This is a genomic window from Brevundimonas phoenicis (assembly GCF_047237745.1).
Classification (GTDB): Bacteria; Pseudomonadota; Alphaproteobacteria; order Caulobacterales; family Caulobacteraceae; genus Brevundimonas.
In genome coordinates, this window is sequence record NZ_JBDFLN010000001.1 from 575482 (window position 1) to 686804 (window position 111323).

At 68.2% G+C, this 111323-nt stretch carries 104 protein-coding genes, 2 tRNA genes, 2 pseudogenes and 1 riboswitch (2 of these 109 only partly in view); of the genes and pseudogenes, 60 read left to right on the forward strand and 48 right to left on the reverse strand.

The annotated features are described in order from the left end of the window. Together chvG and chvI are read right to left on the reverse strand one after the other, a co-directional pair. Window positions 1-1250, reverse strand: partial view of a two-component sensor histidine kinase ChvG gene (gene chvG / locus ABC419_RS02790; RefSeq protein ID WP_368923319.1) — the 5' portion only. The gene continues 361 nt to the left of window position 1, outside the view; the window shows 1250 of its 1611 coding nt (coding positions 1-1250); its start codon is at window positions 1248-1250; its stop codon lies beyond the left edge, outside the window. Next, window positions 1219-1926, reverse strand: coding sequence for a two-component response regulator ChvI (chvI, locus tag ABC419_RS02795; RefSeq protein WP_200168332.1), 708 nt, complete (start codon window positions 1924-1926; stop codon window positions 1219-1221). The genes chvG and chvI overlap by 32 nt, the downstream gene beginning before the upstream one ends. Before the next feature lie 211 nt (window positions 1927-2137). On the opposite strand from chvI, the gene ABC419_RS02800 reads away from it, so the two are divergent. Beyond that, window positions 2138-3859, forward strand: a complete 1722-nt coding sequence (locus ABC419_RS02800) for a hypothetical protein (RefSeq protein WP_412876426.1) — start codon at window positions 2138-2140, stop codon at window positions 3857-3859. A 13-nt stretch (window positions 3860-3872) separates the two neighbouring features. On the opposite strand, the gene ABC419_RS02805 is transcribed toward ABC419_RS02800, so the two are convergent. The 10 genes and pseudogenes from ABC419_RS02805 to nepR form a co-directional block, all read right to left on the reverse strand. Next, entirely contained in the window at window positions 3873-4220 is a 348-nt protein-coding gene (locus tag ABC419_RS02805) for a TFIIB-type zinc ribbon-containing protein (RefSeq protein ID WP_412876425.1), read from the reverse strand. 146 nt (window positions 4221-4366) lie between these two features. After that, window positions 4367-5590, reverse strand: a complete 1224-nt coding sequence (locus ABC419_RS02810) for a BaiN/RdsA family NAD(P)/FAD-dependent oxidoreductase (RefSeq protein ID WP_412876424.1) — start codon at window positions 5588-5590, stop codon at window positions 4367-4369. Between the two features lie 39 nt (window positions 5591-5629). After that, window positions 5630-5938 carry a GNAT family N-acetyltransferase gene (locus ABC419_RS02815; protein ID WP_412876423.1) on the reverse strand — a complete coding sequence of 103 codons (309 nt, stop codon included), beginning with the start codon at window positions 5936-5938 and terminating at the stop codon, window positions 5630-5632. 26 nt (window positions 5939-5964) lie between these two features. Next, on the reverse strand, window positions 5965-8859 hold the full coding sequence (gene polA / locus ABC419_RS02820; protein ID WP_412876422.1) for a DNA polymerase I: 2895 nt from the start codon (window positions 8857-8859) through the stop codon (window positions 5965-5967). A 258-nt stretch (window positions 8860-9117) separates the two neighbouring features. Beyond that, window positions 9118-10173 carry a GTPase ObgE gene (gene obgE, locus ABC419_RS02825; protein WP_368923329.1) on the reverse strand — a complete coding sequence of 352 codons (1056 nt, stop codon included), beginning with the start codon at window positions 10171-10173 and terminating at the stop codon, window positions 9118-9120. Between the two features lie 59 nt (window positions 10174-10232). Next, complete coding sequence (ald, locus tag ABC419_RS02830) at window positions 10233-11363, reverse strand: alanine dehydrogenase (RefSeq protein ID WP_412876421.1); 1131 nt, start codon at window positions 11361-11363, stop codon at window positions 10233-10235. A gap of 137 nt (window positions 11364-11500) precedes the next feature. Next, window positions 11501-11638 carry an entericidin A/B family lipoprotein gene (locus ABC419_RS02835; RefSeq protein ID WP_003169829.1) on the reverse strand — a complete coding sequence of 46 codons (138 nt, stop codon included), beginning with the start codon at window positions 11636-11638 and terminating at the stop codon, window positions 11501-11503. 47 nt (window positions 11639-11685) lie between these two features. After that, window positions 11686-13449, reverse strand: coding sequence for a sensor histidine kinase PhyK (phyK, locus tag ABC419_RS02840; RefSeq protein WP_412876420.1), 1764 nt, complete (start codon window positions 13447-13449; stop codon window positions 11686-11688). A 2-nt stretch (window positions 13450-13451) separates the two neighbouring features. Beyond that, window positions 13452-14043 (reverse strand): annotated as a pseudogene (locus ABC419_RS02845) (sigma-70 family RNA polymerase sigma factor); the annotation flags it as partial. A gap of 13 nt (window positions 14044-14056) precedes the next feature. Next, entirely contained in the window at window positions 14057-14263 is a 207-nt protein-coding gene (nepR, locus tag ABC419_RS02850; protein WP_125901927.1) for an anti-sigma T factor NepR, read from the reverse strand. A gap of 199 nt (window positions 14264-14462) precedes the next feature. On the opposite strand from nepR, the gene phyR reads away from it, so the two are divergent. Further along, on the forward strand, window positions 14463-15251 hold the full coding sequence (phyR, locus tag ABC419_RS02855; protein ID WP_125901928.1) for an anti-anti sigma factor/receiver protein PhyR: 789 nt from the start codon (window positions 14463-14465) through the stop codon (window positions 15249-15251). A gap of 60 nt (window positions 15252-15311) precedes the next feature. On the opposite strand, the gene ABC419_RS02860 is transcribed toward phyR, so the two are convergent. After that, window positions 15312-15596, reverse strand: a complete 285-nt coding sequence (locus ABC419_RS02860) for a hypothetical protein (RefSeq protein ID WP_412876419.1) — start codon at window positions 15594-15596, stop codon at window positions 15312-15314. Between the two features lie 292 nt (window positions 15597-15888). On the opposite strand from ABC419_RS02860, the gene ABC419_RS02865 reads away from it, so the two are divergent. Together ABC419_RS02865 and ABC419_RS02870 are read left to right on the forward strand one after the other, a co-directional pair. Further along, window positions 15889-16911, forward strand: a complete 1023-nt coding sequence (locus ABC419_RS02865; protein WP_412876418.1) for an NADP-dependent oxidoreductase — start codon at window positions 15889-15891, stop codon at window positions 16909-16911. 16 nt (window positions 16912-16927) lie between these two features. After that, on the forward strand, window positions 16928-17335 hold the full coding sequence (locus ABC419_RS02870; RefSeq protein WP_200216123.1) for a MaoC family dehydratase: 408 nt from the start codon (window positions 16928-16930) through the stop codon (window positions 17333-17335). A gap of 128 nt (window positions 17336-17463) precedes the next feature. Here the strand turns inward: ABC419_RS02870 and ABC419_RS02875 are convergent, their stop codons facing one another. Beyond that, a complete protein-coding gene (locus ABC419_RS02875) occupies window positions 17464-18252 on the reverse strand; it encodes a SapC family protein (RefSeq protein WP_125901931.1) in 789 nt (262 codons plus the stop codon). 151 nt (window positions 18253-18403) lie between these two features. On the opposite strand from ABC419_RS02875, the gene ABC419_RS02880 reads away from it, so the two are divergent. From ABC419_RS02880 to ABC419_RS02890, 3 genes are read left to right on the forward strand one after another with little or no spacing between them, the layout of a single operon-like run. Continuing rightward, window positions 18404-18898 (forward strand): Fur family transcriptional regulator, encoded by a 495-nt coding sequence (locus tag ABC419_RS02880; RefSeq protein WP_200166211.1) that lies wholly within the window; start codon window positions 18404-18406, stop codon window positions 18896-18898. 5 nt (window positions 18899-18903) lie between these two features. Next, complete coding sequence (locus ABC419_RS02885) at window positions 18904-19791, forward strand: alpha/beta fold hydrolase (RefSeq protein WP_412877978.1); 888 nt, start codon at window positions 18904-18906, stop codon at window positions 19789-19791. A 34-nt stretch (window positions 19792-19825) separates the two neighbouring features. Further along, window positions 19826-20635, forward strand: coding sequence for a hypothetical protein (locus tag ABC419_RS02890; RefSeq protein ID WP_412876417.1), 810 nt, complete (start codon window positions 19826-19828; stop codon window positions 20633-20635). Between the two features lies 1 nt (window position 20636). On the opposite strand, the gene ABC419_RS02895 is transcribed toward ABC419_RS02890, so the two are convergent. Then, the gene (locus ABC419_RS02895; protein WP_412876416.1) at window positions 20637-21800 is read right to left on the reverse strand and encodes an aminotransferase class V-fold PLP-dependent enzyme; all 1164 of its coding nucleotides are present in this window, start codon (window positions 21798-21800) and stop codon (window positions 20637-20639) included. 319 nt (window positions 21801-22119) lie between these two features. Continuing rightward, entirely contained in the window at window positions 22120-24972 is a 2853-nt protein-coding gene (gene secA / locus ABC419_RS02900; protein WP_412876415.1) for a preprotein translocase subunit SecA, read from the reverse strand. A gap of 276 nt (window positions 24973-25248) precedes the next feature. On the opposite strand from secA, the gene ABC419_RS02905 reads away from it, so the two are divergent. The 4 genes from ABC419_RS02905 to ABC419_RS02920 are packed head-to-tail and all read left to right on the forward strand — an operon-like array spanning window position 25249 to window position 28185. Further along, on the forward strand, window positions 25249-26190 hold the full coding sequence (locus ABC419_RS02905; RefSeq protein WP_412876414.1) for a peptidylprolyl isomerase: 942 nt from the start codon (window positions 25249-25251) through the stop codon (window positions 26188-26190). Then, complete coding sequence (argJ, locus tag ABC419_RS02910) at window positions 26187-27569, forward strand: bifunctional glutamate N-acetyltransferase/amino-acid acetyltransferase ArgJ (RefSeq protein WP_412876413.1); 1383 nt, start codon at window positions 26187-26189, stop codon at window positions 27567-27569. Before ABC419_RS02905 ends, argJ begins: the two co-directional genes overlap by 4 nt. Beyond that, window positions 27566-27982 carry a (deoxy)nucleoside triphosphate pyrophosphohydrolase gene (locus ABC419_RS02915; RefSeq protein WP_412876412.1) on the forward strand — a complete coding sequence of 139 codons (417 nt, stop codon included), beginning with the start codon at window positions 27566-27568 and terminating at the stop codon, window positions 27980-27982. Before argJ ends, ABC419_RS02915 begins: the two co-directional genes overlap by 4 nt. 26 nt (window positions 27983-28008) lie before the next feature. After that, window positions 28009-28185: a Flp family type IVb pilin gene (locus ABC419_RS02920; RefSeq protein WP_134582159.1), complete on the forward strand. Its 177-nt coding sequence runs from the start codon at window positions 28009-28011 to the stop codon at window positions 28183-28185. A gap of 3 nt (window positions 28186-28188) precedes the next feature. Here ABC419_RS02920 and ABC419_RS02925 read toward each other — a convergent pair whose 3' ends face one another. Next, entirely contained in the window at window positions 28189-29085 is an 897-nt protein-coding gene (locus ABC419_RS02925) for a methyltransferase domain-containing protein (RefSeq protein WP_412876411.1), read from the reverse strand. On the opposite strand from ABC419_RS02925, the gene ABC419_RS02930 reads away from it, so the two are divergent. The 7 genes from ABC419_RS02930 to ABC419_RS02960 are packed head-to-tail and all read left to right on the forward strand — an operon-like array spanning window position 29084 to window position 33261. Beyond that, window positions 29084-29890, forward strand: coding sequence for a ComFC family protein (locus ABC419_RS02930; protein WP_200166227.1), 807 nt, complete (start codon window positions 29084-29086; stop codon window positions 29888-29890). The two genes, ABC419_RS02925 and ABC419_RS02930, sit on opposite strands and share 2 nt — an antisense overlap. A gap of 35 nt (window positions 29891-29925) precedes the next feature. Continuing rightward, window positions 29926-30183 carry a glutaredoxin 3 gene (gene grxC, locus ABC419_RS02935; protein WP_412876410.1) on the forward strand — a complete coding sequence of 86 codons (258 nt, stop codon included), beginning with the start codon at window positions 29926-29928 and terminating at the stop codon, window positions 30181-30183. After that, complete coding sequence (locus ABC419_RS02940; protein ID WP_412876409.1) at window positions 30184-31023, forward strand: carbon-nitrogen hydrolase family protein; 840 nt, start codon at window positions 30184-30186, stop codon at window positions 31021-31023. After that, window positions 31020-31454, forward strand: coding sequence for a DUF1178 family protein (locus ABC419_RS02945; protein WP_412876408.1), 435 nt, complete (start codon window positions 31020-31022; stop codon window positions 31452-31454). The genes ABC419_RS02940 and ABC419_RS02945 overlap by 4 nt, the downstream gene beginning before the upstream one ends. 6 nt (window positions 31455-31460) lie before the next feature. Beyond that, a complete protein-coding gene (locus ABC419_RS02950) occupies window positions 31461-32270 on the forward strand; it encodes an AraC family transcriptional regulator (protein ID WP_412876407.1) in 810 nt (269 codons plus the stop codon). Between the two features lie 44 nt (window positions 32271-32314). Beyond that, complete coding sequence (locus ABC419_RS02955; protein ID WP_412876406.1) at window positions 32315-32773, forward strand: DUF6265 family protein; 459 nt, start codon at window positions 32315-32317, stop codon at window positions 32771-32773. Then, a complete protein-coding gene (locus tag ABC419_RS02960; RefSeq protein WP_125901948.1) occupies window positions 32728-33261 on the forward strand; it encodes a GNAT family N-acetyltransferase in 534 nt (177 codons plus the stop codon). The genes ABC419_RS02955 and ABC419_RS02960 overlap by 46 nt, the downstream gene beginning before the upstream one ends. On the opposite strand, the gene ABC419_RS02965 is transcribed toward ABC419_RS02960, so the two are convergent. Both ABC419_RS02965 and ubiG read right to left on the reverse strand, forming a co-directional pair. Next, window positions 33248-33793, reverse strand: a complete 546-nt coding sequence (locus ABC419_RS02965) for an AAA family ATPase (RefSeq protein WP_412876405.1) — start codon at window positions 33791-33793, stop codon at window positions 33248-33250. The two genes, ABC419_RS02960 and ABC419_RS02965, sit on opposite strands and share 14 nt — an antisense overlap. Continuing rightward, the gene (ubiG, locus tag ABC419_RS02970) at window positions 33790-34620 is read right to left on the reverse strand and encodes a bifunctional 2-polyprenyl-6-hydroxyphenol methylase/3-demethylubiquinol 3-O-methyltransferase UbiG (RefSeq protein ID WP_243637695.1); all 831 of its coding nucleotides are present in this window, start codon (window positions 34618-34620) and stop codon (window positions 33790-33792) included. Before ubiG ends, ABC419_RS02965 begins: the two co-directional genes overlap by 4 nt. A gap of 44 nt (window positions 34621-34664) precedes the next feature. Here ubiG and ABC419_RS02975 point away from each other — a divergent pair, with 44 nt between their 5' ends. From ABC419_RS02975 to ABC419_RS03000, 6 genes are all read left to right on the forward strand, one after another. Then, window positions 34665-35954 (forward strand): aspartate kinase, encoded by a 1290-nt coding sequence (locus ABC419_RS02975; RefSeq protein ID WP_125901950.1) that lies wholly within the window; start codon window positions 34665-34667, stop codon window positions 35952-35954. A 58-nt stretch (window positions 35955-36012) separates the two neighbouring features. Then, entirely contained in the window at window positions 36013-38292 is a 2280-nt protein-coding gene (ptsP, locus tag ABC419_RS02980) for a phosphoenolpyruvate--protein phosphotransferase (RefSeq protein ID WP_412876404.1), read from the forward strand. Window positions 38293-38390: 98 nt separating this feature from the next. Next, window positions 38391-39524 carry a helix-turn-helix domain-containing protein gene (locus ABC419_RS02985; RefSeq protein ID WP_412876403.1) on the forward strand — a complete coding sequence of 378 codons (1134 nt, stop codon included), beginning with the start codon at window positions 38391-38393 and terminating at the stop codon, window positions 39522-39524. Window positions 39525-39602: 78 nt separating this feature from the next. Next, complete coding sequence (ispG, locus tag ABC419_RS02990; protein WP_125900327.1) at window positions 39603-40736, forward strand: flavodoxin-dependent (E)-4-hydroxy-3-methylbut-2-enyl-diphosphate synthase; 1134 nt, start codon at window positions 39603-39605, stop codon at window positions 40734-40736. Between the two features lie 25 nt (window positions 40737-40761). Further along, window positions 40762-41025: a putative hemolysin gene (locus ABC419_RS02995; RefSeq protein ID WP_412876402.1), complete on the forward strand. Its 264-nt coding sequence runs from the start codon at window positions 40762-40764 to the stop codon at window positions 41023-41025. A 13-nt stretch (window positions 41026-41038) separates the two neighbouring features. Beyond that, entirely contained in the window at window positions 41039-41635 is a 597-nt protein-coding gene (locus tag ABC419_RS03000; RefSeq protein ID WP_412876401.1) for a glutathione S-transferase N-terminal domain-containing protein, read from the forward strand. A gap of 3 nt (window positions 41636-41638) precedes the next feature. On the opposite strand, the gene ABC419_RS03005 is transcribed toward ABC419_RS03000, so the two are convergent. The 3 genes from ABC419_RS03005 to ABC419_RS03015 form a co-directional block, all read right to left on the reverse strand. After that, complete coding sequence (locus ABC419_RS03005) at window positions 41639-42334, reverse strand: hypothetical protein (protein WP_412876400.1); 696 nt, start codon at window positions 42332-42334, stop codon at window positions 41639-41641. Between the two features lie 78 nt (window positions 42335-42412). After that, a complete protein-coding gene (locus ABC419_RS03010) occupies window positions 42413-43183 on the reverse strand; it encodes a sulfite exporter TauE/SafE family protein (RefSeq protein WP_412876399.1) in 771 nt (256 codons plus the stop codon). 77 nt (window positions 43184-43260) lie between these two features. Further along, window positions 43261-43893 carry a response regulator gene (locus ABC419_RS03015; RefSeq protein ID WP_412876398.1) on the reverse strand — a complete coding sequence of 211 codons (633 nt, stop codon included), beginning with the start codon at window positions 43891-43893 and terminating at the stop codon, window positions 43261-43263. Between the two features lie 187 nt (window positions 43894-44080). Between ABC419_RS03015 and prfA the strand changes: the two genes are divergently transcribed. Beyond that, window positions 44081-45148 (forward strand): peptide chain release factor 1, encoded by a 1068-nt coding sequence (gene prfA, locus ABC419_RS03020; protein ID WP_412876397.1) that lies wholly within the window; start codon window positions 44081-44083, stop codon window positions 45146-45148. Window positions 45149-45157: 9 nt separating this feature from the next. Here the strand turns inward: prfA and ABC419_RS03025 are convergent, their stop codons facing one another. Continuing rightward, on the reverse strand, window positions 45158-46360 hold the full coding sequence (locus ABC419_RS03025) for a YihY/virulence factor BrkB family protein (protein WP_412876396.1): 1203 nt from the start codon (window positions 46358-46360) through the stop codon (window positions 45158-45160). Window positions 46361-46507: 147 nt separating this feature from the next. Here ABC419_RS03025 and prmC point away from each other — a divergent pair, with 147 nt between their 5' ends. The 5 genes from prmC to ABC419_RS03050 all read left to right on the forward strand — a co-directional run bounded on the left by prmC (window position 46508) and on the right by ABC419_RS03050 (window position 51316). Continuing rightward, window positions 46508-47416: a peptide chain release factor N(5)-glutamine methyltransferase gene (gene prmC / locus ABC419_RS03030; protein ID WP_412876395.1), complete on the forward strand. Its 909-nt coding sequence runs from the start codon at window positions 46508-46510 to the stop codon at window positions 47414-47416. A 277-nt stretch (window positions 47417-47693) separates the two neighbouring features. Next, complete coding sequence (locus tag ABC419_RS03035; RefSeq protein ID WP_412876394.1) at window positions 47694-48581, forward strand: DUF4167 domain-containing protein; 888 nt, start codon at window positions 47694-47696, stop codon at window positions 48579-48581. Window positions 48582-48665: 84 nt separating this feature from the next. After that, on the forward strand, window positions 48666-50018 hold the full coding sequence (locus tag ABC419_RS03040; protein WP_412876393.1) for a hybrid sensor histidine kinase/response regulator: 1353 nt from the start codon (window positions 48666-48668) through the stop codon (window positions 50016-50018). Between the two features lie 84 nt (window positions 50019-50102). Then, complete coding sequence (locus ABC419_RS03045; protein WP_368923374.1) at window positions 50103-50822, forward strand: DUF4893 domain-containing protein; 720 nt, start codon at window positions 50103-50105, stop codon at window positions 50820-50822. Window positions 50823-50911: 89 nt separating this feature from the next. Next, the gene (locus ABC419_RS03050; RefSeq protein ID WP_125900338.1) at window positions 50912-51316 is read left to right on the forward strand and encodes an SPFH domain-containing protein; all 405 of its coding nucleotides are present in this window, start codon (window positions 50912-50914) and stop codon (window positions 51314-51316) included. Window positions 51317-51347: 31 nt separating this feature from the next. On the opposite strand, the gene dapE is transcribed toward ABC419_RS03050, so the two are convergent. Then, the gene (gene dapE, locus ABC419_RS03055; protein ID WP_412876392.1) at window positions 51348-52541 is read right to left on the reverse strand and encodes a succinyl-diaminopimelate desuccinylase; all 1194 of its coding nucleotides are present in this window, start codon (window positions 52539-52541) and stop codon (window positions 51348-51350) included. Window positions 52542-52678: 137 nt separating this feature from the next. Here dapE and ABC419_RS03060 point away from each other — a divergent pair, with 137 nt between their 5' ends. After that, the gene (locus tag ABC419_RS03060; RefSeq protein ID WP_412877977.1) at window positions 52679-53947 is read left to right on the forward strand and encodes an MFS transporter; all 1269 of its coding nucleotides are present in this window, start codon (window positions 52679-52681) and stop codon (window positions 53945-53947) included. Between the two features lie 192 nt (window positions 53948-54139). Here the strand turns inward: ABC419_RS03060 and ABC419_RS03065 are convergent, their stop codons facing one another. Beyond that, entirely contained in the window at window positions 54140-55177 is a 1038-nt protein-coding gene (locus ABC419_RS03065) for a 2'-deoxycytidine 5'-triphosphate deaminase (protein WP_412876391.1), read from the reverse strand. A gap of 93 nt (window positions 55178-55270) precedes the next feature. Here ABC419_RS03065 and apaG point away from each other — a divergent pair, with 93 nt between their 5' ends. Beyond that, window positions 55271-55678 (forward strand): Co2+/Mg2+ efflux facilitator ApaG/CorD, encoded by a 408-nt coding sequence (apaG, locus tag ABC419_RS03070; protein WP_125900341.1) that lies wholly within the window; start codon window positions 55271-55273, stop codon window positions 55676-55678. Window positions 55679-56048: 370 nt separating this feature from the next. On the opposite strand, the gene gcrA is transcribed toward apaG, so the two are convergent. Continuing rightward, window positions 56049-56588, reverse strand: coding sequence for a cell cycle sigma 70 cofactor GcrA (gene gcrA, locus ABC419_RS03075; protein ID WP_200166268.1), 540 nt, complete (start codon window positions 56586-56588; stop codon window positions 56049-56051). A gap of 235 nt (window positions 56589-56823) precedes the next feature. Here gcrA and ABC419_RS03080 point away from each other — a divergent pair, with 235 nt between their 5' ends. The 4 genes from ABC419_RS03080 to argF all read left to right on the forward strand — a co-directional run bounded on the left by ABC419_RS03080 (window position 56824) and on the right by argF (window position 61047). Further along, window positions 56824-57663 carry an ABC transporter permease gene (locus ABC419_RS03080; protein ID WP_412876390.1) on the forward strand — a complete coding sequence of 280 codons (840 nt, stop codon included), beginning with the start codon at window positions 56824-56826 and terminating at the stop codon, window positions 57661-57663. An 86-nt stretch (window positions 57664-57749) separates the two neighbouring features. After that, window positions 57750-58664: a M20/M25/M40 family metallo-hydrolase gene (locus ABC419_RS03085; RefSeq protein WP_412876389.1), complete on the forward strand. Its 915-nt coding sequence runs from the start codon at window positions 57750-57752 to the stop codon at window positions 58662-58664. Window positions 58665-58798: 134 nt separating this feature from the next. Next, complete coding sequence (locus tag ABC419_RS03090) at window positions 58799-59974, forward strand: aspartate aminotransferase family protein (RefSeq protein WP_200166473.1); 1176 nt, start codon at window positions 58799-58801, stop codon at window positions 59972-59974. 155 nt (window positions 59975-60129) lie between these two features. Next, window positions 60130-61047 carry an ornithine carbamoyltransferase gene (argF, locus tag ABC419_RS03095; protein ID WP_200166274.1) on the forward strand — a complete coding sequence of 306 codons (918 nt, stop codon included), beginning with the start codon at window positions 60130-60132 and terminating at the stop codon, window positions 61045-61047. Between the two features lie 6 nt (window positions 61048-61053). Here argF and ABC419_RS03100 read toward each other — a convergent pair whose 3' ends face one another. Both ABC419_RS03100 and ABC419_RS03105 read right to left on the reverse strand, forming a co-directional pair. Next, window positions 61054-61560, reverse strand: a complete 507-nt coding sequence (locus ABC419_RS03100; RefSeq protein WP_200166276.1) for a pyridoxamine 5'-phosphate oxidase family protein — start codon at window positions 61558-61560, stop codon at window positions 61054-61056. Window positions 61561-61624: 64 nt separating this feature from the next. Further along, window positions 61625-61843 (reverse strand): hypothetical protein, encoded by a 219-nt coding sequence (locus ABC419_RS03105; protein ID WP_368923386.1) that lies wholly within the window; start codon window positions 61841-61843, stop codon window positions 61625-61627. Window positions 61844-62087: 244 nt separating this feature from the next. Between ABC419_RS03105 and ABC419_RS03110 the strand changes: the two genes are divergently transcribed. The 3 genes from ABC419_RS03110 to ABC419_RS03120 all read left to right on the forward strand — a co-directional run bounded on the left by ABC419_RS03110 (window position 62088) and on the right by ABC419_RS03120 (window position 66804). Beyond that, window positions 62088-64943 (forward strand): SEL1-like repeat protein, encoded by a 2856-nt coding sequence (locus ABC419_RS03110; RefSeq protein WP_412876388.1) that lies wholly within the window; start codon window positions 62088-62090, stop codon window positions 64941-64943. A 119-nt stretch (window positions 64944-65062) separates the two neighbouring features. Next, a complete protein-coding gene (locus tag ABC419_RS03115) occupies window positions 65063-65986 on the forward strand; it encodes a sulfite exporter TauE/SafE family protein (protein ID WP_087138814.1) in 924 nt (307 codons plus the stop codon). Beyond that, window positions 65986-66804, forward strand: a complete 819-nt coding sequence (locus tag ABC419_RS03120; RefSeq protein ID WP_200166280.1) for a TIGR02186 family protein — start codon at window positions 65986-65988, stop codon at window positions 66802-66804. The genes ABC419_RS03115 and ABC419_RS03120 overlap by 1 nt, the downstream gene beginning before the upstream one ends. Before the next feature lie 240 nt (window positions 66805-67044). Here the strand turns inward: ABC419_RS03120 and ABC419_RS03125 are convergent, their stop codons facing one another. From ABC419_RS03125 to ABC419_RS03135, 3 genes are all read right to left on the reverse strand, one after another. Beyond that, window positions 67045-69237 carry a 3-hydroxyacyl-CoA dehydrogenase NAD-binding domain-containing protein gene (locus ABC419_RS03125; RefSeq protein WP_412876387.1) on the reverse strand — a complete coding sequence of 731 codons (2193 nt, stop codon included), beginning with the start codon at window positions 69235-69237 and terminating at the stop codon, window positions 67045-67047. Window positions 69238-69254: 17 nt separating this feature from the next. Further along, the gene (locus ABC419_RS03130) at window positions 69255-70460 is read right to left on the reverse strand and encodes an acetyl-CoA C-acetyltransferase (RefSeq protein WP_003166334.1); all 1206 of its coding nucleotides are present in this window, start codon (window positions 70458-70460) and stop codon (window positions 69255-69257) included. Window positions 70461-70752: 292 nt separating this feature from the next. After that, entirely contained in the window at window positions 70753-71985 is a 1233-nt protein-coding gene (locus ABC419_RS03135; protein WP_412877976.1) for a PQQ-dependent sugar dehydrogenase, read from the reverse strand. Window positions 71986-72183: 198 nt separating this feature from the next. On the opposite strand from ABC419_RS03135, the gene ABC419_RS03140 reads away from it, so the two are divergent. Then, a tRNA-Met gene (locus tag ABC419_RS03140) sits at window positions 72184-72260 on the forward strand. Window positions 72261-72476: 216 nt separating this feature from the next. Here the strand turns inward: ABC419_RS03140 and ABC419_RS03145 are convergent. Then, window positions 72477-73917 (reverse strand): annotated as a pseudogene (locus ABC419_RS03145) (IS1182 family transposase). A gap of 145 nt (window positions 73918-74062) precedes the next feature. Here ABC419_RS03145 and ABC419_RS03150 point away from each other — a divergent pair. Both ABC419_RS03150 and ABC419_RS03155 read left to right on the forward strand, forming a co-directional pair. Continuing rightward, window positions 74063-74752 carry a hypothetical protein gene (locus ABC419_RS03150; protein WP_412876386.1) on the forward strand — a complete coding sequence of 230 codons (690 nt, stop codon included), beginning with the start codon at window positions 74063-74065 and terminating at the stop codon, window positions 74750-74752. Between the two features lie 161 nt (window positions 74753-74913). Further along, the gene (locus tag ABC419_RS03155; RefSeq protein ID WP_412876289.1) at window positions 74914-76287 is read left to right on the forward strand and encodes a transposase; all 1374 of its coding nucleotides are present in this window, start codon (window positions 74914-74916) and stop codon (window positions 76285-76287) included. Between the two features lie 143 nt (window positions 76288-76430). Here ABC419_RS03155 and ABC419_RS03160 read toward each other — a convergent pair whose 3' ends face one another. The 4 genes from ABC419_RS03160 to ABC419_RS03175 all read right to left on the reverse strand — a co-directional run bounded on the left by ABC419_RS03160 (window position 76431) and on the right by ABC419_RS03175 (window position 78235). After that, window positions 76431-76766: a hypothetical protein gene (locus tag ABC419_RS03160; protein ID WP_412876385.1), complete on the reverse strand. Its 336-nt coding sequence runs from the start codon at window positions 76764-76766 to the stop codon at window positions 76431-76433. Window positions 76767-76822: 56 nt separating this feature from the next. Next, window positions 76823-77017, reverse strand: a complete 195-nt coding sequence (locus ABC419_RS03165) for a hypothetical protein (RefSeq protein ID WP_412876384.1) — start codon at window positions 77015-77017, stop codon at window positions 76823-76825. A gap of 325 nt (window positions 77018-77342) precedes the next feature. Continuing rightward, window positions 77343-77570 (reverse strand): hypothetical protein, encoded by a 228-nt coding sequence (locus ABC419_RS03170; RefSeq protein WP_412876383.1) that lies wholly within the window; start codon window positions 77568-77570, stop codon window positions 77343-77345. Window positions 77571-77644: 74 nt separating this feature from the next. Next, the gene (locus ABC419_RS03175) at window positions 77645-78235 is read right to left on the reverse strand and encodes a manganese efflux pump MntP (RefSeq protein ID WP_412876382.1); all 591 of its coding nucleotides are present in this window, start codon (window positions 78233-78235) and stop codon (window positions 77645-77647) included. 4 nt (window positions 78236-78239) lie between these two features. Beyond that, a riboswitch (yybP-ykoY riboswitch) is annotated at window positions 78240-78415 on the reverse strand. A gap of 118 nt (window positions 78416-78533) precedes the next feature. Here ABC419_RS03175 and rlmN point away from each other — a divergent pair. The 3 genes from rlmN (at window position 78534) to ABC419_RS03190 (ending at window position 81119) form a co-directional block, all read left to right on the forward strand. Next, complete coding sequence (gene rlmN / locus ABC419_RS03180) at window positions 78534-79709, forward strand: dual-specificity RNA methyltransferase RlmN (protein ID WP_412876381.1); 1176 nt, start codon at window positions 78534-78536, stop codon at window positions 79707-79709. Window positions 79710-79840: 131 nt separating this feature from the next. Beyond that, window positions 79841-80284 carry a DUF350 domain-containing protein gene (locus ABC419_RS03185; protein ID WP_003166326.1) on the forward strand — a complete coding sequence of 148 codons (444 nt, stop codon included), beginning with the start codon at window positions 79841-79843 and terminating at the stop codon, window positions 80282-80284. Window positions 80285-80294: 10 nt separating this feature from the next. After that, window positions 80295-81119, forward strand: a complete 825-nt coding sequence (locus ABC419_RS03190) for a S1 family peptidase (RefSeq protein WP_125900355.1) — start codon at window positions 80295-80297, stop codon at window positions 81117-81119. Window positions 81120-81278: 159 nt separating this feature from the next. Here the strand turns inward: ABC419_RS03190 and ABC419_RS03195 are convergent, their stop codons facing one another. Continuing rightward, window positions 81279-84134 (reverse strand): M16 family metallopeptidase, encoded by a 2856-nt coding sequence (locus ABC419_RS03195; RefSeq protein ID WP_412876380.1) that lies wholly within the window; start codon window positions 84132-84134, stop codon window positions 81279-81281. Between the two features lie 106 nt (window positions 84135-84240). Beyond that, window positions 84241-85116 (reverse strand): isoaspartyl peptidase/L-asparaginase family protein, encoded by an 876-nt coding sequence (locus ABC419_RS03200; protein ID WP_412876379.1) that lies wholly within the window; start codon window positions 85114-85116, stop codon window positions 84241-84243. A 109-nt stretch (window positions 85117-85225) separates the two neighbouring features. Here ABC419_RS03200 and ABC419_RS03205 point away from each other — a divergent pair, with 109 nt between their 5' ends. Then, window positions 85226-86227: an NADPH:quinone oxidoreductase family protein gene (locus ABC419_RS03205; protein WP_412876378.1), complete on the forward strand. Its 1002-nt coding sequence runs from the start codon at window positions 85226-85228 to the stop codon at window positions 86225-86227. A 2-nt stretch (window positions 86228-86229) separates the two neighbouring features. On the opposite strand, the gene ABC419_RS03210 is transcribed toward ABC419_RS03205, so the two are convergent. Beyond that, window positions 86230-86634 carry a YkvA family protein gene (locus tag ABC419_RS03210; protein WP_125900359.1) on the reverse strand — a complete coding sequence of 135 codons (405 nt, stop codon included), beginning with the start codon at window positions 86632-86634 and terminating at the stop codon, window positions 86230-86232. Between the two features lie 54 nt (window positions 86635-86688). Between ABC419_RS03210 and ABC419_RS03215 the strand changes: the two genes are divergently transcribed. Together ABC419_RS03215 and ABC419_RS03220 are read left to right on the forward strand one after the other, a co-directional pair. Beyond that, window positions 86689-87471 (forward strand): SDR family oxidoreductase, encoded by a 783-nt coding sequence (locus ABC419_RS03215; RefSeq protein ID WP_087141363.1) that lies wholly within the window; start codon window positions 86689-86691, stop codon window positions 87469-87471. Window positions 87472-87742: 271 nt separating this feature from the next. Then, window positions 87743-87817 (forward strand) — tRNA-Gly (locus ABC419_RS03220). A 240-nt stretch (window positions 87818-88057) separates the two neighbouring features. Here ABC419_RS03220 and ABC419_RS03225 read toward each other — a convergent pair. Beyond that, window positions 88058-89164 (reverse strand): phytase, encoded by a 1107-nt coding sequence (locus tag ABC419_RS03225; protein ID WP_412876377.1) that lies wholly within the window; start codon window positions 89162-89164, stop codon window positions 88058-88060. 253 nt (window positions 89165-89417) lie between these two features. On the opposite strand from ABC419_RS03225, the gene ABC419_RS03230 reads away from it, so the two are divergent. The 4 genes from ABC419_RS03230 (at window position 89418) to ABC419_RS03245 (ending at window position 95955) form a co-directional block, all read left to right on the forward strand. Beyond that, window positions 89418-92222, forward strand: coding sequence for a TonB-dependent receptor (locus ABC419_RS03230; RefSeq protein WP_412876376.1), 2805 nt, complete (start codon window positions 89418-89420; stop codon window positions 92220-92222). Between the two features lie 201 nt (window positions 92223-92423). Then, window positions 92424-93833 (forward strand): dihydrolipoyl dehydrogenase, encoded by a 1410-nt coding sequence (gene lpdA, locus ABC419_RS03235; RefSeq protein WP_412876375.1) that lies wholly within the window; start codon window positions 92424-92426, stop codon window positions 93831-93833. A gap of 147 nt (window positions 93834-93980) precedes the next feature. Then, a complete protein-coding gene (locus ABC419_RS03240; RefSeq protein WP_412876374.1) occupies window positions 93981-95063 on the forward strand; it encodes a DUF5694 domain-containing protein in 1083 nt (360 codons plus the stop codon). Between the two features lie 100 nt (window positions 95064-95163). Further along, window positions 95164-95955 carry an SDR family oxidoreductase gene (locus ABC419_RS03245; RefSeq protein WP_412876373.1) on the forward strand — a complete coding sequence of 264 codons (792 nt, stop codon included), beginning with the start codon at window positions 95164-95166 and terminating at the stop codon, window positions 95953-95955. On the opposite strand, the gene ABC419_RS03250 is transcribed toward ABC419_RS03245, so the two are convergent. The 4 genes from ABC419_RS03250 to fsa form a co-directional block, all read right to left on the reverse strand. Then, the gene (locus ABC419_RS03250; protein WP_200166312.1) at window positions 95942-96970 is read right to left on the reverse strand and encodes an aspartyl protease family protein; all 1029 of its coding nucleotides are present in this window, start codon (window positions 96968-96970) and stop codon (window positions 95942-95944) included. The two genes, ABC419_RS03245 and ABC419_RS03250, sit on opposite strands and share 14 nt — an antisense overlap. 65 nt (window positions 96971-97035) lie before the next feature. Next, window positions 97036-97950 carry a tyrosine recombinase XerC gene (locus ABC419_RS03255; RefSeq protein ID WP_412877975.1) on the reverse strand — a complete coding sequence of 305 codons (915 nt, stop codon included), beginning with the start codon at window positions 97948-97950 and terminating at the stop codon, window positions 97036-97038. 11 nt (window positions 97951-97961) lie between these two features. After that, window positions 97962-98663 (reverse strand): DUF484 family protein, encoded by a 702-nt coding sequence (locus tag ABC419_RS03260; RefSeq protein ID WP_412876372.1) that lies wholly within the window; start codon window positions 98661-98663, stop codon window positions 97962-97964. Between the two features lie 24 nt (window positions 98664-98687). Beyond that, window positions 98688-99341 carry a fructose-6-phosphate aldolase gene (fsa, locus tag ABC419_RS03265; RefSeq protein WP_003166309.1) on the reverse strand — a complete coding sequence of 218 codons (654 nt, stop codon included), beginning with the start codon at window positions 99339-99341 and terminating at the stop codon, window positions 98688-98690. A gap of 203 nt (window positions 99342-99544) precedes the next feature. Between fsa and ABC419_RS03270 the strand changes: the two genes are divergently transcribed. Then, entirely contained in the window at window positions 99545-101707 is a 2163-nt protein-coding gene (locus tag ABC419_RS03270; protein WP_412876371.1) for a primosomal protein N', read from the forward strand. Window positions 101708-101869: 162 nt separating this feature from the next. Here the strand turns inward: ABC419_RS03270 and ABC419_RS03275 are convergent, their stop codons facing one another. Both ABC419_RS03275 and ABC419_RS03280 read right to left on the reverse strand, forming a co-directional pair. Next, the gene (locus tag ABC419_RS03275) at window positions 101870-102655 is read right to left on the reverse strand and encodes a glutaminyl-peptide cyclotransferase (RefSeq protein WP_412877974.1); all 786 of its coding nucleotides are present in this window, start codon (window positions 102653-102655) and stop codon (window positions 101870-101872) included. A 26-nt stretch (window positions 102656-102681) separates the two neighbouring features. Continuing rightward, window positions 102682-103509 carry a TerC family protein gene (locus tag ABC419_RS03280; protein ID WP_125900370.1) on the reverse strand — a complete coding sequence of 276 codons (828 nt, stop codon included), beginning with the start codon at window positions 103507-103509 and terminating at the stop codon, window positions 102682-102684. Between the two features lie 332 nt (window positions 103510-103841). Here ABC419_RS03280 and ABC419_RS03285 point away from each other — a divergent pair, with 332 nt between their 5' ends. The 5 genes from ABC419_RS03285 to ABC419_RS03305 all read left to right on the forward strand — a co-directional run bounded on the left by ABC419_RS03285 (window position 103842) and on the right by ABC419_RS03305 (window position 108737). Then, window positions 103842-104396, forward strand: a complete 555-nt coding sequence (locus ABC419_RS03285) for a F0F1 ATP synthase subunit delta (RefSeq protein ID WP_200166320.1) — start codon at window positions 103842-103844, stop codon at window positions 104394-104396. A gap of 67 nt (window positions 104397-104463) precedes the next feature. Then, window positions 104464-105996 (forward strand): F0F1 ATP synthase subunit alpha, encoded by a 1533-nt coding sequence (gene atpA, locus ABC419_RS03290; RefSeq protein WP_412878764.1) that lies wholly within the window; start codon window positions 104464-104466, stop codon window positions 105994-105996. Between the two features lie 37 nt (window positions 105997-106033). After that, window positions 106034-106903: a F0F1 ATP synthase subunit gamma gene (locus ABC419_RS03295; RefSeq protein ID WP_412876370.1), complete on the forward strand. Its 870-nt coding sequence runs from the start codon at window positions 106034-106036 to the stop codon at window positions 106901-106903. Window positions 106904-106940: 37 nt separating this feature from the next. After that, a complete protein-coding gene (gene atpD / locus ABC419_RS03300; protein ID WP_412876369.1) occupies window positions 106941-108464 on the forward strand; it encodes a F0F1 ATP synthase subunit beta in 1524 nt (507 codons plus the stop codon). Between the two features lie 3 nt (window positions 108465-108467). After that, window positions 108468-108737 (forward strand): ATP synthase F1 subunit epsilon, encoded by a 270-nt coding sequence (locus ABC419_RS03305; protein ID WP_003167474.1) that lies wholly within the window; start codon window positions 108468-108470, stop codon window positions 108735-108737. A gap of 110 nt (window positions 108738-108847) precedes the next feature. On the opposite strand, the gene ABC419_RS03310 is transcribed toward ABC419_RS03305, so the two are convergent. Beyond that, window positions 108848-109324 carry an RNA pyrophosphohydrolase gene (locus ABC419_RS03310; protein WP_128114902.1) on the reverse strand — a complete coding sequence of 159 codons (477 nt, stop codon included), beginning with the start codon at window positions 109322-109324 and terminating at the stop codon, window positions 108848-108850. Window positions 109325-109402: 78 nt separating this feature from the next. Here ABC419_RS03310 and ABC419_RS03315 point away from each other — a divergent pair, with 78 nt between their 5' ends. Continuing rightward, window positions 109403-109813 carry a Tat pathway signal protein gene (locus ABC419_RS03315; RefSeq protein ID WP_412876368.1) on the forward strand — a complete coding sequence of 137 codons (411 nt, stop codon included), beginning with the start codon at window positions 109403-109405 and terminating at the stop codon, window positions 109811-109813. Window positions 109814-109977: 164 nt separating this feature from the next. On the opposite strand, the gene ABC419_RS03320 is transcribed toward ABC419_RS03315, so the two are convergent. Next, a complete protein-coding gene (locus ABC419_RS03320; RefSeq protein ID WP_046652455.1) occupies window positions 109978-110952 on the reverse strand; it encodes an ABC transporter ATP-binding protein in 975 nt (324 codons plus the stop codon). Window positions 110953-111141: 189 nt separating this feature from the next. Here ABC419_RS03320 and ABC419_RS03325 point away from each other — a divergent pair, with 189 nt between their 5' ends. Further along, a protein-coding gene (locus tag ABC419_RS03325; RefSeq protein WP_003166297.1) for a hypothetical protein crosses the window boundary here: on the forward strand, window positions 111142-111323 show its 5' portion. The gene runs 109 nt beyond the window's last position; only the first 182 of its 291 coding nucleotides appear in the window; the start codon lies at window positions 111142-111144; the stop codon falls past the right edge of the window.

Below are 111323 nucleotides of genomic sequence, written 5' to 3' on the forward strand. Positions count from 1 at the left end.
AGAGGAATGTCGCGGCCGACGACGCGGGCGCTGTCGGCGCTCAGGACGAAGCGCACCGGGGGCTCGCCCGGCTTCTGACCGGCCTCATAGACGCCGATGATGTCGCCCAGCAGTTCCTTCAGGTCGATGGCGCGCGGGCGGTCGCGCGACAGTTCGGCGTCCAGGCGCGAGGCGTTGGAGATGTCGGTGATTAGGCGATCCAGCCGCCGCACGTCCTGTTGCAGCAGATTGGTCAGGCGGGCCCGCTGCTCGTCGGTCTTGACCAGGGGCAGGGTCTCCAGCGCCGAGCGGATCGAGGTCAGGGGGTTCTTGATCTCGTGGCTGACGTCGGCGGCGAAACGTTCGATGGCGTCCATGCGCGTCGACAGGGTGTCGGTCATGGACTCAAGCGCGCGGGCCAGGTCGCCGATTTCGTCCTTGCGGTCTTCAAGGTCGGGCAAGGAGATGGCGCGGGCGCGCTGCAGGCGCACCTGGTCCGCGGCCGCCGACAGCCGCATCACCGGCCGCGCCACGAACAGGTGCAGCACCAGCGACGCCAGCAGATTCACCGCCAGCGCCACCAGGGCGAAAGGCATCAGCGCGCGGCGTTGCGCGTCCAGGGTGGCGTTGACGTCGCCGGCTTCCAGGGTCAGCACGCCGAGCACCTGCTGCACATGGCGCACGGGCAGGGAGACGGAGACGACGCGCTCGCCCTCTTCATTGCGGCGGATGGCGGCCTGAGGCGTGCCCTGCAGCGCGCGCTCGACCTCGGCCGACAGTTCGGCATCGGCGCGGGCCAAACGCGCGGTTTCGCGACGTGAAGGCTCGGTCGGGGCCAGGGCGGTGCCCGCCGGGTTGGCCGGGGGCAGGGGCGCGCCGGGGATGGCGTCGCTGACCCGATAGGAGTCCGACACCTCGATCCCGTCCATGTCGAACAGGCGGGCGCGCTGGCCCGCCGGGATGAAGTTGTCGCGCAGCCACAGGGCGGCCGCGCGGTCATCCAGCATGGGATAGGGGTCGCCCTGGGTGATGCCCAGTTCGCCCAGGACGTTGGCCAGCAGCTCAGCCTGGACGCCGAGCGATTCCTGGCGCGCCTCGATCAGGCCGCGCCGCCACTCGTTCAGCAGCAGGGCGCCGCCGAACAGGATCAGCAGGCTGAGAAGATTGAGGGCCAGGATGAAGCCGCCCAGGCGCGATCCGCCGAAGCGGAATCGGCGCCGCGCCGGGGCGTCTTCAGGTTCAGCTCTCGCGGTAGCGGTATCCGACGCCATACAGGGTCTCGATAGCGTCGAACTCGGGGTCGACCATGCGGAACTTCTTTCGCATCCGTTTCACATGGCTGTCGATGGTGCGGTCGTCGACATAGACCTGATCGTCATAGGCGGCGTCCATCAGATTGTCGCGGCTCTTCACGAAACCGGGGCGCTGGGCCAGGGCCTGAAGTAGCAGGAACTCGGTGACGGTCAGCTTCACCGGCTTGCCGTCCCAGGTCGATTCGTGGCGCGCCGGGTCCATCGACAGCTTGCCGCGCTTGATCGCCTTGCCGGCTTCGACGGCGGCGGGGTCGACGGGGTCCAGACCTTCGACGCCGGCGCGACGCAGCAGGGCCTTGACCCGCTCGATCAGCAGGCGCTGGCTGAAGGGCTTGTGGATATAGTCGTCGGCGCCGAGGTTGAAGCCGAGGATTTCGTCGATCTCCTCGTCCTTGGACGTCAGCATGATGACCGGAATGCTGGAGGTCTGACGCAGGCGGCGCAGCACTTCCATGCCGTCCATGCGCGGCATCTTGACGTCCAGGATAGCCAGGTCCGGCGGCGTGGCCTCCAGCGCTTCCAGGCCCGAGGCGCCGTCGTGGTAGGCGGTCACCGTGTGACCGTGGCTTTCCAGAGCCAGGGACACGGAGGCGACGATGTTCTCGTCGTCGTCGACCAGGGTGATGTTGGCCAAGGGCTTCTCCTTAGTACGGGCGGGGGAACGTCCGGTCCGCCGTCGTCTGCACAACGCACAGCAAGCGTAACTGTTCTACCCGATCGTGGTGACTTTACGGTCACACAAAATGGAGCGCCGCGCTGTTGCTTTCAACCATCGAGGCGAAAAGCGAAACCCGGCCTTAAAGCTTGGGGCGTCAGGATGGAGCTTCGTGCTTGTGAAAGACCCCATGGCCGGACCGGTTCACTACGAAATCTATATGCGTCGGACGGCGCCTGCTGACTGGTCCCTGCACCAGGCGACGGAGGACCGCAGACAGGCCGTGGACACGGCCGAGGAGCTGTTGCGTGACCGCGAGGCCGTGGCCGTTCGAGTCACCAAGGAGACGCTGAACCCCGAGACGATGGAATTCGCCAGCGTCGTCATCTTGACGCGCGGCGCGCCCGAGCTGACGCGCAAGCGCGCCCCCGCGGCGGACCCGCGCGGCCCGGTCTGCCGGGGCGTCGGCGACCTGTACGCCCCCCATGCGCGCGAGACGATCGGCCGGGTGCTGGAGGATTGGCTGCATCGCCAGGGCGCGACAGCCTTCGAACTGTTGCACCGTCCTGACCTGGCCGAAAGGCTGGAAGCCTCCGGCGTCGAGCTTCAGCACGCCATCCAGAAGATCGCCGTGCCTGAGGCGCAGGGGGCGGCGAAGTCGGTGCACGAATTGATGCGCCATTATCAGCGCCTGGCCGAGCAGGCGATCGAGCGTCTGCTGATCGCCGGGCGCAAGAAACAGTTGCCCAGTTTCGACGATCGCCCGGTCTCGACGACGGCTCTGGCGCTTCAGGGCGCGCCGGATCGCGCCTTCGTCATGGGCGGGGCCGTGGCGAGCGCTCTGTGCGGCCTGCCGGGGGCGCGGGCGCGTGTGGAGCGTTTGATGGACATTTGCGACCAGGCCCCGGTCGAGGGCGCGCCGCGCGCCCTGGTCTTCGTGCCGGTGGAGCAGATTCTCTGTGAACTGATGGGATCGCGCTCCGGTCTGGCTCAGGTGCTGGGGCCTGGCCTCGATCAAGGCGCCAGTCTGGCGGCCGTGGTTCGGATGGCCGCCCCGCGCGAGGTGGACGCCGTTCTGGCGCAGGACGCGCGCCTCAATCTGCTGGCTCCGCCGATCGAGGGGCCGGTGCGGCGTCTGGGCGAGCGGCTGGCGGCGGGCGAGTTTCCCCTGCTGGCGGCTTCTCTGGCTCGCATGGTGCTGCGCGAGTTGATGAGCCAGCGTCGTCTGCGGCCTGGGGATGCGGTCGGCGAGATTGAGATTCTGCGCGTCCTGGCCATGGCGTTGACGGCGACGGCCGGACGTCTGCTGACTCTGGAAGAGGTGCAGACCGCCTTCGTCGAACGATCCAAGGGGCTGGTCGCAGCCGACTTCGTCGCAGCCTATGTCAAAGACTGCACGACCGTTCTGGCCGAGGCCGAACGGCTGACGCGCCTGTGCGAGAACGTTACGGGCGGCGCCAACAAGCGGGCGGCGGCGCGCTGGCTGGACGCCTGCGTCGCCTCTCTGCGCTTCGAGACCGAGCTCCGGGCGCGGATGCCGGGCGCGATCCCGCCGGGACAGCGGCTGATGGCTCTGGGCGAATTGCAACGCGCGGTGCGCAAGGCGGGGTTGTCGGAGCGCGAGACCCAGACGGTCGTGGACGCCCTGGGCGCCGTCGGCGGATCAATCGAGGTTGACGCTCGACTGACCGCTCAATTGGCCCGTGCGCCTGCGCCGGTCGCGCAGAAGCTGGCCGCGCTGTTGCGGCTGGCGGCCGCCGAGACAGGGCCGACCGGCCCCGTCGCTGAACGCGCCCGAGCCGAAGCGGTGCGGTTGATGCGCGCGCCGGACACCCGCGCCGCCCTGGGGGCGGAGCCGCAGGCGGTGCAGACCCTGCGGCCCTTGATGCAGGCGGTCGGCCTGGCGGCCTGACCGCTCTTCGGCGTCAGTCGAAGATGTCGAAGATATCCAGCCGCTTCTTCTTCTTGCGGTAGTGGTAGTCGTCGTCGCGACGACGATCGTGGTCATAGCGGTCGTCGCGATCACGCGGCGGCTCGCGATAGGTCGGCTGGCTTCCCCAGGGTTGTTGGGGTTGCGGCGGGCTCTGTTGCGGCGGCGGGGCGTAGGCGGGCGCGGCGGCGCGCCCTTCATCGCCGGCGGCGGCCATCAGCTTCTCCAGCTCGCCGCGATCCAGCCAGACCCCGCGGCAGGTCGGGCACATGTCGAACTGGACGCCGTGGCGGTCCAGCGTCTGCATGGGCGCATTGTCGTTCGGGCACATCAGCAGGGGCATGACATCCTCTTTCGTCGTTGAATGCGGTCCGACATCACGCCGCCGAAGCGCCGCCAGAGGGGCCCGTCCCGCTACCGCAAAAGAGGTAGGGAGCGCCCGCCCGCGCGACAACGCGCCGCGTCGCCGCAGGCTCTGTTTTCACGCGGTCAGCAGTGCTGGCCCGCCGCCCAGCCCGACGACCAGGCCCACTGGAAATTGTAGCCGCCCAGCCAGCCGGTCACGTCCGCGACCTCGCCGATGAAGAACAGGCCGGGGACGGTCTTGGCCTCCATCGTCTGCTGGTCCAGGGCGGCGGTGTCGACCCCGCCCAGCGTGACCTCGGCGGTACGATAGCCTTCCGAGCCGACCGGCTTGACCGTCCAGGCGTTGACCGCCTCGGCCAGGGCGCGCAGCTTCTTGTCGCCGACCTCGGCCAGCTTGCCCGACAGGTTTTCGCGCGCGCACAGGGCCTCGGCCAGACGGCGCGGCACGACGTGGCCGACGGCCGTGTGGACGGCCTGCTTGCCGTTTTCGGTCTTGGCGGCCAGAATTTCAGCCGCCGCGTTGCGGTCGGGGGCCAGATCGACGGTGATCGCCTCGCCCTCGCGCCAGTAGGAGCTGATCTGCAGGATCGACGGCCCCGACAGGCCGCGATGGGTGAACAGCAGGCCTTCGCGGAAGACGGTTTCCTTGGCCGGGCGGCCGGCGCTCGCATCCTTGGGCGCCTTGTGGCGCACCACGGCGTCGACCGACACCCCCGCCAGCGGCTTGAGCTGCTCCAGCAGCCCCGACTCGAACGTCAGAGGAACGAGCGCAGGCCGGGTGTCGGTGACGCGCAGGCCGAAGCGCCGCGCGACCTCATAGCCCCAGCCGGTGGCCCCCATCTTGGGAATGGACTTGCCGCCGCTCGCCACGACCAGAGACGCCGCCGTCACCCGCGATCCGTCGTCCAGATCGACCTGAAACCGCTCGCCCGCGCGCTCCACCGCCTTGACGCCGACGCCCAGCGACAGGCTGACGCCCGCCGCCTTCATCTCGTCGGTCAGCATGCGGATGATCTGCTTGGCGCTGTCGTCGCAGAACAGCTGGCCCAGCGTTTTCTCGTGCCAGGCGATGCCGTGGCGATCGACCATCTTGATGAAGTCGTGCTGGGTGAAACGCCGCAGGGCCGACAGGGCGAAGCGCGGATTCTCGCCCAGGAAGTTGGCGCCGCTGGTCCCCAGATTGGTGAAGTTGCAGCGCCCGCCGCCCGAGATGCGGATCTTCTCGCCGGGGGCGCGGGCGTGGTCGATCACGCGCACGCGGCGGCCGCGCTTGCCCGCCTCGATGGCGCACATCATGCCGGCCGCGCCGGCGCCGACGATCAGGACGTCGATGTCTGAAGACTTCATCGCCCCGCCCTAGCAGGAGGCGGGGCTTGAAGCGATGGCCTACAGGCCCAGCATGGCCCGATAGGTCGGATGCACCTGATCGGCGTATTCCGGGTGCTTCTTCAGATAGCTGGAGAAGAAGGGGCAGGTCGGCAGGATCAGCAGATCCTTCGCCTTCAGATCGGCCAGGACGTGCTTGGCCATGCGGCTGGCGATGCCCCGCCCTTCCAGCGGGACCGGCACGAGGGTCTCGGTGATCAGCCGCCCGCCCGCGACCGGGTTGTAGATGACCACGGCGGTCTCGCCATCGACCTCCAGCTCGTAGCGCTTGGTTTCTTCATTGTCGCGGATTTCGGGGTCCAGGCTCATGTCGTCGTCCTTGGTTGAAAGAGGGGTTAGTGCGCGTCGTCCCAGTTGCCGGCGGCCTTGGCTTCGACGTCCAGCGGAACGCTCAGGGCCACGGCAGGTTCGGCGGCGGTCTCCATGACGCGGCGGATGACGGCGATAGCGCGGTCGGCCTCAGCTTCGGGGGCCTCGAACACCAGTTCGTCGTGGACCTGCAGCAGCATGCGGGTCTGAAGGCCCGCTTCCGCCAGGGCGCCGGGCATGCGGATCATGGCGCGGCGGATGATGTCGGCGGCGGCGCCCTGGATCGGGGCGTTGATGGCCGCGCGCTCGCCGAACTGGCGCTCGGCGCCGGACTTGGAGTGGATGGCCGGGATGTGGATGCGCCGCCCGAAGACGGTGGTGACGAAGCCCTGTTCCTTCACCAGCGCCTTGGTCCTGTCCATGTAGTCGCGAATGCCGGGGAAGCGCTCGAAATAGGTCTTGATGTAGGCCCCGGCCTCGCCCTGTTCGATGCCCAGCTGGGCGGCCAGGCCGAAGGCGCTGATGCCGTAGATGATGCCGAAGTTGATGGCCTTGGCCCGGCGGCGGGTCTCGCTGGGCATGCCCTCGACCGGGACGCCGAACATTTCCGAGGCGGTCGCCGCGTGGATGTCGAGGCCGTTCTTGAAGGCGCGCTTCAGCTCGGGGATATCGCCGATGTGGGCCAGCAGGCGCAGCTCGATCTGGCTGTAGTCGGCGCTGATCAGCACATGGCCGGGCGAGGCGATGAAGGCCTGGCGAATCTGGCGGCCCGTCTCAGTGCGGATCGGGATGTTCTGCAGGTTGGGGTCGGACGAGGCCAGCCGCCCCGTGGTCGCCGCCGCCAGTTGATAGGAGGTGTGGACCCGGTTCGTCTGCGGGTCCATCGCCGCCACCAGGGCGTCGGTATAGGTGCCCTTCAGCTTGGACAGCTGGCGCCAGTCCAGGATGGTGCGGGGCAGGGGGTGATTCTGGGCCAGATCCTCCAGCACGCTGGCGTCGGTGCCCCACTGGCCGCTGGCGGTCTTCTTGCCGCCGGGCAGGTTCATCTCGCCGAACAGGATCTCGCCGATCTGGCGCGGGCTGCCGACGTTGAACGGGCGGCCGGCCAGCTTGTGCGCCTCCTCTTCCAGCTCGGCCATGCGCTGGCCGAAGGTCGAGGACAAGGAGCGCAGACGGTCGGGATCGACCCGCACTCCCGCCAATTCCATGTCGGCCAGAATGGCGGGCATGCCGCGTTCCAGCGTTTCATAGACGCTTGATAGTCCCTCGGCCGCCAGGCGCGGCTTCAGCAGGCGGTGCAGGCGCAGGGTCACGTCCGCGTCTTCGGCGGCGTAGCGGGTCGCCGTCGTCAGGTCGACGTGCTTGAAGCTTTTCTGGCTCTTGCCCGTGCCCGCCACGCTCTTGAAGGTCATCGGCTCGTGGCCGAGGTGAAGGCGCGACAGCTCGTCCATGCCGTGGCCGTGCAGGCCGCCTTCCAGCACGTAGGAAATCAGCATGACGTCGTCTATCGGGGCGACACGGACATCGTGCCTGGCCATGACGGCGAGGTCGTATTTGATATTCTGGCCGACCTTCAGCACCGACGGATCTTCCAGGAGTTCCTTCAACCGGGCCAGGGCCGTCGGCTTGTCGATCTGCACCAGCGGCGGGCGGGCGTCGCCGACGTCGCCGAAGTCCAGACCGCCGTCGCCGGTCGGCTCGTGCTCATGCGTCAGGGGGATGTAGCAGGCCTCGTTCGGCCCGACCGCCAGCGACACGCCGCACAGCCCGGCGTGGGTCGAAGACAGGGCGTCGGTCTCGGTGTCGAAGCCGACCACGCCCGCCGCCCTGGCTCGCGTGATCCAGCGGTCGAGGTCTTCCAGCGTCTGTACGCACTCATAGCGGTCGAGGTCGATCGCCTGGGGCTCGGCCGGGGCCGCGACCTCGGTCTGGCCATAGCGCGGGGTGGCCACCGGCGCGCTGAGCGGGCGGGCGAAGGCTGAGCCTTCCTTCTGCGGCGCCTTGCCGTCGCCGACGCGGCGGGCCAGCGAACGGAACTCCATCGTCTCCAGGAAGGCCGACAAGGTCTCCGGGTCCGGATCGCGGATGATGAAGTCGTCGATCGGCTCGGGGATCGGCGCGTCGCAGGTCAGCTTCACCAGTTCGCGCGACAGGCGGATCTGATCGGCGAAGTTGATCAGGGTCTCGCGGCGCTTGGGCTGTTTGATCTCGCCCGCGCGGGCCAGAAGCGTGTCCAGATCGCCGTATTCATGGATCAGCTGGGCCGCCGTCTTGGGGCCGATGCCGGGGGCGCCGGGCACGTTGTCGACGCTGTCGCCGATCAGGGCCTGGACCTCGACCACCTTGTCCGGCGTGACGCCGAACTTCTCGAACACGGCCTCTTCTTCCAGTCGGCGATCCTTCATCGGATCGTACATGACCACGCCGTCGCCGATCAGCTGCATCAGATCCTTGTCGGAGCTGACGATCACGGCCTCGCCGCCCGCGTCGCGCGCCTGACAGGCATAGGTGGCGATCAGGTCGTCGGCTTCGTAGCCGGCCATCTCGACGCAGTGGACGCCGAAGGCCTTGGTCGCTTCGCGCACCAGGGGGAACTGCGGCACCAGATCTTCGGGCGCCGGGGGGCGGTGGGCCTTGTACTGGTCATAGAGATCGTTGCGGAAGGTCTTCTCCGAATGGTCGAAGACGGCGACCAGGTGCGTCGGGCCGTCCTCGCCCTTCATGTCCTTCAGCAGCTTCCACAGCATGTTGCAGTAGCCCTGCACCGCCCCCACGGGCAGGCCGTCCGACTTGCGCGTCAGCGGCGGCAGGGCGTGATAGGCGCGGAAGATGTAGGCCGAGGCGTCGATCAACCACAGCCTGAGCGGCGGCCCGTCTTGCGTGAGGGGGCGGGCGGGGATTTCGGCGGGCGCGTCGGTCATGGCGCGAACATAGGGGGCCGAAGGCGCGGCGTCATCCGCGCTTCGCTTTCCTTCCCATGCAATGGCGAGAAGACGGCGTAGCAGCCCTCAATCGCCGTCATCCTCGGACTTGATCCGAGGATCGAGCCCTCGGCTCCGCTCAGGAAAGGCGGTGGCTCGCAGTAGGTGGCGCATCCTGTATCGAGCGCGCAGTCACCCTTGATCCTCGGATCAAGTCCGAGGATGACGGCAAGAAACTGAGGGAACGGTCGGCCTCTCTTACGGCTGCCAGCCGCCCGGCGTTTCGGGGATGACGTGTTCGCCCTCGTCCGAGACCTCGCCGCGGGTCTTCTTCACCTCGGCCCAGGCGGCGCGCAGCAGTTCGGTCACGCCCTCGCCCGAGACGCCGGACACCAGGTAGGGCCGACGACCGGCGACCGCCTCCAGCTCCGCCGCCTTCTCCTCGCGGGCCTCGGGCGTCAGGGCGTCGATCTTGTTCAGCGCCAGGATCTCGACCTTGTCGGCCAGACCCTCGCCATAGGCCTCCAGCTCGCCACGGATGATGCGATAGGCCTCGACCACATCGTCCTGCGTGCCGTCGATCAGGTGGATCAGGCTGGCCGAGCGCTCGACGTGGCCCAGGAAACGCGTGCCCAGACCTGCGCCCTCGCTGGCGCCTTCGATCAGGCCGGGGATGTCGGCGATGACGAAGCGTTCGGACGGGCTCAGGTCCACCATGCCCAGGTTGGGCGTCAGGGTGGTGAAGGGATAGTCCGCCACCTTCGGCCGCGCCGCCGAGACGGCGGACAGGAAGGTCGACTTGCCCGCATTGGGCAGGCCCGCCAGGCCGATGTCGGCGATCAGCTTCAGCCGCAGCCAGATCCAGCGCTCCTGGCCTTCCTGGCCGGGGTTGGCGTGGCGCGGGGCCTGGTTGACCGGCCCCTTGAAGCGGGTGTTGCCCCAGCCGCCGTTGCCGCCGGACAGCAGCTTTACCTTCAAGCCCGCCTCGTCCAGATCGACGAGCACGGTCTCCTTGTCCTCGTCCAGCACCTGGGTGCCGACGGGGACGCGCAGAACCACGTCCTCGCCCTTGGCTCCGTGCATCTGGCGGCCTTGGCCGTGGTTGCCGGTGGCGGCCTTGAAATGCTGCTGATAGCGGAAGTCGATCAGGGTGTTCAGCCCGTCGGCCGACTCGACCCAGACGTCGCCGCCCTTGCCGCCGTCGCCGCCGTCGGGACCGCCGTTGGGAATGAATTTTTCGCGACGGAACGAGACGGAGCCCGCGCCGCCGTTGCCGGAGCGAATATAGATCTTGGCCTGATCGAGGAACTTCATGGGCGCCTTATGGCCCAGAAGCGCGGCGAATTACAGGCGGGCGAATTGCGGGCTGTGATTCAGCCCCTCGCTCCGCCGGCGGCCCAGACGCCGAACGGGTCGCGCCATTCCAGGCCCAGGGCCTCGGCGACGGCGGGGTGGGTGATCTCGCCCTTCAGCACGTTCAGCCCCTTGGCCAAGTGAGGATCGGCGCGCAAAGCCTCCAGCCCCCGGTCGGCCAGGGCGAGACCGAAGGGCAGGGTGGCGTTGTTCAGGGCCTCGGAACTGGTGCGCGGCGCCGCGCCGGGCATGTTGCCGACGCAGTAATGGACCACTCCGTCGACGACATAGGTCGGGTCTTCGTGCGTTGTCGCATGCGAGGTTTCGAAACAGCCGCCCTGGTCGATGGCCACGTCGATCAGGACACTGCCGGGCTTCATCGTCTTCAACTGGTCGCGCCGCACCAGGGTCGGAGCTTCGGCGCCGGGGACCAGGACCGCCCCGATCACGACGTCGGCCTTCACCAGTTCCTCTTCGATGGCGTGCAGCGAGGAATAGCGTGTGATGACGCGCCCGCCGGTCAGTTCGTCGATCTGGCGCATGCGGGGAATGGATCGTTCCAGGACCACCACCTCGGCGCCCAGGCCCATGGCCATGCGCGCGGCGTTCAGTCCCACGACTCCGCCGCCCAGCACCAGCACCCTGGCCGGCGCGACGCCCGGCACGCCGCAGAACAGCAGCCCCATACCGCCGTTGTGCTTCAGCAGGGTCTCGGCGGCGGAAAAGACGGCGATGCGGCCCGCCACCTCGGACATGGGCGCCAGCAGCGGCAGTCCCCCGTTGCGATCGGTCACCGTCTCATAGGCCACGCCCGCGCATTTCGACGCCAGCAGCGCCTTGGTCTGTTCCGGGTCGGGCGCCAGATGCAGATAGGTGAACAGGATGTGCCGCTCGGTCAGACGGCCCCACTCGGACGGTTGGGGTTCCTTCACCTTCACGATCATCTCGCTGTCGGCGAAGACGGCGTCGGCGTCGACGACGATCAGGGCGCCCGCCTTCACATAATCGGCGTCCGAGAAGCCGGCGGCGACGCCTGCGCCGGTTTCGATGCGGACTTCGTGGCCGCGGGCGACATACTCGCGCACCGCCATCGGCGTCAGGCCGACCCGGTGTTCGTTGGTCTTGACTTCTCTAGGGGTGCCGACGCGCATTTTTCTTCCGATAGCGGAGACAGGGTCAGAGATCGGTGACGCTAATCAAGCCGAACCGCTCTCGCCAGCGAAAAATAAAACCCCGCAGACGCGGGTGTCTGCGGGGTGTCGTCAACCTTCGCCCGGCGGCGAAGAGCCTAGTTCTTGGCGTCGCGGGCGGCGCCTTCGACGGCCTGGCCGGCGGCCTGGGTGTCACGGCCGACGCCTTGAATAGTATTGCAGGCGGCGGTCGTGAGGGCTGCGGCGGCGACGGCCAGAATGATGAGTTTGCGCATGGGAGACTCCTGTTGGCTCGGGCTCCGTGCCCGTCCCATGCACAACGTTACGCTTGGGGCGAGGTTCCGCTGAGGCGGAAGGCGGCCACCTCTCGCACATGGGCGGCGTCGCGGGCTTCGGGCGTGACGAAGGTCAGCCGTGCGATCGAACCGCCGCCTGGCGCCGGCGCGATTTCGGCCTCGCCGCGCAACTGTTTGGCGAAGGCCATCATCAGGGTGCGGCCGACGCCCGCTTCGGCCGCGTCGGCGACGCCGGGCCCATCGTCCTCGACCTCCAGAACGCTGGTTCGGCCCAGAACCTTGAAGCGCACCTTGAGGTCGCCGCCCCGTCCGGCGAAGGCGTGTTTCTGGGCGTTGGACACGGCCTCGACCAGCCACAGGGCCAGGGGCGCCAGCTTGTCGGGGTCGATGATCAGCGGGTCGGCCTCGATCGAGGTCGTGACCAGAGGCCCGCGCACCGCCTCCCCGGCGATCAACTGCCCGACCAGTTCGCGCAGGAAGGTGTCGGCGTCCGCTTCTCGGATGTCATGGCTCTGGTAGAGAATGCGGTAGATCTGGGCCAGGGCGGTGATCCGCTGGCGGGTGTCGCCCAGGGCGGCGCGGGCGCTCGGATCTGTCACGGCTCGTTGCTGCATCGACAACAGGGATGAGATGATCTGCAGGTTGTTCTTCACCCGGTGGTGAATCTCGCGCAGCAGGGCGTCTTTTTCTTCCAGGGCGTCCAGAATGGCCTTGTCGCGCCGGGTGATGGTCTCGCCCAGGTGGCCCAGGGTGCGGGCCAAGGTGCGAATTTCCGCAGGCGCGTGTTCGGCCTGAACGGGACGAATGGTGAAACGGCCGCGCGCGTAGATGGCGGCGACCCGTTCCAGGTAGTCCAGCCAGCGCACCACGATCCGCTCGGACAGCAGCATGACGGCGGCGAAGGCGGTCAGCCACGCCGCCAGCGGCAGCAATAGGGTGCCGAAGGGGTTCAGGCGCGCCCAGGACAGCAGGCCGGGCGCCGGCGCCGACAGCAGGACGAAGACGTCCCGTCCCGCCAGGGGCGCGCCGCCATAGACGTGACGGCGTCCCCTGGCGTCTCGCGCCTCGAACATGACGGCTGCGTCCGCGCGGGCCCGCTCGGTCCAGCCCTCGGCCTGGCCGGCGTTGCCCAGGGCGAAGGGGCTCGTGGTCGTGGCGATCAGCACGCGTCCTGCCCCGTCGGTCAGCGCCGCCTGGGCGCCGACGGGCAGGGCTGGATCCCTGATGTCAGGCTGAAGGGCGCTGAGCGGAACGGCGGCCGTCATCGTTCCCTGAAACGCGCCCAACGGACGTTCCGAGCGGACGGCGATGATCAGGGACTGACCGTCGGCCGAGCGCTGCATCGCCACGTCTTCGCCGCGGCTGAGCCGCTGATGCCAGCTTTGGGCGCGGACATGTTCCTCGCGGGTTTCATGGGCGGTGTTGCGCGATGCGCAGACGGGTTCCCCGGTCGCGCTGTAGCGGGTCAGGCTCGTTATGCCGTCCAGGCGTTCCGCCAGCGCCGTGAGCCGCGCTTCGCAGAAGAAACCCACGCCCTCCGGCGTCAGGGCTTGCAGCAGGACCACGGTCGAGTCGATTCGGCTTTTGGCGTCTGAGGCGCTGCGTTCCGCCGCCAGTTTCAGATCGCTGCGCCGTTCCGTTTCCTGCCGACGGAAGCCCGCTTCGGTCTGGATCGCGCCGAGCAGAAGGATGGGCAGCAAGGCCAGGGCCATGGCGAGACCCAGGCGGAATCGGATGCCCTGGACGCTGGGGCGTCCGAGCTTGCGGCCCAGAACCCGGCCGAACCGCACGGCTATTTGCGCCCGGCGCCGCTTAGTCTGTCGGCGTCGGCCAGGATCGATCGCATAGCGTCGCTTGCCGATTGGCCGTCGCGATCATAGCCGCCCCGCTCCAACGTGGCCTGCAGCGCCTTGCGCGCCCGCGATACGCGGCTCTTCACCGTACCGACGGCGCACTGGCATATCTCGGCCGCTTCCTCGTAGGCGAAGCCGCCGGCGCCGACCAGGATCAGGGCTTCGCGCTGCTCCTCGGGCAGGGACTTCAGCGCCTGGCGCAGTTCGTCCAGCGCCACCGGCGCTTCAGGATCATCGACGGCGATCAGGGTGCGCTCGGCGGCTTCCTGATCCAGCTGGGTCTGGCGCCACGAGCGGCGCTTTTCCGAATAGAACTGGTTGCGCAGGATCATGAAGGTCCATGCCTTCATGTTTGTGCCCATCTGATAGCTGGCGCGGGCGTCCCAGGCCTTCATCATGGCTTCCTGAGCCAGATCGTCGGCCGAGGTCGGGTCGCCGGTCAGGGTGCGGGCGAATGCCCGCAGATGGGGGATCAGGGTGACGAGCTCGGCCTTGAAGGCGTTGTCGTCTGACGAGGGGCGGCGGGGGGCGGGATTTGCGCTGGTCACTGCCCCTCCTTGGTAGGAGCGCCCTGGTCGGCGCGACGCAGAATTTCGAGAAACTCATCGGGCACCGGCTCGTTGACGACTTCGTCGAACATATGCCGCAGCTTCACGCCGATGGCTTGTTGGCGCAGGCGGACCTCTTCGAGATCTCGCTCGTTCGAGCTGGCCCCGCTGGAACGCGCGGGAGTGTCCTTAGGTTCGATCATTGAGTGTCCGGCCGCCGCCCAAGCCCTGTGATGTCGCTCATGGAGACTGAAAACGCCGCCTCCCGCATAGGGTTCCTAGGCGGATACGATTTTATGCTCAAGCTGGAGAGCGTTCACGGAACCGTGGCTCATTTGATACGTTGTGTTCGATCTAAGTCCGTTTCAACAGTCGAGGCGGGCGTTGTCGGGGAATTTATCCATGAGTTTATTGGCCAGACTTGCGCCGCACTTGCCCTATGTTCGTCGCTACGCTCGCGCCCTGACCGGCGATCAGGGAACGGGCGACAACTACGTCCGCGTCGCGCTTGAGGCGCTCGCCGCCGGCGAGCGGCAACTCCCCGCCGATATGACGCCGCGGGTGGCCCTGTACCATGTCTTCCACACCATCTGGTCCAGCACGGGCGCCCAGTTGGAGGGCGTGGCTTTCGAGGGCGACGACGCCGCGCGACGCCTGCTGCGCATCTCGCCTCAGTCGCGTCAGGCCTTCCTGCTGACCGCGCTTGAAGGCTTCACGCCGTCCGAGGCGGCCCAGATTCTGGCCGTTGATCCCCGCACTGTCGAGCGCCTGATCGCCGAAGCTCAGTCTGACATCGACGCCGAACTGGCCACGGACGTTCTGATCATCGAGGATGAGGCCATCATCTCGGCTGACATCGAGAGCTTGGTGAAGGAGTTGGGTCACCGCGTCACCGGCACGGCCACCACCCACGACGAAGCCGTGGACGCTGTTTCGCGTCACAAGCCCGGTTTGGTTCTGGCCGATATCCAGTTGGCCGACGGTTCCTCGGGCATTGATGCGGTCAAGGACATCCTCAAGCAGTTCGACGTGCCTGTGATCTTCATCACCGCCTTCCCGGAGCGGCTGTTGACGGGCGAGCGTCCGGAGCCGACCTTCCTGATCACCAAGCCCTTCCAGCCGGAGACGGTGAAGGCGGCGATCAGCCAGGCGCTGTTCTTCCATCCGTCGCGCCAGAAGCAGGCGGCCTGACGGTTCGTCCTCCGATCCGATCAAGGGGCCCCGGTTCGCCGGGGCCCTTTTTTGTCGTAGTCAGGTTACGGGCGGCGGGGCGGTCTCGGGGCCTGCGGTCGGCGCGGGGGCTTGTTCGACGACGGGCGTCGGCTCGCCGGTCATGCCCGCCTCTTCGGCGCGTTGGAAACCTGGATTGCTGATCGCCCACAGGCCCAGCAGCAGCGCAGCCGCAGCTCCGGCGGAAACCGCCAGAAGGATCAGGATGCGGCGTCCGCCTCGACCCTGGCGGACATACTGGGCCTCTACGGCCTGGCCGGCGTGTACGGGGTCAGCGGAGTGGGAATGCGGATCCTGGTGACTCATCTCAACGCCTCCTTGTTGCGATTCAAGCCTTCCAAGCCAACGCCGCGCGTCTGGGGCTGTTCCCGCAGGACGGGGCCGGGAACCGAGTCCGCCGCACGTCGTTCTTTCCCTGCTGAGGGCGATTCCCCCGGACCGGCTCTGCCGATCTTCGCCTTCGCTTCATTCTCGATGATGCGACTCCTGGCGGATCCGAAACGGATCCGCCTCTTTTTTTGACCATGGCGGCACTCGACAGCCGGCCCTGAGGCGTCACTATGGGTTCTGAAAGAAAACCCTATGAGGGAGACGATTGATGAGCCTGCGCAACAGACAATGGATTCTGCGTCAGCGGCCGCACGGCCTGATCCAGGACGGCGACCTGGAACTGGTCGAGAGCGTCACGCCCGACCTGAAGGACGGCGAGGTTCTGGTCCGCACCGTCTATCTGTCGATCGACCCGACCAACCGCACCTGGATGAATGATTCCGAGGGCTATCTGCCGCCGGTGGGGTTGGGCGACGTCATGCGCGGTCTGACCTTGGGCGTGGTCGAGCGGTCGCGCGGTGAGCGGTACAAGGAAGGCGATCTGGTCATGCCCCTGTCGGGCGCCTGGGCCGACTACGCCGTCGTGCCCGAGGCGGGGCTGCGGCCGGTCCACCGCGCGCCGGGCCTGCCGCTGACGGCCAACCTGTCCGTGCTGGGGATGACCGGCATGACCGCCTACTTCGGCGTCACCGACGTACTGAAGGCGAAGGCCGGCGAGACCCTGGTCATCTCGGCGGCGGCGGGGGCGGTCGGCTCCATCGCCGGCCAGGTGGCCAAGCAGCGCGGCTGCCGCGTCATCGGCATCGCCGGCGGCGCCGAGAAATGCCGCTGGCTGACCGAAGAGCTCGGTTTCGACGCCGCCGTCGACTACAAGAACGAGGACGTCGGCGACGCCCTGGACCGCCTGGCCCCCGACGGCATCGACCTCAATTTCGAGAACGTCGGCGGCGACATCATGATCGCCGTCTGGAACCGGCTGAAGGTGCACGGCCGCATGGCCGTCTGCGGCCTGATCTCGGCCTATAACGCCACGCGGATGCCGCCCTCGCCCAACTTCGCCCGCATCATCACTCACCGCCTGGACGTGAAGGGCTTCCTGGTCCTCGATTACGCCCACCGCGCCAAGGAGATGGTCGCCGAGATGGGGCCGTGGCTGGCTGACGGAAAAATTCACTGGAAGGTCCATGTCGATGACGGCCTTGAAGGCGCGGTCGGTTCGCTGAATCGCTTGTTCACGGGCGACCATGACGGCAAGCTGATGGTTCGGGTGTCGGAGGAGCCGGCGGCCTGACGGAGAACGATCGCGCATGATTGAGCCGCTGCACGTCCATTTCGAGGATCTCGAGATCGGACAGGTCATTCCCCTGGGCGCCTGCGCCGTGGATGCTGCAGCGCTGGAGCTGTTCGTCGAACGCTTTCTGCCTGGTTGGGATACGGCCTACGGGGCGCCTGAGGGCATGGTCTATGCCCTGTGGAGCCGACTATCCGCCGATCGCATGGGGGGGTGGGCGGGCTCTAAGACCTTGGCCGTGGACGGTTTGCGGTTCCTGCGTAATCCGCCTGCCGGCGAGCTGATGCGCGGGCGGCTGACCGTGATGGGCAAGGATCCGGTCGGGGATGAGAAGGGGGTCGTCATCGCCCAGCAGGATTTGCTGGATGAGGCGGGGCGGTTGGTTTTCTCCTGCCTCACCCGCGCCCTGGTGGCCCGCCGCTGAATCACTCGCCCACTATTGAGTGCGAACAAAAACGCCCCGCCAGCATCCTGACGGGGCGTTTCCATTTTATCGCTTCAATACGGGCCTCAAGTAGCGCGAACGCGCGCTAGGCCCGCTTGAAAAGCAGGTCAGGCGTTGGCGGCGGCCGGTTGTTGGGCGGCGCGGGTCAGGGCCATGGCGATCAGGCGGTCCCAGCCCAGCAGCGACACCAGGTGGCCGTAGATCTGGCCCAGGGCGCCGTTGTCGCGCAGTTCGGCCAGCTTCTCGGCCGGCAGGGCCTTCAACTTGTCTTCCGAGACCGCGAAATATTCGGCGATTTTTTGCGGGGCGCCGGCCGAACCATCGGCGTTGCGCGGGGTGAAGTTGGCTTCACGCACCTCAAACAGGTCCAGTTCCTTCAGCAGGTTGACGAAGGACTCGGTGCGCACGCGCTCCTGTTCGAAGTTGTTGCAGAATTCCATGCCGAAGTTGACGTAGCCGCTGGGCTGGCCGTTTTCGAACAACGGAGTCTCGCCGCCTTCGACCACGAAGGGGGCGGCGCGGTCGATGCACAGCACCATGCGCTTCTGCTCGTCGTCATTGGCGAAGACGAAGGGGTAGCGGCGGACATAGGCCGGGATGTAGGCGTCAGGGCGGAAGTCGCCGTTCTCGATGAACAGGTTGTCGCCCTGGTTCAGGCCCATGGCGGCGACCGGCTGCTTGGCGTCGCCGACGAAGATGACCGGGTAGGACAGGGCGGCGGGAGCGAACTCAGTCACCGTCAGCGGCACGACGTGGGTCTGGGCCACAAAGGCGTACGGCTTGTCTGCGGGCGTCACGCCCAGCGAGCCGTGAACATCGGCCGACAGCGGCTCGGGCTGGGAATAGAACAGTACATTGCCCGACAGGGGGCTGGACGCTTGGGTGGTGTCGGTCATGAAAACGGATCTTCTGAACAGAGAGGACGGTTCTTCTAGCTCATGGTCGGGACGGCCGCAAACGCCGCTGTTTGGCCACATTGCGCCGGTGCGGGTGTTGCGGCGCGCGGTCCCGGTTGCGGCGCGGCCTCGGACCCCTTAGCTCTAGGCCATGGGCGACGCCTGCGATCATGATCATATCGACAGCCGACCCGGCGCCGCCGAGGTCGAACGGACGGTTGCGGCCGTCGAGGCGCGCGTCTCGGCCGACGGCGATCGCATGACTGCGCCACGACGTCGCGTGCTTGAGCTGCTTCTCTCGGCGGCCGAGCCGGTCAAGGCCTATGACCTGATCGCCCGCTACGGCCTCGACGGTCAGGCGGCCAAGCCGCCCACGGTTTATCGCGCCCTGGAGTTCCTCGAGAAGCGGGGCCTGGCCCACCGTATCGCCTCCATCAGCGCCTATGTGGCCTGCACGGCCCAGGCCTGCGCGCCGGGCGGCCATGCGGCGGCTTTCCTGATCTGCGACTGTTGCGGGGCGACCGAAGAGGTGGCCGTCCCCGGCGGCGACGTTATCGCCCAGGCGGCGACGAACGCCGGTTACGCCATCGAGCGCACCACCATCGAGGGCCATGGCCGGTGCGGCGCCTGCCGCGTGGCGGCCTGACGTCCATGGACGCCCTGGCCCTGTCGGCGCCCCGCCGTATCAGCGTGCCGATCGACAATCGCTGGGGTGCGGGCGAGATGGCCGTGCTGGATTTCGGTGACCCCAAGCGGCCGATCGACCTGATCTTCGCCCACGCCAACGGCTTCAACGCCTTCGCCTATCGCTCCTTGCTGCAGCCTTTGTCGGGGGCCCTGCGCATCTGGGCGCCTGATCTGCGAGGCCATGGCCGTACGCGTCTGCCCGCCGTTCCCGACGGCCGCCGCAGCTGGAAGGATCATCGCGACGATCTGATCTCCCTGCTTGAGGCGATCGACGGCCCGCCCGTCGCCCTGGCCGGCCATTCCATCGGCGGGACCAGCGGCCTGATGGCCGCTGCGGAACGGCCGGAACGGGTGTCGCGTCTGCTGCTGCTGGACCCTGTCGTCTGGCCGCGACAGATGGTGTGGGCGATGAATCTGCCCTTCGCCGGGGCTTTGTCGCGGCGGTTTCCCATTGTCGCCAGCACCCTGCGGCGTCGCGCCCTGTTCGACAGCTGCGAGCAGGCCATGAGCGCCTATCGCGGACGGGGCGCCTTCAAGGGCTGGCCGGACATGATGCTGGCCGACTACCTCACCGACGGTCTCATCGAGACGGACCGCGGGCTGGAGCTGGCCTGCACGCCCGCCTGGGAGGCCTCAAACTACGCCGCCCAGGCGCACGATCCCTGGCGGGCGCTGGCGCGCTATCCCGGCATGACGCGCATTCTCAAGGCGGAGACGGCCGGTCTGTGCGCCGTGTCGCCGTCCGCGCGCCGATCGAACGTGCGGGTCGAGACCGTGATGGGCGGCGGGCACCTGTTCCCGATGACCCATGCGGAACTGACGCGCGACGCCTTGTTCGACCTGGCGGTCTGACAGCTGTGTCGTTCGGTGCTAGTCCTGACGGACGATGACCTCCGCCGCCGTATCCGCCTCTTCCGTCACGGACTGGCCGCGCATCCTGTTGGGATGCGTGATCGGCGCTGTTCTGGGCTTGCTGCTGCTCGGTGTGATCCTGGTCGCCTGGTGGCTGGGCGTGGCGCGGCATGATCTGCAACGGCTGGCCCCGCCTGAGGGTCTTGAGGCGCGGCTGGAACAGGCGGCGGGGCCGACCGCTTTCGCTCCGACGCCGATCTATGTCTATGATCCGGATGGTGCGGGGCGGGCCTGGCTGGAACAGGCGGCCCCAGCCTGGGAGGCGCGGGGGCGCGAGGTCAGGGCGGTTTCGGCTCAGGCTGACGACGGGCTGGAGCGCGAGCTCGACCGCCTGGCGAGTCGCTGGGCCGAGCCGCCGCGTCGCCCCCTGATCCTGTGGCGCGACGGCGCAGAGCTGGTGCTGTGCCGTTGTGACAGCGTGCGCGCCCGAACCCAGGCGCGCCAGGTGTTGGAAGCCCCCACGACTGAAGCTGAGGCGGCCGAGGCCGCGCCGCCTGTTCCCCCGCCCTCGCGTCGCCCTCGCCCGCAGACCGGGCCGTCGTATCCGACGCTCGGCCCGCCGCCGAAGTCCGAGACGGCCGCGCCCTCGCTGCAAGACGCGGCTCCAGCGTCGCGCGCGATCCAGCCCGCGCCTCGTCTGCCCGGCGATCCGGCGCCCGCCGCGCGGCCTCCCGCGGCACGCCCGGCGTCGCCTGCGCCCGCCCCCGCGCCTCGCCGCGAACGACAGCCGCGTCGCACCGACCCGCCCGAAGCCCGGCGCGACGCCGAGAGCCTGTTCTTCTGATCTACTTCAGGCGGGCGCAGGCGTGGATCAGCTTCTCCACGTCTTCCTCGCTCTGATACAGGCTGAAGCCGAAGCGGATCACGTCGTCGCGCACATCGGCGATGACGTTCATCTCTTGCAGGGCCGCCTTCCAGCGCGACGCGTCGGCGTGGCGCAGGGCCAGGAAGCGGGCGCGCGGCGCCGCCCCCTCGACCGGGTTCAGGATCTGGGCCTCGGCCAGCGCTCCGGCTTCGTTCGACTGGATCGCCGTCTGGAACCGGGCCTGAAGGCCGCGCGCGTGATCGGCGATCATCGCCGTGGTCAGGCCGTGCTGGTCCAGCATCCGGCGCACGGCGTTGAAGCGGTACAGGGCGCTGGCGTCGAAGGTGGCGCCCCAGAAGCGGCCGCCGTCGGTGCGGTATTGAACGCCGCCGGGCGGGCCTTCCAGATGGCCGAACTCGGCGAACCAGCCGGTCACGACCGGGCGCGGGCCGAAGCCGGGCGGGGCGTGCAGGAAGCATGCCCCTTCGCCCGCCATGGCGTATTTGTAGCCGCCCGCGAGATAGAAGACCCTGTCCGCCACGGCCGACAGATCGGTCGGCGTGGCCATGAAGCCGTGATAGCCGTCGACCACCACCCACGGACCGGCCGGATCGGCCAGTTCCGCCAGTTCGGCGATGCGCTCGAACAGGCCGCCGGTGCGGAAGAAGACCTGGCTGACGAAGATCAGGTCGTGCCCGCCCGCTTTGGCCGCCGCGATGAAGCGGTCAGCGAAGGTCTCGAACGGGGCCAGGGGCACGCGGGTGACGACGGCCTGCCCGGCCTCCTCCCAGCGTTCCGACTGGCGGCGGAAGGAGTGGAACTCGCCGTCGGTAGCCAGGATGCGCACGGGCGCCTTGTCGACCGCCGAGACGATGCGCAGCAGAATCTCGTGGGTGTTGGGCGCGAAGATCAGGCTGTCGGGCGAGGGCAGGCCCAGTTCCTTGGCGACATGCGCTTGCGCCTCGGGGATGACCTCGCCGAACACCAGATCCCATTTGCGGTCGGCGAAGCGGTTGGCCTCGACCCAGGCCTGGACCTGGCCGTCGAAGCTGACGTCGGGCCACAGGTGGTGGCTGTGAGCGGCGAAATGCAGGCGTTCCGGATCGAGGCCCAGAGCGCGCGAGAACAGGGGCTTGTAGTTCATGAGGGCAGGCTAGCGGGCCTGCGCCGCGCCGTCACGCGCTTGCTTCTTATGTCGTCATCCTCGGGCTTGACCCGAGGATCGGGGCTTCCGCCTGCACGACTTGAGCAAGGTTGAGGCGCCCGGCGCTGGATCCTCGGGTCAAGCCCGAGGATGACGGCGTGGGTGGAGCAGCGGCTTGTCGGGTGCGGCGCCATGGCGCGAGACGGCCCAAAGAAAAAGGCGGGTCGCTTTCGCGAACCCGCCTCTCTCAACTCAGACTGTGGGGCTCAAGCAGCGAGCGACCGCGTCGCGAGCGTAGCGCCGCGCGCATCAGCGCGCCTTAAATCAAACTACCGTGGCAGTGCTTGAACTTGCGGCCCGAGCCGCAGGGGCAGTCGGCGTTGCGGCTGGTGCGTTCCCAGCCGGGCGGTAGGGCTTCGATCGGCAGCTTGGAACGATCATCGCCGGTCAGCATGCCTTCCGGGTTCTGGGCCATCGGGTTGGCCATCTCGTTCTCGCCGGTGCCGGGGTTCAGGTGGATTTCCTGGAACTCGGGCATTTCCATCGCCGGCGGGGCCTCGAAGCGGAACTCGACGGTCATCAACCAGCGCGTGACGTTGTGGCGCAGGTCGTGCAGCAGCGTCTCGAACAGGTTGAAGGCTTCGGTCTTGTATTCGTTCAGCGGGTCGCGCTGGCCGTAGCCGCGCAGGCCGATGACGCCGCGCAGGTGGTCCAGGTGGACCAGGTGCTCGCGCCACTGCATGTCGATCATCTGCAGCATGAACTGCTTTTCGAGGCCGCGGGTCTGGTCTGCGCCGATCATTTCCAGACGCTCGGCGGCGCGGGCGTCGGCGGCGGTGGTGATACGCTCCTCGATCTCCTCGTTGGAGACGCCTTCCTCGGCCGCCCAGTCATGCAGCGGCAGTTCCAGGCCCAGCGTCGAACGGACTTTTTCGTCCAGGCCGTCGATGTCCCACTGCTCGGCGTAGGCCTTGGGCGGCATGTAACGTTCGACCAGGTCGTTGATCACGTCGGCGCGGAAGTCGTTGACCAGGTCCGACAGGTCCGTGGAGTCCATGAACTCCTGGCGTTGTTCGAATACGGCCTTGCGCTGATCGTTCACGACGTCGTCGTACTTCAGCACGTTCTTGCGCATATCATAGTTGCGGGCTTCGACGCGCTTCTGGGCGGTTTCGACGGCGCGGTTCAGCCACGGGTGGCTGATGGCCTCGCCTTCGGCCACGCCGAACTGACGCATGATGGCGTCCAGACGGTCGCCGGCGAAGATGCGCAGCAGGTCGTCTTCACACGACAGGTAGAATTTCGAGGTGCCGGGATCGCCCTGGCGGCCGGTGCGGCCGCGCAACTGGTTGTCGATACGGCGGCTTTCGTGGCGCTCCGTGCCCAGAACAAACAAGCCGCCTGCGGCCAGGGCCTTTTCCTTGGCGACGGCGATCTCGGCCTTGAATTCCTCTTCCTTGGCGGCCAGGGCCTCGGGCGGGACTTCCATCGCCATGTTGCGCTGTTCCTGGATCCAGCGCTGGACGCGCATGTCCAGGTTGCCGCCCAGCTGAATGTCGGTGCCGCGACCGGCCATGTTGGTGGCGATGGTCACAGCGTGAGGCAGGCCGGCCTCGGCGACGATGTAGGCTTCCTGTTCGTGTTGGCGTGCGTTCAGGACGTTGTGTGGAATGCCGCGTCCCGTGACGTATTCGATGTCATAGGCCAGGTCGCCGACCTTCTGGGCTTCCTTCTCACGACCCTCGTACTCGGGCTTCACCTTGCGGGAAACTTCGACCTGATAGTCGTAGTCCTTCAGCACGTCGGACAGCTCTTCGGACTTTTCGATCGACACCGTGCCGACCAGGATCGGCTGGCCGCGGACGTAGCAGTCGGCGATTTCGCCGGCGATGGCGCGGTTCTTCTCGGCGAAGGTGCGATAGACCTCGTCGTCGTAATCCTTGCGCTGGATCGGACGGTTGGTCGGCACTTCCATGACGTCCATCTTGTAGATGTCGAGGAATTCCTGCGCTTCGGTGGCGGCCGTGCCGGTCATGCCGGATAGTTTTTCGTAGAGACGGAAATAGTTCTGGATCGTCACCGAGGCCAGGGTCTGGTTCTCGGGCATGATCTTGACGTCTTCCTTGGCCTCGATGGCCTGGTGAAGACCTTCGGACAGGCGTCGGCCGGTCATCATGCGGCCGGTGAATTCGTCGATCAGGACGATCTCGCCGTCCTTGATGATGTAATCCTTGTCGCGCTGATACAGGGTATTGGCGCGCAGGGCCTGATTGACGTGGTGGACCAGGCTGACGTTGGCCGGATCGTACAGGTCGACGGTGTCCTCGGCGAAATGGCCGCCCTGCTCAAGCATCTGCTCCATGCGTTCCGAGCCCAGCTCGGTCAGAAGGGCCTGGCGCTGTTTCTCGTCGAGATCGTAGGTGTCCTTGTCCTTGACCAGTTCCTTCACCAGGGCGTCGACGATCTTGTAGAGGTCCGAGCGGTCCTCTGTCGGGCCCGAGATGATCAGAGGCGTGCGTGCTTCGTCGATCAGGATGGAGTCGACTTCGTCGACGATGGCGAAGTGGTGGCTGCGCTGCACCATCTCGCGACGGTCATAGACCAGATTGTCACGCAGATAGTCGAAGCCGAATTCGTTGTTGGTGCCGTAGGTGATGTCGGCCTGATAGGCCATCTGGCGCTGGCCCTGCGACAGGCCGTTGACGATGACGCCGACCTCCAGGCCCAGGAAGCGATAGACCTTGCCCATCTGTTCCGCGTCGCGGCGGGCCAGATAGTCGTTGACGGTGACGACGTGGACGCCCTTGCCCGCCAGGGCGTTCAGATAGACCGGGGCCACGGCCACCAGGGTCTTGCCTTCGCCGGTTCGCATCTCGGCGATGCCGCCTTCATGCAGGATCATGCCGCCGGCCATCTGCACGTCATACTGACGCTGGCCTAACACGCGCTTGGCGGCTTCGCGCACCACGGCGAAGGCCTCGTTCTGCAGCTTGTCCAGGCTTTCGCCAGCTTCGATGCGGTCTTTGAACGTCTGCGTCATCATGCGCAGTTCGTCGTCCGAGAAGGCCTCGAACTTGGATTCCAGAGCGTTGATCTTCTGGACCTGGCCCATGAAGGCCTTGACCTTGCGGTCGTTGGAGGAACCGAGAAATTTCTTGGCGAAGCCGAGCATGGGCGATCCGGGTCAGGCGGTCGAGCGGCTGAAGGCTCTGAGAAAGACAGTTTCACCCGGTCGGAGGGCCGCGATCACGCCGGCCCCGGGCCTTCCCTGCAGATGAGGGCGCGCGAAGGGCCGCGCAGACGATCGAAAACCCCTCGACTTGGGCGCAGGCGGGACTTAAGCACCGCCCTTATCCCTGTCAACGCGAGGGCCTTTTTAAGGCGGCGTGTTTCAGGCGCGAATGTCCGTTTCGACGGCCTGTCCACAGACCCTTGCCCGGAGCGTCCGATGCGAGCGCGACGTCCCCTCCACAGCCTGTTTCTGGTCGTCGTCGCCGGTTTGGCGCTGGGCGTCGCCGCCTGCGGGCGCGGCGGCGACGAAGCCGCCCCGGAAAAGAACGACCGGGTGGTGGCCAGGGTCAACGATCGCGCCGTCTGGGCCTCGGACGTGCGCCGCGAAGCCGTGGCGCAGGGGTTGATCGGCGAGGACGATCCCCTGGACGCCTCGTCCGAACTGTTCCGCCGGGTGATGGACGAGGTGGTCGACCAGAAGCTGCTGGCCGCCGAGGCCGAACGTCGCGGCCTCGATTCCAGTCCCGCCGCCCAGCGCCGCCTGCAGGCCGTGCGCGAACGCATCCTGGGCGACATGCTGGTCGAGAAGGTGGTGTCCGGCGCCGTGTCCGAACAGGCGGTCGAACGCCTCTACGCCGAGCAGCAGCGGCTGGCCCGTGCGACCGAAGAGGTGCGGGTGCGCCTGATTCTGGCGCCGACCAAGGAACAGGCCGACGCCGTCCTGGGCGTCCTGGGCCAGGGGGCGGCCTTCGAGGCCGTCGCCGCCCAACGCTCCATCGACGACGCCACCCGCTATTCCGGCGGCGACCTGGGCTATTCGACGCTGGACGTCCTGCCCGGTCCCTACGCCGCCGCCCTGCAAGGCCAGACGCCGGGCGCGGTCGTCGGTCCGATCCAGACCGAGACCGGCTGGGCCGTGCTCAAGGTCGAGGACCGCCGCGTCGAAACCCCGCCGACGCTGGAGCAGGCGCGGCCGCAGATCGTGCGCTACCTGACCTATGAAGGCGTGCGCCAGCTGCTCGAACAGCTACGCGGCCAGGCCGAGGTCGAAATCTCCCTGGACGGGGCCAAGACGGCTCCGCCTTCAGCCCCCGTTGAGTCAGCAGCTCCGTCTGCGGCTCAGAAAACCTCCGCTTCTCCCGCCGGAAACGCCTCATGAGCCAGCCGCCCTCCAAGTCCGCTTCGACAGGCAAGAAGATCGAAACCGCCATCGAGAAGGCGCTGGACCCGCTGGCCTCGGCGCTGAAACGGGCGACGCAATCCGCCACCCAGGCGGTCGCCGCCGCACCGGGCAAGCCGGGTCTGATGATCTCGCCCCTGGCTGTGCCTTTCCCAGCCATTCCGCCGATCGGCGGGGTCGAGATCGCGACGGCGCGCGCGGGCTTCTACAAGCATGAGCGCGACGACCTTGTGGTCTTCCGCTTCCCCGAAGGCGCGTCCTGCGCGGGCGTCTTCACCCGGCACAAGGTCGGCTCGGCGCCGGTTGACTGGTGCAAGCGTCATCTGGACGCCGACAAGGGCGGCGAGGGGGTCAGGGCCCTGGTCGTCAACGCCGGCTGCGCCAACGCCTTCACCGGCAAGGCGGGCGCCGACGCTGCGCGCCGCACGGCCTCCGAGGTCGCCAAACGCTTCGACTGTCGCCAGCGCGACGTCATGCTGGCCTCGACCGGCGTCATCGGCGTGGTTCTGGACGACAAGAAGATCACCGCCCGCCTGCCCGAGGTCGAGGCCGGCCTGAAGGCCGACGGCTGGGCGCAGGCCGGTCTGGGCATCATGACCACGGACACCTTCCCCAAGGGTTCCTACGCCGAGTGCGAGATCGAGGGCGTCAAGGTCCGCATCGCCGGCATCGCCAAGGGCTCGGGCATGATCGCGCCGGACATGGCGACCATGCTGGCCTTCATCGTCACCGACGCCGACATCGCCCCGCCGGTGCTGAAGGCCCTGCTGAACCTGCACGTCCGCACCACCTTCAACTCGGTGACGGTGGACGGCGACACCTCGACCAACGACACGGCGCTGTTGTTCGCCACGGGCGCGTCCGGCGCGCCGCGCATCGGCCGCGTCGGCGACCGTCGCCTGAAGGATTTCTCAGCCGCGCTGGACGCCGTCATGCTCGACCTGGCGCACCAGCTGGTGAAGGACGGCGAGGGCGCGACCAAATTCGTCAAGGTGACGGTCGACGGCGCCGCCAGCCCCGCCTCGGCCCGCAAACTGGCCAAGTCGATCGCCGACAGCCCCCTGGTCAAGACCGCTATCGCGGGCGAGGACGCCAACTGGGGCCGTATCGTCATGGCCGTGGGCAAGACGGAGGAGGCGGTCGACCGCGACCGTCTGGCCATCCGCTTCGGCCCCCATGTCGCCGCCGTCGACGGCGCCCCCTCGCCGACCTACGACGAGGCGGTGATGAGCGCCTATATGAAGAACGCCGAGATCGACATCACCGTCCATGTCGCCTCGGGCCGGGCCTCGGCCACGGTCTGGACCTGCGATCTGACCAAACGCTACATCGAGATCAACGGGGACTACCGTTCGTGAGCGAGACGCCCGCCGTTCCCACCGTCCTGGTCGTCGCCGTCGCCCTGATCGACCCGGACGGCCGCGTGCTGATCGCCAAACGCCCCGAGGGCAAGCAGATGGCGGGCCTGTGGGAGTTTCCCGGCGGCAAGGTCGAGCCGGGCGAGCGGCCGGAGGCCGCCCTGATCCGCGAGCTGAAGGAAGAGCTGGGCATCGACGTGAAGGAGGCCTGCCTGGCCCCCTTCGTGTTTACCAGTCACGCTTACGAATCCTTTCACCTGCTGATGCCATTGTACCTGTGCCGGCGCTGGTCCGGCGTGGTCGAGGCGCGCGAACATGCGGGCCTGGCCTGGGTGAAGCCGGACAAGCTGTCGGCCTATCCCATGCCTCCGGCCGATGAACCGCTGATCGCCTGGCTGCGCGATCTGCTCTGACGGGCCGACGACAGGGGAGGCCGGGCGTGAAGGGTTTCATCCACCGGCTGCTCCGCGATGAAGGCGGCGCCACCGCCATAGAATACGGCCTGATCTGCGGCCTGATCGGCATGGTCGTCCTGGCCGCGCTGGGCGCCTTCTCCGGTCGGATGGAGGCGGTTTACGGCAAGGTCAGCCAGTTCGTGCTCGCTGCCGGAGGTTGATGGTCAGTCTTCCTCGCCGGTCTGCTCTCTGACGCCCAGCGCATCGGCGAGACGCGTCTTGGCCGAGCCGCGCTTGGCGGGTTTCTGCTGGCTGTCGTGCGGCGCCCATCCGGCCAGATGCACCATCTCGAAGGTGGCGGGGATGCGCCCATCCGCCTCGGCGTGGCGCTCGGCGTAAAGCTGGGCCGCGCGGGCCAGCACGGCGCGGCTGAGCGGTCGGATCGGCCCGGCCAGCACATTGGTCTCGCCCATCACCCGCAGGTCGCGCATCAGGCCGAAGGGGTCGCCATAACGCACCGTGACCCGGTCCACGTCCGTCACCGGCAGGGCGAACCCGGCCCGTTGCAGCAGGGCCGCCCCGTCGAAACCGTCGGCGAAGGGCGAGACGCGCGCCTGCGCGCCGCCGTTGACCTCCAGCTCCGCCTCGGTCAGCACGCCGCGAAGTTCCTTCAGCGTCGCCGCGCCGAACAGGCTGGCGACGAACAGACCGTCCGGCTTCAGCGCGCGGCGGATCTGGCTCAGCGCGCCGGGCAGGTCGTTGGCCCAGTGCAGGCCCAGCAGGTTGACGATCAGATCGGCCGACCCGTCTTCCAGCCCCAGCGGCCCCGCGCCCGGTGCGGCGCGCTCGGCGGTCGAGCCGACGGCGCGGACCTGCGCCACCCGTTCGCGCGCCGGACTGTCGGCCAGGGCGCGAGCGAAGACGCCGGGGTGCGGCGACAGGTCGACGGGCGTCTGAAACTCGCGCAGGATCACTTCGAGGCTGTTCACCGCATTGTCTGCGGCGCGCAGGTGCAGGAAGTCGGCGTCGGGGAAACGTCGCTCGGCGCGGCTCAGGCGTGCGGCGCGTCGCGCGGCGTCGAAGATGATCGGGGGACCGGAGGAGGGAGAGGGGGCGCTCATGTCGGTTCAGGATGGGGGCTGGAGAGGTCGATTGAAAGGCGTCGGGAGGCCTTTAGCATCCGGCGCGCGCGATGCGGGCCGGGGCCTGCTGGATATTCTGCTGCCGCCCGTGGCTCACGACAGCCGCGAGGCGGCGGCGTCCGCGGGCCTGTCGCCCGACGCCTGGAGCCGGGTGGTCTTTCTGGAGGCGCCGGTCTGCGACGGTTGCGGCGCGGCGTTCGAGTATGACGGCGGCGACTTCGCGGCCGAGCGGTGCGCGGCCTGCACGGCCAGCCCTTACGCCTTCGGCCGGGCGCGGGCGGCCTGCGTCTATGACGAGGCGTCGCGCGGGATCATCCTCAAGTTCAAGCACGGCGACCAGCAGCAGTTCGCCCCCTTGTTCGCGCGCTGGATCAGCCGTTCGGCCGCCCCCCTGATCGAGACGGCCGACGCCGTGGTTCCCGTGCCCCTGCACCGCGCCCGCCTGCTGTCGCGGCGGTTCAATCAGGCGGCCGAGATCGCCCGACCGCTGGCCCGCGCGGCGCGGCTCGACTATCTGCCCGACGCCCTGGTCCGCCCGCTGCCGACCGCCAGCCAGGGCGGAAAATCCGCGCGGGGGCGGCGGCTGAACGTCAAGACGGCCTTCGCCGTGACCGAGGCGGGGCGGCGACGGATCAAGGGGCGGCGGTTGCTGTTGATCGACGACGTGCTGACCACGGGGGCCACGGCCGAGGCTTGCGCGCGGGTCTTGATCGAGGCTGGAGCGCGCGCCGTGGACCTGGCCGTCATCGCGAGGGTGAAAAACGCGCGCGAACCGCTTAAGTAACGGAGAACCTTCCCATCCGCCTTCAGGAGTCCCCCTTGGCCGAAGTCGTTCTCTACACCAAACCCGGCTGCCCCTACTGCATCCGCGCCATGGCCCTGCTGGACCGCAAGGGCGCGCCCTATACGGAGATCGTCGCCTCCAACGATCCGGCCAAGAAGGCCGAGATGGTCGAACGCTCGGGCGGCGCCGCCACCTTCCCGCAGATATTCATCGACGGAAAGCACGTCGGCGGCTCGGACGACATCCACGCCCTGGACCGCAAGGGCGAGCTGGACGCGCTGCTGGCGGCCTAAGTGACCGACACGCTCGACATCGCGCTGATCCAGACGCGGACGCCGGCGATGGCGGCCGCGGGGCTGGCGCATGTCGCGCCCCTGATCCGTCAGGCGGCGGCCGGGGGCGCGCAGCTGATCCTGACGCCCGAGGGAACCAACTTCCTCGAACAGCGCCGAGCCTTGCGCGACGCCGCCCTGTCGGACGAAGGCGCCGACGCCGCCGTCGCCGGGCTCAAGGCCCTAGCCGCCGAACTGGGCGTCTGGCTGTTGGTCGGCTCGGCCATCGTCCGCTCGGGCGTGGCGGATGACCCGCGCGCCGCCAACCGGTCCCTGCTGATCGACCCCGGCGGGGCGATCACGGCCCGCTATGACAAGCTGCACGTCTTCGACGTCGACCTGCCGAATGGCGAGACTTATCGCGAAAGCGTCTCGGTGCGGCCCGGCGAGGCGGCGGTGGTCGCCGACAGCCCCTGGGGCGGCCTGGGCCTGACCATCTGCTACGACCTGCGTTTCCCGCATCTGCATCGCGCCCTGGCACAGGCGGGCGTGACGCTGATCGCCGTCCCCGCCGCCTTCACCCGCCCGACCGGCGAGGCGCACTGGGAGACCTTGTTGCGCGCCCGCGCCATCGAGACGGGCGCCTTCATTCTGGCCCCGGCCCAGGGCGGGACGCATGAGGACGGCCGTCAGACCTGGGGCCGCTCCCTGGTCGTCGGGCCGTGGGGCGAGGTGATCGCCCGGCTCGACCACGACGAACCGGGCGTCCTGCACGCCCGGCTGAACCTTCAGGCCGTGGAGAAGGCGCGCGCCAGCGTGCCCGCCCTGCGTCACGACCGCGACTTCGACCTGCCCCTATGATCCGTTACGCCCTGTCCTGCGACCAAGACCACGGCTTCGAGGCCTGGTTCGGCTCCTCGTCCGACTATGACGACCAGGCGGCGCGCGGCCTGGTCGAATGCCCCTTCTGCGGTTCGACGACGGTGAGGAAGCGGGTGATGGCCCCGGCGGTCTCGGGCACGAAGAAGAGCGCGCCTGCGCCCGACGCCATGAAGCAGGTCCAGTCGATGATGATGCAGGCCGCGCGCGAGGTGCGCGACCATGTCGAGCAGAATTTCGACTATGTCGGCGACGCCTTCGCCCGCGAGGCCCGCGACATCCACGAAGGCCGCAGCGAGAAGCGCGAGATCTACGGCGAGGCCACCCCCGCCGAGGTGAAGAAGTTGAAGGACGACGGCGTGCCTTGCGCCCCCCTGCCCAGCCTGCCGCCCGACCCCAAGAAGGCGAACTGATCGCAGATGGGGCAGGGGGAGCGGTACGAGGAATTCGCCCCGCCCGACGCCTTGCGCCCCTTCGTGCGCCTGCTGTGGACCTACGCCGCGCCCCGCCCCAGCGGCGGGGTGCAGCGCATCGCTCCGGACGGCTGTCCCGAGCTGGTGGTCGATCTGGCGGCCCCCTATGAGGAACAGGACGCCGACGGCGTCTTCCGCCTGCAGCCGTCGGTGATCTTCGCCGGTCAGATGACCCGGCCGATGGCCATCCGTCCGGTCGGTCCGGTTGAGATCGTCGCCGCCAAGTTCGAGCCGGACGGGGCGCGGGCGTTTCTCGGCCGCCCGCTGATCGAGGCGACGGATCGGCGGCTGGACCTCGTGGCCCGGCTGGACGGCTTCACGGCGCCGCCGGGCGACCCGGCGGGGCAGGCCGCCGCCCTGGGCGCCTGGCTGGAGGAACAGCGCCGGGCGGGCGACTGGCGCATCGACCCCGCCGTCCGCGCCCAGGTCGCCGCCGCCGAGGACGACCTTGAGGCGCCGCCTTTGAGCCCGGCCGAACGCCGCGCCCTGCAGCGCCGGTTCCGCGATCGCGTCGGCGTGGCGCCGCGCATTCTGCGCTCCGTCTTCCGCTTCCGCCGCATCTTCGATCACGCGATGGGCCAGGACGCCGACGCCGCCTCCTGGCTCGAGGCCGGTCTGGCCGCCGGTTATTTCGACCAGCCGCAGATGGCGCGCGACTTCCGCCGTTTCCTGGGCTGCACGGCCACCGCCTGGGCGCGTGAACAGGTGGAGCTGGCGCGGCGGCTGGCGTCGCATTCCTACAAGCCCGCGCCCTGAGGGCGGCGTAACCTTCCTTCCGTCCTTGAGGAGAGGAAGAGCCCATGTCCGTTTCCAGCCTGCTGGCCGCCGCCCTGTTGCAGACCGCCGCGCCTGCGCCCGACCTGTCGTGGCTGGCGGGCTACTGGCTAGACTGCTCCGACGGGCGCGAGGCGTCCGAGACCTGGAGCGACCCGCGCGCGGGTCTGATCGTCGGCCACTCGCTGACTGTGCGCAATGGCCGCAGCGGTTTCGAGAGCGCCCGCATCGCCCCCCTGAAGGACGGCGGCCTGGCCTATTTCGCCCAGCCTGACGGGGCGCCCGCCACCCCCTTCCGCCTGATCGACAGCGGCCCGCAGCGGGCGGTTTTCGCCAATCCCGACAACGACTTTCCGCACCGCATCATCTATGACCGCGCGGGGGATGTGCTGACCGCCCGGATCGAAGGGGCGGACGACGATGAGAACCGGAGCGTGCAATGGCGATTCAACAGGGCGGAGCTGAACGCCCGCTGTCCACTCTGACCTGGCGGGGCATGACGCCGGACGACCTCGACGGCGTGGTCGCGGTGGCCCAGCTGTCCTTCCCCGATCATCCGGAAGAGCGCGCCTGCTTCGCCAACCGTCTGGAGCTGCACCCCGAAGGCTGCTTCGTCCTGGCCGCCGAGGACGGGCCGGTCATGGGCTATCTGGTGGCCTATCCGTGGGTGCTGAACGCCGCCCCGGCGCTGAACGTGCTGATCGACGCCATCCCGGCCGAGGCCGAGGTGGTCTATCTGCACGACCTGGCCCTGCACCCCGACACGCGCGGCGGCGGCCACACCCGGCCGGTGGTCGAGCGCCTGGCCGAGCAGGCCAAGGCGGCGGGCTGGCCGGCGGTCGCCCTGGTGGCGGTCAATGACGCATCAAGCTTCTGGGCGCGCAACGGCTTTGAGGTTCAGAACCCGCCGGGCATGGCCGAGAAGCTGGCCAGCTACGGCGACGACGCCCGCTATATGGTCAGGCCGCTGTAAGCGACTTCAGCACGAAGTTCAGGCGCTCGGCGACGGGCGCCTGGGGTAGTTCGATCAGTTCATAGCCGAAGCGCGGATAGGTCTCGGCCATGGCGTCGAAGGTGCGGCGGGCCTCGTCCAGATCCTGCTTGCGCTCGGCGTCCTGGCCGAAGATCTCGGGCCAGACCGGGGCGATGAAGACGCGCCGCTCATAGCGGATGTCCTGCGCCGCCCGCTCCATATGGGCCGGGACCGGCAGGCCGCACAGGGTCAGATAACCGACTACGTCCGGGACGCCGCGATCGAAGAAGACGGGCCCATCGGCGCCCTCGGCGCGGGCGTGGGCCTCAAGCTCGCGGTCCAGCATCAGTTCGGCGAACAGGGCCCGATCCTTCCACGGCAGGGCCTCGCCGTCGATCGCCTGCTGGCGGCGAATGATGGCGCGGCCGGCCTCAGGCGAGGTCGCATGACCCGCCGCCGCCAGCGCCTCCAGCAGCGTCGTCTTGCCCGAGCCGGGACCGCCGGTCAGGACGATGCGGCGCGGGCCGATCATGCGTCGCGCGTCGCCATCATCATGTAGTTGATGCCCACGTCGTCGCCCTCGCTCCAGCGGTCGTTCAGCGGGTCATAGGCCAGTCCATAGGGGCCGGTGACGGTCAGGGGCTCGCCGTCCAGCATGGCGCGCAACTCCTCGGGCTTGAGGAACTGGCGCCAGTCGTGGGTGCCCGCGGGCACCCAGCGCAGCACATATTCCGCCGCGACCTTGCCCAGCAGCAGCCCTTTCAGCGTGCGGTTCAGGGTGGCGACGATCATCAGGCCGCCCGGCTTGATCAACTTTGAACAGGCGCGGATGAAGGCTTCCGGATCGGCGACGTGTTCGATGACTTCCATCGTCAGCACCACGTCGAACGGGCCGGCGCCTGCTTCGACCATCTGCTCCACCGTGGCGGCGCGATAGGCGATGTCCAGACCGACCTGATCGGCGTGGGCGCGGGCGGTGCCGATGTTCTCGGACGAGGCGTCGATGGCCGTGACCTCAAAGCCCATGCGCCGCATCGGCTCGGCGATCAGGCCGCCGCCGCAGCCGATGTCGATCAGGCTGAGTCCGTTGAAGGGCGCGCGCGCTTTCACGTCGCGATCAAAGTGCTCGGCCGCCCGATCGCGCACGAATTTCAGCCGCGCCGGATTGAAGCGGTGCAGGGGGGCGAAGGGGCCTTTGGGATCCCACCACTCGGCCGCCTGGGCCGAAAAGCGCGCTACGTCGGCCGGGTCGATGCTCGGCCCTTCGGCACGATCGGTAGCAAAGGGTGAAAAACCCTCTTCGCTTTGGGGTTTGCGCGGATCGAGGCTGTCGTTAGAAGCGGGCATGGGCAGAGGCATGGACCGCCTTCGCCCGCCATGCAAGCAGGGGATCAGACGCCAGGATGACGCGGGCCGACACGAACCGGTTGGTGATGAAGTTCGGCGGCACCTCCATGGCCGACCTGGAACGCATCCGTCGCGCGGCGCGCATCGTCGCCGCCGAAGCCGCCAGGGGCAAGAAGGTGGCCGTGGTCGTCTCGGCCATGGCGGGCAAGACCAATGAGCTGGTCGCCTGGACCGACGGCGTGGGCGGCGCGGCGCCGGGCCTGTACGGCGACGGCGTCCTGTCGGACGACGAATACGACGTGGTGGTCGCCTCGGGCGAGCAGGTGACGTCGGGCCTGCTGGCCCTGACCCTGCGCAACATGGGCCTGAAGGCGCGCAGCTGGATGGGCTGGCAGATTCCGATCCTGACCGACGACGCCCACGGCCGCGCCCGCATCGAAGAAGTGCCCGGCGACGCGCTGGGGGCCGCGCTCGACGCGGGTGAGATCGCCATCGTGCCGGGCTTCCAGGGCGTGACCCGCGACGGGCGCATCACCACCCTGGGCCGGGGCGGTTCGGACACCTCGGCCGTGGCGGTGGCGGCGGCCCTGGGCGCGCCCTGCGACATCTATACCGACGTGGACGGCGTCTATACGACCGACCCGCGCATCCAGAGCCGCGCCCGGCGTCTGGAGAAGGTGTCCTACGAAGAAATGCTGGAGATGGCGTCGCTGGGCGCCAAGGTGCTGCAGACCCGCTCGGTCGAGCTGGCCATGCACAAGCGCGTGCCGGTGCGCGTCCTGTCCAGCTTCATCGAACCGGATGAGAACGGAAACCTGCCGCAACACGCCGGCACCCTGATTTGCGACGAGGATGAGATCGTGGAAAAGCGCATCGTTTCCGGCGTGACCATGAGCCGGGACGAAGCCCGGATCACGCTGCTTGGCCTGTCGGACCGGACGGATGCTCCGGCCGACGTCTTCACCCGTCTGGCCGAGGCCGAGGTCAACGTCGACATGATCGTGCAGAGCCAGGCCCGCACCGAAGGCGCGGTCAACCTGACCTTCACGACCGGCCGGCGCGACGCGCGCCGCGCCGCCGACCTGATGACCGCCGCCAAGGCCGACATCGGCTTCGAGGAGCTGCGGGTCGACGACGACGTGGCCAAGGTTTCGGTGATCGGCGTGGGCATGCGCAGTCACGCGGGCGTGGCCCAGACCATGTTCCGCGCCCTGGCTGACAAGGGCGTGAAGTTCCAGGCCATCTCGACCTCCGAGATCAAGATCAGCGTACTGATCGACTCGGATTACGCCGAGCTGGCGGTTCGGGCGTTGCACGCGGCCTACGGTCTGGACGCGGAAGACTAGGATAACGGAAGCGCCGCCCTATCTGGAACGGATCAGGGGCGGCAAGGCGGGAGCAGGCATGGTCAAGGGCGTGGCAGTGACGGCGAGGGGGCCCCGCCTTCTGCTGCGCCAGATCCGCGAGGCTCTGGCCGGGGCCGGGGGCGGCGCGCCTGCGCAGGACCGGCTGAACATGGTGGTGCGGATCATCGCCCGCTCCATGGTGGCCGAGGTCTGTTCCATCTATCTGCGGCGCGCCTCGGGCGAGCTGGAGCTGTTCGCCACCGAGGGTCTGAACCCCGAGGCCGTTCACAACACCCGCCTGCGACCCGGCGAGGGCCTGGTCGGCGAGGTGGCGCGCACGGCCGCGCCGATCAGCCTGTCGGACGCCCAGTCGCACCCTAGCTTCTCCTATCGGCCGGAAACGGGCGAAGATCCTTATCACGCCTTCCTCGGCGCGCCCCTGCTGCGCGGCGGCCGGGCCATCGGCGTCCTGGTCGTCCAGAACCGCGCCGCCCGTCGCTATGACGAGGAAGAGGTCGAGGACATCCAGACCATCGCCATGGTCCTGGCCGAAACGGTGGCCTCGGGCGAGCTGCTGGCGCTGGAGGAGCTTCGCGACGTCGAGGTCGCGCCCCACCGGCCCGAGCGGCTGAAGGGGCAGAAGTTCGCCGAGGGCCTGTCGTTCGGGCAGGCCGTGCTGCACGAGGCGCCGATCGCGCCGGAACAACTTCTGGCCGACGACCCCGCCGCCGAGGAGACGCGCCTCAAGGAGGCGCTGGAGCGTCTGCGCACCAGCATCGACGCCTTGCTGGAAGGCAGCCAGGGCAAGCTGGGCGGCACCCCCTATGAGGTGCTGGAGACCTATCGCATGTTCGCCGACGACCGGGGCTGGAACCGGTCGCTGGAGGAGGCGGTGCGTTCCGGCCTGACGGCAGAAGCCGCCGTGGATCGCGTCCGCAACGAGCACCGCGCCCGCTTCGCCAACGCCCGCGACCCCTATATCCGCGAACGGCTGCACGACTTCGAGGATCTGGCCAACCGCCTGCTGCGGCTGATGGCGGGCGATCATCCGGGCCAGCGCGACCTGCCCGACGACGCCATCCTGGTGGCCAAGAACCTGGGACCGGCGGACCTGCTGGAATATCCGCGCCACAAGCTGCGCGGCTTGCTGCTGGAGGAAGGCTCGGCCGCCGCCCACGCGGCCATCGTCGCCCGCGCCTTGCAGATTCCCTGCGTCGGCCGCCTGCAGGGCCTGCGCGATCGCCTGACCGAGGGCGATCAGGTCATCGTCGACGGCGAGACGGGCGAGGCCTACTTGCGGCCCCGTCCCGACATGCTGGCGGCGGTCGAGAGCCGCATGGCCGTACGCGAGCAGCGCCGCGCCGAGTTCGACCAGCTGCGCGACACCCCCGCCGTCACCAAGGACGGCAAGCGCATCATGCTGCTGGCCAACGCCGGCCTGGCGGTGGACCTGGAGAATCTGGACGCCACGGGGGCGGAGGGCATCGGCCTGTTCCGCACCGAGTTCCAGTTCATGGTCTCGGACGAGCTGCCGCGCCTGGACGCCCAGGCGGCGCTTTACAAGCTGGTGCTGGATGCGGCGGGCGAGCGGCCCGTCACCTTCCGCACGCTCGACATCGGCGGCGACAAGGTGCTGCCCTATCTCGACAATGAGCGCGAAGAGAACCCGGCGCTGGGCCGCCGGGCCATCCGTCTGGGTCTGGATCGCCCGGCCCTGCTGCGGATGCAGTTGCGCGCCCTGCTGAGCGCCGCCGCCGGGCGCGAGCTGCGCGTCATGTTCCCCATGATCGCCACGGTGGACGAGTTCCGCGCCGCCCGCGAACTGGTCGATGTCGAATGCGACTGGGCGCGACGCCGGGGGCGGCCCCTGCCGTCCCTGCTGCGCGTCGGGGCCATGATCGAATGCCCCAGCCTGCTGTGGCACCTGGACGCCCTGCTGCCGCTGACCGATTTCGTCTCGATCGGCACCAACGACCTGCTGCAGTATATGTTCGCCGCCGACCGGACGAACCCGCGCGTGTCGGATCGCTATGATCCCCTGTCGCCGCCCTTCCTGCGCGCCCTGGCCGAAATCCAGCAGAAGTGCGCCGACAGCGCCACGCCTGTCTCGGTCTGCGGCGAACTGGCGGGGCGCCCGCTGGAAGCCTTCGCCCTGATCACCCTGGGCTACAACCGCCTGTCCGCGCCTGCGGGCGGGGTGGGGCCGGTCAAGCGCATGATCCTGTCCGCCGATCTGAACGCGGCGCGGCGGGGGATGAACGTCCTGCTGGGCTCGTCGGCCGGGTCGGTGCGCGGCGAGATCGAGTCCCTGGCGCGCAAGCTCAACGTCGAAGTCTGAACAAGCGGGGCCGCTTTCCCGCGTTGCCCGCGCTTCTCGCCTCGTCTAAGCGGGGATGACGGGCGCACGGGCGCCTGACGTGACGGAACCCCGACCCTATGGACCAGGATCGGCAAGCCGCGTTCGACTTCGACGCCGACGCGACGCTGGATCAGACCCCGGAGGCGACGCCCGAAGCGGCGCCTGAGGAGCCCTCGGACGATTCCCTGGGCGCCTCTCTGCGCGCCGCGCGCCTGGCGTCGGGCCTGTCCATGGCCGAGCTGTCGACCAAGACGCGGGTGCATCCGCGTTTCCTGACCGCGCTGGAGCAGGGCGAGTACGCCGTCCTGCCGTCGCGGATCTTCTCCATGGGCTATGTGCGCGCCTACGCCGGCGCCCTGGGTCTGGACGAGTTGAACGCGGTCGAGCGATTCAAGCAGGAGTATCCGGATGCGGCCGTGCCGCTGCAGCCGCCGACGGGCGCCGCCTTGCAGCAGATGCGCCAGAACTCGCCCAAGATCCTGGGCGTCATCGGCGTCTTCCTGGCGGTGGTGATCGGCTGGAACGTCTTCCAGCGCATCAACCGCATCGAGGCGCCGCACCCCTCCGACCTAGTCGCCGTGCCCAAGGACTGGGCCGAGCAGGCCGATCATCAACGGGACCGCGCCCTCTACCTCGGCGCGCCCAAGGCGGCGCCGCCGGACCAGACGACGCCGGCCATGTACATCACGCCGGGGCTGGAGGCTCAGCTGACGGGGATCGACCCGGACGACCCCAACGCCGTCCCGCCGCCCGCGCCGCCGGTGCAGGCCGCCTTCAACCCGCGCGGGGCCATCTACGGCGCCTCGGCCACGGCCTCTCAGGTCATTCTGCAGGCGCGCAAGCCCGCCATCCTGGTCATTCGTCAGGGCGACGGCCGCATCCTGTTCGCGCGCCAACTGGCCGCGGGCGAGGCCTGGCGCGCGCCGCCGGGTCTGGCGGCGACCATCGACACGCCCGATCCGGCCGCCTTCGACGTCTATCTGAACGGCGAGCACGGCGGCGTGCTGCCCGCGCCGCAATCGCCGCTCGGCTCGCTGAACAACCGCGCCCAGGCGGCCGCGCGCGAGTCCGAGGCCCGCGCCGCCGCCGCCGTCGAGGCCCGCGCTCGCGCGGCCCAGGCGGCCGCCGCGGCTGCTGCTACGGCGGCGCCGACGGTCACGGCCCCTGCCGCCGCCCAGGCGCCGTCCGCCGCCTCGCCCCCGGCCGGCTGACCTTTTGGCGGGCGAAGGCGCGATCTTTCGCCGCCTGTCGTGGTTTTGCAGCTCTTCCTGTCCTATGTTCCCGACGTCATGAGCGACCATTCCGAACTCGGCCATATCCGTCCCTGGCGCCACATCGAGCGCCGCAAGAGCCGCCAGATCATGGTCGGCTCCGTTCCGGTCGGCGGCGACGCCCCGATCAGCGTCCAGTCGATGACCAATACGCCGACGACCGACGCGGCGGCGACCCTGGCCCAGATCCGTCAGCTGGAGGAGGCCGGGGCCGACATCGTCCGCGTCTCCTGCCCGGATGTGGAATCGACGGAGGCCTTTAAAACCATCGCGCGCGAAGCCCGCGTGCCGCTCGTGGCCGACATCCACTTCCACTACAAGCGCGGCATCGAGGCGGCCCAGGCGGGCGCCGCCTGCCTGCGCATCAACCCCGGCAACATCGGCTCGATCGACCGGGTTAAGGAAGTCGTCCAGGCCGCCCGCGATCACGGCTGCTCCATGCGCATCGGCGTCAACGCCGGGTCGCTGGAGAAGGAGCTGCTGGAGAAGTACGGCGAGCCTTGCCCCGATGCGATGGTCGAAAGCGCCCTGAACCACGCCCGCATCCTTCAGGATCTGGACTTCCACGAGTTCAAGATCTCGGTGAAGGCGTCGGACCCCTTCCTGACGGTGGCCGCCTATCAGCAGCTGGCCGACGCCATCGACTGCCCCCTGCACCTGGGCGTGACCGAGGCGGGGCCGCTGCGCACCGGCACCATCAAGTCGGCCATCGGCATGGGCAATATGCTGTGGTCGGGCATCGGCGACACCATCCGCGTCTCGCTGGCCGCCGATCCGGTCGAAGAGATCAAGGTCGGCTTCGACATCCTGAAGTCCCTGGGCCTGCGTCACCGGGGGGTGAACATCATCGCCTGCCCGTCCTGCGCCCGCCAGGGCTTCAACGTCATCGAGACGGTGGCGATTCTGGAAGAGCGCTTGGCCCATGTCTCGACCGCCATGTCGCTGTCGATCATCGGCTGCGTGGTCAACGGGCCGGGCGAGGCCCTCTATACCGACATCGGCTTCACCGGCGGCGGCAAGGGGGCGGGCATGGTCTATCTGAACGGCAAGATCGCTCACAAACAGGCCAACGACGGCATGATCGACGAGATCGTCGCCCAGGTCGAAGCCAAGGCGGCCGAGCTGGACGCCGCCCGCAAGGCGGCCGAATAGTCGGGCGAAACGAGGGGGAGAGACGATGCTGAAACACGCGATCCTGGCGGCGGCGCTGTTGGCGGGCGCCGCCTGTGCGCCGGCGCCTGAGGCCGAGCCGTCGTCTCGGGCCGTCGGCATGGCCAATCCCGCCTCGGTCACCTGCCAGCGCGAGGGCGGCAGGTCGGAAATCCGTCGGGACGCCCAGGGCGGCGAATACGGCGTCTGCGTCTTCGAAGACGGCCGCCAGTGCGAGGAATGGGCCCTGTTCCGCGACAAGCGCTGCGTGGCGCCCAAGGCGGCCGACTGAAGACGACTGAACAATGAAACTCTACATCACCACCCCGTCGCCCTTCGCGCGCAAGGTTCGCATCGTCGCCCGTGAAAAGGGCCTGGCCGACCGGATCGAGGAGATCGTCGTCGATCCCTACGGCAATGCGCCGGAACTGCTGTCGAACAATCCTGTGGTGCAGGTTCCGACCCTGATCGCCGAGGACGACCTGCCGCTGACCGACAGTCCGGTCATCGCCGAGTATCTGGATGCGCTCGGCGCCGGGCCGCGTCTGCTGCCGACCGAGGGGCCGGAGCGCCTGCGGGTCAAGCGACTGGAGACGCTGGGCTGCGGCGCGCTGGAGATGGGCGTCAAACTGGTGCTGGAGAAGCGCCGGCCGGAACAGGAACGCTCGCCGTCGTGGATCGAACGCTGGACCGTCAACATGGGCCGCGCCCTCGATGCTCTGGAGGCCGCCGCCCCCGACGCCGAGGCGCTGGACATGGGCGTGCTGACGGCGGGGATCGCCGTCACCTGGATCAGCTTCCGCCACCCGGACTACGACTGGAAGACGGGCCGCCCGAACCTGGTCGCCCTGCAGGCGTCGCTGGAGCAACGTCCCAGCTTTATCGAGACCTATCCTGTCTGAGGCTCAGTCGGCCGTCGCCTCGAACGGGGACAGAAGACGATAACGCAGGCGGGTGTTGTCCGCATCCATCACCTCCAGCCGCGCGCCGCGAAAGCCGATGACCGCATCTTCATCCAGGTCGTATTCGACCGTCTGGGTCTGAGCCGGTCCATCGTGCGTCGTCTCGCGATAGAGGAAGCGGACCTTGCCGTCGGCGCGGCCATGATAGATCAGTTCGCGCCGTCGCGATCCGTCGTCGGCCTCCTGGATGCGGATGTCGCGCACCTGGGGCGTCGTGTTCCAGGTCAGGACGCACAGGCCTGGCGTGATGAAGCCGCGCACCGGACCTGACCCGTCATTGGCCCGGCATAGCCCGCCCGAGGTATGGGGCGCGGTCCCCAGCAGGGGATCGCGGGCCGTCATCCGGTCGGAGACGTAGTAGGTGTGGCGTTCGTCGCTCTGTCGCGCCGTCAATTGGCCGGGCGAGATGGTGAAGCGCTTCCTCAGTAAGCCGTCGCCCCAGGTCAGCTCATTGGCCAGGGCCAGGCCCGGCAGGCTGCGCCGCCGTCCTGCCTCGACGGCCGCCTCGCCGACATCGACTTCCGTGACCGTGTTCAAGGCGGGACGGTCGACGGTCTCGATCTGCGGCGCGACTATCTGCGTCGAGGCGCAGCCGGACAGCAATCCTCCAGCCATGACGCAGGCCGTGAGGTCGATCATCCATGTACGCATCCCGTCGCCCCGACCTGTTGCATGCGACAGTCGGCCAGCGATCCGCGTCTCTGTCAATGATCAGTGTTAGGTGAGGAGTTGGTAGCCTTGGAAGGCCGCCAGCACGATCAGCAGGCCTCCCACTGCATAGGCCAGAGCCTTGCGCGGCGCCATCTTGACGATCAGCCCGGCGAAGGGGGCGGCAATCAACCCGCCGACCACCAGTCCGCCCACTGCGGCGGCGTGGTTCTGCAAGGCGCCCGCCTCTTCCCAGTGGCCGGTGATCAGCGCCCAGACAAAGGTGGCTGATATGGCGACGGTCAGGAAGAACTCGGCCGTATTCACCGTACCGATGGCCTTGCGCGGCTCCTGTCCGGCGCCGACCATGGTTGATGAGACCGTCGGTCCCCAACCGCCGCCGCCGACCGCGTCCAGAAAGCCTCCGATCAGGCCCAGCGGGCCGGTGACCCAGGCGGGCAGGTGGCGCGTCGGGATGTCATGCCCGGCCCGCCACAGAATCCACGCCCCGACCAGGGCCAGATAGCCGACGATGAAGGGTTTGATCACCGCCGCCTCCAGTCCTGTCAGCACATAGGCCCCCAGCACCCCGCCGATCACGCCGGCGACAGCCAGGGGCAGCAACAGCCGCCACTCCACGTTCTTGTGCCAGGCGTGGCTGCCTGCGGACGCGGCGGTGGTGAAGATCTCCGCAGCGTGGACGCTGGCCGATGCCGTAGCCGGGGGCACGCCCAGCGCTAGGAGTACGGAAGAGGATATGACGCCGTAGGCCATGCCCAGAGCCCCGTCGACAGCCTGCGCCAGGACACCGACCAGCAGGAACAGGAAGAAGGTATCCATTCACGCCTCGGTCGGCTGTTGTTGAAGGCCATCAGGCGCAGGTCGCGGCCCTGCTGGCAATGGTTGTCGTGACCGGGTCAGGCCTGATCTAGGCGCGCGAGGGCGTTCAGCACGTCGCGGCCGCGATAGGGCTTGATGACCATGGCCGCCGCCAGTTCGGCGTTCTGGGCCGCGGCTGTCACGTCGCCGGAAAGGAAGACGACGGGCACGCCCCAGCGCGCCTTCAGACGACGCGCCAGATCGACGCCTGTCGCCGCGCCCGACAGGTTGATGTCCAGCAGGGCCACGTCAATGGGATGAAGAGCGGTGGCCGCCTCGGCTGCTTCGGCGCTGTGGAAGGGGCCGATGACCCGATGGCCGGCGGCGTCCAGGGCCTCGGTCAGGTCGATTGCCGCTTCGGCGTCGTCCTCGACCAGCAGGACGGTCAGGGGATCGGCCTCGGTCGTCGCCGCAGGTTCGACGGGCATGCGGTCGAGGGCGGGGGTTTGGCGCACCAGAACGGCGCGGACATAGGGCCACAGTTCAGCGGCGGGGCGTTCGGCGTCCAGGTCGAAAATCTTGGCCAGGGCCTTCAATTCCTTCTCGGCGTCCGGGCTCACGGGCGCGCCGCCCGCAGTCAGCAGGCCGTCGTAGAGCACGCACAGGCGCGCGACGTCGGCGCCTGGCGCAGGGCCCGTCGAGGCCCCATCCAGGGGCTTTTCATGGGTCATGCCCTGTCTCCAATTTAGTTTCAGCCTCGTGGAGCTAGGGGTTTTGCAGGTGCGAAGAAACCGGCCTGACGGGCTTGTGACGGCTGTTCACGATTGCTCCATGAGCGCGTGTAGAGGCGTTTTTATCGACACGGCGCCGCGTCGCGGGTAAGGCTCCGCGCTCGATTTTCTCAGCAAGGACACGCCGTTGCGACTGCCTCAGGCCCGGCTCGATCAGGTGCTCGACCGCTTCCATCAGGTGGAGGCGCGCATGGGCGCGGCCTCGGACGGCGCCGAGATCGTGCGCCTGTCCAAGGAGCACGCCGAGCTGAAGCCGGTGGCCGACGCGGTGCAGGCCCTGGCCCGCGCCCGCGCCGAGGCGGACGACCTGAAAGTCATGGCGGCCGACCCGGAAATGGCCGCCCTGGCCGCCGACGAACTGGACGCCCTGACCGAGCGCCTGCCGGGCCTGGAGCGCGAGGTCGCCCTGTTGCTGGCCCCGCGCGACGCCGATGAAAACGCCTCGGCCGTGCTGGAAGTGCGCGCGGGCACCGGCGGCGACGAGGCGGCCCTGTTCGCGGGCGATCTGTTCCGCATGTATTCGCGCTACGCCTCCACGCGCGGCTGGCGGGTCGAGATCGACAGCGCCACCGAAGGCGACGCCGGCGGCTACAAGGAGATCATCGCCACGGTGACGGGCGACGGCGTGTTCGGCCGCCTGAAGTTCGAGAGCGGCGTGCACCGGGTCCAGCGCGTACCGACGACCGAGGCGGGCGGACGCATTCACACCTCGGCGGCCACAGTCGCCGTCCTGCCCGAGGTCGAGGACGTCGAGATCGAGATCCGAGACCAGGACATCCGCATCGACACTTATCGTTCATCCGGCGCGGGCGGCCAGCACGTCAACAAGACCGACTCGGCGGTGCGCATCACCCACCTGCCGACCGGGATCGTCGTCACCTCGTCCGAGAAGTCGCAGCACGTGAACCGCGACAAGGCGATGAAGAATCTGCGCGTGCGCCTCTACGACATGCAGCGGCAGGCCAAGGACGCGGCTCGCTCGGATGCGCGTAAGTCGCAGGTCGGTTCGGGCGACCGGTCCGAGCGCATTCGCACCTACAACTTCCCGCAGGGGCGCGTGACCGATCACCGCATCGGCCTGACCCTGCACAGTCTGCCGCAGATTCTGGAAGGCGAGATCGATCTTCTGCTGAACGCCCTGATCGCCGAGGACCAGGCCGCGCGCCTGGCCGACCTGGAGGCCGAGTTCGCCTAGGGCGTCGCTTCAGGGCCGCTTCTTCCTGGTGCGACGTCGCAGCACTCGATCGCCCAGGCTTTCGGCGTACTTCAGCGTATAGGCCAGGGCGGCCGGATTGCCTCGCCGTGCGCCCACGGAATCGGCCATCACCGCCCCGCGCTCGCCGATGGGCCGGGGCGCGCCGATGGTGGTGTCGATGGCCGTCTGGTGCTCGATCTCGGCGTTCAGCCGAGCGCCCATCAGGATCACCTGCACCGAGATCCAGGTCCACAGCAGAAAACCCATGGCGGCCGCCAGCGGGCCATAGGAATCTGTACGCACGAAGGTGGTCAGGAACCAGCTGAACAGGAAGGAGACCAGTAGGCTCATCGTCGCTGCGAACAGCGCCCCCGGCGTCAGCCAGCGCCAGCGCGCCCGCGCCCGGCTGGGCCCCAGTCGATAGATCAGGGCCAGCGCCCCTGCATAGCCGAAAAACAGCAGCGGCCAGCGCAGCGGAGCCAGATAGGCCCATTCGTCCTCAAGGCCGAACACCGCCAGCACTACCGGCACCCCGACCACCAGTGTCGAGCTCAGCAGCACCGCCGCCATCGCTGAGACGGTGAAGCCCATGCACATCAGGTTGTAAACGACGATGTTGCGCCGCTCGACCTCATGATAGGCGAGGTTCAGGCCGTAGAAGAGGGTCTTTACGCCGCCGTTGGCCGCCCACAGCGTCAACAGCAGGGTCCAGGCCAGGGTGAAGGTCAGTTGGCCGGTCGAATTGCCCGCCAACCGCGTCATCTCCGTCCCCAGAAACTGCGCTACGTTCGCCGGCAGCACCTCATAAAGGAAGCTCAACTGCCCCCAGGCGTCGGCCGGATCGGCGAACAGACCGTAGATGGTGACGAAGGCGCCCAGCGTCGGAAACAGGGCCAGCAGCATGAAGAAGGTCACGCCTCCTGCGACGAAGCCGACGCGGTCGCCGAAATAGCCCATGACGGTGCGCCACAGAATATCGACCCAGCCCTTGTGCGGAATCTGTCGCGGCCGCTGGGCCAGACGGCCGCGACCCGGCTCCTTGTCATCATAGTCTTCGGGCGTCGGATCGCGCGGGGGCAGGGGCTCGGGCCGCTCGGGCCGCAGCTCCAGGCCGAAGCGATGGCCTTGAGTATAGAGCAGATGCGCCGCCGTCGCCCCCGTCGCCAGTCCGCCCGCCGCGGCGGCCAGATAGCGCAGCAGTCCGCCCGTCACGCCGTGTGATCCCCGCGCAGCCCGATGTTTTCCGACGCGCGGTGCGCGATGATTCGACCGTGGTTTCATCCCCATTCGCCCTTCAACGGCCACGCTGCCTGGCCGTTCCGTCTTGAAATCATGCGTCACAGACCCCAATCACCGGGCATGTCTGATCAGAACACCCAACCGACTCTGCTGACCGCCTGGAAAGGCGCCCAGGCGCGCCTGAAGGCCGCTGGTATCGACAGCCCCTCCATCGACGCCCGCATTCTGCTGGAGACGGCGACCGGAGCGGGGCGCGTGGATATTCTGAACGATCCCTATCGACTGGTCACGCCGGAACAGGCGCAGGCGCTGGAAACCCTGGTCGAGCGACGTCTGCGGCGCGAGCCCGTGTCGCGTATCCTGGGCCGCAAAGGGTTCTGGAAGATCATGCTGAACGTCACGCCCGACGTGCTCAGCCCGCGGCCGGACACCGAGACTCTGCTGGATGTCATCGTCCGCGCCTTTCCGCCACACAAGGCGTTCGACATGATCGATCTGGGCACCGGCTCAGGCGCCATCCTGCTGGCGACGCTGGCCGAGCGATTCGGCGCGCGCGGCGTCGGCACCGATATCTCGTCCGAGGCCATCGCCGTGGCGCGCGAGAACGCCGCCAACCTGGATTTGAACAGCCGCTGCACCTTCCTGCGCACGGACTGGGCGACGGGCTTCGCTGACGACAGCTTCGACCTGGTGGTGTCCAATCCGCCCTACATCCCGAGCGGCGATATCGCCGGCCTGGATCCAGAGGTGCGCGATCATGACCCGCATCTGGCGCTGGACGGCGGCCCGGACGGGTTGCAGCCCTATCGCGACCTGGCGCCCGAGATTGCGCGCATCCTGCGCCCGAACGGCGTCTTCGCAGTCGAAATCGGCTGGGATCAGGGCGAGGCGGTCAAGGCCTTGTTCGAGACGGCGGGCTTCACCGACGTGAAGGTGGTCAAGGATCTGGGCGACCGCGACCGCGTGGTCACCAACGGCCCGGATCCGCGCGTGGAGCCTATCCCTGAAGCTGAAGCGCCGATGCAATAAAAACCCTTGGCAAAGCGTCTCTGTGCGCGCTAAGTCCGTGGTGTTCCCCACTCAGACGCATTCTTTTCGAGCAGGTTCGCTCGCTTAAGCGCATCGGAGTTCAGTGACGGTCGCGCCCCTAGGACGGACGCGGCGGACCACGGGGAGCGCACGGTTTTCCGAACAGCTCGCACCGGGGATTGGCCCCGAACGAACGGAACGACGAACAGGGCCCCGACCGTCTCCACGACGGCGGCCCGCACCAGCACGGTAAGCTCCGATGAGAGATTTCAAGGGCATGAAGCGTCAACGCGGACGCAACCGTAAGCCCGGCGGCGGCAATAACGCCAACGCGACCAATCCGAACCGCTCGTGGGACTCGCAAGGTCCAGAGAATATCAAGGTCCGCGGCAACGCCCAGACCGTCTATGAACGCTACATGCAACTGGCGCGTGACGCCGCGGCCGCCGGCGACCGCGTTCTGGCCGAGAACTACACCCAGCACGCCGAACACTATTTCCGCGTCCTGCGCGCGCTTCAGCCGCAGCGTTCAGTGAGCGAAATTGCTCAACGCGAGCAAGCGGGCCAAGGTTTCGATATCGACTTCGAGGACGAGTCCGGCGCACAGGCGGCAGCCATCATCGCCGCCCAGCAGGCTGAAGAACGCCGCGTCGAGGATGAAGCTCGCCGTCAGGCCGAACGCGCCGAGCGCGAGGCCAATCGTGACCGCGATCGTGATCGCGACCGGGATCGTGACGGCTCCGACCATGGCGGCGCCGACAGCGAGGGCCGAGAAGGCGGCCGTCGCGAAAGTCGCCGCGAACGCTGGGAGCGTCGTCGCGACGAACGCAATCGCCGCTTCGAAAACACCGAGGGCGAGCCTGGCGTCGCCGCCGATGACGAAAACGCCGCGCAGGGCGAAGATCGTCCGACCGAGGTCGTCGCATCGAGCGATGAGACGACGGTTGAGCGTGCGCCGCGCGCTCCTCGTGCGCCGCGCCGTCCGCGCGAGGGAGCTGAGGATGAGGCCGTACAGTCGACCGACGACGCCGCCGCCTTGCCGGGCTTCCTGACACGTCCCATCACCGCCGAAGACGGCCCCTCGGTTGAACAAGACGCCCCGCCCGCACCCAAGCGCCGTACGCGTCGCAAGGCCGAACCGGTCGTCACCGACGACGAAGGCTGAGCGCGCTCTATTCTACTAGAGCGAGCGCCTACAGAAAAATACAACCTTTGATCGGCCATCCTTCCTTCGACGGGAGGATGGCCGATGGAATTCGTTGTGCTGATTCTGGCTCTCGGCCTCGCGACGGGCGTCGCCGGGCTCAGGCTGTCGTTCGGGGCCCATGGCCGCATTCGCGCGGCGCAACGTCTGCATGATCGTCAGATGGACGGCGCGCGACGTCGGATCGTCCAACTTGAAGCGGCCCTTGTCGATGCGGACGCGATTCGAATGCGGGCGCAGGATAGCGCTTTGCAGGGACGTCGGCGCCATGCTGATCTGATGGCCGCCGTCAGCCGTCAGATGCGCTCCCCGCTGGAGGGGGTTCTCGGCTTTTCCGACCTTCTGCGCCTGAACGCGGCGGGGGAGCCGCTCAGTCACCGTCAGCGGCAGGCGGTCGAGCGGATCCGCGAAGCCGCCGCCCGGCTGCTGATCCTGGTCGAGGGCATGAACACACTGGCAGGCGCCGAGCGACCCGTACCAGCCGTGCTTCAAGCCGTCGATCCCCTGCTGCTGGCGCACAAGGTCTGCCTGGCTTTCGAGATAGAGGCGACGGCGGCCGGAGTGCTACTGACCCTGCCCGAGCCGAAACCGGGTCTCACCGCCCTAGCGGACCCTGAACGGCTGACGCGTATCCTCTCCGCCCTGATCGCCAACGCCGTGCGCCACAACCGTCCAGGGGGAACGGTGACGATCGAGGGGCGCCGCGTCGGAGCCGAAATACAGGTGACGGTGCGCGATAGCGGCCCCGGTCTATCGTCGACGCAGCTTGAAACCCTGTTCGAGCCTTTCACCCTTCCGGCGATCGCAGCGGGGCGGGTTTCAGGTGCGGGCCTGGCCGCCGCCAGAGGGTTGGCCGAGGCTATGCAGGGGCGTGTCGAAGCCGAGAGCGTTGAAGGGCAGGGCGCGGCTTTCACCGTCAGCCTGGCCGCCGCACTCGCCGCGCCATCCGATGCCGCCGGCCGTTCCGAGGGGCTGTTGGCGGATCTGCCGCGCATGCCGTCGGGCGTGCTTCTGTACATCGCCCGCGACGCGGCGGCGGTGGCTTTGATGCGCCGCCTGACGCAGGACTTCGGCGGGCTTCAGCTCCATGTCGCGGCGTCCGTGGACGAGGGCGCGGCGCTGGCGCGCGACCTGCGACCGGACGCTCTCATCCTTGATCTGGATCTGGCGGAGGACGGGGGCGCGGCCTTTCTGAAGGCCCTGCGCACGGATCCGACGCGACGCCCGACGCCGGTCCTTGCCCTGACTTCGGACGCGCAGGCTTTGTGCGCCGACGGCGTCGCGGAGCTGCTTCGACGGCCGGTTTCCTTGGCAGACCTGACCGCGACCCTGGCCAGGTTGCTGAATCAGTCCGCAACGGAGTTTTGCGACGCGAGGGTGACGCGTACGACGTCATAAGTCGGTGCGCAGGGTTGACGCGGCGGGCCATGGCGGCTTCCTAGAGAAATGGGGCTTTCGATCCCTGTCGCGAGGGAAACCGATATGCAGCGCGCGCCGATCCGTTCTTTCCGGCCGACTCTATTGCGAAGCGGCCTGTCGGCGTTTGCGCTTTCAGCCTTGGTCGCCGCCTGCGCCACGACGCCCCCGCCGCCGCCGCCGCCGCCGCCGATCCCCGTCGCGCCCGAAGCTCCTGTGGGCGCGGTGCTGGACGATTGGCGCGGGGTCATCACGGCGGCCGATCGTGACCGTTATCAGCGCCGCGCCGCCGCTTGGTCTCTGGCTCTGGAGCAGGCCAAACGACAGCCTGGCTCGGGCGACCTGGCGGCGCTGGGCGAATTGATCGACCCGGAGGCGGCTCGTCCCTCGGTGATCCCGCCGGGTGGAAATTATCGCTGCCGCACCGTCAAGCTGGGCTCGCAGGGCGGCGAGGCGGGGCTGGGGTATGTCGTCTATGGCTGGTTCGCTTGTCGGATCGAGAACACCGCCCAAGGCCTCAAGCTGACCAAGCTCAGCGGCTCCCAGCGCCAGGCGGGCCTGCTCTTCCCGGAGAGCGATCGCGAGATGGTCTTCCTCGGCTCCATGGCTCTGGCCTCCGAACCGGGCGCGCGCGCCTATGGTCAGCGTCCGGAGCGTGACATGGTCTCGGTGCTGGAGCGCATCGGTGAAAACCGTTGGCGCCTGGTCACGCCCTGGCCCGCCAATGAATCCAATCTCGACATACTGGAGTTGGTCCCGGCCCCGGCGTCAGCTCGCCGTCGTTGAGCGATGGGAACTTGATCGACGCGGCTTGACCGGAGACGACCGGAGCCGCCACCTTGCGGCTCCCTCTCTTTCAACATCAGGACAAGCCCATGCGCGGCGTCGGCCTCACGCTCGGATCCATCATCGCTATCGCTGTTGTCCTGGCGGTCGTGCTGATCGGCTTTCCGACCTACAACGTCTATTCCAAGCAGATGGCGGGCAAGGCGGCCTATGAGGAGGCGGTGCAGAACCGTCGTATCCGCGTGCTGGAAGCCCAGGCCGCCCTGGATTCGGCCAAGCTGACCGCCGCCGCCGAGATTGAGCGCGCCAAGGGCGCCAATGAGGCCAACCGCATCATGGCGGAAGCTCTCGGTGGTCCCGAAGCCTATCTGCGTTGGTCCTACATCAACATGCTGCAGGAAACCGCAGGCAAGGAAGGCCGCCAGACCATCTACATCCCGACCGAGGCGGGCATGCCGATCCTTGAGGCCGGTCAGCGGCCTGCGGCGCGGTGAGGAACGGTTCCGATGGCGAGGCGCTTGCTTTTCAGCCGGCCAACCGCTCCAGCACCGTGGCGATGACACGCTCATAAGCGTCGGTCAGGGCGCGCAGTTCGGCCTCGGGCACGCGCTCGTCGACCTGGTGCATGGTCTGGCCGACCAGACCCAGCTCCAGCACCGGACACAGGGCGCGGATGAAGCGGGCGTCGGAGGTGCCGCCGGTGGTCGAGGCTTCGGGACGGCGGCCCAGCACGGCCTCCACCGCGTCCTGCACGGCGCTGACGAAGGCGCCCGGTTCGGTCAGGAAGGCCTCGCCCGAGCACATGTGCTCCAGTTCGATCCGCAGACCCGTCTCGGCCTGAAGCGCGCCCGCCTCGCGGTTCAGCCAGTCGATCAGGCCGTCGCCGGTGTGGGTCGGGTTGAAGCGGATGTTCAGCCGCGCCTTGGCCTCGGCCGGGATGATGTTGCTCGCCGGATTGCCCACGTCGATGGTGGTGATCTCCAGGTTCGACGGCGGGAACTCGGGGTAGCCCTCGTCGAGGACGTGAGCGTCGAGGCGGGCCAGGAGCCGGGCGATGACCGGGGCCGGATTGGCGGCGCGGTCGGGATAGGCGACATGGCCCTGCTTGCCGAAGACGGTGATCCAGGTGTTTAGCGAGCCGCGCCGCCCGACCTTGATCATGTCGCCCAAGTGGTGGGCGGAGGACGGCTCGCCGACCACGCAGGCGTCGATGAGCTCGCCCTCGGCGGCCAGGGTCTGGACCACCCGCTTGGTGCCGTGCAGGGCCGGGCCTTCCTCGTCGCCGGTGATCAGGAAGGACAGGGAGCCTTCGATCTCGCCTTGGGCTAGGACGCGCGAGACGGCGGCGACCCAGGCGGCGATGCCGCCCTTCATGTCCACGGCTCCGCGTCCGTAGAGGACGCCGTCGCGGGTTTCGCCCTCGAACGGTCCGGCGCTCCAGGCCTTCAGGTCGCCGATCGGCACCACGTCGGTATGGCCCGCGAAACAGAGGTTGGGCGAGGCCGTCCCGCGCCGGGCGTAGAGGTTCTCGATGCGCGCGTCGTGGCCCACGCCGCTCGGCCCCTCGAACACCATGCGGCGGCAGGCGAAGCCCAGGCCGGTCAGGGCGCGCTCCAGCACGTCCATGGCCCCTTCGTCGGCGGGGGTGACGGACGGGATGCGGATCAGGTCGCGGGTCAGTTCGACAGGATCGATGACGGAATGTGATGCGGCGTTCATGAGGCTATTGCTTTAGGCATATCCCGCATCCGCGAGAAGGCCCGACGGCCGCGACAGCGCCCCTTGTTTGAAGACGCACCACGACCGTGACGACCGAAAGCATCGATTCCGCCCCGACCGTTCCGCCCCAGCCGCCGCTGCCGCCCGGACCGCCGCCCGGTTCGCCGCCTGGCGACGGTCCGTCCAGCCCGTGGGGCATTCGCGATTTCCGCCTGCTGTGGCTGGGGCGGATGGTGGCGGTCCTGGGCATTCAGATCCAGTCCTCGGCCCTGTTGTGGCAGGTCTATGAAATCGCCCGGCGCGATCATCCGATCGAACAGGCCAGCCTCTATCTGGGCCTGGTGGGGTTGTGCCAGTTCCTGCCGCTGCTGGCCTTCACCCTGCCGGCCGGAGCTATGGCGGATCGGCGCGACCGCAAGCATACCGTCACCCTGTCGATCATCGTCGAGGGGATGTGCGCGGGGGCCTTCCTGATGATGGCGCTGCACGGGTCGCCGCCGCTGTGGGGCCTGTTGGCGGTGGCCGCCGTGTTCGGCGCGGCGCGCGCCTTCCTGGCGCCGGCCAGCCAGGCCTTCCTGCCGATGGTGGTGGGGCGCAAGGCCCTGCCGCCGGCCATCGCCGCCCAGTCCATCGCCTTCCAGACCGGCGCCATTGCGGGGCCAGCGCTGGGCGGGGTCATCGTCGGCCTGAACGTGCCGCTGGCCTACGCCTCGGCCATGGCCCTGTTTCTGGCGGCAATCGCCTGCTTCCTGCTGATCCGCACCAGGGGCAAGCCGCAGGTCGATCCATCCAAGCTGGGCCCGGTGCAGCAGGTCCGCGAAGGCCTGGCCTATGTTTGGAAGACCAAGATCGTCCTGGGCGCCATCTCGCTGGATCTGGTCGTGGTGTTGCTGGCCGGGGTGGCCCTGCTGACGCCGATCTTCGCACGCGACATCCTGCACGTCGGGGCGATCGGCTTCGGCCTGCTGCGGGCCTCGTTCGGGGTGGGGGCCTTGCTGATGGCGCTTTACCTGAGCCGCTTCCCCATCGTGCGCCACGGCGGGCGCTGGATGTTCGGCGCGGTGGCGGTGTTCGGCGTCTGCACCCTGATCTTCGGCCTGTCCAAGAGCGTCTGGCTGTCGGGCGCGGTGCTGTTCCTGGGCGGGGCGGCGGACATGATCAGCGTCAACATCCGCCAGACCCTGATCCAGTTGGCTACGCCGGATCACATGCGCGGGCGGGTGTCGTCGGTGTCCATGCTGTTCATCGGCGCCTCGAACGAGCTGGGCGAGGCCTATTCCGGCGTCATGGTGCGCCTTCTGGGGCCGATCGGCGCGGCGGTGTTCGGCGGCTTCGGCGCCCTGGCCGCCACGGGCATCTGGGCCAAGACCTTCCCCAGCCTGAGGAAGGCGAACAAGCTGACCTGATGCGCTCAAGATGATCCTTCTCCCCTTGAGGGAGAAGGTGGGCGCCGGAGGCGCTCGGATGAGGGGTGTAAGCGCCGCGGTCGGCTGATCGCGGCGCCTACTCTCTATGCAACACATGACTAGCGACGGCGATCTCACCCCTCATCCGTCATGCTTCGCATGCCACCTTCTCCCTCAAGGGGACAAGGAAACCTAGCCCCAGGGACGGAAGTGCTTCGACAGCTTGAGCCCTTGGCTCTGGTAGTGGCTGCCGCCCTCGCCGTAGAGACGCGACGGGCGTTCCGTCAGCGGCTCATAGACCAGTCGGGCGACGATCTGGCCGTGCTCCAGCAGGAAGGGGGTGTCGTGGGTGCGGACCTCCAGCACGCCCTTGGAGCCCGCGCCGTGCGCCTCGTCCGTGCCGAAGCCGGGGTCGAAGAAGCCGGCGTAGTGGACGCGGAACTCGCCGACCGAGGGGTCGATCGGCGTCATTTCGGCGGCCTGATCGACGGGGATCTCCACGTCGTCCGACGAGGCCAGGATGTAGAACTCGCCCGGGTCCAGCAGCAGTTCGCCGCGACGCAGGGTCAGCGGCTCCCAGAAGTCGCGCGGATCATGGCCGTCGATGTGGTCCATGTTAATGACGCCCGCGTGGCGGCGGCCGCGATAGCCGACGACGCCGTGCTCGCCCGCACGCAGGTCGACGCCGACGCTGCGGGTCTCCAGCTTGGGCGGCTCGCCCGCCTTGAGGCGCAACTGGTTCAGACGCGTGCCCGGCTTGACCAGGATGGAGAAGGTCTGAGGCGCGATCTCGAGATACAGCGGGCCGTCGTAACCCTCTTCCACGTCGTCGAAGCTGCCGCCCTGATCGGTCAGCAGGCGCACGAAGACGTCGACGCGGCCGGTCGAGCTCTTCGGATTGGCGCGGGCGTTCAGGCCCTTGGGCAGGTGCAGACGCTCCTGCAGGCGGGCGATGTAGACGCAGCCCTTCTCCATCACATAGCCGCTGTCGGGCAGGTCGATGGCGTGCATGGCGACGTCGGCGATGCGTTCCTCGACCTTGCGCTGGCCAGGCAGGAAGGAGGCGCGCACGCGCCAAGCCTGATCCGACAGGCGCAGATCCAGGCTGGCCGGCTGGACCTGATCGGCGTCGAACGGGGTGTCGGAGGCGATGGCGCCCGCCGCGATCAGGGTCTCAATGCCCTGGAAGGGAAGGATGCCGGAGCGGGCGGGAATCTGAAAGCTGGTCATGCCGTCCTGTTCTCACACGGATTTTCTCGTCTGTGTAGCTTGTCGGCGACGACAGACGCTTGAACCCCGCGTACGGCGGGCTGCATATAGCGCATGCACTCCGCTCCTGCCTACTCCGCCGAGACCGAAGGCGTCGTCGTTCGCGTCCGCCCCTCCTATCTGGCGGGCCAGTCGGACCCGGCCGAGGGGCGCTGGGTCTGGGCCTATCAGGTCGAGATCGTCAATCTGAGCGGCGGCCCGGTGCAACTGGTGGCCCGGCGCTGGACCATCACCGACGCCATGGGCCGGGTCGAAGAGGTGCGCGGTCCCGGCGTGGTCGGCGAACAGCCGGTGATCGAGGCGGGCGACAGCTACGCCTACGCCTCGGGCTGCCCGCTGACGACGCCGTCCGGCTCGATGGTCGGCGCCTATTTCATGCAGGACGCCGAAGGCCGCATGTTCGAAGCCGCCATCCCGGCCTTCAGCCTGGACGTGCCGGACGCCCGCCGGGTGCTGAACTAAGGGCAGGTCTCGAGCTGTGCGCGAAGGGGCTGAAGCCATTCGGCCCTCAAGCAGCGCGAAGCGCGGTAGGGCGAACAAGGCAGCCCTCAAGCAGCGCGAAGCGCGTCAGGGCCCAACAAAAAAACCCTCGCCGAGGGCGAGGGCCTGGATGGGACTGCGTCAACCCGGATGAACCGCAGTCCCGCCCCGGAGCCCGTCGAAAACCGACGGGGCGGACGGCGGCCCCTCTAGGGGGCGTTCGTGTCGGCTGTGGGGCCGAAAGTCGACGACGCGGCGGCTCTTCTGCTTAAGCAGGGAGCCGCCGCGCGGCGAACGATAGCGGTCACGTCTGCTCAAGCAGCGAGCGACCGCGTCGCGAGCGATAGCAGCCTTAAATGTACCGGCGCAGGCTGCGGGCCAGGTCGGACGAGGCGTCCTTGCCGGCGCTCTTGCGGACCTGGGGCTGGTAGGCGACGCGGGCGTGTTCGACGCAGTAGACGCCTTCCGAAGCGCGGCGGCCGCAGAAGCTGAACTCGCTGGTCGAGGGGTCGCCGATCGGCCATTTGCACATGTGCGCGCCCAGCGTCAGCACCGTCGCGGTGCCGGCCAGTTCCGGCGCGGGCGTCGGAGCCTGGGACGCGGCGGCGATGGCCACCGGGCGCGGGGCCACGGCCTCGATGCGGCGCGGGGCCGACGGCGCCTGCACCGGCGCGGCCGGGGCGGCGGCGCGCGGACGGGCCGGGCGGAAGGTGGTGCGCGCGGGTTGCGACGGAGCGGCCCGGCCTGACAGGCCCAGGCGGTGCACCTTGCCGATCACGGCGTTGCGGGTCACGCCGCCGCCAAGGGCCTTGGCGATCTGGCTCGCTGACTGGCCTTCCAGCCACAGCTTCTTGAGCGCGCCGACGCGGTCTTCGGTCCAGCCTGGGTTCATGTCGCCCTCCTGCGGAGAAGTCGGATTCAATATCTTGTGCCGGAGTCCGAATTTCGGCCCCTCATCACGCCTCTAATCGTAAATCACCCCTTAAAACACGCAATATGTGGGAATTCACCTGTCCACAGAAACTACATCTAGTATGGTTAATGTCCCGATTTGACTCAACTTCCTGGATGTCATCCACAGGGCGGACGCCTTGCGAAACCGGCCTGGCTGTCGCATCTGAGGCGGCATGACGCACCTGACCGCCGGTTCCGACGCCTCTTCCGCCGCGCCTCACGGCCTGCCGCAACCCCGTCGCTATGACGGGATCAACTGGGTGGGGCTGCGCACCCTCTACCTGAAGGAGGTCCGCCGCTTCTGGAAGGTGGGCGCCCAGACGGTGGCGGCGCCGGTGGTGACGACCCTGCTCTACATGATGGTCTTCGTGGTGGCGCTGAAGGGGGCGCGGCCGCCGCTGCACGGCACGCCCTTCGCCGAGTTCGTGGCGCCGGGCCTGATCATGATGGCGATCCTGCAGAACGCCTTCGCCAACGCTTCGTCTAGCCTGATCCAGGCCAAGATCATGGGCACGGCGACCGATTTCCTGACTCCGCCGCTCAGCCCGCTGGAGCTGACGGTCGGCTTTACCCTGGGCGCGGCGACGCGCGGGGTGGCGGTGGGCCTGGTGACGGCGATCTGCGTCATGCCCTTCGCCAAGCTGGGCCTGGCCAACGTCGCCCTGATCGTCTGGTTCGGCCTGATCGCCTCCCTGCTGATGGGCATGGTCGGGGTGCTGGCGGGGCTGTGGTCTGAGAAGTTCGACCACCTGTCGGCGGTGCAGAATTTCGTGGTCATGCCGATGACCTTCCTGTCGGGCACCTTCTACCTGATCGACAGCCTGCCTGAGCCCTTCGCCAGCATCAGCAGGTTCAATCCCTTCTTCTACCTGATCGACGGGTTCCGGGCGGGCTTCATCGGTCATGCCGAGGGCAGTCTGATGGTCGGCGTGGTCATGAGCGCCGTCTTGACCGTGGTCATGGGCGCGGCCTGCTGGCTGGTGTTCCGTTCGGGCTGGCGGCTGAAGAGCTGAGTTCGGATGCGGTCGCATCTGAACCGATTTCGCTTTAAGCAAGGCGTCGAGCGCGGGGCGAGGGGCCTCGCGAAAGGGGCCTCGCCATGTCGTTTCATCTTCGCCTGAAGGCCGCTGTCAGCGGCGCCTGCCTGGCCGCCGTCTGCCTGACGGCCGCGCCGTCGCTCGCCCAGGACCGCGCCGCCGATCTGCGCGAACAGGTCGGCGCCTACGCCAAGCCGTCCAACGCCGCGCGTCTGGAGGTGCTGCTGGGCCAGCTTCGCGCCGAGGGCTTCGCCCCCACGGTCGAGACTTTCGAGGGCGGCGGCCGCGCCGGTCCGATGCAGGGCTCCAACGTCGTCGTCACCCTCGGCGGGGGCGAGAAGGAGATCCTGCTGACCGCCCACTATGACGCGGTGAAGCTGCGCGACGGAACGATGGCCGACGGCCTGGTCGACAACGCCGGTTCGGTGGTCGCCCTGATCGAGGCGGCCAAGATCCTGCGCGAGGCGCCGCTGTCGCACCGCATCCGCATCATCTTCTTCGACCAGGAGGAGCTGGGCCTGATCGGCGCCAAGAAGTGGATCGAGGCGCATGGGATCGCCAATGTCGCGGCCGTGGTGAACTCGGACGTCGCCGCCTATGGCGACACCATGATGTACGGCCAGAACAACGGGGCGCAGTCGGCCTTCGTCACCCGCGCGGTGCAGGAGCTGTGCGCCGAGCGCGCCCAGCAGTGCGTCGGCTTCCCCGAATATCCGCCGTCCGACGACCGGGCCTTCTCGGCGGCGGGCGCGCCGGTGGTCTCGCTCGGTTTTCAGGACGAGGTCGGCGCCCACCAGATGTGGCTGGCCTTCAACGGCGGCGAGACCAACGGCCTGGCCGAGGGCTTCGTCCCCCAGGTTTTCCGCGTCATTCACTCCAAGGACGACGTCATCGCGGCGGTCGAAGGCCACACCATCGACCTGGCCGGTCGGACCTATGCGGCCCTGATCCAGAAGCTGGATGCGCAACTGCGCTGAATTCGCGCCCTGCGCGGTGTTGACTAAGCGGAAATAGCGCCCGACAAGTTCGGCGCCCTTTTCCAAAGCGGTCCCGTCGCAGACGCGCCGGGACCGTCTCGCTTTATGGAGTCTGCCAAGTGTCCGGTCATCTGATGGGTGTCTACAATCGCGCGCCGCTGGAAGTGGAGCGCGGCCAGGGCGTCCGCCTCTGGTCCACTGACGGGACCGAGTATCTGGACTGCGTCTCGGGCATCTCGACCAACGCCCTGGGCCACGCTCATCCCAAGTTGGTGCAGGCGGTCAAGGACCAGGCCGAGAAGCTGTGGCACGTCTCCAACATCTTCAAGATTCCGGGGCAGGACGCCCTGGCCGACTCCCTGTGCGAGAAGTCGTTCGCCGACGTTGTCTTCTTCACCAACTCGGGCACCGAGGCGATCGAGTGCGCCCTGAAGACGGCGCGCAAATTCCACGTCGCCAACGGCCAGCCTGAGCGCATCGACATCTACGGCTTCGACGGCTCGTTCCACGGCCGCACCTACGGCGCCATCAACGCCGCCGCCAACCCCAGCTACACCGAGGGCTTCGGGCCCAAGATGGAAGGCTTCCATCAGCTGAAGTGGGGCGACAAGGCCGCCCTGACCGCCGCCTTCGAGAACCCGAACACGGCCGCCATCATTCTGGAGCCGGTTCAGGGCGAGGGCGGCTGTCGCGCCACGCCGGACGCCGATCTGCGCTGGATGCGCGAGATGGCCGACAAGTACGGCGTCCTGATCATCTTCGACGAAGTCCAGTGCGGCATGGGCCGGACCGGCAAGCTATGGGCCCACGAATGGGCCGACATGACGCCGGACATCATGGCTGTCGCCAAGGCCCTGGGCGGCGGCTTCCCCATCGGCGCCTGCCTGGCCACCGCCGAGGCGGCCAAGGGCATGACGGTCGGCGTGCACGGCTCGACCTTCGGCGGCAACCCGCTGGCCATGGCCGTCGGTCAGGCCGCCTTTGACGAAGTGTCGTCGGACGCCATCCTGGACAACGTCAATGAGGTCGCCGGCTACCTGACCCAGCAACTGCACGGCCTGGCCGAACGCTTCCCCGACGTGATCGTCGAGGTGCGCGGCAAGGGTCTGCTGCTGGGCGTCAAGCTGGTTCCGAACAACCGCGAGTTCATGGGCTGGGCCCGTGACGAGGCCAAGCTGCTGGTCGCCGGCGGCGGCGACAACCTGGTCCGCGTCCTGCCGCCGCTGAACATCACTCTCGACGAGGCCCGCGAGGCCATCGAGAAGTTCGAGAAGGCCTGCGAGTTCGCTCGCACCAAGATCGCGAGCTGACGCTGTTTCTCCCTCCCCTTCGTGGGGAGGGGGCCGAGCCGTGAGGCGAGGCCGGGTGGGGACGCTTTCTTCTACCTCCAGACTTTCGCAGGGCCGCCCCCACCCGGTCCCTGCGGGACCACCCTCCCCACGAAGGGGAGGGAGAAGGCTTGGTCATGGTTCGTCACTTCCTCGACATCCACCGCCTGGACGCAGCTGACCTGCGCGCCATTCTGGACGACGCCCACGCCCGAAAACGCGCCCGAAAAGGCTGGCCCCAGGGCCGCGCCGACGCCGATGCGCCGGGCAAGGACCGCGTCCTGGCCATGATCTTCGAGAAGAACTCGACGCGCACCCGCTTCAGCTTCGACGCGGCCATCCGCCAGCTGGGCGGCGACTCCATCATCGCCACCGCCTCGGACATGCAACTGGGCCGGGGCGAGCCGGTCGAGGACACGGCTCGCGTCCTGTCGCGCATGGTCGACGCCGTGATGATCCGCGCCAACGATCATGAAGACGTCGAGCGCTTCGCCCGCGTCTCGACCGTGCCGGTCGTCAACGGCCTGACCGACCGCAGTCACCCGTGCCAGATCCTGGCTGACCTGATGACGATCGAGGAGCATCGCGGCCCGATCGAGGGCAAGACGATCGCCTGGATCGGCGACGGCAACAACGTCTGCCACAGCTTCATGCACGCTGCGCCAAAGTTCGGCTTCCACCTGCACGTCGCCTGTCCGGCGGAATATCACCCCGACCTGCGTGATCTGGAAAAGGGCGGCGCTCACGTCCACCTGACCAGCGACCCGCGCGAGGCGGTCAAGGGCGCCGACGTCGTCGTCACCGACACCTGGGTGTCGATGGGCGATCAGGACTATGAGGCCCGCCTGGCGGCCTTCGAGCCCTACAGCGTCGACGAGGCCCTGATGGCCGAGGCGGCCGACGACGCCGTCTTCCTGCACTGCCTGCCCGCCCACCGCGGCGAAGAGGTGACGGACGCCGTCATCGACGGCCCGCAGTCGCTGATCTGGGACGAGGCCGAGAACCGCCTGCACGCCCAGAAGGCGGTCCTAGCCTGGTGCTTCGAGGCTTTTTAAGTAGCCCTAACGCAGGTTGACGTCGACCACGTCGCCGGCGTCCGGCTCCTTGCCGGTCAGGTTGGCGCGGGCGATCTCGAAGGCGAACTTCATCAGCCCGCCATCGCTGACCCAGACCCGGCCGTCGTCGGCGTCGAAGCGCAACAGGGTCAGGCGCGGATCGTCCTTGCCGTCCGGATACCAGGCCGACAGCACCGGGTTCCAGTAGCGTTCGATGACGGCCCGGTCGTGGCCATGCACGGAAAGGGAGCCGTGGATGCAAGCCCAGACCTTCTGGTCCTTGGAGCCATAGCTGAACATGGCCGTCTGACCCGGCGTCGTCGCGTCGCGCGCCAGGTCGGTGTCGTCGCGGGTGAAGAACCAGATGGTTCCGGTCTCGGCCTCGCGAAAGGCGGTCATCGGCTGGCTGTGATAGCCGGGGCGATCTAGTCCCAGCATCCCGGTGTTGCTGGACTTCAGGCTTTTCCAGAAGGCCGCTTCGGCCTCGGCGGGCGTCAGGTGCTTGTCGGTCAAGATCGTCTCCTGTCTCGTCGTTCGGGGAGACAGGACAACCGACCCGGCGCCGGAGCGTTCCCGCCTAGAACGGCGCCGCGGACGGCAGAGGCCGCCCGCTCAGCTCCGCCATCAGGTGGATCAGCAGGAAGAAGACCAAGGCGGCCGCCAGCAGCATGATGAAACGCCACGGCATCATGCGCGGGCCGCGCATGATGTCCGTCGGGCGCGACCCGCGCCATCCGGCGAAGACGGCGATGGCGATCGAGGCGACCAGCAGGATCAGGGTGAGCGTGGCGTCCATGACGGCGGCAGTTGGGGCGCCCAAGGCCGCGATGCAAGCGCCGTCGGCCGCCTAATCTCCAGCGTGGCCGTATTTCTTGATGCGCGGTTAATCTAAACGCGGCATTAACCATGTCGGGCGCATCAGCGGCCTGTCGGCTGCCGTCGGCGACTCGCGACGAGGCGCCACATCTAGCGGTTAACGACACGTTTACACGCTTTATCTGGAAGGATACCGTTCGCGCCATGGGTCGGGAGGCGAATCAGTGACCGCAGCGGCGCCGTGGAGCGTGAAGGGCATCGATCCCAAGGCGCGCGAGATCGCCAAGGATCTGGCGCGACGTTCGGGCATGACCCTGGGCGAGTGGCTGAACTCCATGATCATGGACGAGCCGGACGAGGACGACGGCGTCGCCACCCTGCCGCGCCGCTCGCCCATTCCTGATCCTTATGACCGCCGCAGCCGTTCGCGCCGCCTGGACGACGTCTATGGCGAGGACGCGTATCAGCAGCCGGGCATCGGTCGCATGGGCGCCTCGCTGGAAGTGATCGCCGAGCGTCTGGAGGCGGCGGAGCGCCGCTCGACCTTGGCCATTCAGGGCATCGACCAGGCGGTTGCCGGTCTGGTGCGCCGCCTCGAGAAACAGGATGAGGCCGAGACCGCCAAGGCCCGCCGCATCGATGACATCGCCGAAGAACTGCGCGAGGGCCATCGCCGCCTGCGCCGTCTGGAGCAGGACGCCGGGGCCGAGGCGCGCGAAGGGCTGGACAAGCTGGACGCGGCGCTGACCGCCGTCTCCACGCGCCTTTACGACATGGACGAGCGCCAGCGCGCGGGCGTCAGCGAGCTGCGCGACCGCATCGAGGCGATCGAGAAGACGGCCGGGCCGGGCGCCGGAACCTCCCTGCTGTCACAGGTCGGCGTGCGTCTGGACGACGCCCAGTCGCGCACCTCTGACGCGCTGAAGGGGTTGGAGCGGTCGTTCGCCGCCTTGGACCTGCGGATGCGCGACGCCGAGCGCCGCATCGAACCGGATCACGCGCGCGAAGCCTCGCGCTTCGAGAAACTGGCCGAGAGCCTGACGCGCCAGGTCGAGTCCAGCCGCACCGAGATGATCCGTCGCCTCGACGCGGCCGAGACCGAAGGCCGGGTCGACCGCATCGAGCGCGCCCTGGCCGCCATCGGCGAACAGGCGCGCGCCGCCGAGCAGCGCTCGGTCGCCGCCGTCGAGGGCATGGGGCGTGAAATCCTGCGGATCGCCCAGAACCTGAACGGTCGCGTCGAGAAGGTCGAGAAGATCGAAACGGGCGGCGCAGGCGTATCGGAGTCTGGCGTCGACGCCAAGGTCGAGGCCATGGGGCGGGCGCTGGAGCAGAAGCTGCAACGCGATATGGCGCGTCACGCCGAGGCCGTTGATCAACGCATCACTCGTTCTGACGATCAGCACGCCTTGGCGCTGGAGCGGCTGGGCGGCGAGATCACGCGTATCTCGGACCGTCTCAGCGAACGCATCGCCCAGTCCGAGCGTCGCTCGGCTCAGGCCCTTGACGACATCGGCCGCCGCTTGGCGGAAAGCTCGGACAAGCTGGTCCAGCGACATGACCGCGCCTCGGGCGATCTGGCCGAACGCATGCGGCAGAGCGAGGAGCGCACGGCTCGTCTGCTGGCTGACGCGCGCGACAGCATCGAACAACGCGCCGGCCGCGCCGAGCGTCGCGAGACGCCGCTGGAAAGTCCCGAGCCCGCGCCCTGGACCCCGGCCGAGAGCGCGAGCGGCGACTGGCGCGCTGCGGCCTTCGCCGATCCTGTAGAGCCTTGGTCGCAGGATCCTCTAGCGGGGGCGGTCGAGGCCGCGCCCTTCCCGGGCGATACGGACCGACATCCGGACGAGGGGGGCTTTGCTGACCCCTTCGAGGCTGATTTCCTGGAGCCTGGCCAGGGCGCTGCGCCGTTCGGTCGTGTTGAAGCTGAGGCTGTCGCGCCTGCGCCCTCAATCAGCGCGCCCGAGGCCTTTGGCGGCGCCGACATCAGCGATATTCTGGCGGCTTTCGAGGATCCGGCCGCGGACGTTTTTGAGCGCCCTGACGCCGTCTCTGCGACGACGGACGATCGTCCGCTGACGCTGGGCGACGACGAGGACGGCTTCGCCGCCGAACTGGAATTTGTAGATCCTGCGCCGCGCGCGACGTTTGATGACGAGCGCGCCTCGACACGCGACGTTCTGGACGCGGCTCGCGCCGCCATGACGCCCGAAAGCGCTGACGACGGCGCCCGTTCGGGCTTCGGCCTGAAGAAGCGCGGCGGTAAGTCCAAGTTGCAGGAGCGGTTGGACAAGCAGGCGGGCCGTCAGGGCTCGACCGTGCGCAAGGCGCTGGGCGCTTCGGCCGTAGCAGCTCTGGTCGTCGGCGGCGGCTACGCCAGCCTGCAGGTGGCCGAGGGCGCAGGCCTGCGCTTTCCTGGCGTGACCTCGCCGGGCGTCGTGGCTGGCGAGACGGGGGCGGCCGCGGAGGCTGCTGCTCCGATTGCGGCTCTGGCCCTGGACGCGACCCCGACCGACGCCGTGCCTTCCCCCGAGGCGGCGGCGACCGAGGGTGCGGCCCTGTTCGCCCGCGCCGGCCTGATGCTGGACAACGGCGACGAAGCGGGCGTCGAGCCCCTGATCCGTGCGGCCAACCTGGGCTATGCGCCGGCGCAGTTGCGCCTGGCCATGCTGTATCAGGACGGTCAGGCGGGCCTGACCGCCGATCCGGTCGAGGCGCGCGCCTGGGCGCGCCGCGCGGCCGAGGGCGGCGAGGCCAAGGCCATGCATCATTACGCCATGCAGTTGTACGACGGCGTCGGCGGGGCCAAGAGCGGACCCGAGGCCCTGGCCTGGCTGAAGAAGGCGGCCGCCGCCGGTCGCGTCGATAGCCAGTACAACGTCGCCAAGATGCTGGAGCAGGGCGACGAGGGCGTTGCGGCCAATCGGTCCGAAGCCTTCAAATGGTACATGATCGCGGCTCGTCGCGGCGACCAGCAGGCCTTGGCCTCGGTGCAGCGCCTGACGCCCGCCCTGTCGGCTGTGGAGCGTCGCAAGGCGCGCGAGGCCGCCGACGCCTTCACCGCGCCGCCGCTGGGCTGACGTTCAGCGCAAACAGGCGCGGCGCGGGGGTGGCGGTTCGCCGCAGGGGCCGCTAAGACCGGAAGCCTAGTCGCCTTTCCGGCGCCGATTGCCTGTCCTTCCAGCCGAAGGCGCGTGCCGTGGATATTTACCTGCCGATCGCCGAAGTCTCGGTGAACTGGCCGCTCCTGGTTCTGCTGGGGGCGCTGGTCGGATTCGTGTCCGGTCTGTTCGGCATCGGCGGCGGCTTCCTGATGGCGCCGGTCCTGGTCTTCCTGGGGATTCCGCCGACGGTGGCGGTGGCTAGCCAGGCCAGCCACGTCGTCGCCTCCTCGACCTCGGGCGTCATCCGCTATTCCGGCATGAAGGCGGTCGATTATCGCATCGGCGGCATCATGGCTGTCGGCGGGGCGCTGGGCGCCGTGCTAGGCGTTGAGCTGTTCCGCTATCTGCGCCTGCTGGGTCAGGCCGACCTGGTGGTGGCCCTGTCCTATCTGCTGTTCCTCGGCTCCATCGGCAGCATGATGCTGTACGAAAGCCTGACGCAGATCCTGCACCGCGTCAGGGGCGAGACGCCGCCGCGCAAGGAACGCCGCCGCCCCATGTGGCTGTACGGCCTGCCGTTCAAGATGCGCTTCCCGCGCTCGGGCCTCTACATCAGCGCCATTCCGCCGTTCGGCCTGGGCGTGTTCGCGGGCATTCTGTCGGCCATCATGGGGGTGGGCGGCGGCTTCATCCTGGTGCCGGCCATGCTCTATGTGCTGCGGATGAAGGCCAGCGTGGTGGTCGGCACCAGCCTGTTCCAGATCATCATCACCACGGCCATCACCACCGTGCTTCAGGCCGGACGCAACCAGACGGTGGATATCGTCCTGTCCACCATCCTGCTGCTGGGCGGGGTGGTGGGGGCCCAGTACGGCGCCAAGCTGTCGGGCCGCTTCCGCGCCGAGGAAATGCGCGCGGCGCTGGGGCTGATCGTCCTGCTGGTCGGCATCCAGATGGGGCTGGAGCTGTTCGTGCGGCCCAGCGACCTGTTCCTGCTGGCGCCGGGGGTGGCGGACTGATGTTCCAGATCCTGCCGCCGGAGCCGCCGCCCCAGGTCGCGGCGCCTGAGATCATCATCGAACGCTCCGCCGCCACGACCGAGGAGGTGCGGGTCGCCGCCGCCCTGACGGACGCGCGGGTGGACGTGGACTCCGGGTTCAAGGGGGCGTCGATCGTCCTCTACGGCGCCGTGTTCAACCCGACCGATACGCCCGCCGACGTGGTGGTGGTGGTGCGCGGTCCCGACGCTCCGGTCCGCCTGGTCAAGAAGACGCGCAACATGGGGGTCTGGCTGAACAGCCGCCCGGTGCTGTTCGAGGGGGCGCCCGGCTTCTACATGACCGCCTCGACGCGGCCGCTGAGCGACATCGCCGACTTCGGCCAGTTGCGCCGTTTGGGCGTGGGTGTCGATCACCTGCGTATCGACGCGCCGGAAGAGGCCCGCACCGTCACCCGCTACGGCGTGCGCGACGTGGTCATCAGCCGCCTGGGCGAGGACTATCTGGACTGGCGCCGCGCCGTCATCCGGCTGAAGGAGGCGGCGGCCCTCTATGACACCGACCCCAAGGGGGTGGAGTTCGTCGATCGGGGCCTGTTCCGCGCCGAGGTCAAGCTGCCCGCCGTGGCGCCGACGGGGAAGTACTACGCCGAGGTCTGGCTGTTCCAGGAAGGGACGCCGGTGTCGGTGTCCAACATGACCCTGACCGTCGAGAAGGTAGGGCTGGAGCGCGACATCTATGAGTTCGCCCATAACCGCCCTTGGAGCTACGGCGTGCTGTGCGTGCTGCTGGCGGCGATGACGGGCTATGCGGCGTCGCGGGTGTTCCGGAGCAGATAATACCCACCCGCTCGTCCCGGCGGACGCCGGGATCCAGTGAGAGCCACGCGCTCCGCCTTTGAAGAAGGCCAAGGCTTCCACGCGCGCGGATGCAGCCAAAGGACTGGATCCCGGCGTCCGCCGGGACGAGCGGAGGTTGGGGCTGCGCTCAAGCAGCGAGCAACCGCGTTGCGAGCGTAGCGCTAACAAAAAGGGCGGTCCGCGAAGGCCGCCCTTTCCGTTTCAGTCTGTGCCTGAGCCTCAGGCCGCCTTGGTCTGCGGCGCGAAGCGGCCGTAGAAGGTTTCGTCCTTGGCGGCCATGTCGCGCAGAAGCTGCGGAACCTTGAAGCGGTCGCCGTATTTGGCGGCCAGTTCGTCGGCCTTGGCCACGAAGGCCTTCAGTCCGGTCTGGTCCATGAAGGTGATGGGGCCGCCGGTCCAGGGCGCGAAGCCCCAGCCCAGGATGGCGCCCAGGTCGCCTTCGCGCGGGTCGTCGATGACGCCCTCTTCCCAGCAACGGGCCACTTCCACCGCCTGGCGATACAGCAGGCGGGTCTTCAGCTCGTCGATGGCGGCGAGCGCCTCGGGGCTTTCGCCGAAGGCGTCGCCCTTGGTGGTCGGGGCCAGTTCGGCCAGGCCCGGCCAGATGACCTTGGGCTTCTGGTCGTAGTCGTAGAAGCCCTTGCCGTTCTTACGACCGTAACGGCCCTGTTCGACCATGGTGGCGACGATCTTTTCGCCCTCGGTCGGGACGTATTTGTCGCCCAAATCCTCGCGGGTCTGTTTGGCGATCTTGTACGACAGGTCCAGGGCCACGTCGTCGTGCATCTCCAGCGGGCCGCGCGGCATGCCGGTCATGCGGCCGACGTTGTCGATCAGCACGGGCGAATAGCCCTCTTCCAGCATGGCCATGCCTTCCATCAGGAAGGTCGAGAAGCAGCGTGAGGTGTAGAAGCCGCGGCTGTCGTTGACCACGATCGGCGTCTTCTTGATCTTCAGGACATAGTCCAGCGCCTTGGCCAGGGCCGCGTCGCCGGTCTTTTCGCCCATGATGATCTCGACCAGCATCATCTTGTCGACGGGCGAGAAGAAGTGGATGCCGATGAAGTCCTCCGGCCGCACGCTGGCCTCGGCCAGACCCGAGATCGGCAGGGTCGAGGTGTTGGAGCCGAACACGGCGCCTTCCGCCAGCTGAGCCTCGGCGCGCTTGGTGACGTCCGCCTTGATCTCGCGGTTTTCGAACACGGCCTCGATGACCAGGTCCGAGCCCTTGATCAGGTCATAGTCCGTCGTCGCCGTGACCAGGGCCAGGGTGGCGTCGAACTTCTCCTGCGTCATCTGACCGCGCGACAGGCGCTTCTTCAGCAGTTCCTCGACGTGGGCCTTGCCCTTGTCGGCGGCTTCCTGGGTCTGGTCGATCAGCACGGTCTCGATGCCGGCCATGACCTGCACATAGGCCACGCCCGCGCCCATCATGCCGGCGCCCAGGACGCTGACTTTCTTGGGATCGGACTTGGGCGCGCCCGCCGGGCGCACGGCGCCCTTGTCCAGTTCCTGCTTGGACAGGAACAGGCTGCGGATCATCGCCTGGGCCTGCGGCGTCATCAGGGTCTTGATGAAGTAGCGCGTCTCGATGCGCAGGCCGGCCTCGATCGGCACCTGCACGCCTTCATAGACGGCCTTCATCATGTTCAGCACGGCCGGGTAGTTGCCGTAGGACTGCTTGCGCAGAATGGCGTTGCCCATGATGAAGACCTGGGCGCCCGCCGGGTGGTAGGGGCCGCCGCCGGGAATCTTGAACTTGGGATCGTCCCACGGCTGGACGGCCTTGCCGCCGTTCTTGATCCAGGCCTTGGCGGCCTCGACCGACTGGCCCTTCTCGACGACCTCATGGACGACGCCGGCGCCCTTGGCGTCGTTCGGGCGCCAGGATTTGCCCTCGGCCATCTGCATCAGGGCGGTCTGCACCCCGATCAGGCGCGTCAGGCGCTGGGTGCCGCCGCCGCCGGGGAAGAGGCCGACCTTGATCTCGGGCAGGCCCAGCTGGGTCTTCGGGTCGTTCTCGACGACGCGATAGTGGCAGGCCAGGGTGAACTCCAGCCCGCCGCCCAGCGCCAGGCCGTTGATGGCCGCCGCCACCGGCTTGCCCGAGGTCTCAAGCGCGCGGAAGGCGCCGTTCAGCGCCCAGCCGGTGTCGAACGCCTTCTGCAGGTCGCCGCCGCCGGCCAGCATGCCCGAGGCCATGTCGCCCAGGTCCGCCCCGGCGCAGAAGCCGGTCGTCTTGCCCGAGGTCAGGACCACGCCCTTGATGGCGTCGTCGGTCTTGATCTTTTCGACCAGGGCCGGGATCTCGGCGATCACGGCCGAGGTCAGGGTGTTCATCGAACGGCCCGGCACGTCGAAGGCGACCGTGGCGATGCCGTCGGCGTCGATGTCGATCTTGAAGTTTTCCATAGTAATTCGCTCCCGGATCAGACGCGTTCGATGACGGTGGCGGTGCCCATGCCGCCGCCGATGCACAGGGTGGCCAGGGCCGTCGACTTGTTCGAGCGTTCCAGCTCGTCCAGCACCGTGCCCAGGATCATGGCGCCGGTGGCGCCCAGCGGGTGGCCCATGGCGATGGCGCCGCCGCAGACGTTGATCTTGTCGTGCGGGATGTCGAGCGCCTGCATGTAGCGCAGCACCACGGCCGCAAAGGCCTCGTTCAGTTCATACAGGTCGATGTCGCCCGGCTGCATGCCCAGCTTGCCCAGCAGCTTGCGGGTGACGGGTTCGGGGCCGGTCAGCATGATCGACGGCTCGGAGCCGATCGAGGCGCCGCCCAGGATCTTCGCGCGCGGCTTCAGGCCCAGGGCCTCGCCCATCTCCTTGGAGCCGACCAGAATGCCCGCCGCGCCGTCGACGATGCCGGACGAGTTGCCCGGCGTGTGGACGTGGTTGACGCCCGCCGCCTCGGGGTAGCGCTGGTTGATCACGGCGTCGAAGCCCATGCCGCCCATCATGACGAAGGAGGGGTTCAGCCCGCCCAGGGTCTGCATGTCCGTCTTCGGACGAATGGTCTCGTCACGGTCCAGCTGGGTCAGGCCGAGCTGGTTCTTGACTGCGATCACCGATCGATCGAAGCGGCGCTCGGCCCAGGACTGGGCGGCGCGCTTGTGGCTTTCGACCGAATAGGCGTCCACGTCGTCGCGGCTGAAGCCGTATTTGGTGGCGATCATGTCGGCCGAGACGCCCTGCGGCACGAAATAGGTCGGGAAGGCCGCCGAAGGGTCGGTCGGCCAGGCGCCGCCGTCTGAACCCATGGGCACGCGGCTCATGGCCTCGACGCCGCCGCCGACGGCCATGTCGGCCTCGCCGGATTTCACCTTGGCGGCGGCCATGTTCACGGCTTCCAGACCCGAGGCGCAGAAGCGGTTGATCTGCACGCCCGCCGTCTCCTGGCCCCAGCCGGCCGACAGCACGGCGGTGCGGGCGATGTCCGAGCCCTGCTCGCCCACCGGCGACACCACGCCCAGGATCACGTCGTCGACCTTGGCGGTGTCCAGGCCGTTGCGGTCGCGCAGGGCTTCCAGAACCTGGGTCGCCAGGCTCAGGGCCGTGATCTCGTGCAGGCTGCCGTCCTTCTTGCCCTTGCCGCGCGGGGTGCGCACGGCGTCGTAGATGTAGGCGTCGGCCATGGAGCGTCTCTCTTCTTTTGTGTCCCTACCGTTCGCTGCGCGGCGGCGAACTGCATGAGGGACGGTTTTCTGGTGTCCCTATCGCTCGGCGCGCGACGCCTCGCTGCATGAGGGACGGTTGTCGTCTTGGATGGGAGGCGGTGGGCGGACGGATCCGATCATCGCGTCTGGAATTGAAACTCAGGTCGTTAGAAAGACGACGTTTACGTCAACGTCAAGTAACAAGGCGCGTGAGGTCGCCGGATATGAAAAGGGCGGGCCGTTGTGCGCGGCCCGCCCTGTCTTCTTAGCCTCAGCGGCGCGCCAGCCGCACCAACTTGCCGTTCTCTTCGTCGGTGACGACCCAGACGGCGCCGTCAGGCCCGACCGCCACATCGCGGATGCGCTCGCCCAGGCCGGTCAGCAGACGCTCTTCGCCGACCACGCGGCCGTCCTGCAGCACCAGGCGAACCAGATGTTTGCCGCCCAGGCCGCCGATCAGGGCGTTGCCCTTCCAGTCGGGGAACATGGCGCCGTCGTAGAAGATCATGCCGCCCGGCGCGATCACCGGATCCCAGTAGTAGACGGGCTGGACCGTGCCTTCCTGCGTCGTCGTCGCGCCGGGGATGGCGTCGCCGCTGTACTCGATGCCGTAGGCTGCGCCGGGCCAGCCGAAGTTGGCGCCCGCCTTCTCCAGGTTCAGCTCGTCGCCGCCGCGCGTGCCGTGCTCGATGCTCCAGACCGCGCCGGTTTCCGGCTGGACGGCGATGCCCTGCGGGTTGCGGTGGCCGTAGGACCAGATCTCGGGCAGGGCGCCCTCGCGGCCGACGAAGGGGTTGTCGGATGGGACCGAGCCGTCGGCGTTGACGCGGATGACCTTGCCGTGGTGCGAAGCCAGGCTCTGGGCCGTCGGCCGCATCGGCTTGTCCGAGCGTTCGCCGATGGTGATGTACAGCTTGCCGTCCGGGCCGAAGACCAGGGAGGAGCCGAAATGCTTGTCCCCGTCATAGGTGTCCTTGACCTGGAAGACGACCTGCACGTTCTCGATGCGGCTCAGATCGTCCGACAGACGGCCGCGGGCCACGGCCGTGCCGTTGCCGCCGTCTCGCGGCTGGGCGTAGGACCAGTAGATCATCCGGTCCTGGGCGAAGGTCGGGCTCAGGATCACGTCCAGCAGGCCGCCCTGGCCGCGCGCCGCCACGGCGGGCAGGCCGCCGATCGGCGCGCCGATCCGGCCCTGGGCGCTGACCACGCGCATCCGGCCGGGCTTCTCCGTCACCAGCCACTGGCCGTCCGGCAGCATGGCCAGGCCCCAGGGGTGCTCCAACCCTTCGGCCACGACGGCGTGCTGCATGGCGATCGTCGTGCTGACCGACGGCGCGCGGGTCTGGCCTTCGTGCGCCGGCTTCTGATCCGGGTTGTTGGGCGGACGAGTCTCGACCGGCGCGCCGGCGGTGGCGGAGGACGGCGCCTCATCCTGTCCATTGGCCCCGCAGGCGGCGAGAGCCAGGGCGGCGACGGAAGCGGCGAAGAGGGCGGGGCGCAGCATGACGGCTCCTAAACGGCGTGGCTTTGAGGAGCAGTCTGCCGCCAGACCGCGCTTTGCGCGAGCCGAAACGCGCCGCGACCGATAGTCCCGCACGAAATCCGCATCGAAGCGGCTTGAACCGGAGAGAAGGCGGCGATATACGCACCCCTCTCGCGCTCAGGGGTCGTTCTCGATCCGGCGCGATGCTCCGTAAGGGGTTGGGTAGCTCAGATGGTTAGAGCGGTGGATTCATAACCCACAGGTCGGCGGTTCGATCCCGCCTCCAACCACCACTGGTTTTCTCTAATGAAATCAGTAACATGAAGTTCTTAGGGGCGGACTGCAGCTTTAGACCCACATGGGCTGGCGCTTCGATAGGTTTTCGAGACTGTGGTAGTCTACCTGGCGCCGAAGCGAACTCGCGAAATGTCCGCTAAGGGTGGAGGCCGTGTAAAAACTCCCGGCGCTGACGCCGGGGGTCTGTGGCTGAGGCGCGCAGAGCCCGCTCCTTAGGTTCGGAGGGCTTGGATCAGCGGCTTGGTCCCCAGCACCGCCATCACCCGCTTCATGTTGTAGGCCAGGATGTGGAGGCTGATCTCGGTCTTCACGTTAGGCAACCGCCTCATGAGGAAGTGGGTGTGGCCCATCCAGGCCTTGATCGTTCCGAACGGGTGCTCGACCAGCCGCCGTCGGGTGCGCATGGCGCGGGGGAGTTAGGTCCATCCGGGTCTGGAGCGCATCAATCACCGCCTCGTGCTCCCAGCGCGTAACTCGACGCTCGATGCTGGGCGTACACTGAGGCTTGAGGCGACAGCCGGTGCAGCTGGCCCGGTCCCAGTAGCGGTGCAACGTCAGTCCTTTCTCGACGGTCGTCATGTGACGCGGCAGCAGCGCGCCGGCCGGGCAGCGATAGGCGTCTTGATCGGTCTGGTAGACGAAGTCCTGTTTGCCGAACCGGCCCGCCGCCTTCGCGCCTGAGGTCTGGGGCTTCGGTAGATAGGGCGTCACGCCCATGGCTTCGCAGGCCAGTATCTCCTCGCCGGAGAAGTAGCCGCGGTCGGCCAGCACATCGAGCGCCTCGACGCCTAGGGCGTCCTTGGCCTTCTGCGCCATGGACGCCAGCTGATGCTTGTCCAGGCCGGTCATGACCACGTCGTGGGCGACGATCAGGTGATGCTCGCCTTCGACGGCGGACTGGACGTTGTAGCCGACGATGCCGCTGCCTCGACCCGACGTCGCCATGGCTCGCGCATCTGAATCGGTCAGGGAGACCTGGCCGTCAGGTGACGCCTCGACCTCTGCCTCCATCGCCTTCAGCATCGCCATCTGGGCGCGGAGCCGATCGATCTTCTCGACCAGTCGCACGGATCGCGCCTCGGCCTCTTCGCCTTCCTGCCGGTCCGCCGTGTCCAGATCCTGCAGATAGCCGGCGATGTGCTCGGCGACGTGTTCGATCCGCCGCTTCACCTTGTACGCGGTGAAGTTGCGGTCGCGGGTGTTCACCGCTTTGAACTTCGAGCCGTCGATGGCGACCAAGGCGGCGCCGAACAGGCCGAGCTCGCGGCACAGCACTACGAACTGGGCGCACGCCGCCTGGATCGCCGAGCCGTTCTCGCGGCGGAAGTCGGCGATGGTCTTGTGGTCGGGCGCCAGCCGGCCCGTCAGCCACATCAGCTCGACGTTGCGCTGCGCCTCGCGCTCCAGCCGACGACTCGACTGCACCTTGTTCAGATAGCCGTAGACGTAGAGCTTCAGCAGCGTGGCCGGGTGGTAAGCGGGCCGTCCCGTCGCCGCGGGCGTCATCCCCTCAAACCCCAGACCCTTCAAATCCAGCTCATCAATGAAGACATCGACCACCCGGACCGGATTATCCTCGGCCACATAGTCGTCGAGACACTCGGGGAGCAGCGTCTGCTGCCGGCGATCGGCACCCTGAACGAAGCGGCTCATACCCACCTCCTGCTGACCCCGGGAGGCTAACCTAATTCGCTCGGACCGAAGGCGTTTTCACACAGCCTCGGTGGGAAGCGGACACTTGCTCCAACTGCAACAGATCGACGCTGGTCAGCGGGCACCTTAGCTGTACAGTTCCCCGATGCTGGTCCGGTCCTGTCTCGCAATCCTCACCGTCGCGCTCTCCGGCTGCGCCCAGGGCGAGACTCAGCGTGTGTCGGAGTGTTCCGCATTCGCGCATGTCGACCAGGCAGCACTCCCTTCGCACCTGAACAACGATCCTGCTGATGAGCGCCTCGACGCGATCTGGACGCGGTGGACCCAGGACCAACCCGACATCGTCTGGCGGACACGGGTGCCTGATGCGACGGTCCGTTTTGAGACAAGCGACGGCATGGTCGAGCATCCCGCCCGAAGGGAGGTCGCTGGCAGGCGATCCTCAGACGGGTGGGAAATCTATGCGCGATCCTCGAGCCTCCCCGGCCCGTTGGTTGCGTGGAGCCCGTGGGTGCCGGTGCCGCTGTCGCCCGGCGCCGCATCGCGGCTGGACGCACTGCTGGCCGAGCCCTGCCTGTGGAGCGCACCGCGATTTCTGGACGGAGAGGTTCGACTCAAAAACGGTCGATATGACTCCCGCCCCGACGGACCTTTGACAGGTTACGACGTCTCCGAGGGTGGACGCAGGTGGGGCGGATGGCACTTTTCGTGGATGGTCGGTGCGCCTGGCCAGTTGCGAGGCATTCTGCTGGCGGAGGCGTTTGGGCTACCGGAATACCCCTTGGACGAGATTGGTCCGGACGGTTGGATCGACAAGCTGGAGGGTCCGGGTTGACGGTATGGGCCTACGTCGAGGTGATGAGCCTTCCACGAAGCCCGATTTAGGACGTTGCGACCGTCTGCAATCGGTCGATTTCGTTGAAAAAGGCGTCCCGGGCAATTGGCATGAGGGCGCTGCGCTGATTCACTCTGGTCGTTGAGACCGGAGGTGCAGCGATGATGGGCGAGCGGCGGGTCGATCAGTCGGCCCTGTTCTACGCGTTCTCGTTGGAGCGGCATGTGCCGGCGGATCACATGCTGCGCGCGATCGATCGCTTTGTGGAACTGGACGGCCTGCGGACGCATCTGGCTCCGTTCTACAGCGCCATCGGTCGCCCCTCGATCGACCCGGAGTTGCTGATCCGGATGCTGCTAGTCGGCTATTGTTTCGGCATCCGCTCGGAGCGGCGCCTGTGTGAGGAAGTTCACCTGAACCTGGCTTATCGCTGGTTCTGTCGGCTGGGCCTGGACGGCGACGTGCCGGACCACTCGACCTTTTCGAAGAACCGCCACGGTCGTTTCCGCGACAGTGATCTGCTGCGCGAGTTGTTCGAGACGGTGCTGCGCCGCTGCATCGCCGAGGGCCTGGTCGGCGGCGAGGGTTTCGCGGTCGACGCCAGCCTGATCAAGGCCGACGCCAATCGCCAGCGCTGCGTGCCCGGCGACGAAGGTCTGCCGCCCGAGGCCGCCAGCCGCGCCATCGACGAGTACCTGGCCGTGCTGGATGATGCGGCCTTCGGCGGCGCGACCCCGGTGACGCCCAGGTTCATCTCGCCGGCCGACCCGGCCTCGCGCTGGACCGGCGCCAACAAGGGCCTGGCCTTCTTCGCCTATGCGACCAACTACCTGATCGACCTGGACCACGCGATCATCGTCGATGTCGAGCCGTCCACGGCGGTGCGCCAGGCCGAGGTGACGGCGGCCCGCACCATGATCGAGCGGGCGCGCGAGCATCATGATCTGTGGCCGGCCCGGCTGGCGGCGGACACCGCCTACGGCTCGGCCGAGATGCTGGACTGGCTGGTCCACGACCAGGGCATCGAGCCCCACATCCCCGTCATCGACAAGTCGGAGCGGATCGACGGAACCTTCTCGCGCAGCGACTTCGCCTATGACCACGCCCAGGATCTCTACCGCTGCCCGGCGGGCAAGACGCTGGTCCACGGTCGGCGCGTCTTCTCGACGCCCCGGACCCAGGCGCCGCCTGACGACACCCTGCGCTATCGCGCCAGTACGGCCGACTGCCGGGCCTGCGCCTTCAAGCCCCGCTGCTGCCCCAACACGCCGATGCGCAAGGTCACGCGCTCCATCCACGAAGGCGCCCGGGACTTCGCCCGCGACATCGCCAAGACCGACGCCTACGTCGTCTCCCGGCGCGAACGGAAGAAGGTCGAGATGCTGTTCGCCCACCTCAAGCGCATTCTGAAGCTGGACCGACTGCGCCTGAGAGGCCCCAACGGCGCCAAAGACGAGTTCCTCCTCGCCGCCACCGCCCAGAACCTGCGCAAACTCGCCAAACTGATCCCGCCAGCAGCTCCGGCGGTCGCCTGAAGCGGCACCAAGCCGTCGCGCCCATTACTGGCGGCGATCTTAACAGCCGCCTTTTTCAACGAAATCGGTCGATAGCAGACATTGTGCAGTGCGCTGCAATGCGTCCTCAAACAGCGATCTTCACAGCAAGTTCCAGTGTGGGTCTACGGCTGTAGCCGCCTCCAACCACCACGGATTTTCCAAGCATTGTTATAGCCTGACGTCGTTTTCAGCTTCGTTGGTCTTTGGCCGGCAGCAAATGTCGCTTCCGAATTTGGCGGCTTCAGCGGTTCAGTCGAAATTGAACTCGCATCAACTGATCGAAGGCCGATCGCCGCTTCGGCGCTATCGCGCAGACCATGCCCGGCGTTAGCCTGAATGACTGACTCTGCTCGCAGATCGGCTTGCGACAGCAAAGTCCGTTGCTCCTCGTCGTCGCGCCGCTCATGGACGAGACTCTCACGAAATCTGACGGTTGATTGACGGCGGGGGCGGAACATAGGAGGGCCCGCCGCTCCTGAGAGGCGGCGGGCCAGAAATTCAGTCTTGAATTTAATTACAGCTGTTTGAATCTCTTAGGGTAGTTCGGAAGTTCGGCGCAGGCTCCATAGCCAAGCATCCACATGATGGCGCATCCGAGTTCATAGCCTGCCTCTCCGCGCTGGGAGTAGCGAGAGCTGGCGTGAGCGGCGCTCGCGACAGACGAGAACATCAAGGCAGCACAGACGCCGGCGATCAGTTTTTTCTTCATAGTAGCCTCCCTCTACTGCTCACCCAGTGTGAGCGTGAAAACTCTACACAGGGCGACGTCGTTGCCGCTGTGGCAATTCGACGCTATCTGACAGTCGCTGTCCGCAATGCTTGGGGGCTGCTATCGCAAGAGGGCTCATACAGCGATGGGTCTTGCGGCGGCGAAGCCGTATTGAGTCGTTCAGGATGAGAACCATGGCGAGGCGCACGACTTCGGTCGAGCGCGGGCGTTCTAGGCCGTGCCGGAGAGCGGCTCCAGGCGGCGCCGGGAAGATGGAGATTGTCGCTGTTCTTGGCCAGGAAGGTTCTTGGCCTGCGAGGACGTCTCAGCCTTGCGGGATTCGAGTCGCTACGCCCGTGATCTTGCAGGCATAATCCGTCTGAGGGCGACCTGTCTGACCGCCGGTGGGCGACAGGATGCCGCCGCGGTCGCGGCATTCGGTTTCCAGCTTGTCCATTTCCTGCTGATAGGTCGGCAAGGGGCGGCCTGAGGCGCAAGCGGCGAGCGCCAGCGGGGTGAGGATGGCGGCGGTGAGGAACAGGGTGGCGCGCATGACAATCTCCTTCGACAGGTGAAACGAGCGACGAGGCGCGATGATCTCTCCGAACGTTCCGCCGAGCAAGCGGTTCAGCCCGCCAGAACGCCCAGATGCTCCAGCAGGATCTTCAGGCCCAGCGCGATCAGGGCGACCCCGCCGACCAGCTCGACGATCTTGCCCAGCCGCACGCCCGCCGCCTTGCCGACCAGCAGGCCCAGCGTCGCCAGGGCGAAGGTGGTGAAGCCGATGCAGGCGGCGATCAGCCAGATGTTGGCGTCCAGCAGGGCCAGGCCGACCCCCACCGCGCCGGCGTCGATCGAGGTGCCGACGGCGGTGGCGACCAGGGCCAGCAACCCGCGCGACGCGGCCTTGCCGCCGGCGTCAGCCGCCTCGACGGTTTCTTCGTCGCGCTTCAGCGCCTCCCAGATCATCTTGGCCCCGACCGCGCCCAGCAGGCCGAAGGCGATCCAGTGATCGATCGCCGCGACGAAGCCGGCGGCCGCCACGCCCAGGGCGAAGCCGATCAGGGGGGTGATGGCCTCGATCACGCCGAACACCAGGCCAGAGCGCAGGGCCTGGGCCACCGTCGGCCGGTGCTGGGCACCGCGCCCGATGGCGGCGGCGAAGGCGTCGGCGGACATGCTGACGGACAGGACGGCGATGGCGACGGGGGACATCATGGGAAAACACACTCGGCCGGACGCATGACAGCACGCTCCACGCGCGGGCCGGCCCCGCAGGTGCAGCATGCTGGTCTCGCTAGGCGGAGGTGATCCGCTGGTCGCGCCATGCCCCCGAATGACAGGAGGCAAGTGTGTTGACGCGACCCCGGCTGGGATATGCCGGAAGCTACTCCCCAACGGCCGCCCCTCTAACGCCTCGTTCCGAGTCTATCAACCCGCGCATGGCCAAAGGCGACAAGACGCCCCATCTGTGCTAGACGCCGCCGCTTCATTCTTCGCCGCAGGACATCCGCCCTTGAGCATTTCGCTCGATCTCTCGCGCGCCAGCGCCCCCGTTCAGGGTATGGTCAAGACGCCCGTCAACCTCAGCGGTCTGACGCGCGACGAGCTGCGCCAGGCCCTGATCGACGCCGAAATCTGTCCGCCCGAAAAGGCCAAGATGCGCGCCTCCCAGGTTTGGCGCTGGATTCACCACTACGGCGTCACTGACTTCGACCTGATGAGCGACGTGGGCAAGGACACGCGCGCCAAGCTGGCCGAGGCCTTCACCCTGGCCCGCCCCGAGATCGTCGAGCGTCAGGTGTCGAAGGACGGCACGCGCAAATGGCTGATCCGCACGGCGCCGGGCATTGAGATCGAGACCGTCTACATCCCCGACGTGGGCCGGGCGGGCGCCCTGTGCGTCTCGTCCCAGGTCGGCTGCACCCTGAACTGCACCTTCTGTCACACCGGCACGCAGAAGCTGGTCCGCAACCTGACCACGGCCGAGATCGTGGCCCAGGTTCAGGTGGCGCGAGACGATCTTGACGAGTGGCCCTCGCCCAAGGAAGACCGTCGCCTGTCCAACATCGTCTTCATGGGCATGGGCGAGCCGCTCTACAATCTGGACCACGTCGCCAACGCCATCGACATCATCTCGGACAATGAGGGCATCGCCCTGTCGCGGCGCCGGATCACCGTGTCGACCTCGGGCGTGGTGCCGCAGCTGAACGCCCTGGGCGAGCGCACGGCGGCCATGCTGGCGATCAGCCTGCACGCCACCAACGACCCCTTGCGCGACCAACTGGTGCCGCTGAACAAGAAGTATCCGCTGGACCAGTTGATGGCCGCCATCCGCGCCTATCCCGGCCTGTCCAACGCGCGCCGGGTGACGTTCGAATATGTGATGCTCAAGGGCGTCAACGACAGCCCGGCCGAGGCGCGCGCCCTGATCAAGCTGATCGAGGGCATTCCGTCGAAGGTGAACCTGATCCCGTTCAACCCCTGGCCGGGCACGGATTATCAGTGCTCGGACTGGAAGACGATCGAGACCTTCGCCGCCATCCTGAACAAGGCCGGCTACGCCTCGCCCATCCGCACGCCGCGCGGCCGCGACATCCTGGCCGCCTGCGGCCAGCTGAAGTCCGAGAGCGAGAAGCTGCGGGCCAGCGCGCGGATCAAGGCCGAGCGCGAAGAGGCCGACGCGGCCTGAGACGCCGACCGTCCGCCTAGACGCTTTGTCCGCCGACTGTGGCGCGGGCGCCCTAGCGGAAGGGCCAAGCTTTCGGGCAAGGGTGTTTTGGTTTCGTTCCCCTTCAGGCTGGGAGGCTAGGGTTCGTCGTCATGGAGACCTCGTCGTTGCCGGGCGTGCTGTCGACGCCTGAACTCCAGGCGTTTGCGACGGGCTTTCCGATCCTGATGCTGCACCTGGCCGTGACCTTCGGCCTGCTGGCGGCGGGGGCGGCGGTCTATGCGCTGCTGACGCCGTGGCGCGAGATCGCCCTGATCCGCCAGGGCAATCCGGCCGCCGCCGTGGCCTTTTCCGGGGTGCTGGTGGGCCTGGCCATTCCGCTGGCGGTGTCCCTGTCGGTGTCGACCTCGATCCGCGACATCGCCATCTGGGGCGTGGCGACGGTGGTGCTGCAACTGCTGGCTTTCCGCGTCGTCGACTTCCTGCTGCACGGCTTGCCGCAACGGATAGAGAAGGGCGAGACCTCCGCCGCCGTGGTCCTGGCCGGGGCCAAGCTGTCGACCGCCTTGATCCTGGCGGCCGCCCTGACGGGTTGAGGGGGCGGCCTTGCGCTTTCCCCACCTTCCCGACTGGACCATCTACGCCGCCGTCATCGGGGTGATCCTGATTGCGTCCCTGAACCGGGGCGAGCGGGCTGATGCGCCGCACGACTTCCATGCCGAAGAACCGACAGGGCCGTTGCTGGGGCCGATCACCCCCTTTGATCCGTCCGTCACGGTCGACACCTCGGACGAGCATGAGCCGGTGTCGGGCACGGCCTTCTCCATCGCCGGGGACGGGCGCTGGATCACCGCGCGCCATGTGGTCGAGGGCTGCCGCAAGCCGGCCCTGGTGATCGACAAGACTCGCGCCCTGGCCGCCGACGTGCGCCTGGCCGCGCGGGCGGACGTGGCCCTGCTGCTGACCGACGGCGGGCCGCCCGCCCTGCCGATCGCGCCCCAGGCGCCGCTCTACAAGGGCCAGCGCGCCTTTCACCCCGGCTTCCCTCAGGGGCGGCCGGGCGAGGTGGCCTCGCGCCTGATCGGCCGCGAGACGCTGAAGATACGCGGCCACCGCTCCTATGACGAGCCGGTGCTGGCCTGGGCCGAAGCCGGCCGTACGAGCGGGCTGAAGGGCACCTTGTCGGGTTTGTCGGGCGCGCCGGTGCTGGATCGTCGCGGGCGGGTGCTGGGCGTGACCATCGCCGAGTCCCCTCGGCGCGGCCGCATCTACACCACGGCTCCCGACACCTTCGTCCCCACGGTCGGCGCCCAGCAGCGCGCCGACGAAGCCGCTCTCGGCCAGGCGGTGACGACGCAGAACTACGGCGCCGTCTCCGACCGCCTGCGTCAGGATCTGCGGGTCGCCCAGGTGGTCTGCCTGACGACGTGAGTGAATGAGTTTCCTCCCTGTTCGCGAAGCGGACGGGGAGGTGGATCGGCGGCGATGTCGACGAGACGGAGGGACCGCTTGGTTCCGCCGTCCTAGCCCCTCCACCGCTTTCGCGGTCCCCTCCCCATTTGCATGGGGAGGGAAAGATCGCCCGGCGCCCTATTTCAGCGTGGCGCTGTCCAGGTTCAGTTCGGTCAGCGGAATGACTTCGACGTTCGGATACTTGGCCCGCAGGCCGTCGATGAACTTCGAGGCGTCTCCGACCACGACCAGGCTGGCCCGGTCGGTCGGCAGGTGTTCGGCGAAGGCGGCTTCGACTTGTTGCGGTGTGACCGCGCGGACGCGCCCGGCGTAGTCGGCCAGATCGCTCATCGGCAGGTCGTAGAGGGCGAGGTTGGCGACCAGGCCGCCCAGGCCGTCGACCGTCTCCAGCGAGCGGCCGAAAGCGCCGATCAGGGTGGCGCGGCGCGGAGCCAGTTCGGTCTCGGTCGCCGGGGCGTCGCCCAGCTTGCCGATCTCGGCCAGCATCAGTTCGACCACCTCGGTCGCCGACTCGTTCTTGGTCTGGGTCGAGGCGGTGAAGACGCCCGCGTCCGCCCGCGCGCCCAGCGACGATCCGGCGCCGTAGGACAGGCCCTTCTCGATGCGGATCTTCTGGTTCAGCCGCGAGGAATAGCCGCCGCCCAACAGGGTGTTGCCGACCGTCAGCGGGAAGAAGTCGGCGTCGGTGCGGCTGACGCCGCGGATGGCGGCGACGACCGCCGCCTGACCGGCGCCCGGCTGGTCGATGACGACGACGCGCGGCGCCAGGGCCTGACCCGCCTTGTCGATGGCGGCCGGGGCCGGACCGGCGTCGCGCCAGTCGCCGAAGGCCTCGTCCGCCAGGGCGCGGGCCTCGGCCGGGGTCACGTCGCCCGAGAAGACCAGGGTCGCCTGCGACGGGCGGAAGCGGTCGGAATGGAACACCGCCACGTCGTCGCGCGTCAGGGCGGGGATGCTGTTCACCGTGCCCGAGCCCGGCGCGCCGTAGGGGGCGTCGCCGTAGATCACGCGGCCCACGGACTGGGAGGCGATGGAGCCCGGCTGGCTCAGCGCCACGCGCAGGCCGTCCAGGGTCTGGGACTGCTGACGCTCCAGTTCTTCGGCGGCGAAGGTCGGGTTGCGCACCAGATCGGCCATCAGGGTCAGGGTCCGGCCGAAAACGTCCTTGGGCGCATTGGCGTAGACATTGGTGAAGTCGGCGCCCGCGCCTGCGCCGATGCTGGCGCCCAGCTGTTCGATGGCGGTGGCGATTTCCGGCGCCGCCTTGGTCGTCGTGCCCTGGGTCAGCAGGGCGGCGGTCATGGAGGCCACCCCCGGCTTGCCCGCCGGATCATGGGCCGAACCGGCGTTGAGGTTCAGCCGCGCCGAAACCAGCGGCAGCCCCTGCGTCGGGGCGACCAGCACGCGCAGGCCGTTGTCCAGACGGAAGTCGGCGATGGCCGGGGTGGCGGGCGACACTTCCGCCCCCGGCTGGGGCAGGCGGGCGCGCTCGGCTTCCGGCAGCAGGACGGCGACCGGGCCGGCCGGCGCCAGGGCGGCGACGGTGACGGGGGCGTCGACGTTCTTCTTCTGCTCGCTGGGCGCGTTGGCGTCGTCGGCGGGCAGGTAGTTGATGGTGATCTGGCGCTGCGGCGTCAGATAGCGGCGGGCCACGCGCTGCACATCGGCGGCGGTAACGGCCTGGATCTCGGCGATCTCGCGGTCGGCGGCGGTCGCGTCGCCGGTCATGATCAGCGCCATGCCTAGGGTGGTGGCGCGGTCGTCGATGCTTTCACGCCCGCGCAGGGCGTTGGCGACCAGCTCGTTCTTGGCCTCGGCCAGTTCGGCGGCGGTGACGGGTTCGTCGCGCAGGCGCGCGATCTCGGCCTCCAGCGCGGCCTTGCCGGTCTCGACCGTTTCGCCGCCCGCCATGATGGCGTAGGCGGCCAGATTGCCCGCTTGCTGGGCGAAGTCGGGGTTGGAGCCCGCCGAGGCCGCGATCTGCTTGTCGTAGACCAGCGAGCGGTACAGGCGGCTGCTTTCGCCGGTCGATAATATGCCGTCCAGCACCGTCAGGGCCGCGCGGTCGGCGTCCTTGTAGGCCACGGTGTTCCAGGCCAGGGCCACGGCGGGCAAGGGCACGTTCGGCGCGTAATAGGTGGCGGTGCGCGGGCCGGTCGGCTCGGGCTCCTTCACGTCGTTGGCGGGCATGGGCGTCGCCGGACGCTTCAGCGGGGCGAAATATTCGTCGACCCAGCCGTCCAGCTGCGCCTGATCGAAATTGCCCGCCACGATCAGCATGGCGTTGTCCGGGCGGTAGTAGGTGGCGTGGAAGCGCAGCACGTCGTCCAGGGTCGCGGCGTCCAGCTCCTCGATCGAGCCGATGCCCGGACGACGATAGGGGTGGTCCTGATAGATGGTCTCGGGCGTGAACAGGCCGAACAGGCGACCGTAGGGGCTGGCCAGGATGCGCTGGCGGTATTCCTCCTTCACCACGTCGCGCTCGGAGGCGAAGTTGGCCTCGTCGACGACCAGGGAGCCCATGCGGTCGGCCTCGGCGAACAGGATGCGCTGCAGGTGGTTGGCCGGGACGACCTCGTAATAGGCGGTCACGTCGTCGGCGGTGAAGGCGTTGTTGAAGCCGCCGACGTCCTCGGTCAGACGATCGAACGTCTCGGACGGCATGTTCTTCGTCGCCTTGAACAACAGGTGCTCGAACAGGTGGGCGAAGCCCGAACGGCCCGCCGGATCGTCCTTCGACCCCACGCGATACCAGACCTGGACCGTGACGTTGGAGGTCGAGGCGTCGCGCGCCGTATAGACCTCCATGCCGTTGGCCAGCACCCGTTTGGCGAAGCCCAGCGGCGGCACCTCGACCCCGCCCTGGGCGGTCGACGCGGCGGCGGGCGGCGCCTTGGCCCAGGCCGGGGCGGCGGCGGGCAGGCCGAGCAGCAGCGCCGAGGCGCAGGCGGTCAGGATCAGGCGATTCTTCATGAGGGGCGGCTTTCCAACGCCCGCAGTCGAAGAAACGGGCGCCGAAAGCCTAGCAGGGCGAAGCGCCGCCGCGCACCTTACGGAGCTGTAATGAAACGGAGAGCCGTTACCGTCCGAACACCTCGACGCCGACGCCGCCGTCGGTCGCCAACCAGGCGCGCTTCATGCCCTGGCTGTTGTAGGGCTGGGCGATGTTGCCGTGACGGTCCAGGGCGATCAGGCCGCCGTCGCCGCCCAGGGCGCCGATGCGGTCGATGACGGCTTGCGACGCCTCGGCCAGAGACTGGCCGACGGCGACGCCGAAGGCCGTGCGCGCGGCGGCGGCGACGCGGATGAAATACTCGCCCTGGCCGGTGCAGGAGACGGCGGCGTGCTCGTCGGCCCAGGTTCCGGCGGCGGGGAGGGGGGTGTCGCCGACGCGGCCCGGCATCTTGCCGAACACGCCCGCCGTCGAGGTGGCGGCCGCCAGGCGGCCCTGGCTGTCCAGCACGCAGCAGCCGACGGTGCCGTGGCTCAGGCCGCTGGGCGGATGGTTGTCCTCGCCCTGACCGGCGCGGGTGTACCAGGCCTCGGGGTCTTCGACGCGCGCCAGGCCCTGTTCGGCGGCGAAGCGGGCGGCGCCGTTCCCGGCCAGCATGACGTGGGGGGTGCGGTCCATCACCGCGCGGGCGGCGACGACTGGGTTGCGGAATCCTTGCAGGGCGGCGACGGCCCCGGCCTTGCCGGTGACGCCGTCCATCAGGCTGGCGTCCAGCTCATAGTCGCCCGCCAGATTGGGCGAGGCGCCGCGCCCGGCGACATAGAGGCCGGAGTCCTCCAGCATGACGACCGCCTCGACCGCTACGTCCAGGGCCGAGGCCCCGGCGTCCAGCCGCGCCTTCATCGCCTCCACCACCTCGCGCATGTGCACGACCTCGGCGTCGTAGTTGCGCTCGCGCCGGGCGCCGGCGCCGCCGTGAAGGATGAGGGCGGGTTTCGCCATGATCGTCTCCTCAGAACCCATTCGGCCTCTTTGCATCGGGCCGCAGGCTGATTAGCGTCGCCGGCGTGTCGGCGCCATGGCCGATGGGGGATAGCTGAAAAGAGTTCCTATGCGTGCAGTCCTGTCCAAGGCCCCCGGCGGCCCGGAATCGCTCGTCGTCGAGGAGGTCATGGACCCCACGCCCGGTCCGGGCGAGGTGGTGATCGAGGTCAAGGCTGTGGGCGTCAACTATCCCGACGCCCTGATCATCGCCGACAAATACCAGTTCAAGCCCGAGCGCCCCTTCGCGCCGGGGGCTGAGGTCGCGGGCGTCGTCGACGCCGTCGGCGAGGGGGTGAAGGGCGTGTTCCGGGGCGACCGCGTCGTCGTCGTGCCCGGCTGGGGCGGCATGGTCGAGCGGTTGAAGGTCAAGGCCGACAGCCTGATCCCCATTCCCGACGGCATGGACTATGAGACCGCCGCCGCCTTCATCATGACCTACGGCACCAGCTATTACGCCCTGAAGGACCGGGCGAACCTGCAGCCGGGCGAGACCCTGCTGGTGCTGGGCGCGGCGGGGGGCGTCGGCGCCGCCGCCGTCGAGCTGGGCAAGGCGATGGGCGCGCGCGTGGTCGCCGCCGCCTCGACCAACGACAAGGTCGAGTTCGCGCTGGAGTTGGGCGCTGACAATGGCCTGATCTACCCCTCCGGCCCGATGGACAAGGCGGCCCAGAAGGAGCTGTCGGGCGAGTTCAAGCTGTCGACCGGCCGCGACGGCGCCGATGTGGTCTTCGACGGCGTTGGCGGCGACTACGCCGAGCCGGCCCTGCGCGCGATGGACTGGAACGGCCGCTATCTGGTGGTGGGCTTCCCGGCGGGTATTCCGTCCCTGCCGTTGAACCTGACCTTGCTGAAGTCGGTGTCGGTGGTCGGCGTCTTCTGGGGCGCCGCCGTCGCCCGCGATCCCAAGGCCCATGCCGCCAACATGGCCGAGCTGATGCAGCTCTACGCCGAGGGCAAGATCAAGCCGCGCGTCAGCCGCACCTTCCCGCTGGAGCGCGCCCATGAGGCCATCCAGGCCCTCAGCGACCGCTCGGCCGTCGGCAAGATCGTGGTGAAGGTCGAGGACTAGGTCTAGCCCTCGTCCTCCCGCAGCCGCTTCAACGCCTGCGCCGCCTGATCGTGGTGGCGGGGCTTGAGGTGGGCGCCCAGGGTGGCCAGCACCGCCGCGATCACCGCCGCGTCGTCGGTGAAGCCGATGCCGGCGAAGATGTCGGGAATGGCGTCCACCGGCATGACGAAATAGGCCAGCGCCCCCAGGATCAGCCCCTTGGCCGCCAGCGGCGTCTTGGGATCCTGGGCGGCGTACCAGGCGGCCATCGCCTGTCCGGCGAAGGGGATGCGGGCGGCGGTGCGCCGCATCTTGGGCCAGAAGCCCTTGCGCACGCGCATCTCGTTCACCTTCTGCACGGCGGGAACCAGAGCCTTTTCAGGATTGATGGCGTCATCGGGCGACACCCCGTTGGTCTTTGCGGTCATGGCCGCTAAATCCTCGCACGAGCACTCGGTTCAATCGAATATAGGACGACTTTCATGAAACTCGACGCTTCGATCGCAGCAGTGGTGACGGGCGGGGCTTCGGGCCTCGGCGAAGGCACGGCACGCGCCCTGGCGGCCAAGGGCGTCAAGGTCGCCCTGTTCGACCTGAACGAAGAGCGCGGCGAGGTCATCGCCCAGGAGATCGGCGGCGTCTTCTGCAAGGTGGACGTGACCTCGGACGACAGCGTCGCCGCCGGCTTCGCCAAGGCCCGCGCCGCCCACGGCCAGGAACGCCTGACCGTCAACTGCGCCGGCATCGCCACCGGCCAGAAGACCGTCAGCCGCAAGCGTGAGACCGGCGAGATCCGCGCCCATGACATGGCGCAGTTCGAGCGCACCGTCTCGATCAACCTGTTCGGCACCTTCCGCGTCCTGTCGCAGTCGGCGGCGGGCATGGTCACGCTGGAGCCGATGGACGACGGCGAGCGCGGCCTGATCGTCAACACCGCCTCGGTCGCGGCTCAGGACGGCCAGATCGGCCAGGCGGCCTATTCGGCGTCCAAGGGCGGCGTCTACGCCATGACCCTGCCCGTCGCGCGCGACCTGATGAACGAGGGCGTGCGGGTCAACACCATCCTGCCGGGCATCATGTGGACGCCGATGATGGCGGGCATGGACCAGAAGGTGCAGGACGCCCTGGCCGCCATGATCCCCTTCCCCAAGCGCCTGGGCACGCCCGCCGACTACGCCGCCCTGGCCCTGCATCTGGCCGAGAACACCTACATCAACGGCGAGTGCATCCGTCTGGACGGGGCGATCCGTCTCGCGCCTCGCTAAGTGAGGGGAGGGAAGGCCGCTAACGCTCGCCGCGCGGCGGCTCGCTGCTTGAGCGGGCGGGGCGCGTAGCGGCGGCAGCAGCTGCGCTTTGAAGCGGCCTCCGAGGCGTCCGCGCGGGCGTTTTGGGGGCCGTTTTCGTGTGAAGTTTCAGGGCTATTCGAAAAAAATCGACGGATTGGACGAAAATCGAAAAAGGGGCTTGCGCGATCCGAAGTCGGTCCGCTATACGCCCCTTCCTCGACGGGGAGCAGCACATCGCTCCCAACGGAGTGCGGGCGTAGCTCAGGGGTAGAGCATCACCTTGCCAAGGTGAGGGTCGGGCGTTCGAATCGCCTCGCCCGCTCCAGTCGAAAGGGAAAACGGGGTCCGACCGCAAGGTCGGGCCCCGTTTCCTTTTGCGCTCAGACCTGTGACGTCCTTCGATACTCAAGTATCGTCACCCTCGGGCTTGTCCCGAGGGGCCAGGGTTGCTCCAGGCTTCGATGAAGGGGGTTCGAACGAGGGCTCTTGAACGATCTTTCAGATGCGTCTGCAATCTGGCCTAGCCCCTCGGGACAAGCCCGAGGGTGACGAGTGGGGTTCAACCTTACAGCCCCAGCGCGGCGCGGATGTCGCGCCAGTCGACGTATTTGAAGTTCTGGGTTCCGGTGTCGTTGACGTCGTCCTGGATCACCACCAGGCCCTCGGGGAAGGGGCCGACCGGACCGCCCAGAGCGGCCAGGCCGTCGGTGCCCGTCACCCCGTCGACCGTCCCGTCCACGACCACGAAGCGGCCCTTGTATTGCGGCGCAGCGCCGTCGATGCGCCAGACGGGGAAGGTCGAGTCGCCCTGGCTGGAGGCGATCAGATAGCGCGCGGCGCCGTCCGTCAGCGTCGTCAGTCCCTCGGCGTCGGCGACCAGCACCCCCGGCGCGACCGGCTGGACCAGGGTGCGCGTCCCGCCCGAGGCCGGGTCGAGGGCGTAGCGCCACAGGCCGACGTTCTCCTCGGCGATATAGAGGGCGTCGGTCGCCGGATCGGCGGCGCAGCCTTCGGAGATGGAGCCGATCTCGGCGCGGCGGACCAACTGTGCGGCGGGGCGGCCGTCGGGTCCGGCGGCGACGACGAACTGACGCAGTTCGCCTTCATGGCCGACCAGGACGGCGTGAACCTCTTCGCCGCGCCGGGCGAAGCAGAAGCCGTAGGGCTCGACCACGTCGGTGGCGATGGAGCCCCAGTAGCGCACCTTGTTGTCGCCGGTCCCGGCCGGGTCGAACAGATAGAGGGCGACGCCGGTGCGGCCCGGCGTGCGGTCGCTGGCCCCGATCAGCAGTTGCGGGCGGCCGTCGAGGCTCAGGCCCTCGACCACGTCGACGTTGTTCAGCAGCCCCTCGGGCATGAACTGCAGAATCTTGCCGTCGAAGCCGTAGACGTAGAGGCCCGCCTTCTTGTCGGTGCCGACGACGAAGCCGGGGGTCTGGACGCCGCCGATGGTAACGGGGGTCTTGGAAACCCAGACGGCGGGATCGTCGGCCGCGTCGTCGCCGACCGTGCCGACCGAGGGCGTCTCCAGCACGGCGCGCACGGGCGCGCCCTGGCCGACGAAGCCGCCGCCCTCGCCCTGATAGTCCACCTCATGCCCGGCGCAGGCGGCCAGAAGCAGGGCGGGGGCCAGAAGGCCGGCGAGCGAACGCAGGGGCAGGGAGGCGAGCATGAGCGGGGCTTTCCGTCCGAATGAGGAATGTCCGCCCGAAACACGCGCGCGACCGAGCGGTCAACGGCGCCGCCGCGACGGTTCGGCGATGGTTCGACAACGGATGATCCGGGTCGGGACGAACTGTCGTCATCCCGTGTTCCGCTCGCAGATTCCTTTTCGTGAAACCGTCGCGGCCGCGTCGTCGCGGCGCATTAGCCATCCCGCCGGAACCGGGCCGCCAGAAGCGGCGCCGGCCTTCGGGGATATGGACATGAAGCTCGGACTTCTTCTCAGCGCGGCGAGCCTGCCGCTGGTTTTCGCTGTCGCCGCCCAAGCTGCCGACGTTGCGGTTGACGCCGCTCCGGCCGTCGCGGCGGCCCCGGCGGGCGACGGCCTGATCGGCCGTGTCGTCAACGCGGACGGCTCGCCCCTGCCGGGCGCCGAGATCATCGACCGCGCCAGCGGCCGCCGCGCCGTCAGCAACAGCCAGGGCGAGTTCAACCTGGGCGGCGTCTCGGGCCAGCTCACGCTGGAAGCGCGCTACATCGGCCTGCCGACCGCGACCCAGACGGTCGCCGCCGCGCCGGGCCGCCTGACCTCGGTCACCGTCATGATGGGTTCGGGCGATGCGGTCGCCGTGGCCGACGTCATCGTCAACGGCGTCATCACCGAGGGCGTGGCCCGCTCGCTGAACCAGCAGAAGAACGCCGACGGCACCATCAACGTCCTGTCGGCCGACGCCATCGGCCGCTACCCCGATCCGAACGTGGCGGAATCGCTGCAGCGCGTGCCCGGCATCGCCATCCAGCGCGACCAGGGCGAGGGCCGTTACATCAACGTGCGCGGCGCGCCATCGGCCTTCACCGCCGTCTCGGTGGACGGGGTGACGGTTCCGGCCGTCGATCCGGGCACGCGCGCGGTCGACCTGGACACCCTGCCCAGCGACATCGTCTCCAACATCGAGATCTCCAAGACCCTGCTGCCGAGCCAGGACGCCGACTCCATCGCCGGCGCGGTCAACATCAAGACCCGCTCGGCCTTCGACCAGCGTCGCCTGGCTGTCAGCGGCTATGCCGGCGGCAGCTACAACGACTACGGCGGCGAGGACATCCGCGCGGGCGCCACGGCGTCGAACGTCTTCGGCGCGGACCAGACCTTCGGCGGCCTGCTGTCCTACTCCTACTCCAAGACCAACCGCCGCCCCGACAACGTCGAGTCCGGCTGGACCAAGATGGAGACTCCCGAAGGCGGCGAAGTCTTCGCCCTCGAGGAAAGCCTGTTCAAGGACTACGACACCGAGCGCACGCGCCAGTCGATCAACGGCTCGCTGGAGTTCCGCCCGTCGGACGCCTATCGCGCCTGGGTTCGCGGCTCGTTCGCCCAGTTCGAGGACGACGAATACCGCAACCAGCTGCTGCTGACCTATGACGAAGGAAACCTTCAGGCCGGCGCCACCGACCGCAAGGCGACCTTCGACGAGGTGACGGTCGAGCGCCAGCTGCGCCACCGCACCCAGAAGAACGAGATCCTGACCCTGACGACCGGGGCAGAGCGCATCTTCGGCAACGGCGCCGTGTGGGACGCGAACATCTCGTGGGCCAGCAGCGAGCAGACCTACCCGAACCGCAACGAGCTGCTGTTCCGGTCGCGGGCCAAGCCGTCGGTCACCTATGACTTCACCGGCGATCACTATCAGCCGACCTATTCGATCTTCACGACCGGCGAACACATGGATGCGGCGCAATACCGCTTCCGCGAGAACGCCTTCCGTTCCAGCACGACCGAGCAGGAAGAGCTGACCTTCCAGACCAATTTCGAGCTGCCCTCGGTCATCGGCGGCCGGGAAGTCACCTGGAAGTTCGGCGGCAAATACCGCACCCGCGACGTCTCGGCCGACGAGGACCGCTTCCGCAGCCGTGACGCCGCCCATGCGCCGTCGCAGTCCTACGCCGACCTACTGACGGGCTCGGACTCGCGCAACTACGACTATCTGCTGGGCAAGAAGTTCAACAACGGCCTGGCGGACGACTACTTCGGCCAGATGCGCCCGCTGTCGCCGATCCGTCCGGCGGATTCCATCGCGGCGGACTACACCGCCAAGGAAGACATTCTGTCGGCCTACGCCCAGGGCCGCCTCGACATCGGCGCGACCAACATCATCTTCGGCCTGCGCGTCGAGAACACCAAGTTCGAGGGCGAGGCCGCCAGCCTGATCGATAACGACGGCACCAAACCCTATGACATGGCGCGGGTCGATCGCGACGACACCGAGTTCTTCCCCAACCTGACGGTCCGCCACAGCTTCTCGGACAATCTGATCGGCCGTTTCGCCCTGACGCGCTCGATCTCGCGCCCCGAGTTCAACCAGATCGTCCCGCGCCGCATCGAGCAGACCGACGGCTCCAAGGTGTCTTATGAGATCGGCAATCCGGACCTGCAACCGACGCTGTCGAACAACGTCGACTTCGGCCTGGAATACTACTTCGCCTCCCTGGGCGTGGTGTCGGCCAACGCCTTCTACAAGGATCTGAGCGACTATCGTTATATCCTGAACTTTGGCGACGAGTTCGCGGCCTATGAGACTCCCATCAACGCTCCCAACGGCCATCTGATGGGCCTGGAGCTGAACTGGCAGCAGAAGTTCAGCTTCCTGCCGGGCTGGGCCTCGGGCTTCGGCGTCTTCGCCAACTACACCTGGACCGACGCCGAGATCGAAACGGCCCAGGCCTATGGCGGCCGCAACAAGTTCTCGCTGCCGGGCCAGTCGGAGAACAACTACAACCTGGCGCTCTTCTATGAGATGGCCGGTTTCAGCGCCCGCCTCAGCTACACCAAGCGCAGCGACTATCTGGAAGAGATCAACGCTGACGATCCCGACTTCGACCTGTTCGTCGAGGGCCGCGAGCAGCTGGACTTCACGGCCTCCTACGACTTCGGCAACGGGGTCGAGGTGTTCGGCGAGGCCAAGAACCTGACCGACTCTGCGGGCGTCCGCTACTACGGCTCGCGCGAGCGGACCTATGAGTACGAGAAGTTCGGCTACAACGTCTTCATGGGCGTGCGCTTCAAGTACTGATCGGTCGGTGAAGCGAAACGGAGGGCCGGGCGGCGACGCCTGGCCCTTTTGCCTTGCGGCTTTGGGCCGCTTTGCCTTTGGTCGGCATGGCCCCCGGCGCAATCCGGGCCTATATGGAGCCTGGCGGTTGACCCCGCCGGGGTCGGCGCTAGTGTCCGCACCGTTTCCCGAACCCTGCGCCAGACCGATCAGAGGACTTCCATGGCCGACGCTTCCCAGACCTACGACGTGGTGATCATCGGGGGCGGGCCGGGCGGCTACAACGCCGCCATTCGCGCTGGCCAACTGGGCCTCAAGGTCGCCTGCGTCGAGATGCGCTCGACCCTGGGCGGCACCTGCCTGAACGTCGGCTGCATGCCCTCCAAGGCCCTGCTGCACGCTTCGGAACTGTATGAGGCCGCGGGCAAGGACTTCGCCGGCATCGGCATCGAGGTGAAACCCAAGCTGAACCTGGGCCAGATGCACAAGGCCAAGGACGACAGCGTCGAGGCCCTGACCAAGGGCATCGAATTCCTGTTCAAGAAGAACAAGGTCGACTGGCTGAAGGGCCGCGGCCGCATCGCCGGCCAGGGCAAGGTCGAGGTCGAGGCCGCCGACGGCTCGAAGGCGACCTATGACGCCAAGAACATCATCATCGCCACCGGCTCCGAGCCGACCCCGCTGCCGGGCGTCGCCTTCGAAGAGGGCAAGGTCATCGACTCGACCGGCGCCCTGTTCCTGCCCAAGGTTCCCAAGCACATGATCGTCATCGGCGCGGGCGTGATCGGCCTGGAGCTGGGCTCGGTCTGGCGCCGCCTGGGCGCCGAAGTCACTGTCGTCGAATATCTGGACAAGGTCGGCGCCGGCATGGACGCCGAGGTCGCCACCGCCTTCCAGCGCGGCATGGCCAAACAGGGCATGACCTTCCGTATGGGGACCAAGGTCACCGGCGCCAAGTCGGTCAAGGACGGCGTCGAGCTGACGGTCGAGCCCGCCGCTGGCGGCGCCGCTGAAACGATCAAGGGCGACGTCGTCCTGGTCGCCATCGGCCGTCGTCCCTACACCGAGGGCCTGGGCCTGGAGACGGTCGGCATCACGCCGGACCAGCGCGGCTTCGTCGGCCACGACCACTTCAAGACCTCGGCGCCGGGCGTCTGGGTCATCGGCGACGTGACCCACGGCCCGATGCTGGCCCACAAGGCCGAGGAAGACGCCGTCGCCACGGTCGAGCTGATCGCCGGCAAGCCGGGCCACGTCGACTACGACCTGGTTCCGTCGGTCATCTACACCACGCCGGAAGTGGCCTGGGTCGGCAAGACCGAGGAGCAGCTGAAGGCCGCGGGCGTCAACTACAAGAAGGGCAAGTTCCCGTTCGCCGCCAACAGCCGCGCCAAGATCAACCACGAGACCGACGGCTTCGTGAAGGTGCTGGCCGATGCGACGACCGACAAGCTGCTGGGCGTCCACATCTATGGCCCGCAGGCCGGCGAACTGATCAGTGAAGCGACCATGACCATGGCCTTCGGCGGCTCGTCCGAAGACATCGCCCGCACTTGCCACCCGCACCCGACCCGCGCCGAAGCCGTCCGGCAGGCGGCCATGGGCGTCGAAGGTTGGACCATGCAGGCCTAAGCCTCACCGGCTTCCAGACCGCGATCTGAACGGCGCGCCCGCACGGGGCGCGCCGTTTTCGTCTGGGGCGGATTGCGGAAACTTAACTTGTCGGGACGCGGCCCCGCCCGCAGCTTCGCCACGGTTTCGCGAGAACGAGGTGAGGCGATGCGTCTGGGAATTTGGCTGGCGGCGGCGTGGGTGGCGATCGGTTCGGCCGCCTCGGCGCAGGCGTATCGTCCCTCGTTTCACCCCGACCAGTTGAAGGGACCGCCGGCAGGCGACCTCAATGAGGTGCTGGTGCTGGGTTCGCCTCACCTGTCCAGCCTGCCGGACAGCTTCCGTCCCGAGCTGCTGGAGCCCTTGCTGACGCGGCTGGAAGCCTGGCGCCCGACCGCTGTCGCCATCGAAAACCTGTCGGGTCTGCAGTGCGACGCCATGCGGCGTTATCCCTCGCGCTACGCCGAGTCAGTCGCAACCTACTGCTATGATCCGAGCGCCGAGGGGCAGGCCCTGGGCCTGGACGTGCCCGCGGCCAACGCTGAGGCCGAACGCCTGCTGGCGGACTGGCCCGCCGCTCCGACGGCGGCCCAGCGGCGACGGCTGGCGAGCCTCTTCCTCGCGGCGGGCGAGCCGTCCTCGGCCCTGGTGCAGTGGCTGCGGCTGCCCGAGGGCGAGCGCAAGACTCAGGACGGCCTGACGGCGGATATGGCGGCCAAGTTGAACCGGCGCATGACGCGCAAGAACGAGTCCGATCTGCTGGCCGCCGTCCTGGCGGCGCGGCTGGGCCAGGAGCGTCTGTGGGCGGTGGATGACCACACGGCGGACTCCGCCACCCGTCCCGAAGAAGAGGCGGCGCAGGCCAAGGCGATCATGGCGGCCTGGGACAATCCCTATGTCCAGACGCGCAAGGACATGGATCAGCCCCTGTTTGAAAACCTGGCTCAGGCTGACGGTCTGCTGAACATCTACCGCGCCTACAACACGCCGGAGGCGCAGATGCTCTCCTATCGTTCTGACTTCGGCGCGACCCACGTCGAGCCGTCGCCCGAGGCGTTCGGACGACGCTATCTCGGTTATTGGGAGACCCGCAACCTGCGCATGGTCGCCAATATGCGCGACGTGCTGGGCCGCTATCCGGGCACGCGGATGCTGACCATCGTCGGCGCCTCTCACAAGGGCTACTACGAAGCCTATCTGGACCAGATGCACGACGTGCGGCTGGTTAGCTCGGATGAGGTGCTGCGCTAGTTTCCGTCCCTTGCGCGCGACTTTGGTCGACGGGCCTCGCAATCAACCGCGCGTGCGCCCATGTCAGCGGCGAAAGCTTCATGAAGCAGGGGAGAACAGCATGGACCTTCAACTCACCGGCAAGCGCGCCCTGGTCTGCGGCGGCTCCAGCGGCCTGGGGCGGGCGGTGGCGACGGCCCTGGTGGCCGAGGGGGCGCATGTGGCCCTGCTGTCGCGTGATGCGGCCAAGCTGCAGGCCGTGGCCGACGAACTGAACGCCATGGGGCCGGGCAAGGCGGTCATCGCTCCGGCCGATCTGGCCGACCACGACGTCCTGGTGAAGGCGGTCGACGTCGCCGAGACGGCGCTGGGCGGGCCGATCCAGATCCTGCTGAACAACACCGGCGGGCCGTCGCCGTCGGGCGTGGCGGGTCTCGATCCGACGATCTGGCGCGATCAGTTCGAGGCCATGGTGCTGTCGGTCTTCCGCTTGACCGACCGGGTCATGCCGGGGATGCGGGCCATGGGCTGGGGGCGCGTCCTGAACGTCGCCTCGACCAGCGTGATCGAGCCGATCGGGACGCTGGGCGTATCCAACACCCTGCGCGCCTCGGTGGCGGCCTGGGCCAAGACCTTGGCGGGCGAAGTCGCGGCCAATGGGGTGACGGTCAACACCCTGCTGCCGGGCCGGATCGACACCCCGCGCATCGAGCGGCTGGACGCCGCCCGCGCCGCCGCCACGGGCGCGACGCCGCAGGACGCGCGCGCCGAGTCGGTCAAGTCCATCCCCGCTGGGCGTATCGGCACGACCGAGGAATTCGGCGCGGTGGCCGCCTTCTTGGCCAGCCCGCTGGCGGGCTATGTCACCGGCTCCCTGATCCGCATCGACGGCGGAGCGGTCAGGGCGATCTGACGCCAGGCGCGGGCGCAGGAAGCGGCGGCGGGCGCCGCATTACCCCGCCGAAGCGGATGCGTTTGGCGCCATAGTCCAGAATGACCCGGCTGAAGCGCGTCAGCACGTCTGCGCCCAGCAGCAGGGTCGGGCTTTCGATCAGGTTCAGCACATGAAAGACGTGCAGGTCGGCGAACAACAGGGGCGTGGACCCCAGATCGCGTCGGTGAAATTGCAGGTTCGCGACCTGGCCCGCCTCGGCCGTCAGTGACTGGCCGGTGACGCCATAGACGCGCACCTGCGGGCGGCTGGAGCCGCCCAGGCGCGCGTCCAGCGCTCGCAGCAGGGCGCGGTTGCCGATGGAGTACTGCGCGCCCGTGTCGATGAAGGCCGCGGCATCGACGCCGTCTGCGACGATGCGGGTGATCAGCAGGCGGCGGAACAGGTCTTCGTGCGACAGACTCTCGACGGACGGAAGGCGGCTGGCTCGACCCTCGCCGAACAGGCCCGCTGAACCTGGCCCGAAAGACGGCGCCAGCAGCACGCGCCGGTTCCGGAAGTCCAGGGTCAGGCGAAACGGGGCCAAGGCATCCAGCCCCAGCAATCCGTCCGCTCCCAGCAGGGCGTAAGGGAAGACCGGCGCGATCAGGTCCAGGAAACGTCGGCGTGAAAAGCCCAGGCGCGGCAGGCGAACGGTCGGCACGAGCTCTGACGATGTGATCCCGTGCACGCGGATCAGCGGCCCTGGTTCGAGTTGAAGCCTTTGCGCCAACTGGTCCGAGATCGAGGTGCGTTCCGCCCCCGTGTCGATGACGAAGACGCTGCGGCGCGCCCCCAGATCGACCTCGATCGCCATTCGCGTCAGCAGATTGGTCAGCAGCCGGGCCTCTCCATCCGGCGGAGGCGCAGGGGCGCCAGCCTGGGGCGCAGCGATGACAGGCGACGCCAGGGTCAGCCCGCCCGCCGACAGCAATCGAGTCAGGAGGGTGCGCCGATCAGCGCCGAGAGGCGGTTCAGGGGCGTTGGCTGTCCACACGCGCGAACTCCCGTCCCGCGATCATCCCGGCTCGAAATCTGGCGCCTTTTCCATGCGCTGAATAGTCAGCCGCGCGGGTGGGCCTGGGCGTAGGCGGCCAGCAGGCGGGCGGCGTCGACCTGGGTGTATTTCTGTGTCGTCGACAGGCTGGCGTGACCCAGCAGTTCCTGGATCGAGCGCAGGTCGGCGCCGGCGCCCAGCAGGTGGGTGGCGAAGCTGTGGCGCAGGGCGTGGGGCGTGGCCGAGGCGGGCAGGCCGAGGCGCCCCCGCAGCCGCTGCACGGTCGCCTGCACATGACGGGCGCTCAAGGGGCCGCCGCGCCGCGCCCGGAACAGGGCCTGGTCGGCGTCGAGGACGAAGGGCTGCAGCGCCAGATAGGCGTCCGTCGCCTCGCGCACCTGCGGCAGGACGGGGACCATCCGCGTCTTGTCGCCCTTGCCGGTGATGCGAAGGCTGTCGGGCAGGGGGGCGTCAGACCGCTTCAGCGACAGGGCCTCCGAAATCCGCAGGCCGCAACCGTAGAGCAGGGTCAGGACGGCGCGGTCGCGTGCGGCCTCCCACGGCTCCATGTCGGGGTCGGCTTCGGGTTCGTGCAGCAGGCCCTTGGCCTGATCCTCGCTGATCGGGCGGGGCAGGGACGGCTTGACCTTGGGGCCGCGCACCAGGGCCAGCTGCGGCGTCGCCACGCCGAGACGCCGGTCGAGAAAGGCGTGAAACCCCCGGATGGCGGCCAGGGTCTGGCTGAGCGAGCGGGCGTTCAGCGGGCGCTCCCCGCTGCGGCGCTCGGCCAGATGGGCGCGCGCCTCTGCCGCCGTGACCGAGCCCAGATCGGTCGCGCTCTGCGGCCCGCCGCGATGGCGCTCCAGAAAGGCCAGATACAGCCGGCCGATGTGGCCATAGGCCTCCAGCGTGCGCGGCGACAGGCGGCGCTCGTGGGCCAGGTGCTCCAGCCAGGCGGCCAGAGCGTCCTGCGAAGTCATGGAGGGGGCGGTCAGGCGTCCAGCGGCCATCGCTCGGCCATGCGTTCGACGACGCGGGCGACGAAGGCCACCAGTTCGCAGCCCATGGCGGGGGTGAAGCCGTCGTCCTCGCCCGAGCCGAAGGCGCACAGGGCCGCGCGCGGGGCGTTATCGCCGGGGGCGTTCAGGCTCATCCGCACCAGCGCCACCGAGGCGACCTCGCCCTCGGAGGGGCCGAACAGGCTGAGGCCGGTGAAGTTGGGGCCGAGCCAGTTCAGGCCGTCCTCGCCCAGCAGGGCGTCGACGCGGCCCGGCTCCAGCGCCTTCCAGCCGAAGGGGACGGCGCCCGGCTTTTCGATCGCCACGGCGGCGCCGGCCAGGCCGAAACGCCCCTGCGTCACGGCGTCCAGGCAGCGCGCCAGTTCGGCGTGGCTCTGGGCCTCCATCAGGTCCAGGGCGGCGACGTGGGTCTGGGTCTGGGCGGCGAAGTTGGCGCGGGCGATCTCTTCGATGAGCCTGCGCGCCCCGGCCTCGCGCTGGGCGACGGCCTCCAGCCGCGCCAGGGCGGCGCGGCCGAAGTCGACGACGTTGCGGCCCGTGGCGGTCAGGCCCAGCTCTTCCAGCAGGGCGCGGTCGTCCAGCAGGTGTTCGGCGTGATCGCCCAGCCAGGCGCGCACCTGCGGCCAGTGCAGGCCCGCCGCCGGGTTGGTGGAGAGGTCCAGGGAAGTGCTCAAACGGACCTCTCGTCGGGTCAGAAACTATAGAATCGACTGACCGGTCTTGCCCCAGTCCGCCAGGAAGGCATCCAAACCCTTGTCGGTTAACGGGTGCTTTACCAGGGCCTTGAAAACGTCGGCCGGAATGGTCGAGGCGTCGGCGCCGGCCAGGGCGGCGGCGGTCACATGGTCCGCATTGCGCACCGAGGCGGCCAGGATTTCCGTGCTGAAGTCGTGGATGTCGTACAGGGTGCGGATGTCCTCCAGCAGGCCCACGCCGTCGGCGCCGACATCATCCAGACGACCGACGAAGGGCGATATGAAGGTCGCGCCCGCCTTGGCCGCCAGCATGGCCTGGGCCGCCGAGAAGCACAGGGTCACGTTGGTCTTGATCCCCTTGTCGGCGAAGGCGCGGGTGGCGCGCAGGCCGTCCCACGTCAGCGGCAGCTTGACCACGACGTTGGGGGCGATGGAGGCCAGCTTGTCGCCCTCCTTGACCATGGTCTCGAAGTCGGTGGCCACGGCCTCGGCCGAGATCGGCCCCTCGACCAGGGCGCAGATTTCGGCGATGACCTCGGCGATGTTGCGACCCGACTTGGCGATCAGGCTAGGATTGGTGGTGACGCCGTCCACCATCCCGGTGGGCAGCAAGTCCTTGATGACGGCGACGTCGGCGGTGTCGAGAAAGAGTTTCATGGGACCAGTTTTAGCGCCGAGTTGTGACGGAAGCGACCGTCTTTCGCGGCCAGGGAAGTTTCAGACTCCGTGATCGAAAAAACAGAGTCCAATTCGTCTGAATCGTCTGAAATCGCTTCGCCGGGCGTGGCGGAAGGCGGCGATCATGGCAGGGCGCGACGTCGGTATCGGACGTCGGAGTTGCGGGCGTGCGAGGGCGCGTTGTGAAAGTCGCCTCCGTGCTCATTCCCCTGCCGGTGCCGGAAGCCTTCGACTATGCAGTTCCCGAGGCGCTGTCGGTCGCGCGCGGCGATCAGGTCGCCGTGCCGCTGGGCCCGCGCCTGATCCGGGGCGTAGTGGCCGAGGTGTTCGAGACGACCGGCTCCAATCGCAAGCTGAAGGCAGTCGAGCAGTTGCTGGACGATCCGCGCCTGCCGGAACGGACGCTGGACTTCGTCGAATGGGCGGCGCGCTGGACCCTGAGCCCGCCGGGCGAGATGGCGGCGACGGCGCTGAAGGGGCTGCGCGCGCCCCGGCCCCGCCCCGAGCGGCGGGTGCGGCGCATCGAGGGGCGCAGTCCCGCTCGCCCGACCGCGGCGCGCACGGCGGTGCTGGAGGCCCTGGGCCAACGATCCATGCCCGGCCCCGATCTGGCCCGAGCGGCGGGCGTCTCGTCCGGCGTGGTCAAGGGGCTGGTCGATGAAGGCGTGCTGGAGGTGTTCGAGGTCGAGGCCGTCGCCGCCTTCGATGCGCCTGACCCCGACCATGCGCCCGCGACGCTGAACCCGGATCAGGCGGCCTCGGCGGCGGCCATCGCCGAGGCGGTGACGGCGGGCGGCTTTGCGCCCTTCCTGCTGGACGGGGTGACGGGCTCGGGCAAGACGGAGGCCTATCTGGAGGCGGCGGCGCGGGCGCTGCGGGCCGATCCGACGGCGCAGGTGCTGATCCTGCTGCCCGAGATCGCCCTGACCCAGGCGGTCATCGAGCGCATCACCGCCCGCTTCGGCGTCGCCCCGGCCGAATGGCATTCCGGCGTCGCCCCCCCGCGCCGTCGACAGGCGTGGGAGGCGGTGGTCGCCGGGCGCTGCAACATCGTGGTCGGCGCGCGCTCGGCCCTGTTCCTGCCCTACGCCAACCTGCGCCTGATCGTTGTGGACGAGGAGCACGACGGCTCGTTCAAGCAGGAGGAGGGGCTGGTCTATCACGGCCGCGACCTGGCCGTGGCGCGGGCGCGGATCGAGGGGGCGGCGGTGGTGCTGGCCTCGGCCACCCCGTCGCTGGAGACGCTGTGGAACGCGCATCAGGGACGGTATCGGTGGCTGAAGCTGGCGGCGCGGCACGGGGCGGCGGTGTTGCCCGAGATCGGGCTGATCGACCTGCGCGAATGCCCGCCGGACCCGCAGACCTGGCTGTCTCAGCCGCTGCGTGAAGCCATCGGCGAGACCCTGGCGCGCGGCGAACAGAGCCTACTGTTCCTCAATCGACGCGGCTATGCGCCGGTGGTGTTGTGCCGCGCCTGCGGGCATCGGCTGACGGCGCCGGACACGGATTCCTGGCTGGTCGAGCATCGCTACACCGGGCGGTTGGTCTGCCATCTGACGGGCTTTTCGATGCCCAAGCCCAAGGCCTGTCCGTCATGCGGCGCAGAGGATTCGCTGGTCCCGGTCGGGCCGGGCGTCGAGCGGGTCGAGGAGGAGGTGCGCCAGCTCTTCCCGCAGGCGCGCACGGCCGTCTTCAGCTCGGACACCGTGCCGGACGGCAAGTCGGCCCGCGCCCTGATCCAATCCATGGCCGACGGCGAGATCGACATCCTGGTCGCCACCCAGGCTGCGGCGAAAGGCCACAACTTCCCGCGCCTGACGCTGGTGGGCGTGGTCGATGCGGACCTGGGCTTGCGCGGCGGCGACCTGCGCGCGGCCGAGCGCACCTATCAGCTGCTGGCTCAGGCCACGGGCCGGGCGGGGCGGGCGGATAAGCCGGGCCGGGCCCTGCTGCAGACTTGGACGCCCGAGCATCCGGTGTTGCAGGCGCTGGCGGCGGGCGACCGCGACGCCTTCGTCGAGGCGGAGATGGCCGAGCGCGAGGCGGCGTCCCTGCCGCCGCACGGCCGTCTGGCGGCGCTGATCCTGTCCAGCGAGAACGCCATGGCGGTCGAGAAGGTCGCCCGCGATCTGGCCGAGGCCATCCCCAACGCCGAGCGGTTGGAGGTCTACGGCCCCGCCGACGCGCCGCTGGCGCTGGTGCGCGGGCGGCGGAGGAAGCGGCTGCTGGTGCGGGCCGATCGGGACGTGAACCTGCAGGCCTTCCTGCGCGCCTGGCTGGCGCGGGTGAAGGTTCCGGCGTCGGTGCGGCTGACGGTGGACGTGGATCCTTATAGTTTCCTGTAAGATGCGCTGGCGCCTACCCACTCTCCGTCATCCTCGGGCTTGACCCGAGGATCGGTCCATCCGCCTGCGCGGCATTGGAGAGGGCGAGCGCGCCCGCCGCTCGATCCTCGGGTCAAGCCCGAGGAGGACGATGGAGTGAGGGGTAAGGGACGAGGGCCGCGCTTATCGCGGCCCGGTCAGCCGGATCTCGAACAGGCTGGGCCAGTTCTTGCCGGTGACGAACAGGCGGCGGTTCTGCGCGTCCCAGGCGATGCCGTTCAGCACGTCGTCGACCGGATCCTTCACCTGATCCCTGGGCAGCAGGCCGCTGAGATCGATGACGCCGACCACGCGGCCGGACTCTGGGTCGATGCGGAGGATGTAGTCGGTCTGCCAGACGTTGGCCCAGACCTCGCCGTCGATCCATTCCAGCTCGTTCAACTGGCGCACCGGGCGGCCGTTCAGGGTGACGGAGACGCGGCCGGTCTCGGCCTGGGTGTCGGGATCGAGGAAGCGCAAGGCCGCCGATCCGTCCGACAGGATCAGGCGCGTCCCGTCGTTCGTCAGTCCCCAGCCCTCGCCCGCATAGGCGAAGCGGGAGACGGGCTTCAGGTCGTCCGCGCTCCAGATGAAGCCGACGCCGTTGATCCAGGACAGGGAGAAGACGCGGCCGTCCTTCTCGGTCAGGCCTTCGCCGAAAAATTCAGGGTCGAGATCGCGCTTCTGCAACACGACGCCGTCCTCCAGCCGCACGCGGCGCACGCTGGAAGGGTTGCGGCCGGTGCTCTCGATCAGCACGCCGTCGCGAATGACCAGCCCCTGGGTGAAGGCGGTCGGGTCGTGGGGGAAGGTCCGCACCACCTCATAGCCGTAGACCGGAACGCGGGCCGGTGCGGGCTGAGGGGAAGAAGAAGGGGCCGGCCCCGGCGCTTGCGCCGCCGCTGACGCGGGAAGCGCCAGCAGAAGCATCGCCAGGACCGGCCCGATACGCACGTTCAGACGCCGGGCTCGGCGGTTTCGGCCTTGTTGAGGGCGGCCTGGGCGGCTTCCTCGGCCTGGTTCTTTCTGATCTGGGCGTTGCGCGACCACATGTTCAGGCCCTCGACCAGGGCCGAGAAGGCCATGGCGGCGTAGATGTAGCCCTTGGGCACGTGGACGCCGAAGCCGTCGGCGATCAGCACGGCGCCGATCATCAGCAGGAAGCCCAGGGCCAGCATGACCACGGTCGGGTTCTTGTCGATGAAGTTGGCCAGCGGATCGGCGGCCAGCAGCATGACGGTCACGGCGATGATGACCGCGATCATCATGATCGGGATGTGATCGGTCATGCCCACGGCGGTCAGGATGGAGTCCACCGAGAACACCAGGTCCAGCAGGATGATCTGGAAGATGGCCGAACCGACGTTGTTGATGACGACGTCCTTCTTGTCCTTCTCCAGCATATCGTTCGACGGGGTGACGTCGACGGCGTGGTGGATCTCCTTGGTGGCCTTCCAGACCAGGAAGAGGCCGCCGGCGATCAGGATCAGATCGCGCCAGGAGAAGGCGGTGTCGAAGGTCTCGCCGTGGAAGCCCAGGTCGAAGACCGGCTGGGTCAGGCCGACGATCCAGCCGATGGTGGCCAGAAGGCCCAGGCGCATGATCAGCGCCAGGCCGATGCCGATACGGCGCGTGCGCTGGCGGTGCTCGGGCGGGAGCTTGTTCGAGAGGATCGAGATGAAGATCAGGTTGTCGATCCCCAGCACCACCTCCATGACCACGAGGGTCACAAGGGCCGCCCAGGCGGCGGGATCGGTCAACAGCGGGGTTATGCTTTCGAGCATCGGGGTTCCTGAAGGGTGTTGGAAGGTTTTCGGTAACGGGAGCGTGAGCGCGCATCAAGCGTCGGATGGCGTCGTCGTCGTCGCAGGCCCTCCTGTCGAACCCAGCTTGACCGGTCCTATTCGACCAAAGAGAGCGCGGGTGCGGCGTTATCGTTCCGCGCCCCTCGGTTGCGAGGCGAGGCCTTGCATGGTATCAGCCGCGCGGCTTTAGCGAAGGGCGTATCGAAAGATGCGTCCCCAGCGTGCTTTCTACAAGCATTTCAGGCCCTTGACTGGCGCAGGCGACTGCGGCCGGTCTTGATCCAAACGCTTCAGACGCGGACCAAATATAAGTGGCGGACGATTTCAGGACGACGGAAGTCGGCGGACGGTATGCACAAGCGCTGTTCGACCTCGCGGACGAGACGGGGGCGCTCGACGCCGTGCGCGCCGATCTGGCTGCGCTAAAGGCGGCCTGGCTGGACAGCGCGGACCTGCGCCGTCTCGCCACCTCGCCCGTCGTGGCGTCGGCGGATCAGGCCAAGGGTCTGGCCGCCATCGCCGACAAGGCCAAGTTCAATGTGACGACGCGCAACTTCCTGGGCCTGCTGGGCCAGAACGGTCGCGCGTCGGACCTGCCGGGCGTGATCGCCGGCTTCGAGGCGCTCTACGCCAAGAAGACGGGCGTCGTGGCCGCCGAGGTGGTCTCGGCCGTGGCGCTGAGCGCCGCCCAGACCAAGAAGATCCAGGCCGAGCTGCGCGCCGCCCTGGGTCGCGACCCCGAACTGACCGCCCGCGTCGATCCGACGATCCTGGGCGGCCTGAAGGTCAAGGTGGGCTCGAAGCTGTTCGACGCCTCGCTGAAGACCAAGCTCGACCAGATGACCTTTGCGCTGAAGCGCGCCTAAGCCCCGAATTCCAGATCAAGCCGGGCCAGCGGGCCCGCACCGAAGACGAAAGCCGAAAGAGCCAATCATGGATATCCGCGCCGCCGAAATCTCGGCCATCCTCAAGTCGCAGATCGCCAACTTCGGCGTGGAAGCCGACGTCTCGGACGTCGGCCAGGTGCTGTCGGTCGGCGACGGCATCGCGCGCATTCACGGTCTGGACAACGTCCAGGCCGGTGAAATGGTCGAGTTCACCAAGGCCGGCGTGAAGGGCATGGCCCTGAACCTGGAGCGCGACAACGTCGGCGCCGTGATCTTCGGCGCGGACGCCGCCATCGCCGAGGGCGACGACGTCCGCCGCCTAGGCGAGATCGTGGACGTGCCGGTCGGCAAGGGCCTGCTGGGCCGCGTCGTCAACCCGCTGGGCGAGCCGATCGACGGCAAGGGCCCGATCCAGTTCACCGAGCGTCGCCGCGTCGACGTGAAGGCCCCCGGCATCATCCCGCGCAAGTCGGTTCACGAGCCGATGCAGACGGGCATGAAGGCGATCGACACCCTGATCCCGGTCGGCCGCGGCCAGCGCGAGCTGATCATCGGCGACCGTCAGGTCGGCAAGACCGCCGTCGCCATCGACACCATTCTGAACCAGAAGGCCGTCAACAAGTCGGACGACGAGTTGGCCAAGCTGTACTGCATCTACGTCGCCATCGGTCAGAAGCGCTCGACCGTGGCCCAGATCGTCAAGACCCTCGAAGAGTCGGGCGCGCTGGAATACACCATCGTCGTGGCCGCCACGGCGTCGGAACCGGCCCCGCTGCAGTTCCTGGCCCCGTTCGCCGGCACCGCCATGGGCGAGTATTTCCGCGACAACGGCATGCACGGCCTGATCATCTATGACGATCTGTCCAAGCAAGCTGTTGCGTATCGCCAGATGTCGCTGCTGCTGCGCCGTCCGCCGGGCCGTGAAGCCTATCCGGGCGACGTCTTCTACCTGCACTCGCGCCTGCTGGAGCGTTCGGCCAAGCTGAACGAGGACTACGGTTCGGGCTCGCTGACGGCTCTGCCGATCATCGAAACCCAGGCCAACGACGTGTCGGCCTACATCCCGACCAACGTGATCTCGATCACCGACGGCCAGATCTTCCTGGAATCGGACCTGTTCTATCAGGGCATCCGTCCGGCCGTGAACGTCGGCATCTCGGTGTCGCGCGTGGGCTCCTCGGCCCAGATCAAGGCCATGAAGCAGGTCGCCGGTTCGATTAAGGGCGAGCTGGCCCAGTATCGTGAAATGGCCGCCTTCGCGAAGTTCGGCTCGGACCTGGACATTTCGACCCAGAAGCTGTTGGCGCGCGGCGCCCGCCTGACCGAGCTGCTGAAGCAGCCGCAGTACTCGCCGCTGGCCGTCGAAGAGCAGGTCGTCTCGATCTACGCCGGCACGCGCGGCTACCTGGACGGCATCGCCGTTTCGGACGTCGGCCGCTTCGAGAGCGAACTGCTGGCCCGCGTTCACGCCAACCACGCCTCGCTGCTGGACGGCATCCGCACCAAGAAGGCCCTGACGCCCGAGCTGGAAGCCGAGCTTAAGGACATCCTGGCGGCCTTCGCCAAGACCTTCGCCTAACCGTTCGGCCCTGTAGTCAAAGGAAGAGCAGAGCCGGATGGCTAGCCTCAAGGAAATGCGCGATCGGATCGGAAGCGTCAAAGCGACGCAGAAGATCACGAAAGCCATGCAGATGGTCGCGGCGGCCAAGCTGAAGCGCGCCCAGGAGCAGGCGGAGAACGCCCGCCCCTATGCGTCGCGGATGGCCTCGGTCATCGCCAACCTGGCGGCCGGCGTCGGCGACGACGGCCCGCGCCTGATGACCGGAACCGGCGCCGACCAGAAGCATCTGGTCGTCGTCGCCACGGCCGACAAAGGCCTGGCGGGCGGGTTCTCGACCAACGTCATCCGCGCCGCGCGGGACCACATCAACAGCCTGATCGCCAACGGCAAGACGGTCGAGATCGTGGCCGTCGGCCGCAAGTCGCGCGACCAGCTGACCCGCCTGTTCGGCGACAAGGTCGTCAAGACCTTCGAACTGAGCGAGCACAAGACGGTGGGCCTGCATTCGGCCCAGCCGATCGCCGAGCTGCTGGCCGAGAAGTTCGAAGCGGGCGAGGCCGACAAGGTCACCCTCTTCTACAGCCAGTTCAAGTCGGTGATCTCTCAGGTTCCGTCGCTGCGTCAGCTGGCTCCGGCCAAAGTCGACGCGGACGCCTCGGCCGAGGCCGGCGCGCTCTATGAGTATGAGCCGTCGGAAGAGGACATCCTCGAGACCCTGCTGCCGCGCAACCTGACGACGCAGATCCTGGCCGCCCTGCTGGAAAACCAGGCCGGCTTCTTCGGCGCCCAGATGGCTGCGATGGACAACGCCACGCGCAATGCGGGCGATCTCATCAGCGCCCTGACGCTGCAGTACAACCGTTCCCGCCAGGCTCAGATCACCACCGAGCTGATCGAGATCATCGCCGGCGCTGAAGCGCTCTGATCCCGACACAGCTGACATTCGACACGGACAAGCACCGATGACCGACACCACCGCCCCGAAGAAACCCGCCGCCAAGAAGCCGGCCGCTCCCAAGAAGGCCGCCGCTCCGAAGGCCGCCGCCGCCGTCACGGCCCAGGGCAAGATCGCCCAGGTCATCGGCGCCGTCGTCGACGTTGAGTTCGACGGCCACCTGCCGGGCATCCTGAACGCTCTGGAAACCCAGAACGTCGACCAGAAGACGGGCGAGCCCTTCACCCTGGTCCTGGAAGTCGCCCAGCACCTGGGTGAGAACATGGTCCGCACCATCGCCATGGACACGACCGAAGGTCTGACGCGCGGCCAGGCCGTCGTCGACACCGGCAAGTCGATCATGGCGCCGGTCGGTCCGGGCACGCTGGGCCGCATCATGAACGTCGTCGGCCAGCCGATCGATGAAGCCGGTCCGATCAAGACCACCGAGTTCCGCCCGATCCACCGCGAGGCGCCTTCGTTCGAAGAGCAGTCGACCTCGTCGGAAATCCTGGTCACGGGCATCAAGGTCATCGACCTGATCTGCCCCTACACCAAGGGCGGCAAGACCGGCCTGTTCGGCGGCGCCGGCGTCGGCAAGACCGTGACCATGCAGGAGCTGATCAACAACATCGCCAAGGCTTACGGCGGTTATTCGGTTCTGGCCGGCGTGGGCGAACGCACCCGCGAAGGCAACGACCTGTATCACGAGATGATCGAGTCGAACGTGAACGTCGCCGGCGGCGGCGAAGGCTCCAAGTGCGCCCTGGTCTACGGCCAGATGAACGAGCCCCCCGGCGCCCGCGCCCGCGTCGCCCTGACCGGCCTGGCCCAGGCCGAATACTTCCGCGATGAAGAGGGCAAGGACGTCCTGCTGTTCATCGACAACATCTTCCGCTTCACGCAGGCCGGTTCGGAAATGTCGGCTCTGCTGGGCCGCATCCCCTCGGCCGTGGGCTATCAGCCGACGCTGGCCACCGAGATGGGCAACCTGCAGGAGCGCATCACCTCGACGCAGAAGGGCTCGATCACCTCGATCCAGGCCATCTACGTCCCGGCTGACGACCTGACCGACCCGGCGCCCGCCGCCTCGTTCGCCCACCTGGACGCGACCACGGTTCTGAACCGCGACATCGCCGCCCAGGCCATCTTCCCGGCCGTGGACCCGCTGGACTCCACCTCGCGGATCATGGACCCGCTGGTCATCGGCGAAGAGCACTACCGCGTCGCTCGCCGCGTGCAGGAAACCCTGCAGCAGTACAAGGCGCTGAAGGACATCATCGCCATCCTGGGCATGGACGAGCTGTCGGAAGACGACAAGCTGGTCGTGTCGCGCGCCCGCAAGATCCAGCGCTTCCTGTCGCAGCCCTTCTTCGTGGCTGAGCAGTTCACCGGCTCGCCGGGCAAGTTCGTCGAGCTGGCCGACACCATCCGCTCGTTCAAGGCGATCTGCGACGGCGAATACGACCACCTGCCGGAAGCCGCCTTCTACATGGTCGGCGCCATCGAAGAGGCTGTCGAGAAGGCCGCCAAGATGGCTGCGGAAGCCTAAGCCATGGCCGGTAAGCTGAACTTCTCCCTCGTCGCCCCGGAACGCGAAGTCTTCGCCGGTTCGGTCGATCAGGTCGATGCGCCGGGCGTCGAGGGCGACTTCGGCGTCCTGCCGGGCCACGCGCCCTTCATGACCACTCTGCGCGAAGGCGTGGTGACGGTCTATGACGGCGCCCAGCGCCGCCGCTTCGAGGTCAAGGGCGGTTTCGCCGACGTCAACGGCGAAGGCCTGACCATCCTGGCCGAAGAGGCTTCGGAGCTGACCGCGAACTAAAGGTTCGCACGGCTGAAACGATCAAAGGCCCCTCGCTTGCGGCGAGGGGCCTTTTTCGTGCGCGATGTCCGACGCGTGGGAAGAAGGTGGGGGAAGGCGGCTGGCTAGCCCTACAGCGCCCATTCCCCGAACACCCGCGCCACCTGCTCATAGACCGGGCGTTTGAACGGCACGATCAGGCTGGGCGCCTCTTCGAGCCGCCCCCAGCGCCAGGCGTCGAATTCCGGCTCCCCGTGCGCGTTCAGGTCGATCTCGTCCTCGGCGCCGGTCAGGCGGAAGGCGAACCACTGCTGGCGCTGGCCTTTCAGCCCCTTCCAGCTCTTGGGGCTCGGCAGGCCTTCGGGGAAGTCATAGGGAATCCACTCGGTCGTGCGGCCCAGCAGGGCGATGGAGCGCACGCCTGTCTCTTCGTGCAGCTCGCGGCGGGCGGCGGCTTCCAGGTCTTCGCCGTCGTCGACGCCGCCCTGGGGGAACTGCCAGTTCCACGGCTCGGGCGTGTCGGCGCGGCGGCCGAACCAGACCTGGCCGGCCGGGTTGAACAGGACGACCCCGACGTTGGGGCGATAGAGGGACAGGTCGATGCTCATGCCCTTCGCATACGCCGCCGTCCCGTCGCGGGCTAGGCGTCAACGTCCGGGAAAGGCGTGCGCGGCTAGGGTGGCGTCATGGACAGACGTCATCTGATCGGCCTGACTTTGCATGGCGTGGCTCTCGGCGGCCTCGCGGCGGCCGGCGCCGCGCACGCTTCGCCTGAGAAGAGCGGCGGCGGCAAGGGGGGCTATCTGTCCCTGCCCACCGCCACGGCCACCGTGTTGAGGCGTGACGGACGACGCGGGGTGATGACGGTCGAGACGGGCCTCGACATCGCCGACGGCGCCCTGATGGAACGGGCGCAACTGTCCATGCCGCGTCTCAGCGCCGCCTATAACGAGATCGTCCGTATCGCCGCCGAGCGGCTGCTGCCGGACGCCCCGCCCAATGTCGAATGGCTGGTGGTGGCGCTGCAGCACGCGACGGACGCCATTCTGGGCAAGCCGGGGGCCAAGCTGTTGCTGGGAACGGTGATGGTGGCGTGAGGCGGCCGCCGCTTACCTACACGCACATCTTCCACACACGCCCTCATCCGCCGCATATGCCGTCATCCTGAGCTTGACCCGAGGATGACGGCGTGGGGAAGGCGGCGGGAAGAAGAGCAGGGGGCAGGAGCGGCAGGCGAGGCGGCGTCGCGACGCCCGCTCCTTCAGTCCTGCGTCGGGTCGGGGCGGCTCGTGTCGCCGTAGGTCATGGCCAGGAAGACGTCCTCCAGGTCCGGGTCTTCGGTGGCGATGTCCTTGATGGTCACGCCCGCGGCGCGGACGGCGGCCAGCACCTGTTCGACGCTCGACTCGCCTGTCCGATAGGTGACGACGAAGGCGCCGTTGGCGCGCGGGGCGACCGCGAATCCGTTCAGGGCGGGCAGGGTCTCGGGCGCCGTCTCGGGCGTCACCACGACGTTGCGGGTGTCCAGCCGCTTCAGCAACTGTTCGGTCGGCTCGCAGGCCACGACCTCGCCGCGGTTGATGATGGCGATGGTGTCGCACAGCTCCTGCGCCTCTTCGAGGTAGTGGGTGGTCAGGATCACCGTCACCCCTTCCTCATTGATCTTGCGGACGTACTCCCACAGCTGGCGGCGCAGTTCGACGTCCACGCCCGCCGTCGGCTCGTCTAGGATCAGCACCGGCGGATTGTGCACCAGGGCCTTGGCCACCATCAGGCGCCGCTTCATGCCGCCGGACAGGGCGCGGACATAGGCGTTGGCCTTGTCCGACAGGCCCAGCGCCGCCAGCAGTTCGTCCGAGCGGCGTTCGTCGGCGGGCACGCCGTAGAAGCCGGCTTGGACCTCCAGCGCCTCGCGCGGGGTGAAGAAGACGTCGGCGACGATCTCCTGCGGCACCACGCCCAGCGCCGAGCGGGCGTCGCGCGCCTCATGGTCGATGTCGCGGTCCCAGATGCGGACCGTGCCCTCGGACTTGTTCACCACGCCCGCGATGATGTTGATCAGGGTCGACTTGCCCGCCCCATTGGGCCCTAGCAGTCCGAACATCGAGCCGCGCGGCACCGTCAGATCGACCCCGCGCAGGGCCGTCTTCGGCGGCGACTTGCGCGAGCCCTTGTAGGTCTTCTTCAGCCCCCTGACCTCGATGGCGTTGACGGGCAGGCGGGGCTCTTGGGTCATGGCGCGGACTTCAACTCGGGCAAGGCGGGGCGGACGGCATAGGTAGGGGGCGCGGGGCCGTTCGCCAAGCCGTCGCCGCGCGTGCGGGGACAAGGTTGCGAGACGATATGTAAATGGTGCTTGACGTGTTCGGGCGATGTGTCTAGCTTGCTTGTCAGAAAGACAACTTCCCTTGGATGAGGACACGCCATGACCACCGCCGTCGCCACCCGTAAGCCGCTGACCCGCATTCGCCTGATCGGCTTCATCGCCATGGGGGTCTGCGCCATCGGCTACGCCGGTTTCGCCCTGGCCCTGCTGGCGGGCAAGCTGGACTATCTGCCCATGACCCAGGCGGCGATCATCGCCGCGGTCGCCGCTGTGATCGGCGA

Coding starts and splice junctions, on each gene's coding strand:
- ABC419_RS02800 (WP_412876426.1), top strand. CDS start 2,138: ATGGCCGGACCGGTTCACTACGAAATCTATATGCGTCGGACGGCGCCT.
- ABC419_RS02805 (WP_412876425.1), bottom strand. CDS start 4,220: ATGCCCCTGCTGATGTGCCCGAACGACAATGCGCCCATGCAGACGCTG.
- ABC419_RS02810 (WP_412876424.1), bottom strand. CDS start 5,590: ATGAAGTCTTCAGACATCGACGTCCTGATCGTCGGCGCCGGCGCGGCC.
- ABC419_RS02815 (WP_412876423.1), bottom strand. CDS start 5,938: ATGAGCCTGGACCCCGAAATCCGCGACAATGAAGAAACCAAGCGCTAC.
- polA (WP_412876422.1), bottom strand. CDS start 8,859: ATGACCGACGCGCCCGCCGAAATCCCCGCCCGCCCCCTCACGCAAGAC.
- obgE (WP_368923329.1), bottom strand. CDS start 10,173: ATGAAGTTCCTCGATCAGGCCAAGATCTATATTCGCTCCGGCAACGGC.
- ald (WP_412876421.1), bottom strand. CDS start 11,363: ATGCGCGTCGGCACCCCTAGAGAAGTCAAGACCAACGAACACCGGGTC.
- ABC419_RS02835 (WP_003169829.1), bottom strand. CDS start 11,638: ATGCGCAAACTCATCATTCTGGCCGTCGCCGCCGCAGCCCTCACGACC.
- nepR (WP_125901927.1), bottom strand. CDS start 14,263: ATGATCGAACCTAAGGACACTCCCGCGCGTTCCAGCGGGGCCAGCTCG.
- phyR (WP_125901928.1), top strand. CDS start 14,463: ATGAGTTTATTGGCCAGACTTGCGCCGCACTTGCCCTATGTTCGTCGC.
- ABC419_RS02860 (WP_412876419.1), bottom strand. CDS start 15,596: ATGAGTCACCAGGATCCGCATTCCCACTCCGCTGACCCCGTACACGCC.
- ABC419_RS02865 (WP_412876418.1), top strand. CDS start 15,889: ATGAGCCTGCGCAACAGACAATGGATTCTGCGTCAGCGGCCGCACGGC.
- ABC419_RS02870 (WP_200216123.1), top strand. CDS start 16,928: ATGATTGAGCCGCTGCACGTCCATTTCGAGGATCTCGAGATCGGACAG.
- ABC419_RS02875 (WP_125901931.1), bottom strand. CDS start 18,252: ATGACCGACACCACCCAAGCGTCCAGCCCCCTGTCGGGCAATGTACTG.
- ABC419_RS02880 (WP_200166211.1), top strand. CDS start 18,404: ATGGGCGACGCCTGCGATCATGATCATATCGACAGCCGACCCGGCGCC.
- ABC419_RS02885 (WP_412877978.1), top strand. CDS start 18,904: ATGGACGCCCTGGCCCTGTCGGCGCCCCGCCGTATCAGCGTGCCGATC.
- ABC419_RS02890 (WP_412876417.1), top strand. CDS start 19,826: ATGACCTCCGCCGCCGTATCCGCCTCTTCCGTCACGGACTGGCCGCGC.
- ABC419_RS02895 (WP_412876416.1), bottom strand. CDS start 21,800: ATGAACTACAAGCCCCTGTTCTCGCGCGCTCTGGGCCTCGATCCGGAA.
- secA (WP_412876415.1), bottom strand. CDS start 24,972: ATGCTCGGCTTCGCCAAGAAATTTCTCGGTTCCTCCAACGACCGCAAG.
- ABC419_RS02905 (WP_412876414.1), top strand. CDS start 25,249: ATGCGAGCGCGACGTCCCCTCCACAGCCTGTTTCTGGTCGTCGTCGCC.
- argJ (WP_412876413.1), top strand. CDS start 26,187: ATGAGCCAGCCGCCCTCCAAGTCCGCTTCGACAGGCAAGAAGATCGAA.
- ABC419_RS02930 (WP_200166227.1), top strand. CDS start 29,084: ATGTCGGTTCAGGATGGGGGCTGGAGAGGTCGATTGAAAGGCGTCGGG.
- ABC419_RS02925 (WP_412876411.1), bottom strand. CDS start 29,085: ATGAGCGCCCCCTCTCCCTCCTCCGGTCCCCCGATCATCTTCGACGCC.
- ABC419_RS02945 (WP_412876408.1), top strand. CDS start 31,020: ATGATCCGTTACGCCCTGTCCTGCGACCAAGACCACGGCTTCGAGGCC.
- ABC419_RS02950 (WP_412876407.1), top strand. CDS start 31,461: ATGGGGCAGGGGGAGCGGTACGAGGAATTCGCCCCGCCCGACGCCTTG.
- ABC419_RS02955 (WP_412876406.1), top strand. CDS start 32,315: ATGTCCGTTTCCAGCCTGCTGGCCGCCGCCCTGTTGCAGACCGCCGCG.
- ABC419_RS02960 (WP_125901948.1), top strand. CDS start 32,728: ATGGCGATTCAACAGGGCGGAGCTGAACGCCCGCTGTCCACTCTGACC.
- ABC419_RS02965 (WP_412876405.1), bottom strand. CDS start 33,793: ATGATCGGCCCGCGCCGCATCGTCCTGACCGGCGGTCCCGGCTCGGGC.
- ubiG (WP_243637695.1), bottom strand. CDS start 34,620: ATGCCTCTGCCCATGCCCGCTTCTAACGACAGCCTCGATCCGCGCAAA.
- ABC419_RS02975 (WP_125901950.1), top strand. CDS start 34,665: ATGACGCGGGCCGACACGAACCGGTTGGTGATGAAGTTCGGCGGCACC.
- ptsP (WP_412876404.1), top strand. CDS start 36,013: ATGGTCAAGGGCGTGGCAGTGACGGCGAGGGGGCCCCGCCTTCTGCTG.
- ABC419_RS02985 (WP_412876403.1), top strand. CDS start 38,391: ATGGACCAGGATCGGCAAGCCGCGTTCGACTTCGACGCCGACGCGACG.
- ispG (WP_125900327.1), top strand. CDS start 39,603: ATGAGCGACCATTCCGAACTCGGCCATATCCGTCCCTGGCGCCACATC.
- ABC419_RS02995 (WP_412876402.1), top strand. CDS start 40,762: ATGCTGAAACACGCGATCCTGGCGGCGGCGCTGTTGGCGGGCGCCGCC.
- ABC419_RS03000 (WP_412876401.1), top strand. CDS start 41,039: ATGAAACTCTACATCACCACCCCGTCGCCCTTCGCGCGCAAGGTTCGC.
- ABC419_RS03005 (WP_412876400.1), bottom strand. CDS start 42,334: ATGATCGACCTCACGGCCTGCGTCATGGCTGGAGGATTGCTGTCCGGC.
- ABC419_RS03010 (WP_412876399.1), bottom strand. CDS start 43,183: ATGGATACCTTCTTCCTGTTCCTGCTGGTCGGTGTCCTGGCGCAGGCT.
- ABC419_RS03015 (WP_412876398.1), bottom strand. CDS start 43,893: ATGACCCATGAAAAGCCCCTGGATGGGGCCTCGACGGGCCCTGCGCCA.
- prmC (WP_412876395.1), top strand. CDS start 46,508: ATGTCTGATCAGAACACCCAACCGACTCTGCTGACCGCCTGGAAAGGC.
- ABC419_RS03035 (WP_412876394.1), top strand. CDS start 47,694: ATGAAGCGTCAACGCGGACGCAACCGTAAGCCCGGCGGCGGCAATAAC.
- ABC419_RS03040 (WP_412876393.1), top strand. CDS start 48,666: ATGGAATTCGTTGTGCTGATTCTGGCTCTCGGCCTCGCGACGGGCGTC.
- ABC419_RS03045 (WP_368923374.1), top strand. CDS start 50,103: ATGCAGCGCGCGCCGATCCGTTCTTTCCGGCCGACTCTATTGCGAAGC.
- ABC419_RS03050 (WP_125900338.1), top strand. CDS start 50,912: ATGCGCGGCGTCGGCCTCACGCTCGGATCCATCATCGCTATCGCTGTT.
- dapE (WP_412876392.1), bottom strand. CDS start 52,541: ATGAACGCCGCATCACATTCCGTCATCGATCCTGTCGAACTGACCCGC.
- ABC419_RS03065 (WP_412876391.1), bottom strand. CDS start 55,177: ATGACCAGCTTTCAGATTCCCGCCCGCTCCGGCATCCTTCCCTTCCAG.
- apaG (WP_125900341.1), top strand. CDS start 55,271: ATGCACTCCGCTCCTGCCTACTCCGCCGAGACCGAAGGCGTCGTCGTT.
- gcrA (WP_200166268.1), bottom strand. CDS start 56,588: ATGAACCCAGGCTGGACCGAAGACCGCGTCGGCGCGCTCAAGAAGCTG.
- ABC419_RS03080 (WP_412876390.1), top strand. CDS start 56,824: ATGACGCACCTGACCGCCGGTTCCGACGCCTCTTCCGCCGCGCCTCAC.
- ABC419_RS03085 (WP_412876389.1), top strand. CDS start 57,750: ATGTCGTTTCATCTTCGCCTGAAGGCCGCTGTCAGCGGCGCCTGCCTG.
- ABC419_RS03090 (WP_200166473.1), top strand. CDS start 58,799: ATGGGTGTCTACAATCGCGCGCCGCTGGAAGTGGAGCGCGGCCAGGGC.
- argF (WP_200166274.1), top strand. CDS start 60,130: ATGGTTCGTCACTTCCTCGACATCCACCGCCTGGACGCAGCTGACCTG.
- ABC419_RS03105 (WP_368923386.1), bottom strand. CDS start 61,843: ATGGACGCCACGCTCACCCTGATCCTGCTGGTCGCCTCGATCGCCATC.
- ABC419_RS03120 (WP_200166280.1), top strand. CDS start 65,986: ATGTTCCAGATCCTGCCGCCGGAGCCGCCGCCCCAGGTCGCGGCGCCT.
- ABC419_RS03125 (WP_412876387.1), bottom strand. CDS start 69,237: ATGGAAAACTTCAAGATCGACATCGACGCCGACGGCATCGCCACGGTC.
- ABC419_RS03130 (WP_003166334.1), bottom strand. CDS start 70,460: ATGGCCGACGCCTACATCTACGACGCCGTGCGCACCCCGCGCGGCAAG.
- ABC419_RS03150 (WP_412876386.1), top strand. CDS start 74,063: ATGCTGGTCCGGTCCTGTCTCGCAATCCTCACCGTCGCGCTCTCCGGC.
- ABC419_RS03155 (WP_412876289.1), top strand. CDS start 74,914: ATGATGGGCGAGCGGCGGGTCGATCAGTCGGCCCTGTTCTACGCGTTC.
- ABC419_RS03160 (WP_412876385.1), bottom strand. CDS start 76,766: ATGTTCCGCCCCCGCCGTCAATCAACCGTCAGATTTCGTGAGAGTCTC.
- ABC419_RS03165 (WP_412876384.1), bottom strand. CDS start 77,017: ATGAAGAAAAAACTGATCGCCGGCGTCTGTGCTGCCTTGATGTTCTCG.
- ABC419_RS03170 (WP_412876383.1), bottom strand. CDS start 77,570: ATGCGCGCCACCCTGTTCCTCACCGCCGCCATCCTCACCCCGCTGGCG.
- ABC419_RS03175 (WP_412876382.1), bottom strand. CDS start 78,235: ATGATGTCCCCCGTCGCCATCGCCGTCCTGTCCGTCAGCATGTCCGCC.
- ABC419_RS03185 (WP_003166326.1), top strand. CDS start 79,841: ATGGAGACCTCGTCGTTGCCGGGCGTGCTGTCGACGCCTGAACTCCAG.
- ABC419_RS03195 (WP_412876380.1), bottom strand. CDS start 84,134: ATGAAGAATCGCCTGATCCTGACCGCCTGCGCCTCGGCGCTGCTGCTC.
- ABC419_RS03200 (WP_412876379.1), bottom strand. CDS start 85,116: ATGGCGAAACCCGCCCTCATCCTTCACGGCGGCGCCGGCGCCCGGCGC.
- ABC419_RS03205 (WP_412876378.1), top strand. CDS start 85,226: ATGCGTGCAGTCCTGTCCAAGGCCCCCGGCGGCCCGGAATCGCTCGTC.
- ABC419_RS03210 (WP_125900359.1), bottom strand. CDS start 86,634: ATGACCGCAAAGACCAACGGGGTGTCGCCCGATGACGCCATCAATCCT.
- ABC419_RS03215 (WP_087141363.1), top strand. CDS start 86,689: ATGAAACTCGACGCTTCGATCGCAGCAGTGGTGACGGGCGGGGCTTCG.
- ABC419_RS03225 (WP_412876377.1), bottom strand. CDS start 89,164: ATGCTCGCCTCCCTGCCCCTGCGTTCGCTCGCCGGCCTTCTGGCCCCC.
- ABC419_RS03230 (WP_412876376.1), top strand. CDS start 89,418: ATGAAGCTCGGACTTCTTCTCAGCGCGGCGAGCCTGCCGCTGGTTTTC.
- lpdA (WP_412876375.1), top strand. CDS start 92,424: ATGGCCGACGCTTCCCAGACCTACGACGTGGTGATCATCGGGGGCGGG.
- ABC419_RS03240 (WP_412876374.1), top strand. CDS start 93,981: ATGCGTCTGGGAATTTGGCTGGCGGCGGCGTGGGTGGCGATCGGTTCG.
- ABC419_RS03245 (WP_412876373.1), top strand. CDS start 95,164: ATGGACCTTCAACTCACCGGCAAGCGCGCCCTGGTCTGCGGCGGCTCC.
- ABC419_RS03255 (WP_412877975.1), bottom strand. CDS start 97,950: ATGACTTCGCAGGACGCTCTGGCCGCCTGGCTGGAGCACCTGGCCCAC.
- fsa (WP_003166309.1), bottom strand. CDS start 99,341: ATGAAACTCTTTCTCGACACCGCCGACGTCGCCGTCATCAAGGACTTG.
- ABC419_RS03275 (WP_412877974.1), bottom strand. CDS start 102,655: ATGCTTCTGCTGGCGCTTCCCGCGTCAGCGGCGGCGCAAGCGCCGGGG.
- ABC419_RS03280 (WP_125900370.1), bottom strand. CDS start 103,509: ATGCTCGAAAGCATAACCCCGCTGTTGACCGATCCCGCCGCCTGGGCG.
- atpA (WP_412878764.1), top strand. CDS start 104,464: ATGGATATCCGCGCCGCCGAAATCTCGGCCATCCTCAAGTCGCAGATC.
- ABC419_RS03295 (WP_412876370.1), top strand. CDS start 106,034: ATGGCTAGCCTCAAGGAAATGCGCGATCGGATCGGAAGCGTCAAAGCG.
- atpD (WP_412876369.1), top strand. CDS start 106,941: ATGACCGACACCACCGCCCCGAAGAAACCCGCCGCCAAGAAGCCGGCC.
- ABC419_RS03305 (WP_003167474.1), top strand. CDS start 108,468: ATGGCCGGTAAGCTGAACTTCTCCCTCGTCGCCCCGGAACGCGAAGTC.
- ABC419_RS03310 (WP_128114902.1), bottom strand. CDS start 109,324: ATGAGCATCGACCTGTCCCTCTATCGCCCCAACGTCGGGGTCGTCCTG.
- ABC419_RS03315 (WP_412876368.1), top strand. CDS start 109,403: ATGGACAGACGTCATCTGATCGGCCTGACTTTGCATGGCGTGGCTCTC.
- ABC419_RS03320 (WP_046652455.1), bottom strand. CDS start 110,952: ATGACCCAAGAGCCCCGCCTGCCCGTCAACGCCATCGAGGTCAGGGGG.